This window comes from Novispirillum itersonii subsp. itersonii ATCC 12639 (assembly GCF_000381985.1).
Lineage (GTDB): Bacteria > Pseudomonadota > Alphaproteobacteria > Rhodospirillales > Rhodospirillaceae > Novispirillum > Novispirillum itersonii.
In genome coordinates this window covers 363,424-475,790 of record NZ_KB907337.1, presented here as the reverse complement: position 1 = coordinate 475,790, position 112,367 = coordinate 363,424, and the positions used below count along the sequence as shown (strand labels likewise).

Sequence of the window (112,367 nt, the reverse complement as noted above, 5' to 3'; positions counted from 1 at the left end):
AATCCGCGCATATCCTGAATACATATGGTTCTGCCGTGACTGGGAGGAGGCACTGTGTCCCTGCTATTGCTCTTCAGTCGGCTTATCGACCGTCTTAATGAGACGGTTGGCAAGGCCGTAACCTGGCTGGTTCTGATCGCTGTGGTGATCAGTTCCGGCAATGCCACCATCCGCTACACCTTCAGCATGAGCTCTAACGCCTGGCTGGAAGCGCAGTGGTATCTGTTTGCCGGTATCTTCCTGTTGGGGGCTGGCTATACCCATCTGCGGAATGAACATATCCGCATTGATATCCTGTCGCACCGGCTGTCTCCGCGCGGGCATGCCTGGCTTGATATCTTCGGGACGCTGTTCTTCCTGCTGCCGATGGCCGGGCTGATTCTGGTTCTGTCGTGGCCGGTGTTCATGAACTCCTTCCACTCGATGGAAATGTCCAGCAATGCCGGGGGGCTGATCCGTTGGCCGGCCCGCCTGCTGGTTCCGGCCGGGTTCGGTCTGCTGACCCTGCAGGCCATTTCGGAAATCATCAAGCGCGTCGCCTTCCTCACCGGCCATCTGGCCGAGCTGCCGGGCGGTCATGGCGGTCATCCGCCTTCGGTTGATGAGGCCGAAGACCTGACCGCGGCCCAGAAGCCGTAACGCCGGACAGGAGAGCGAAATAATGGAATTTCTCGCTGCCAATCTGGCACCGATTATGTTCGTTGTGCTGGTGATGTTCCTGCTCAGCGGCTTTCCGGTTGCCTTTGCGCTTGCCGCCAACGGCATGCTGTTCGGCCTGATCGGGATTGAGCTGGGGCTGCTGCACCCGATCCTGTTTCAGGCCTTGCCGGAGCGTGTCTTCGGCATCATGGCGAATGATACCCTGCTGGCCATTCCGTTCTTTACCTTCATGGGGCTGATCCTTGAACGGTCAGGGATGGCGGAAGACCTTCTTGATACCATCGGGCAGCTTTTCGGGCCGATCCGTGGCGGCATTGCGTTCGCGGTGATTTTCGTGGGGGCCCTGCTGGCCGCCACCACCGGGGTCGTGGCCGCGTCGGTGATCTCCATGGGCCTGATCTCCCTGCCGATCATGCTGCGCTATGGCTATGACCGTCGGATTGCTTCCGGCGTTATTGCCGCCTCCGGCACGCTGGCGCAGATCATTCCGCCCAGTCTGGTGCTGATCATTGTTGCTGACCAGCTTGGCCGGTCGGTTGGCGATATGTATGCCGGTGCGATCATTCCGGCGCTGACGCTGACCATGTTCTATGTCGGCTTCATTGTGCTGGTGACCATCTTCCGTCCCAGCTATGCCCCGGCCCTGCCGCCTGAAGCGCGGACTGACCGTGGCATGAAGCTGCTGATCAAGGCGCTGGTTGTGCTGGTACCGCCGCTGGTGCTGATCTTCCTGGTGCTTGGGACCATTTTCCTCGGGATTGCCACCCCGACGGAAGGCGGTGCCATGGGGGCGGCCGGTGCGCTGATTCTGGCGATGATGAAGCGCAAGCTCAGCTTCTCGCTGCTGAAGCAGGCGATGGACTCGACCACCAAGCTCACCGCGTTTGTGGTGTTCATTCTGGTCGGTGCCACCGTGTTTGGTCTGGTGTTCCGGGCGGTCAACGGCGATCTGTGGGTTGAACACCTGCTGACCAGCCTGCCGGGCGGGAAAGTCGGCTTCCTGATCGTGGTTAACATCATGATCTTCCTGCTGGCCTTCTTCCTCGACTTCTTCGAGCTGGCTTTCATCGTTATCCCGCTGCTGGCCCCGGTGGCCGATAAGCTGGGCATTGACCTGATCTGGTTCGGGGTGCTGCTGGGCATCAACATGCAGACCTCGTTCATGCATCCGCCGTTCGGTTTTGCCCTGTTCTATCTGCGCAGTGTGGCCCCGAAGGCTGATTATCTGGACAAGATCACCGGCAAGAAGATCGGTAAAGTGACCACCGGTCAGATTTACTGGGGTGCGGTGCCTTACGTGATCATTCAGCTGATCATGGTCGGTATCGTCATCGCCTTCCCTGAGCTGGTCGAAGCCGGTCTGGATAAGCACGAAAAGGTCGATACCAGCACCATCACCATTCAGGTGCCGGAAATTGATTACGGTGGCGGTTCTTCCAACCCGTATGAAAACTGATGACGGCTGTCATCTGACCCTGAACACCCCGCAGCCAGACTGCGGGGTGTTTTTTTATGGGCCGGTTTTGGGTGAAGGCGGGAAAGAGATTTTAGTCAAAGAAAAACCCCCGCGCTGGTCGGCGCGGGGGCTGTTGGGCACGGGGGATGAATTATTTGCGGACTGACATCGCCCCCATGAAGGCGTCGTAGTTGAATTCAGCAACCCGGAACCAGGACACCTGATCGTCGCGGAAGGGCTTCCAGTTGTCGTAGACCTTTTTCCACTTCGGGTTGGTGGCCGACAGCTCGTCATACAGCTCATGGGCTGCCTTATACGCGGCTTCCATGATTTCCTTGGAATACGGACGGATCTGGGTCCCGGAACCGATCAGGCGCTTCAGGGCCGCCGGGTTCTGCGCGTCGTAGCGGGCCTGCATGTCGGTATTGGCATAGGCGGCGGCGGCGGTCAGGACTGACTGATAGGCCTTCGGCAGGGATTCCCACTGCTGCTTGTTGATCAGGGCATCAAGGGTCGGGCCACCTTCCCACCAGCCCGGATAGTAGTAGTACGGCGCGACCTTGTTGAAGCCCAGCTTTTCATCGTCATAGGGGCCGACCCACTCGGCGGCATCAATGGTGCCTTTTTCCAGAGACGGGTAAATGTCAGCCCCGGCGATCTGCTGCGGAACCCCGCCCAGCTTGGCGACGACACGACCGGCAAGGCCGCCGATGCGCATCTTCAGGCCCTGCATATCGGCCAGCGTCTTCACTTCTTTCCGGAACCAGCCGCCCATTTGCACGCCGGTATTACCGCACGGCAGGTTGACGCTGTTGTATTCAGCAAAAAACTCACGCAGCACCTGCATCCCGCCGCCCTGATACAGCCAGGCATTCTGCTGGCGGCCGTTCAGGCCAAACGGAACAGCCGTGGCAAGGCCGAAGGTCGGATCTTTACCGACGTAATAATAACAGGCGGTATGCCCCATCTCGACAGTTCCGGCCTGCACAGCATCCAGAACCTGCAGCGCGGGAACCAGTTCCCCCCCCGCAAACACGCGGATCTGAAACTTTCCATCGGTGGCTTCGTTGACGAAGCGGGCCATCGTTTCCGCAGCCCCATAGATGGTGTCAAGGCTCTTCGGGAAGGAAGAGGCAAGGCGCCATTTCAGTTCCGGCATCGACTGGGCGATCGCGGGCTTGGGGAAAGAGGCGGCGGCAGCGACGACGGCACCGGCACCGCTGACGGCGGCGCCCTTCAGAAATTCACGACGTTTCATTTAGGCGTTCCCTTGCTTTGTGAAGCCATGGAGGTTCATTTTTTGAACACATTTTTTGCATTTCTGCATACGCACTATTCTTATTCTGCATTGCAGGTGTGCGCATACGGTATGGCTTGGATTATAAGCAAGCTGGCTATGGTTGCAATGGTTAAATGGTAAGGCCAAAACCCGATAATTGGCTGATTTTAATGAGTTTCATTTTCTGATGAATGTCTGTGCTAGATCTTTTTTCATCAGGAAAGAGAGCGCGCGGATTAAGCTGAATTTTTTTCCGGGCTGAGGCGTGAGGAGAAAAATCAGACACATATAAAAAATCTATTTTAATCAATTGGTTATGAGCTTTAAAGTGAAAGTGCGAAATTGAATTTCTTGTATACATTTTTTGCAACCGGCTGCGGATTCCGTTACGGAACCCTCGGGGTTGCCTCAGATGTTTGCCATCAAGACAAAGAAAAACCCCCGCCCGGAAGGGGCGGGGGTTTCGGCGCTCTCTCCTAAGCGGAGAGGCTTACTTGCGGGCAAACATAGCGCCCATGAAGGCATCGTAGTTGAACTCCGCCACGCGCCACCAGGAGACCTGATCATCACGGAACGGCTTCCACTGTTCGTAGATCTTCTTCCACTTCGGGTTGGTCGCCGCCAGCTCGTCGTACAGCTCATGGGCGGCCTTGTAAGACGCTTCCATGATTTCTTTCGAGAACGGACGGATCTGGGTGCCAGCCCCGATCAGGCGCTTCATGGCCTGAGTGTTCACCACGTCATAGCGGGCCTGCATGGCGATGTTGGCGTGGTCGCAGGCCATCTTCAGGATGGTCTGATAATGCTTCGGCAGGGTTTCGAACTGCTGCTTGTTGATGAAGGCATCAACGTTCGGGCCACCTTCCCACCAGCCGGGATAGTAGTAGAACGGCGCAACCTTGCTGAAGCCCAGCTTTTCATCATCGTACGGGCCGACCCACTCGGCGGCGTCGATGGTGCCTTTTTCCAGCGACGGGTAGATGTCAGCGCCCGCGATCTGCTGCGGAACAACACCAAGCTTGGAAATCACACGACCGGCCAGACCACCGATACGGAACTTAAGGCCCTGCAGGTCAGCAAGAGTCTTCACTTCCTTGCGGAACCAGCCACCCATCTGCACACCGGTATTACCGCACGGCATGTTGATGAGGTTATAGCCTTCAAAGAATTCACGCAGCAGGGGCATCCCGCCGCCTTCATACATCCACGCATTCTGCTGGCGGGCGTTCAGGCCGAACGGCACAGCGGCGGCGAAGGCGAAGGTCGGATCTTTACCGACGTAATAGTAAGAAACGGTATGGCCCATTTCGACGGTCCCGGCCTGCACGGCATCGACCACCTGCAGGGCGGGCACCAGCTCGCCACCGGCAAAAACACGGATCTGGAACTTGCCGTCAGTGGCTTCGCTGACGTACTTCGCCATCACTTCTGCGCCACCATAAATGGTGTCCAGGCTCTTCGGGAAAGAAGAGGCAAGGCGCCACTTAATTTCCGGCATGGTCTGCGCAATAGCCGGGGCCGGGAAGGCTGCGGCGGCGGCAACAACGGCACCGGCCCCACCGACGGTAGCACCCTTCAAAAATTCGCGACGTTTCATGTCAGACGTTTCCTCGGGATATTATGGGCGAAACAGAATTCCAATCTGCCGCAACGGGATTGGCAGTCAGAATGCTTCGCAGACAGTATAAATGAAAGATTGTTTCGGGCAATGCCAGAGTCTTACGCTGGGAAAGCGTTAAGAGCTTGACATCATGGGGCTCCATCCACCCGGCCCATAGGTTTCCAGGGGTTGAAACCGCGTTTTGTAAGCCATCTTACGACTGTTGGCGATCCAGTAGCCGAGATAGACATAGGGCAGGCCCTGTGCCAGAGCGGTGCGGATCAGCCAAAGGATGACGTACGTGCCAAAACTGCGTGTGGGATCAACGGTTTCGTAAAAACTGTAAACCCCGGAAACGCCATCATCCATCCGGTCCATCAGGCAGACGGCTTTCAGGCTGCCGGTGGCGTCGCGAAACTCCACCAGACCGGTGTCGATCGGGCTGTCCTCTACCATGGCCCTGTAGTCATAAAACCCCATCAGCGCCATGTCGCTGCCGGTGTGCCGGCTTTCCTGATAGGCATTGAACAGGCGGTACTGTTCGGCTGTCGCCCGGGCCGGGACAATGCGGGCCTTAAGGTCGGCGTTCCGGTCCCACAGGCGGCGGAAGGTGCGGTTCATCTTAAACCCGGATGCCACCACCCTGACCGGGACGCAGGCATTGCAGCCGACGCAGGCCGGAGCATAGGCGATGGAGTGACTGCGGCGGAAACCGGCGCGGGAGAGCTGATCATGAAAGCCCCGGGCATCGCTGCCGTTCAGTTCCGTCACGATCTTCCGTTCCATCCGGCCCTCCAGATACGGGCAGGGCATCGGCGCGGTCGTGAAAAAGAAGTGAGGTCTGAGAAGGGGTAAGTGTTCCATATCGCAGCCTTTTATCTGCCTTCCCGAACCGGTTGTTCCCTCACTATGGGCTTGCTTCCCTGCATTTGTAAACCAGTGCTACGGAACTAGGGGGAGGGGGAAAGCCTTCCATCAAAAAAGCCCGACCTTTTCGGCCGGGCTTTCAGAATCTGATACAGATCAGTTGCTTTTCAGGATACTGGGGATCGGGCCCCGGGCATCCGGGGCGCCATCAGGGATCGGATTGTCCCGCAGCAGAATGATGCTGATCCGGCGATTGCGCGGGCTGTCGGGGTTTTCCTTCAGCATCGGCTCTGCCGAGGCCTTACCGGAAACCCGGTTGATCCGCTGGTCGGCAACGCCGCCCGAAAGAAGAACGCGGCGGGCTGCCAGTGCGCGGTCGGCGGACAGTTCCCAGTTGCCGTACCCGGTCGGGTCGCTGAAGCTCATGGCGTCGGTATGACCGGCAATCGCAATCTGCTGTGGCAGAAGTTTGATGACTTTTCCGACCAGCAACAAAAGCTGCTTGGTCCGCTCATACATCGCCGACGATCCGGCGGGGAACATCGGAACCTGTTCCTGATCCATGATCTGAATCCGGACCCCTTCCGGGGTGGTGTCCACCATCAGGCTGTTCTGCAGGGCCTTCAGTTCCGGCAAAGCCTGAAGCGCCTGCTTCAGTTCCGCTTCCAGCTTTTTGGCCTGATCCTGATCCTTCAGTTCAGCGGCGACGGACTTGGCGTTCTCGCTGTTGTTGAAGTCTGCGGATGCATCCTGCTTTTTGTCCGACTGACCTTCCTGCGGATCAGTGAATTCTGACCCGCCGGAACCAACCGTGGTCGGCGGCAGATTCATGCTGGTGGCGGGGGATGAGGAGCGGGATTCCGACGCCCCTTCACCAATAACCTGACCACCAAGAATACCCCCGGCGCCACTGGGGCTCTGCGATACGGCCGTCGGCGCGAAGTAGTTGGAAATACCCTGCAGCTGCTCTTCCGTAACTGAGTTTAACAGCCACAGCAGCAGAAAGAACGCCATCATCGCCGTCACGAAGTCAGCGTATGCAACCTTCCACGCACCACCGTGGGCGGCATGGCCGCCCTTCTTGATGCGTTTGATGATAATTGGCGCTTTGCCTTCTTCTTCGGCCATGCCGTCCTCATCTTTGCCCGGGGGTGGGCCGGGGGAATGTCAGCCGTTAATCGTGGCTGAGGTTGGTGACGGTTTCTTCCACTTCCTGGAAGGTGGGGCGGACATGCGGCGGCAGAATCTTACGGGCAAATTCGATAGAAACCTGCGGCGCATATCCCTGCATGTGGGCCAGCAGGGCGGCCTTGATGCAGTTGAGATACTCGGTTTCCGCGTTGTAAGCGGACTCGATGGCGCGCGCAAACGGTGCGAAGAAACCGTAAGACAGCAGCACCCCGGAGAAGGTCCCCACCAGCGCCGCGCCGATCAGGTGCCCCAGCACTTCCGGCGGCTCGGTGATGGAGCCCATGGTGTGAATCACCCCCAGCACCGCCGCCACGATCCCCAGCGCGGGCATCCCGTCCGCCATATTGTTGACGGCGGTGGAAACAGCGTGGTGTTCGTGGTGGTGGGCCTCGATGTCTTCACCGATGATGGTCTCGACTTCGTTGGCATTATTGGTGCCAAGGGTCAGCAGGCGGAGATAGTCGCACAGGAACACCAGCGCGTGGTGATCCCCGGCAAAACCGGGAAACTTCTGAAACAGCGGGCTTTCATCGGGGCGTTCGACGTGGCTTTCAAGAGCAAGATCACCCTTGGTTTTCGCCAGCCGGAACACCGAGTACAGCATGCTGAGGAGTTCGAGATAGCTTGATTTATGGTGCCGGGGGCCCTTCATCATCGGGCCCATCGCCTTACCGATGCCGACAAGCACGGTTTTCGGGCTGCCGATGACCATCGATCCCAGCGCCGCGCCGAAGATGATGATGAATTCGAAGGGCTGCCACAGCACGCCGAGGTGGCCACCGCCACCCATGTAACCGCCGATCACACTGCCCAGAACGATAAGTGTACCAATGATGATCAGCATGCGGCCACCAGTCCAGTTCCCCGGGAAATCCTAAAGGGCCGGATGTTCCGTCCAGCCCGGTGTCAGAGAACTGTTGTACCCAAGGTTTCTGCAAACATCAATCGCGACCGGTGTTATACCGGCAAAATCAATGAACTATACACGCGGCTGAAGCCGGTTTTGGAAAAACCTGATGACGGCACAAGGGTTTTTGTGCTACTGCGGCATAGAATTTTGCTTTCCGGGGGAAACCGGATCGGGTCAGAATGCCCGAAATCAGATACTGGATATCGGCCCATGCCTTTTGATGAACGCGCATTTCGCAAAGCGATGGGGTGCTTTGCCACCGGCGTGACCGTTGTGACGTCCGTTGATGCGGAAGGGCTTCCGGTTGGCGTCACGGTCAATTCCTTCACCTCTGTCTCGCTGGATCCGCCTCTGGTGCTGTTCTGTCTGCATAAGCAGAGCAGTGCTGTCCCGGCGTTCAGCGAAGGCCGCTTTGCGGTTAATGTGCTGCGTGAAGATCAGAAAGAAGTCTCGATCGCTTTTGCCAGCCGGGAAGGCAAAAACTGGAATGGCATCGCCTCCCGCCCCGGTCTGGGCGGGGTGCCGCTGCTGGATCATTGCATTGCCCATCTCGAGTGTTCGGTCCATACCGTCAGCGATGGCGGCGACCACGTCATTGTTATCGGGCGGGTGGAAAATCTTGAGATGCAGGCCGGTGGGCAGCCGCTTCTGTATTACCGCGGGGCCTATGCGACCCTGCACGACGGGGCCTGAGCGCCCCTGACGGCCCGGGATGCGATAAAAAAGGCGACCGCATAAACGGTCGCCTTTTTTGCTGCCTGATGGTCCCCGCCCGGATGGGATGCTCCGTCCGGGCGGGAAAACTGGCGGGCCGGAAAACAGGCCGTCAGGTCATGTTGATGATGATGGTCTTCTTTTCGGTGAAGTGTTCCAGCATCGCTTCCAGCGTCGCTTCCTTGCCCAGGCCGGAAGCCTTGATGCCGCCGTAAGACAGATTCGGCTGCACCACCAGATTCTGGTTCACCTGCACGAAACCGGCTTCCAGACGCTGTGCGGCATTCATGGCGGTGCGCAGATCGCGGGTCCAGATCGTGGCGGCAAGGCCGTATTCGCTGTTGTTCGCTTCAGTGATCACGTCTTCATAGTCGGTGAATTTGAAGATGCAGCACACCGGCCCGAAGATTTCTTCCCGCGCCGGGGGGGCATCGCGGGCGATGTCGGTGAAGATCACCGGCTGAAGGAACAGCCCCTTGGCCAGCGCCGGGTCGGTCGGCAGGGCCGAGCAGGCGTTGGCGGTGCCACCGGCCTTGATCCCGGCTTCGACGTAGCCCTTCACCTTCTCGTACTGATCGCGGGAGATGATGGTGCCGATATCGGTGGCCTCATCCAGCGGGTCGCCCATCTTCAGGGCGTTGACCTTTTCAGTCAGTTTGGCAACGAAAGCGTCATGCAGATCGGCATGAACGTAAATGCGGGAGGAGGCGGTGCAGCTCTGGCCCTGACGGGTGAAGCGCATGCCGGAAATTGCCCCGCCGACGGCGCGGTCCAGATCCGCATCGCCCATCACGATCATCGGGCTTTTGCCACCCAGTTCCAGCGTCACCGGAATCAGGCGTTCCGCAGCGGTCTTGTAGACGATCTTGCCGGTTTCGACCGAGCCGGTGAAGGTGATCTTGCCGACATCCTTGTGGGCCACCAGCGGCGCGCCGCAGTCCGGGCCGAAGCCGGACAGCATGTTGAAGCAGCCGGGCGGCAGAACGTCATTCAGGATCTGACAGACGCGCAGCACGGTCAGCGGCGCTTCTTCCGCCGACTTTACCACCACGGTGTTGCCTGCGACCAGCGCCGGGGCGATTTTCAGCGCCATCAGCATCAGCGGGACGTTCCAGGGGATAATCGCCCCGACCACGCCGATCGGCTCCCGCACGGTGACGGTCAGCATATCGGGGTTGAAGGGGACGGATTCCCCCTTCAGTTCCGACGCGAGGCCGCCGTAGAACACAAAGGCATCGGCCAGCACACCGGCTTCAACCCGGCTTTCGGTGCGCAGGGCCTTGCCGGTTTCCAGCGCCACCAGACGCGCCAGCTCTTCGGTGTGTTCGGTCAGGCGGCGGCCACATTCCGCCACCAGCTTACCGCGTTCACGGGCCGGGCGGCGCTTCCATTCCTTCTGGGCGGCGACGGCGGCGGCAACGGCGGCATCCACATCGGCGGCATCCCCTTTGGCAGCCTGTGCCACCACCTGTCCGGTGGCCGGATTGACCACGTCAAAGGTCTGCCCGGACACGGCGGCGACAAGGGCGCCGTTGATCAGGTGCTTGCCTGAAAGTTCCTTGGCCAGGGCGAAGGGATCTGTGTTCAGGGTAAGGGTTCCGCTCATGGGATTCTCCGGTGATCTCACGAAGGGGCAGGGGCTGGCCCTGCCGGTGGATGGATAGAAAAACTAACCCTTCAGGTAGCCGGTCGGCAGCGTGGACAGGAAGTCGGCGAAGACATCCCCCTGCACGTTGACGTGACGGTACATCGCTTTTCCGGCGGCTTCGGCATCCCCGGCCAGAAGGGCCTCGACCACTTTTTTGTGCTCGGCAAGGGATTCATGGACGCGGCCGGGACGGTTGAGCTGGTGACGCCGGTACGGGGCCGTGCGATGGTGCAGGCTGCGGGTCATCTCTTCCAGCACATGGTTGTGGCTGCCGGAATAGATGGCGTCGTGGAATTTCCAGTTGTTAATGTAATAAGAGTCCAGATCGACCTGCTCGGCAAAGCCTTCGGCTTCGGTGACCACGTCGGAGATGGACTGCCGCTCCGCCTCGGTCATGCGGCGGGCGGCAAGGCGGGCGCACATGCCTTCCAGCTCAGCCATCACCTCAAACATTTCGATCAGACGGGGCAGGGTGATGACAGACACCACCGCGCCCTGCCGTGGCCGGACTTCAATCAGGCCGGAGGCAGAAAGCTGGCGCAGTGCCTCCCGCACCGGTGTGCGCGAGACGTTGAACCGCTGGGCGAGGGACTGTTCATCAAGACGGTCGCCGGGTTTCAGGCGGCCGTTGAAAATGTCTTCTTCCAGCGTACGGCGGAGAAAATCCGCCCGGGTGGGGGTTTGCTTGGGCATGGGCCCTTGGTACCTTTTTGGTGATCAACGGAGGCCCCTGTTGTTGCTGATTATCTTCCCTAAGGGAAGGCCCGTGTTCAGGCTTTGCGCGGGGGTGCCGCAGATCTTTGCCGTTTCCTCAGGATGAATTGTATACATAAAACGAGGGATTGGTATTCAAAAAATCATGCCGCGCTGCAAAATCGACGTAAAAAAAGACCGTCTGTTTTTAAAAATCATCTAAATTCAAAGCATTGATGATCGGAGGAAATTGTGTCCAAAGCCCGTGTCCATACCGTTGCCTGCCTTCGCCCGGAAGGGTTCCGTCAGATGGCCTATCGGGACTGGGGGGCAGAAAACAGCCCGACGGATCCGGTTTTGATCTGCGTTCATGGCCTGACCCGCAATGCGGCTGACTTTGACCCTCTGGCCTCCGCTCTGTCAGACAGCTACCGGGTACTGTGCCCCGACGTGCTGGGGCGGGGAAGTTCTGAGTGGCTGACGAATCCGCTGGGGTATGCCTATGATGGATATGTCAGTGATATGGCGGCACTGATCGCCCGCAGCGGCGCGAAAACGGTGGATTGGGTCGGGACGTCGATGGGCGGACTGATCGGTCTGTTTCTGGCGGCCAGCCCGGGCACTCCGGTCCGGCGGCTGGTGCTGAATGATGTCGGGCCGGTGATCGGCGGTGACTTCATCCGCTTTCTTAAAACCTACGTCGGGACTGACCCGCGCTTTGCGACGCTGGAAGAGGCAGAACGGTTTTTCCGTTTCGCTCATGCCGGGTTCGGGGCGCTGACGGATGAGCAGTGGTCCGCGCTTACTGCGGCTTCTGTCCATCCGGTGGACGGCGGGGGATTCCGGCTGGCTTATGATCCGGCGCTGGCGGTGCCGTTACAGTCCTTGCCGGATGATGATATCGACCTCTGGCCGGTCTGGAATGCGGTGACGGTGCCGACGCTGGTGCTGCGGGGGGCGGAATCGCCGCTGCTGGATCGCGCCATGGCTGCCCGGATGGCGGAGCGGCCGGGTGTCACGGTCGAAGAAATCCCCGGGTGCGGTCACGCCCCGGCGCTGATGGATCCGGCGCAGATTGATCTCGTCCGGCGCTGGTTGTCTCAGCCGTCGACCTGAGGGCAAAACAAAACCGGCGGACTGCGCTGACAGTCCGCCGGTTTTTATCATAAGGGCTCTGTCGGTCAGCCCCGTGCTTTCAGCAGACGGGCGGCATCAACGGCAAAATAGGTCAGGATGGCATCGGCCCCGGCGCGCTTAAAGCACATCAGGCTTTCCAGCACGGTGCGGTCGTGATCAAACCAGCCGTTGTTGATAGAGGCCTTGAGCATCGAGTATTCGCCGCTGACCTGATAGGCGAAGGTCGGCACCGCGAACTGGTCCTTCACACGGCGGATGATGTCGAGATAGGGCATGCCCGGCTTGACCATCACCACATCGGCGCCTTCGGCGAGATCGATCGCCACTTCTCGCAGGGCTTCGTCAGAATTGGCGGGGTCCATCTGGTAGGTTTTCTTGTCGCCGCCCTTCAGCGATGCCCCGGTGCCCAGTGCATCCCGGAACGGACCATAGAAGCAGGAGGCATATTTGGCGGCATAAGAAACGATCTGCACATGCTGCAGGCCTTCGGCATCCAGCGCGTCGCGGATCTGGCCGATGCGGCCATCCATCATGTCGGACGGGGCGACGATATCGCAGCCTGCCTTGGCCTGCGAGATTGACTGACGGATCAGCGCCTCAACACTTTCATCATTGATGATGATGCCATCGCGGCAGATGCCATCATGGCCGGTGTCGGTATAGGGGTCCAGCGCAACATCACACAGCACGCCAAGGTCGGGGTAAGCCGCCTTCAGGGCGCGCACGGCACGGCAGACCAGATTGTCGGGGTTGGCCGCTTCGGTGCCGACGGTGTCTTTCACCGCCGCATCGGTTTTGGGAAACAGGGCAATGCAGGCAATGCCCAGCGCCCGCGCTTCGCCCGCCGCCGCCACAAGGCGGTCGATGGTGTAGCGCACGACGCCGGGCATAGACGGCACCGGTTCCGTTCTGTCTTCGCCGTCGATGATGAAGACCGGCCAGATCAGGTCATCAACGGTCAGGGTGTTTTCCCGCACCAGACGCCGCGACCAGTCAGTCTGACGGTTGCGGCGCATCCGGGTGCGCGGAAAGGGGCCGAAAACGGTCTCGGTGGTCACGGGCATCCCTCCTGAACAGGTCTGCCTCAGACCTGTTCAAGAGCCTGCTGCAGATCGGCAATAATATCGTCAGGATGTTCAATCCCGACGGACAGACGGACATACCCCGGCGTCACGCCGGAGGCAAGCTGTTCCTCCGCCGACAGCTGGGAATGGGTGGTCGAAGCCGGATGAATGGCCAGAGACCGCGAATCCCCGATGTTGGCAACGTGGTAGAACAGCTTCAGGGCATTGATGAATTTCTGCCCGGCCTCTGTGCCGCCGGTCAGCTCGAAGCCCATCAGGGAGCCGTAGCTGCCCTTAAGATAGGTGTCGGCCCGGCGCTTCAGTTCGCCGTCCTGCTGGCTGGGGTGAGTGACCCGGCTGACCTTGGGATGGGCGGACAGGAAGGCGGCAACTTTCGCCGCGTTTTCAGCGTGGGCGCGCATGCGCAGCGGCAGGGTTTCAAGGCCCTGAATCAGCTGGAACGCATTGAACGGGCTGATGCAGGCACCGACATCGCGCAGCAGGGTGACGCGCATGCGCAGGCCATAGGCGATCGGGCCGAGCGGCTTGACGGCCTCGGTCCACACCGCGCCATGATAGCTCGGGTCCGGCTGGCTGAGGGTGGGGAAGCGGTCGGGGTACTGTTCCCACGGGAAGTTGCCGCCGTCGATCACCACACCGCCGATGGAGGTGCCGTGCCCGCCGATGAACTTGGTGGCGGAATACATCACCACGGCGGCGCCATGTTCCAGCGGGCGGCAGATCAGCGGGGCGGCGGTGTTATCAACGATCAGCGGCACGCCGATCTCGCGGCCGATCTTCGCCACCTCAGCAATCGGGAAAACGTTCAGCTTCGGGTTCGGCAGCGTTTCGGCATAGAACAGCCGGGTTTTGTCATCGACGGCACGGCGGAAGTTTTCCGGGTCAGACGGGTCAACGAACCGGGCTTCAATGCCAAACTGCTTAAAGGTGTTGGCAAACAGGTTCCAGGTGCCGCCGTACAGGTCGGTGGAGGTGACAAAGTTGTCCCCGGCCTGACACAGATTGAGCACGGCAAAGGTCGAGGCCGCCTGACCGGAAGAGACCGCCAGCGCGATGGCACCGCCTTCAAGGGCGGCGATGCGCTGTTCAAATGCGTCCTGCGTCGGATTCATGATGCGGGTGTAGATGTTGCCCAGCTCTTTCAGGGCGAACAGGTTGGCCGCATGCTCGGTATCGCGGAACTGATAGGAGGTGGTCTGATAGATCGGCACGGCGACCGCCCCGGTGGTGGGGTCGGCGCGGTATCCCGCGTGCAGGGCCAGCGTCTCGGGATTGGTGCTCTTGAAATCCATTCTTTGGGCGCTCCGGGGTGACAGTTCTTGCTATTCCGTCACGAGAGTTGCGGACGCGGGATCGCCTGTCAAGGCCGCATAGTATCGGCGCATAGTGTCTTATCAAAAAATAATACGATAAAAAATTGTTCTATTAGGCATATCGGTGCAGTGTATGGAATGATGATCAGGATTGTATGCAAGGTTTGACAGCGGGCGGGAAGGCGCTATCATCGGGCAAAACACACACCCCGACGCGGCGCAGCCGCAGGCGGGGGGACCCCAGGAGGAAACCCGATGGATTTCGCCCTCACCGAGGAGCAGAGCCAGTTTCAGGACGTGGCTCGTGATTTTGCCCAGACCGAAATGGCCCCCTTCGCCAAAGACTGGGATGAGAACCACACCTTCCCCGAAGCGACCCTGCGCAAAGCGGCGGAGCTTGGCTTTGCCGGGATTTATGTGCGCGATGACGTCGGCGGATCATCCCTGACCCGTCTTGATGCGGCAATCATCTTCGAGGAACTGGCGACGGCCTGCCCGTCGACCGCAGCCTACATCTCCATCCACAATATGGCGGCGTGGATGATCGACCGCTTCGGCAATGAGGAGCAGCGGCAGCGCTTTCTTCCGAAGCTGTGCACCATGGAGCACTTCGCCAGCTATTGCCTGACGGAGCCGGGCGCGGGGTCTGACGCCGCCAGCCTGAAAACCCGGGCGGAGCGGGACGGGGACCATTATGTCCTCAACGGCTCTAAGGCATTTATTTCCGGCGGTGGCCGGTCTGATGTGTATGTGGTGATGGTCCGCACCGGCGGCGAGGGGCCGAAGGGTATTTCCACGCTGGTGGTGCCGAAGGACACACCCGGCCTGTCATTCGGCAAGCAGGAAGAGAAAATGGGGTGGCGCAGCCAGCCGACATCCGCCGTGATCTTTGAAAACTGCCGGGTGCCGGTCGCCAACCGTCTGGGGGACGAGGGGCAGGGCTTTAAGATTGCCATGATGGGGCTTGATGGTGGCCGGCTGAATATCGGGGCCTGTTCCCTTGGCGGGGCCAAAGCCGCGCTTGCGGCGGCGCTGGACTACACCAAGGTCCGCAAGCAGTTCGGCAAGGCGCTGGCGGAGTTTCAGGCCCTGCAGTTCCGGCTGGCGGATATGGAGACCGAGCTGACTGCCGCCCGTCTGCTTCTGCACCGGGCTGCCTCGGCACTGGATGCCAAAGCCCCGGATGCCACCAAGCTGTGCGCCATGGCCAAGCGGCTGGCCACTGACACCGGCTTTGCCGTGGTGAACGATGCCCTGCAACTGCATGGCGGCTATGGCTATGTGCGGGAATACCCGATTGAGCGCCTGCTGCGCGATCTGCGGGTTCACCAGATTCTGGAAGGCACCAACGAGATCATGCGGGTGATCATCGCCCGTAAGATGCTGGATGCCTGATTTCTGCCAGTTGTTCCCAGCCGGTTGCAGCCGGGAAGCGCTGCTTTTTGATCTGATTTCTGAGGACTCCCATGTCATCTTTTGAAATTAATGACGAAATTCTGTCGTCCGTCTCTGGTGGCGTTGCCCGCGTTACCCTGAACCGACCCAAGGCGCTGAACGCCCTGACGCTGGATGGTGTACGGACGATGGACCCGTTGTTGCGCCGTCTGGCCGCTGACGATGCGGTGACCGTGGTGGTGGTGGAAGGGGCCGGAGAGAAAGCCTTCTGCGCCGGGGGGGACATCCGCCGGATGTGGGAAGCCAATCACGCCAAGGATGCCGCCTATCTGCGGGCTTTCTTTGGCGAGGAATACCGCCTCAACCGCCTGATCAAGGTGTATGGCAAGCCGTATGTGGCCTTGATGGATGGCGTGACCATGGGCGGCGGCGTCGGCCTGTCTGTGCACGGGTCGCATCGGGTCGCCACCGAACGGACCCTGTTCGCCATGCCGGAAACCGCCATCGGTCTGTTCCCCGATGTTGGCGGCACCTGGTTCCTGCCCCGTCTGCCGGGGGCGATCGGTATGTATATGGCCCTGACCGGGGCGCGGCTGAAGGCGGCGGACTGCCTGTATACCGGCGTTGCCACCCATTATGTGCCGTCGGAAAAGCAGGACGAGCTGATCGCTGCGCTGCGCGGGGTTTCCGGCCATGCCGCCGTGACGGCGGTGCTTGACGGTTTTCAGCAGGATCCCGGCCCGGCCCCGCTTGCGGATCTGCGTCCGGCGATCGACCGCTGCTTCAGCAAAGATAGCGTGGAAGAGATCATTGAAGCTCTGCGGGCCGAAGGCGGCGAATGGGCTGATAAGACCCTGCATCTTCTGGGTAAAATGTCGCCGACCTCCCTGAAGATCACCTTCGCGCAGATCCGCAGGGGGGCTGCGCTGGATAGCTTTGACGCGGCTATGCAGCTGGAATACCGGGTCTCGCCGCGTATCGGCCTGACTGCCGATCTGGCCGAAGGCGTGCGGGCGGTGATTATTGATAAGGACCATGCCCCGAAGTGGTCGCCGTCGGCGCTGGCGGATGTTGATCCGGCGGTGGTCGAAAGCTTTTTCGCTCCGGCTGAGGCTGGCGAACTGACCTTCGGGTGATTTTTCATAAGCAGCCGATAACAGGCTGATAACAAACTATCTGGAGTGAGACGTCATGGCGGTGATCGGTTTTATCGGTCTGGGTAATATGGGCGGCCCGATGGCGGGCAATCTGGTGAAGGCCGGGCATACGGTGCGGGCCTTTGATCTGTCAAAGGACTCTGTCGCCAAAGCGGTGGAACGCGGCTGCGTCGCCGTCGCATCAGCGGCTGATGCGGCCACCGGGGCCGATGTGGTGGTGACCATGCTGCCCGCCGGTCAGCATGTACGGGCGGTGTACTGCAATGATGGCGGCGTGCTGTCAGTGGCCCCGAAAGGGGCGCTGATGATCGACTGCTCCACGGTTGATGTCGACAGCGCCCGTGCCGTTGCCAAAGCGGCGGAAGAGGCTGGCATGGCGATGGTGGATGCCCCGGTTTCCGGCGGCACCGCCGGGGCCGAAGGGGGCACCCTGACGTTCATGGTCGGCGGTCCGGATGCGGCGTTTGACCGGGCCCGCCCGGTGCTGGAGGCGATGGGGAAGACCATCGTCCACGCCGGTGGGCCGGGGAACGGGCAGGCCGCCAAGATCTGCAACAACATGCTGCTGGGCATCTGCATGATCGGCACTTCGGAAGCCTTTATGCTGGCCAAGCGGCTGGGGCTGGATGCCCAGAAGCTGTTTGATATCTCGTCCAAGGCATCGGGGCAGAACTGGTCGATGACCTCGTACTGCCCGGTACCGGGGCCGGTGCCGACCTCGCCCGCCAACCGGGGCTACACCCCCGGGTTTGCCGCGGATATGATGCTGAAGGATCTGAAGCTGTCGCAGGAAGCGGCGGCCCGGGCCGGGGCCTCCACCCCGCTGGGGGCAGCGGCGGAATCGCTGTATCAGCTGTTCAGCAACGCCGGGCACGGCGGGGTTGATTTCTCCGGCATTATCAAGATGCTCGACGGCGATATGACCTAAGGGCTGGAACACCGGCACCCTCTTGCGGCAGGGATCTGACAGCGCTATGTCAGATCCCTGCTATTTTTTTACCCGCACTCTTCAACGACCCGGAGCCTGCGATGACCGGAATGACGCCGAAAGGCAAGGATATCGGGACGGTTTATTTTGAGGTGCGGGTGATCGGGAATGCGGCGCAGGTTACCGCGATTCATGCCGCCACCGGCACAGAGGTCAAGGTGACCTGCCCGGCGACTCTGGCCCAGTCTTCGATGCAGCTGGCGGCGCTGCGGCGGCTTCAGTCGGTTCTGGCAAAAAACACCGGCTGACGCGGGGGAAGAGGGGGTCGCATCGGCTGCGGCTGAAAATGGTTTCCGTGCGATAATCTGCGATAATTGTCCGGTAGGACGCCTTTTCCCGACGCAGCGTAAAGGCGCCGGTTGGAATTGATGCAGATCCTGTGTTAAGGAACGCGCAGATTTTGCCGCCCAGACGAGAGAGTTACCCCCGATGAGCAGTCAAGACGTCATTGTGATCGCCTCTGACCACGGCGCCCTTGAGATGAAGGCGCTGCTGAAGCAGCACATGGAACAAAAGGGCCTGACGGTGCTGGATCTCGGCACGCATGGTACCGATTCGGTCGATTACCCTGACTTTGCCGACGCTGTTGCGGCGGCGCTGCTTGATGGCCGGGCTGCCCGGGGCGTGCTGCTGTGCGGCAGCGGTATCGGTATTTCCATCGCCGCCAACCGCCACCGCCATGTCCGCGCCGCGCTGGTGCACGACGGTTACGGGGCGCGGATGTGCCGCGAACATAACGACGCCAACGTGCTGGTGATGGGGGGCCGTACCACCGGCCCGGAGACGGCCAAGGATTGCCTTGATCTGTTCCTGTCGACCCCGTTTGCCGGGGGGCGCCATGCCCGCCGCATCGAGAAGATGAGTTAAGGCTGATTTTTCAGCTTTTTCAGTCTGTTCCGGGCGCAGGCTTTCTGGCCCCACCGCGTCCGGCCCCGGAATTTCGCCCCATCGCGGGGCTTCTGCCCCAGTGCGGGGTTCTGTCAGAGGATACACTCACTCATGACGTACGCAGTGCCCTCCAGCTTTTTCTCCTCCTCCCTTGCCGATGCTGATCCGGAGCTGATGGCTGCGGTGACCAGCGAACTGGGCCGCCAGCAGGACCAGATCGAGCTGATCGCTTCGGAAAACATCGTGTCGAAGGCGGTGCTGGATGCCGCCGGGACCGTGCTGACCAACAAGTACGCCGAAGGGTACCCCGGCAAGCGGTATTACGGCGGCTGCGAATTCGTCGATGTGGCCGAAGCGCTGGCGATTGACCGCGCCAAGAAGCTGTTCGGTGCCGAATACGTTAACGTTCAGCCGCACTCCGGCTGTCAGGCCAACGGCGCGGTGATGATGGCCCTGCTGCAGCCGGGCGACACCATTCTGGGCATGAGCCTGGCCGCTGGCGGTCACCTGACCCACGGTGCGGCCCCGGCCCAGTCCGGCAAGTGGTTTAAGGCCGTGCAGTACGGCGTGCGGAAAGAAGACAGCCTGATCGACTATGATGAAGTCGAGCGTCTGGCCGTCGAAAATCAGCCGAAGCTGATCATCGCCGGTGGTTCCGCCATTCCGCGTCAGATCGATTTCGCCCGCTTCCGTGCCATCGCCGACAAGGTCGGCGCGTATCTGATGGTCGATATGGCGCACTTCGCCGGTCTGGTTGCCGGTGGGGCCCACCCGAACCCGCTGCCCTATGCCGACGTGGTGACCACCACCACCCATAAGACCCTGCGTGGTCCGCGCGGCGGCATGATCCTGTCCAACAACCCCGACCTCGGCAAGAAGTTCAATTCCGCCGTGTTCCCGGGGCTGCAGGGCGGCCCGCTGATGCACATCATCGCCGCCAAGGCTGTCGCTTTCGGCGAAGCGCTGAAGCCGGAATTCAAAGACTACGCCGCCCAGATCGTGGTCAATGCCAAGGCGCTGGCTGAAGAGCTGGTCAAGGGCGGGCTGGATATCGTCTCCGGCGGCACCGACACCCATGTCATGCTGGTGGACCTGCGCCCGAAGGGCCTGACCGGCAACATCACCGAGCACGCGCTGGAGCGGGCCGGGATCACCTGCAACAAGAACGGCATCCCGTTCGACCCGGAAAAGCCGACCGTGACCTCCGGCGTGCGTCTGGGCACCCCGGCGGGCACCACCCGCGGCTTCGGGGAAGAAGAGTTCCGTCAGATCGGCCGCCTGATCGTGCGCGTGCTGGATGGTCTGGCCGCCAACCGCGAAGACAACTCTGCGGTTGAGGCTGCGGTGCGGGCTGAGGTGGCCGAGCTGTGCCGCCGCTTCCCGATTTACCCGACCCTGTAATTTGTGCTTTGCGGGCCGGTGCGGCGGGGGCTCCCCCTACCGCACCGGTCTTTTCTTTTCAGAGCCTTTTCCCGCCGGTGGTGGGGAAAGGCTCTCACTCTTTTCAACAAGATGGTGTAGGGTGCGGTCATACACCCACATCATCGGGGGTCTGCGTGGCAGTCCTCCGCAGTTCCGGGGATGATGATGCGCTGTCCGTTTTGTGGCCATGACGATACGCAGGTAAAAGACTCCCGCCCGACCGAGGATAATTCGGCGATCCGGCGGCGGCGTTTCTGCCCGGCCTGTTCGTCACGCTTCACCACGTTCGAGCGGGTACAGCTGCGCGATCTGATCATCACGAAAAAGAATGGCCAGCGTGTGCCGTTCGACCGGGATAAGCTGGTGCGGTCGATCAGCATTGCCTGCCGGAAGCGGAAGGTGGATGAAGAGCGGATCGAGCGGGTGGTGAACAGCATTCAGCGGCGGCTGGAAAGCTCCGGCGAGAATGATATTCCGTCGACCATGATCGGGGAAATGGTGATGGAGGCCTTGCAGGCCCTCGACCCGGTGGCCTATGTCCGTTATGCCTCTGTCTATAAGAATTTCCGCGAGGCCCGTGATTTCGAAGAGTTTATCGAAAGTCTGGGGGGGATTGAGACGCGGGCCTGACCGCCCGCCGGGGTTTGCTGCGCTGTTCCTCTGTTCTGAGAAAGGCCTGCCGGATGTCCGCCTTCACCGACGCTGATCACGCCCATATGGCTGCCGCCCTGCGGCTCGCCCGCCGGGGGCTGGGCAACACCTGGCCGAACCCGGCGGTAGGGTGCGTGATTGTGCGGGATGGGCTGGTGGTTGGCCGGGGCTGGACCCAGCCCGGCGGTCGTCCCCATGCTGAGGCATTCGCCCTGATGCAGGCGGGGGAGAAAGCCCGGGGCGCCACCGCCTATGTCACGCTGGAGCCATGCAGCCATTTCGGTAAGACACCGCCCTGTGCCGATGCGCTGGCCGATGCGGGTATCAGCCGTTGTGTGGTTGCGATCACCGACAGCGACCCCCGGGTCTCCGGGCGCGGGCTGGAACGGTTGCGTAGCGCCGGAATCACCGTGCAGAACGGTTTGCTGGCCGATCAGGCCCGTGCCCATAATCTGGGCTTTTTCCTGCGCGTGGAGCAGGGGCGACCCATGCTGACCCTGAAAACGGCAACCAGTCTGGATGGCCGCATCGCACTGGCCAACGGTGACAGCCAGTGGATCACCGGGCCGGATGCGCGGGCCCTGACCCACCGCCTGCGGGCGGAGCATGATGCTGTTCTGGTCGGCTCCGGGACCGTGCTGGCGGATAACCCTGATCTGCGCTGCCGCCTGCCGGGGGTTGACCCGCGCCCGGTGGTGCGGGTGGTGCTGGATGCCCGGCTGCGGACCCCGGTGGACTGTGCGTTGCTTGAAACGGCGGCGGCGGCCCCGGTGTGGATTGTCACCGCGCTGACGGCAAAGAACACAGACGCAGCGGCGGCCCTGTCCCGGGCAGGGGCGGAGCTGATCTTCCTGCCTGATCCGCATGACTGCGGTGCTGTGGCGACAGCGTTGGCGGAACGGGGGCTGACCCGGGTGATGATCGAAGGGGGCGGTCAGGTGGCCGGCGCCTTCCTGCGGGCCGGTCTGATTGACCGTGCGGTATGGTTCCGGGCGCCGAAAGTGCTGGGCGGCGATGCCCGCAGCGGCATCGGGGCGCTGGATCTGACCCGCCTGACCGACAGCCCGGAATACCGGCGTGTCAGGCTGGCCCCGGTCGGGGCAGACAGTGTAGAGTTTCTGGAACGAAAGATCTGAGGCAGGCAATGTTTACCGGCATTATCACTGATGTGGGGCAGGTCCGCTCCGTTGACCGCAGCGGCGAAGCCCGCTTTGTCTTCTCCTGCGCCTATGATGCGGATGGCATTGATCTGGGGGCGTCGATCGCCTGCGACGGTGTCTGCCTGACCGTGGTGGATAAGGGCCGGGATGCTGACGGCAACTGGTTTGTGATGGAAGTGTCGGAAGAGACCCTGTCAAAGACCACGCTGGCGGACTGGGCCACCGGGACCCGGGTTAATCTGGAACGGGCCTTAAAGGTCGGGGATGAGCTGGGCGGACATATCGTTTCCGGCCACGTTGACGGTGTGGCGACGGTGGTGGAAATCCGCCCTGACAACGAATCCCGCCGTCTGGTGTTTGAAGCCCCCGAGGCCCTGAAGAAGTTTGTGGCCCCGAAGGGCTCCGTGACCATCAACGGCGTATCGCTGACAGTGAATGAGGTGGACAACCGCCGGTTTGGGGTCAACATCATCCCCCACACCCAGACGGTGACGACTTTGGGGGATTTGATCGTCGGCAAGCGGGTAAACATGGAAATTGACATGCTGGCGCGCTATGTATCCCGCCTTCTGGAGAAGGAATAAGACCGTGACCACCTCTCTCGCCGCCCATCTGTCGCCGATTGAAGACATCATCGAAGACGCCCGCAATGGCCGCATGTTCATTCTGGTCGATGATGAAGACCGTGAGAATGAAGGGGATCTGGTCATTCCGGCGCAGTTCGCCACCCCGGCGGCTGTCAACTTCATGGCCATGTACGGCCGCGGCCTGATCTGCCTGTCGATGACGGCTGACCGCTGCCATCAGCTGAAGCTGCCGATGATGGACAGCCACAACCAGTCGCGCCTCGCCACCGCTTTTACGGTGTCGATTGAGGCGAAGGAAGGGGTGACCACCGGCATCTCCGCCTCTGACCGCGCCCGCACCATCGCCGTGGCGATTGACCCGTCGAAGGGTAAGGATGATCTGGCCACCCCCGGTCACGTCTTTCCGCTGATGGCCCGTGATGGCGGCGTGCTGGTCCGTGCCGGACATACCGAGGCGGCGGTGGATATCTCCCGCCTTGCCGGGCTTAACCCGTCGGGCGTGATCTGCGAAATCATGAACGATGACGGCAGCATGGCCCGTATGCCTGACCTGATCCCGTTTGCCCAGAAGCATGGCCTGAAGATCGCCACCATCGCCGATCTGATCGCCTATCGCCGCCGCACGGAAAAGCTGGTGCGCAAAGAGGTGGAAAGCCGCTTTGAGTCCGCCTTCGGTGGCGAATGGTCGCTGAGTGTTTACGTCAACACCATTGGCTATGCTGAACATATTGCTCTGGTTAAGGGCGATCTTCAGGCATCGGATGAGCCGGTTCTGGTGCGCATGCATGCCATGCATGTGCTGGATGACGTGCTGGGCGATCTGCATGGTGGCCGTCACGGTCAGCTTCAGGCTGCGATGAGCATGATTGCCGCAGAAGGCCGGGGTATCGTGGTGCTGCTGCGCGAAGCCAACCGTGCCACGCTGTCTGACCGCCTGAAAGAACGGCTGGGGGCCCCTGATGCCGGGTCGCGGCTGGTCGATTACGGTGTCGGCGCACAGATCTTGCTGGATCTCGGGGTCCGTGACATGGTTCTTCTGTCGAATACCGAACGTCACATCATCGGCCTTGACGGCTACGGCCTGCGCGTGACCGGACGGAAGCCGATCGTCGCCTGAGCCCTGCCGCTGCCGTCTGTTTTGCTTCACTCCTCATCCCGCCACGGAAAAGGTGACACCATGAGTTCTGGTTCTGGTCCGCGCATTCTGATCGTTGAAGCCCGTTTCTACGACGAGCTGGCCGATCAGCTGGTGAAGGGCGCGGTGCAGGAGTTGACCGCCCGCGGTGCTGGCTATAAGCGCGTCATCGTACCGGGAATTCTGGAGATTCCGGCGGTGATCCGCTTTGCCATCCGGGCGATGGAACTGCGTGCCACCGATACCCGCTATGCCGGGTACGTGGTGCTGGGCTGTGCCATCAAGGGTGAGACCGATCATTACGAACACGTCTGCAACGAAGCGATGCGGGGTGTCCAGCAGCTTGCGCTGGATTATTCCCTTGCCATCGGCAACGGTATTCTGACCTGCCAGACCTGGGATCAGGCGGTGGCGCGGTCACGCGTGGACAGCAAGAACCTTGGCGGCAAAGCTGCCGCCGCCTGCATGCGTATGATTGAAATTAAAAAGGAACTGGGCCTGTAATTCTGGCCCCCGGACCCCATGACGACACAGAAAAAACCCTCTGATGCGGCCCTGCGCCGTGGTGCCGCCCGCCTTGCTGCGGTGCAGGCCACTTATCAGCTGTCCCTGACCGGCGGGCGGATTGACGATGTTCTGTCTGACCTGATCAGCGGTGCCATCGGCGGCGAAGTGATCGCCGAAGACCCGGATCTGGAAACGGAAGAGGTCGTGCCGCTGATCGAGATGCACGCCGAGCTGTTTTCGGTTCTGGTGCGTGGCGTTGATGCCATGAAGACCCGCCTGGACGAAGTGATTGATGCCTCGCTCGGCACAAACTGGGATTCGACCCGGCTGGAGCCGCTGACCCGCTCGATCCTGCGCTGCGGTCTGTATGAACTGCTGGAGCGGCCGACCATGCCGGCGCGCGGCTGTATCTCGGAATACGTTGACATCACCCGGTCCTTCTTTGAAGGGGCTGAGCCGGGGATGGTCAATGCCGTTCTCGACAAACTGGCCCGCCAGATCCGCCCGGAAGAGATGGAAGCGGCCCGCCGTCCCCGCCCGGCGGACGGCGCCTGACGCTGCCGCAGGACGGACGATGAGCCGCCGTGGCGAATTTGGCCTGATTGCCGATCTGTTTGCGCCCCTGGCTTCAACGGAGCCGGGGGCGCTTGCGCTTACTGATGATGCGGCGGTGCTGGATCTGCCCCCCGGTCACCAGCTGGTGACAACCGTCGACGCGATTGTTGCCGGGGTGCATTTTCTGCCCGACGATCCGCCTGATACGATTGCCCGCAAACTGATGCGGGTCAATCTGTCTGATCTGGCGGCGATGGGGGCAAAGCCACGGGCCGGTTTTTTGACCTGTGCTTTTCCGAAAAATACTCCTGAAGGCTGGATTGAAGCGTTTGCCGCCGGGCTGGCGGCGGATGTCGCCGCCTTTGCGATGCCAATCGCCGGGGGCGATACCGTTTCGACCCCCGGCCCGGCGACGTTTACCCTGACCGCACTGGGGACAGTGCAGCCGGGGCAGGCGGTTTTACGCTCCGGGGCCCGTCCGGGGGATCTTCTGGCCGTCAGTGGCTCCATCGGTGACGGGGCACTGGGGCTGTTTGCCGCACAGCAGCCGGTCAATCCGGGCGATGCCGCCCAGATGTTTCTGGCGGACCGGTACCGGGTGCCCCGGCCCCGGCTGGATGTTGCAGCGGCTCTGGCCCCGTATATGCATGCCTGCATGGATATTTCTGATGGTCTGGTGCAGGATATGGGGCACGTCTGCAGGGTTTCCGGCGTTGGGGCGCAGGTGGATCTAAGGCAGATACCGCTTTCAGACGCCGCCCGGTCGTGGCTGGAAAGCGGTCAGGCCACGCTGGAGCAGGCCGTGACCGGCGGTGATGATTACGAGCTTCTGATGGCGTTTCCACCGTCGGCGCTGGACCAGATCACAGCATGGAACCGTGGCGGCGGTACCCCGGTGACCGTCATCGGTGTGTTTACCGAGGATCCGGCAGTTTCTCTCACCGGCCCGGACGGGCGGGGTTGGGCCCCGGCCCGACCCGGTTTCACCCACTTTTAAGGAGGCGGAGATGATCCGGGTTCTGGTGATCGTTGTGGCGTTAATGGTCGCCGTCATGCTGGGTCTGGGGGGCCTGATCCACTTCAATATCATCCCCGATATCACCGGCGGGCTGATTAAGCCGATGGAAGGGAAGGTGGAAAACGCCCCGCCGCCCGGTCCGCCGCCACGGGTTGACCCGATTTTTCTGAACATGGCGCCGTTCTCGATCCCGGTCATTCAGAATAAGGAAGTGACCGGCAACATTTACTTCGCCCTGCGGCTGGAGATGTACCCGACAGCCGATGGCAGGGTGGCAAAGGCGTTGCCGCAATTGCACGACCTTTATCTGCGCGCTCTGTTCCAGATGGTGCCGGATATGATGACGGAGCGGACCACCCCGGATTACCGGGCCATCAAGGCTCGCCTGAAGGTGATTACCGAGCGAGTCGTCGGGACCGGGCAGGTTAAGGATGTGATTGTCATGTCTGCCTTCACCCGGTAAGGGCTGCGGTCTGGTCGGTCCTTTCAGCGCACGATCCCATGCGTTGTGCGGGGTGCCGCCCGGACCGCCTGATGTCGCGAAACAATGGCAGATGCCTCTCCCCGCAGTAACCTTGCGGTATATCCGGCTTTTTGCGACCATACTCCTGACATCACTGGCAGGGGGAGGGTCCGATGGCCGCCTCATTCGTGTTCATCATCGCCTGCGGTTTTCTGGCGATCGGGTACGCTGCCTTTGCCACCCGCTCTATTCTCGCCGCAGGAAGCGGAACCGCAGAGATGCAGCGGATCGCCTCTGCCGTGCAGGAAGGGGCGGCGGCTTATCTCAGCCGACAATATAAAACCATTGCCGTCGTCGGTGCCCTTGTCGGCGTACTCTTAGGGGTGCGTCTTGGTCTGCATGTGGCCATGGGGTATGCCGTCGGGGCGGTTCTGTCCGCTCTGGCCGGGTTTGCCGGGATGCACATCTCCGTGCGGGCGAATGTCCGCACGGCCGAAGCGGCGCGCAGTGGCGGCCTTGCCCCGGCGCTGCGGGTGGCATTTCGCTCCGGTGCGGTGACCGGCCTTCTGGTGGTTGGTCTGGGGCTGCTGGGCGTTGCCGGATACTATGCTTTCCTGCTTTCCGCCGGGCTTGCCCAGCGGGCGATCCTTGAGGCTTTGGTGGCCCTCAGTTTCGGGGCCTCGCTGATCTCCATCTTTGCCCGGCTGGGGGGTGGCATTTTCACCAAAGGGGCGGATGTCGGGGCAGATCTTGTCGGCAAGGTTGAGGCCGGAATCCCTGAGGATGATCCGCGCAATCCGGCAGTGATCGCTGATAATGTCGGCGATAACGTCGGTGACTGTGCCGGTATGGCCGCTGATCTGTTTGAGACCTATGCGGTCACCGTGGTTGCAACGATGCTGCTGGGGGCGATTTTCTTCCCCGAAGCGCAGGCGGGAACCATGATGCTGTTTCCGCTGATGATTGGGGCGGTTTGCATTATTGCCTCTGTCATCGCCACGTTTTTCGTGCAGCTTGGCCCATCGGGCAACATCATGCAGGCCCTGTACAAAGGCTTTATCGGGGCTGCCGGGGTTTCAGCGGTGCTGATTATCGGGGTGACCCTGCTGATGTTCCCTGATGGGGTCACTACCCGTAGCGGCCTGACCATCAGTGCGCTGTCGCTGATCGGCTGTGCCTTCACCGGGCTGGCCGTCACCGGGCTGATTGTCTGGATAACTGAATACTACACCGGCACCGATCACCGGCCTGTCCATTCCGTGGCGCAGGCCTCGCAGACCGGGCACGGCACCAACGTGATTCAGGGGCTGGCCGTGTCGATGGAGGCAACCGCCCTGCCGGTGCTGGTCATCAACGCCGGGATTCTGGCGGCTTATGCTCTGGCCGGCCTTTACGGGATCGCCGTGGCGGCAACCACCATGCTGGCTCTGGCGGGTATTGTGGTGGCGTTGGATGCTTATGGTCCGGTGACCGATAACGCCGGGGGAATTGCCGAGATGGCAAACCTGCCGCCGGAGGTGAGAAAGATAACCGATGCCCTTGATGCCGTTGGCAATACGACCAAAGCTGTCACCAAAGGATATGCCATTGGCTCTGCCGGTCTGGCGGCGCTGGTTCTGTTCGCCGCCTATATCGAAGACCTGCATCACTACTTCCCCGATCTGACGCTCCAGTTCTCCCTGACCGATCCTTATGTGGTGGTCGGTCTGTTTTTCGGCGGACTGATGCCGTATCTGTTCGGCGCGCTTGGGATGCAGGCGGTCGGCCGTGCCGCAGGGGCGGTTGTGCTGGAGGTCCGCCGCCAGTTTCAGTCCATTCCGGGGATCATGGATGGCAGCGCGAAGCCGGAGTATGGCACCTGTGTCGACATGCTGACCCGGGCCGCAATCCGTGAAATGATTGTTCCGTCTCTGCTGCCGGTGCTGTCGCCGGTGGTGCTGACGGGACTGGTCTGGCTTCTGGCCGGTCAGGCCGCCGCCTTTACGGCTCTGGGGGCGATGTTGCTCGGCACCATTGTCACCGGGCTGTTCGTTGCCCTGTCGATGACCTCCGGTGGCGGAGCGTGGGACAATGCCAAGAAGTATATCGAGGACGGCCATTTCGGCGGCAAGGGGTCTGACGCTCACAAGGCCGCAGTCACCGGGGATACCGTCGGCGATCCGTATAAAGATACGGCAGGACCGGCAATTAACCCGATGATTAAAATCAGCAATATCGTTGCGATTCTGCTTCTGGCGCTGATCGCGTCGTAAACTGGCAAAACACCCGGACGGGACAGCGCCGTCCGGGTGTTTTTATTATCGCGGCAGCGCCGACTTGGGGTCACTGGTGCTGTTGAAGCGCCCGATGTTCCCCAGCAGCTGCTCCATGATCGTCAGCTCGTGACCGGCGCTCGGCGTTTTGCGCGAGACAAGGGTGACTTCCTGCCCGGAATTTTTATCAAGCGTCTTCATCTCATCCATCACCCCACCTTTGTCGAAGGTGAAGATCAGGACCTGACGCTCCAGTTCCTCGCTGGCATGGAAGGAAACCTGCTGCCGACGGGCGCCGATGTAGTACCACACCTCGCCATTATCAAACATGGATGTGGTCGAGGGGGTGCCAAGGGCCTGAGCAATATCCGCCCGGGTGCTTTTGCCGGGTTCAATCTGGGCCATCACACTTTTCTGGGGCATGGCCCCATGAGTGCGGACCTCGGGGGAGCAGGCAGCCAGAAGGATCCCACAGGCCGCCACGGCGGGGATAACACTCAGGCTGAAAATCCGACTCGTCCCAAAGGTCATCTGTCCAGACTCATTCAAGAAAAAGGGAAGGGCGCCGCCATTGTGCTGGCCGCCTCTTGCGGTCAGCGGCGCCGGTGTGCATGTTTATAGCAGCAGCGGACGGCAATTGCAAAGCAGGCACCGCCGCCAAAGCGCCACGCGGGTGGGCCTCCTTATTGCTCGACACTCCACCGTTGCTGGGCTAAATGCTGGGCTATCGACGCTGATATTCCGGAAAAGAAGGATCATCCATGTTCGGCTTGTTCAGGAAACGCCGCTGGCAGAAGCCTGCAGAAGGGCTGTATCTGTCGCTGGTGGCGCAGTCCCGCCGGGAGCAGTTCTATCTTGCGGGCGGCGTCCCCGACACGGTCGACGGCCGTTTTGATATGATCTGCCTGCACACCTTTCTGGTGCTGCGCCGCCTGCGGGCCGAAGAGGCCCCGGATACGGCAGAGCTGGCGCAGGCAACCTTTGACCTGATGTTTCAGGATATGGACCGCAATCTGCGGGAAATGGGCGTCGGCGACCTGTCGGTCGGTAAACATATCAAAGGGATGGCCAAGGCCCTGTATGGCCGTATCGCGGCTTACGAGGAAGGACTGCTGGCGGAAGATCCGGCCCTGCTGGATGCTGCCCTGCGTCGCAACCTGTTCCGTGGGACGGAGCCTGACGCTGCACAGGTCGACGCCATGGCCGCCTATGTCCGTCGGCAGGCTGATGGGCTGACGCAACAGGCGACGGCAGATCTTCTCGCCGGAAAGGTGTCTTTCCTGCCTTAAGTCCGTGACTTTCCCCGGCGGTCTTTTCCCCCGGATGTTTTTTCATTGAAACGTGATTATACACCGCGCCTGCCCTCTGGCAGGGTGGTGACTGGAGAAGGAGGGCGTAATGTCCCATAAACAGCCGGAAAATACCCCGGATGCTGCTGCGGCTGAAGCTGCCGCGCAGGAGCGGATCGCCCCTGAGTTTTCCCGCCCGGTGAACGTGGAGCGCCTGCCGGACCTTGGCCGTCACTGGACGGTGGAAGCGACGGCGGAAGAGGCGGCCGCGCTGGCGCAGCGCCTGAATGTTGACGCGGTGGAAAGCCTGAAGGGCGTTCTTCACGTCAAGCCGTTCGCCAAAGGGGATATGCTGAAGGTGACGGGCACGATGACCGCCACCGTGCGGCAGGCCTGTGTCGTCACCCTTCAGCCGCTGACCAGCCAGCTTTCGGAAGACATTGACCGCGTTTTCAGCTTCAGCGCGCCTAAAGATCTGCCGCTTGAGGTGGAATGGACCGTTGAGGATGAGGATTTGCCTGATCCTGTTGTTGACGGCGCGATCGATCTTGGCGAAATTGTCGCCGAGCAACTGGCTCTGTCGATAGACCCTTACCCGCGGGCCGAGGGGGTTGCCTTTACGGTGCCCGAAACCCTGGGCGGAGTTTCTGCAAATGGACCAGAAACGGAGAATCCGTTTGCTGCCCTTGCCGGGCTGAAGAATAAAAATCCGCTTAAAGAGTAAGGTGGCAGTTGCGGTCCACCGCCTTTTTGTATAATAAGGCTGACCTTCCAGTCAGGCCAGCCAAAGGCACCCTTGCGGTGCCACCGCCAGACTGGCCCTGAGAACCGGATTGAGAGTACGAAAAAATGGCCGTTCCTAAGAAGAAGACCTCCAAGTCCCGTCGCAACATGCGTCGTTCGCACGATGGCGTCGTGGCTCATGCCCACAATGAATGCCCGAACTGCGGCGAAATGAAGCGCCCGCATCACGTTTGCGGCTCCTGCGGCCACTATGACGGTCGTGAAGTCGTGGCGTCCGAGGCCGCTTAAGGCCTCGGGATGCGTCTGACCGACAGGTGTGAGGTGGTGCTTTGAGCGCTCCGCTCGTTCTCGCGCTTGATGCCATGGGAGGGGACTTCGCCCCGAAGATGGTGGTCAAGAGCATTAAAATTGCGCGGAAACGCTATCCAAACGTGCATTATCTGCTGTTTGGGGATGAGGCTAAAATTCGGCCGCTGCTGAAGAAAAAGCTTCGTCCATATTGCACCATCCGCCACACCCCGGATGCCGTCACCAATGACGATAAGCCGTCGCAGGCTGTGCGTCAGGGGCGGAATTCCAGCATGTGGCTTGCCATCAAGGCGGTGAAGGACGGTGAGGCGGCTGGTGTCGTCTCCGCTGGCAATACCGGCGCCCTGATGGCGATGGCCAAGCTGATCCTGCGGACCCTGCCGGGTGTCACCCGTCCGGCCATCGCCACGCTCCTCCCGACAATCCGGGGGGAGAGCGTGATGCTTGATCTTGGCGCCAACGCGGAATGCGATGCCAATAATCTGGTCGAGTTTGCGATTATGGGCGAAGTGTTCGCCCGTTCCCTGCTCGGGCTGGAACGCCCGACGGTCGGCCTGCTGAATATCGGCTCGGAAGACCTGAAGGGCACCGATACGTTGCGTCTCGCCTCACAGATGCTGCGGGATAACGCGCCGGAAACCATGGACTTCAAAGGGTTCGTGGAAGGCAATGATATCGGTGCCGGTGCTGTCGATGTGGTGGTCACAGACGGTTTCACGGGCAATGTGGCCCTGAAAACCGCTGAAGGGACTGCCAAGCTCTACAGCACGTTCCTGAAATCAGCGTTTGAAGCCAGCTTTCTGGCAAAGATCGGCTACCTTCTTGCGAAGGGGGCGATGGACCGCGTAAAAAAACGCACCGATCCCCGGCGCTATAATGGGGCGATGTTTATCGGCCTCAACGGAATCTGCGTGAAAAGTCATGGCGGCACCGATCATGTCGGCTTTGCCAATGCCATCGGTGTTGCCGTAGATCTTGTCAGCAATGAGCTGAATGCAAAAATTAAGGAAGAGTGCCACCATCTGGGTGAGCGCGTCCAGCAGCGGCAAGCAGCCTCGGCGGAAGTGATTTCCGCGCCTGAAGCCGTTGCCGGTTCTGAGATTTCCTCAGGGGCTCTGCCTCCCTCCGGGGCGGCGCAGGCTCTGTAATTCGTCACGGATATGCGCCTTTGTCCGGCTTACCCTATTCCAGGGAGGGCGGACTGGCGCACTGATGCGGAAGGCTGAAGCAGCATGGTCTGGCGTTCGGTTATTGCAGGCACCGGGTCTTACCTTCCGGAGCGGGTTGTCACCAACGCCGAAATGGCCGAGCGGGTGGATACCTCCGACGAATGGATTATCGAACGCACCGGCATCCGCCAGCGCCATGTCGCGGCGGAAGGCCAGTGTACGTCAGATCTTGCCATCAAGGCCGCTGAGCGTGCCCTTGCCGCTGCTGGCGTTGATGGTCGGGATGTGGATCTGATCGTTCTGGCAACCGCCACCCCGGATTATACGTTCCCCTCAACCGCAGTGACCGTGCAGGCCCATTTTGGCTGCGCCGGGGTTCCGGCGTTTGACGTGCAGGCGGTGTGTTCCGGGTTTGTCTATGCCCTGACGGTGGCCGATAATTTTATCAAGGCCGGGCAGGTGAAAACGGCTCTGGTTATCGGAGCCGAAACATTCTCCCGCATTCTTGACTGGCAGGACCGCACCACCTGCGTTCTGTTCGGGGATGGCGCCGGGGCTGTTGTCCTGAAGGCGGAAGAGGGGACTGGCACGTCTGATGACACCGGTATCCTGACGACGCATCTGCATGCGGACGGCCGCCAGCACGACCTGCTGTATGTGGATGGCGGGCCGTCAAAGACACAAACCACCGGATATCTGCGGATGCAGGGGCGTGAGGTTTTCCGTCACGCCGTCGTTAATCTTGCTGCTGTTGTGGATGAGGCGCTGAAGGCGACAGGTCTGACCGCGGAGCAGGTTGACTGGCTGGTTCCGCATCAGGCGAATCGCCGCATCCTTGACGGGACTGCAAAAAAGCTGGGCGTCAGCCCGGACAAGGTTGTGATCACCGTTGACCGTCATGCTAATACCTCAGCGGCATCTATTCCCCTTGCGCTGGATGAAGCGGTCCGGGATGGCCGGATTCAGAAGGGGCAGGTCGTCATCCTCGAAGCGATGGGGGGTGGCTTTACCTGGGGGTCTGCGCTGATTCGGATGTAATTAGACCTCCGAGACAGGGACTGAACCGACACCGGATCTGCGGGCTGCAGGTCCGGTGTTTTTGTTTGCGTTGCAAAAAATCAATCTTTTCAGACTTCAAGTGCTAAGGACTTAAGGCTTAGCCTTTTCTGTGCACTCTAAGAGGTTTCGTCAAACCTCTGATATTGACGGATTTCCGGATCAAGGATACCGTTGCAAAGGATCATCTCCTTTCGGCGAGGTCGTACTATGTCGGGACATACCATTACACGGGCCCAGCTCAGTGAAGCTGTTTATCAGGAAGTCGGTCTGTCTCGGAATGAGTCGTCCGAACTTCTTGAAATGGTCTTGAATGAAATTTCGCAGGCTTTGGCGGAAGGGGCTGCCGTCAAAATCTCTTCCTTTGGCAGCTTTTCTGTCCGTCAGAAGGGGCAGCGGGTTGGCCGCAACCCCAAGACCGGCGACGAAGTGCCAATTCTTCCCCGTAAAGTTCTGGTTTTTCGCCCGTCGCAGCAGCTGAAGGCGCAGATTAACGCGGGGCTTGGCGACTGATGCGGCAGGGCAGGGGGCTTTTATAGCCCCCTGTGACGCCGAAGTTGCCGGGCTTGCCCGCGTCCTGCCTTCAGATACAGGGTGCGAGGAGGCGGCATGGGATACGTAATGGTTCAGCAGGATTCTCGCCGGTCCGCCAAATCGGATACGGCTTTCAGGACAATCAGTGAGGTCGCGGAAGATCTGGATGTGCCACAGCATGTCCTGCGCTTCTGGGAAACCAAGTTCACGCAGATCCGCCCGATGAAGCGTGGCGGTGGGCGACGCTATTACCGTCCGGAAGATGTGACGCTCCTGCGGCGGATCCGGACTTTGCTTTACGAAGATGGTTTTACCATTAAAGGGGTGCAGAAACTGCTCCGCGATGGTGGGCTTGCCCCCGGTGAAATCGCTGCGCAGGCTGAAGATGTGGCGGCTGTTGCCTCACCGCTGCCGCCCGCAGCGGACCCGGTCCCGGAACACGCTGCGGAGAGTGGCGCTGATGCTGAGGTGGAGGCTGATGCCAGCGCTGAAGTTTCGGATGAAGATTCTCAGCAGATTGACATTTTTATGGCCATTGAACAGCAGATCGCAGCAGAGGGCTTGAAGGAACAGCAGCGGGCTGAACTTGCTGCCGTTATCGAAGAGCTGGAGGCCGTGCGGCGGCTTTTCACGGCTTTTTCTGCCTGAGAGAAAAGCGACGTACTGTGCTTTTTTGACAAAAAGGGCCGCATCGCAGGATGCGGCCCTTTGTCTTGCCCTTTGCCTTGGTCATGCCCGGATGCGCCCTCTTCCCCTGCCCTGATAGGCAGATGATTTTTTTCAGGAAAAATGCGAATCAGGCATTGCGCTCCGGGGGCGGTCTGGCTATAGTCCCGTTCCCCGCTGATGGCGGGGTCAGCGGCAAAACCGCTGTCTGAAGAGGTCGGAGTGTAGCGCAGCCTGGTAGCGCACTTGACTGGGGGTCAAGGGGCCGTGGGTTCAAATCCCGCCACTCCGACCATTTCTTCCCCCGCTTGCCAAAAATTGAAAAAGAAATCTACCGCAGGTCATCTTCTGCGTTCACATTTCTGTTTTCCTCGCGATATACTCAACAGTGGGGCTGTTCCCCTGTGAGTGGAAATCATGCTGTCGCTCTCGCCGTTCGCTCCCGTCCAGTATTTTGAGCAGGTCCGGCCGGTTCCCTCCGTGAACCGCGGTGCCGAGCGCACCTTTACCCCCGCCGAGCGTGACGCAGCCCCCACACGTAAGCGTGATGGAGGGGCCCGGACCCCTGATGCGCAGGAACAGCCTCTCAGTGGGTTCGGCGCATCGGCAACGCTGTTGTCATCGGCGCTCCTGACGGAGCTGAGCCGTCAGCAGGGGCGGTCTGCGGCCCCTGAGCAACAGGATGACGCTGTTCGGGATGACAGTGATGAGCTTCTTGACCGCGCTCCGGTAGATAAAAAGCGTCAGCGTAAGTCGACGGAAACGACTTCCACCACCGCTGCTGACGCCGGTTTTGGCGCTGCCGTGGCTAAGGCTGCGGAGGGTGGTGACACTTCCGCAGCAGACGCCCCGATATCCGGGCTGACGGATGGCGCGTCTGCTCCGTCTGCCGCGAATGACAGTGCTATGCAGGAAGATCGGGGACAGACTCTGGTTAGACTTCAGCGGGCCAAGGCGGTTTATACGCAGGGGCAGATTGCTTCCGGGTCTTATGCCTTTGCCCAGTCGGCCGAAGTGTTTCAGATGGTCGCCTGATGTGGCAGGGCAGTTGAAAATGACTGAAGCCTGTACACTGTGACTGCCACCCCGCATATTGTTTATCTGGCGACGCCTCATGGCTTTGGTCATGCTGCCATCGTGACGGCTGTCATGGCGGCTGTTGCGGTCAGATTTCCCCATATCCGACAGACGATCGTAACGCAGGCCCCGGAGGCGTTTCTGAGGGGGCGTCTTTCCGGCCCTTACGCCTATTGCTCTGATGTCTGCGCAACCGATTTCGGGATGTGCATGTCCAGCAGCACCGGCATTCTCCTGCCGCAGACGTTGGAGCGGTATCACGCCGCCCATCAGGATCTGGCGGGGCATCTCGTCCGGCGGAAGGCGGCTCTGGCAGCTCTGCGGCCTTCTCTGGTTGTCGCCTCAGCCTCGTATAGCGCCATTGCTGCGGCTGCGGATCTGGGGGTTCCGGCGGTCACGGTCGGTCCGTTCCTGTGGCATGATATTGTGCAGGCATATGCACCCGGGGCCGATACTCTTCTCTCTGAGATGGCTGAACTGTATCAGCGGGCAACAGGCTTTGTGCTGACCACACCTTTTGTTGCCCCGACGGTGGCGGGGCCCGCCCGGCATGTGGTTGGGCCGGTGGGCTTGGTGGGGCAGTGCCGCCGGGCGGATCTGTTGAAAACGGGGGTTATCCGTCAAGGGGAGCGCATCGTCTTCGCCAGTCTGGGCGGGGTCGGCGAGGATGTTCCTTATTCCGGCTGGCGATGTCCGGCTGGCTGGCGTTTGCTGACACAGGAAGATGCCCGGCGCCATGGCCTGCGGATCGGTGATCTGATTGCATCCTCTGCTGCAGTTGTCACCAAGCCGGGATATGGCACCTATGTTGAAGCCGCGCATGCCGGTGCCAGCCTGATCAGCCGGGCCCGACCGGATTGGCCGGAATCCGCTGGATTGCTCGGCTGGTACCGGCAGCAGGGATTGCCGGTATATGAGGTCTCGGAGGAAAGCTTTGCCGGGTTTGGGCCGCTGTCAGTTCTGTCAAATAGCCCTGACATCGGGGATGCCGGGACGTCGGCAGGACAGCGCTTTACTCCGGGGGCGGAGCAGTGCGCAGACCTTCTGATCGGTCAGTATCTGTGATCACCTGACTGAGTGAGGGTCGCCGACCGCGCAGGATTGTCACTGCAACAGCGGCACAAGGTCTTTAAGACGTCAAAGGCCGCAGCGGAGAACCCGTGCGGCCTTTGACAGAAGGATCTTTATCGGGCCCGGCCAACACCAAGGAAGCGGGCCCGGTTGAATGCCGCATCCAGACGGCGCTGGCGGCGGAGGAAACGCTTGCGCAACAGATCGAACGGAACGGTCAGCAGCAAGGCGAACACCAAAAATTCAATCACGGGGCGCCTCAACAGTCAAATTTGTTGGCTTGTCCGGGTCGGCCCCATCGTGCGGTGTGATACGGCGCACAGACTTATAATCCGTTTACATCCGTAATAAACCGCTCCCCTTGCGGGCCGATTCGGTAGGGTCGATTATAGGGGTGGGGATATCCAATACAAATGTTGTTTTCTTATCCTGAAGGATAGAGGTATCAGTCATTGGCCTGCCGACAAAAGGCCTAGGCTGAAAGAGTCATTTTTCAGGGGTTGCCGCAGTGGGGGGAAACATCTGGATATGCACGATCGGCGCGGGCTGATTCGGCCCGTTGACAGTCCAGTCATACACCACCCAGCCGGGATAACCGGGGATGCCCGCTGACTTATTCTGGGCATTGGTCTTGATCACTGTGGCATCGGTCATGATACGGATCTTGCCGTTGGGCGTCAGGCCGAGGGCCTGAAGCTCTTCCCGGGCGCCGGGCTTGGCCCCGGTGGCCGCAACCACATACAGCACCCCGTTTTTCCTGACTTCCATGCGCAGAATTTCCATTCCGCGCCGGGGAAAGCTGACCTGCGACGTGCCGGTAAAGCGGCCCAGCCGCTCGTAAAACACATCGAAGGTACCGCGCCCGACAGCCTGTACCTTTTTGAAGGAGTCGTCGCGCTGCAGATCCCGCAGAATAGCGCCTTCTTTCTCCTTTACCTCGGTAACATCTTTCAGGGCCCCGGTCACAATGTCTTTGTACAGGGGGACCCAGACCAGTTTCCCCTTATAAACCAAAGCATAGTCGCCGGTTTTTGAGATACGGATTTCGGTCAGGAAGTCGTCGGGCATGTAGCAGCTTGCCGCCAGCGGGGCCAGCACCAGCACGGTCAGCAGGGTGCGGGCCATGCGGCGGCCATGCCGGAAAAGCCGTGCTATCCGTTCAGAGACCATTGGCGTGATCCTCTTCCTTGGCGACCGTCCACAGGGCATCCATCTCTTCCAGTGTTGACTGGGCAGGGGTCCGGCCACGCTCTTTCAGCAAGGCTTCCACCCGACGGAAGCGCCGTTCAAACTTTATGTTGGTGCTGCGCAGGGCCCCTTCAGGCTCGATACCGGCCTTGCGGGCCAGATTGACAACCGTGAACAGAAGGTCACCGATTTCATCGCGGATCCGGGACGGATCGGGGGCCGGGGCGGTGAATTCCACCCGCACCTCTTCCAGTTCTTCCTCGATCTTACCCAGAATATCAGCGGCATCGGTCCAGTCAAAGCCGACACGGGCGACGCGGTTTTGCAGTTTAAGGGCCCGGGTCATGGCTGGCAGGGTTGATGTCAGGTCATCAAGCACGCTCGGGTCGGCGGTTTTGGCTTTGGCGGCCCGCTCGGCGGCCTTGATGTCTTCCCAGGCCTTTGTCTGTTCCTCGGCGTCTGCAACGACGGTCTCGCCAAACACGTGCGGATGACGGCGGATCAGCTTGTCGGCGCAGCGTTCAGCGATGTCAGTGAAGCTGAAGGCCCCGGCATCCTGCGCGATCTGACCATGAAAAACGACCTGAAGCAGCAGGTCCCCCAGCTCATCTTTCAGTGATTCCATGTCATTGCGTTCGATTGCTTCAGCAACTTCGTAGGCTTCTTCAATCGTGTGGGGGGCGATGGTGGCGAAGCTCTGCTCCAGATCCCACGGGCACCCTCCATCGGGGTTGCGCAGGCTGGCCATGATAGCCAGAAGCCGCCGCATCGGGTCGGCGTCGGTCGGAATCGGCAGCGGCGAGCGGGGCATGAACAGGGGTCCTCCGGCGAAGGGGAAAGGCGCGCTATCCTTCTGTGATAGCAGAGGATGCCGCACCTGCGATAGGGGCGGCATCACTGATGTCTGCGAAGGGTTTTCTTCCGGCGGCGGAAGACGTATAAGAGCGCGGGTTTGTGCATGTCTTCCATCGGCCAAGGGATGACCCGTAATGAGTGAAAAGAAATTTTACGTCATCGGCGGCGAGTACGCTGATTCCGCGTTTACCCGCATTGCCACCGGCAAGACCCTGGAAAAGTACGGTCCCTATACCGCGGATGAAGCCCGCTCTTTCTGGCGGGATATCACCGGCCGCACGGTGGATAATGCCATGGTGCGCTATGTGGTGAAGGCTGACGAGGATCTGGAAGACAGCCAGTACTATGTCGTCGGCGGAGAATACGCCGACAGCGACTTCCATGAAATTGCCGCCGGGAAAAAGCTGGAAGTGTATGGCCCGTTCGCCCGCCAGCAGGCGCTGGATTTCTGGCGCGGCATTACCAGCCAGACCATTGATTCCTGCCTGCACCGCTATGACATCAGCCGCAGCGATCCGCGCGGCTGAGTAAACGGTTATTCCCAGACACTGCCGGGGTCGGCGCGCCATCCGTCAAGGATGCGGTCGGCTTCGGCAGCGGTGATGCGGTCGAAGACCCGCAGCGCGGCGATAAGGTCGCCGGAACGCTGGCTGGTGCCATAAGGTGCGATGCCGTTCAGGCGGGCGTAGGTTTCCGCAAACACCTGCCGCGATGCCCCGCCGGAGCGGCAGACGACCGCCAGCGCCCGCCCGGCAGGCGTGTATAAAATCTGCGCCACGGCAGCGGCGGGCAGGCGGGCCACTTTTGCCATCAGGTCATCCGCCCGTTTCGGCTGGCCATTGCGCAAGGCTTTGACAAAGCCGTCGAGCAGGGAGTTCATCGGCACATCCGGCCCGGGGGAAACGGCAGAAGCGCTGCCGGGGGGTGTGCTACGCCGGGTAAAGGGGCCGCAGGCATCTTCTGCGGCGGCAAAAAGCTCCTGATCAAGTCCCTTTGGCAGGTCGGCCCCGAAGACATCCTTCAGATAGGTCTGTACCGCCGTACCGGCGCACAGTGACAGGCGTGCGGCCAGTGTCGGCGTCAGTTCCGCCCGCCGTGCAAGGGGCCACTGCAGGTCAGGGCAATATTCCGCGCGCTCGATCAGCCGCAGAAAGCCATTCCCCGAAATTTCTGTCTGCGGGTTTGATGCGATCAGCATCGCCACCGTATCATCCCCCAGCACCAGCAGCACATCGGTCAGGGGGCGGGACAGCACTTTCCGCTCGCTGATCGCCTGCCGGTGGTCCAGCCCGCGTTCCATCACAATTGCAATCAGGGTGCTGTCATCAAGGGCAGGGCTGCGGACCAGAATCGGGCGGGCTATGTCGATCGTATCCCGTGCCAGAAGGGTCATCAGGGATGCCGGCACGTCAGTGCGGTCCGCAAGGCGGTCAGCCAGCACCCGGCGCACCATCCGCTCAATCTGCGGATACAGGGCTTCCAGAATATCGAAGGCCAGGGTTGTTTCGGTCGCGGATAACGGTACGTCATTGCTGGCGCACAGCGAGAAGACCGCTTCGGCGACCTGTCCCCGGTCAACCTGTGGCAGATCGCCCCGGTCGCCGGATGCAAAGGCTGTCAGAATATCCCACGGGGAGGAGTGCATCGCGACCTCCACCGGCGCTCAAGCGTGCCGGTCTGAAGAACAGGGAATGTCTGACTATACTCCCTGTTTTCTGTCCTTCAGTGATTCCGGTCACAAGGTTTGTCGCCGGAGACGCATTCCTGAGTTGTACGGGGGGCGCTGCCTCAGGCGATGTTCAGCTGACACAGCACCGGGGTGTGGTCAGAGGCTTTTTCCTTCCCGCGCGGCGCACGGTCGATCCTGCAGCTTTCAAGGCGGTCTGCCGCCGTCGGGGACAGCAGAAAGTGATCAATCCGCAGGCCATTGTCTTTTGGCCAGGCTCCGGCCTGATAGTCCCAGAAGGAATAACGGTTCGGCTCTTTGTTGACCGCCCGGAATGCTTCGGTATAGCCAAGGTGGAGCAGGGCGCGGAACCGGGCCCGGCTTTCCGGGCGGCACAGGGCATCACTGGCCCAGCCTGCGGGATCATAAACATCGTCATCGGTCGGGCAGATGTTATAGTCCCCGCCCAGCACAACCGGCATTCCGTAGCCCAGCAGGGTTTTGGCCCGGTCATACAGCCGGTCCATCCATGCCAGTTTGTAGGGGTACTTTTCGGTATCGACCGGGTTCCCGTTTGGCAGATACAGGCTGGCCACCCGGATCTTCCCGTCAATGGTTGCCTCGATATACCGCGCCTGCACGTCGGCTTCGTCACCCGGCAGGCCGCGCATTACGTCGCTGACCGGCAGGCGCGACAGCAGCGCCACCCCGTTATAGGCCTTCTGCCCGTGTACATGGCAGGAATACCCCGCCGCCTCAAGCGCGGCGAAGGGAAAGGCCTCGTCCATGCATTTCAGTTCCTGCAGCAGAAGAACATCGGGCGTGGCGGAACTGATCCAGTCAAGCACGTTTTCAAGGCGGGCCTTGACCGAATTAACGTTCCAGGTGGCGATGGTGATCATAAAGCAGTCCGCAGGGAGGGGCGGGTCAGACGGCGAAGGACGTGCCGCACCCGCAGGTGGAGGTGGCGTTGGGATTGCGGATGACGAATGCCGCCGCCATCAGATCCTCGCTGAAATCAATGACGGATCCGCGCAGAAGGTCAAGGGAACCTTCATCGATCACGACCTTTACACCGTGACGGTCCAGCACCAGATCATCGTCACGGGTCTCTGTATCCAGATCAAACCCGTATTTGAAGCCGGAGCACCCGCCGCCGGAAACCTCAACCCGCAGCATCAGGGCTGTGTTGTTTTCCTGGGTGATCAGCTGGCTGATCCGCCGGGCGGCAGATTCCGACAGATCAAGGTCTTGGGGGGACAGGGCAGAAGCCATGGCAGAATACCCGATAAAAAGACAATGGATTTATTCCAAACTTAGGGCTCTTTCCGCAGGCTGGCAAGGCCGCGCCGCATGGGCAGGGTTGCTTCAGCGGGGGGCTTGGGGGTAGTGTGCGCTTCATGACGACCCACACGCCCCCCCTGCTGGCCCCTTATGCGTCAGATCCGCGCCACACCCGTGGCCGGCTGTATGCCGAGGATGGCAATGCGGAACGCGACGCTTATCAGCGTGACCGCGACCGCATTATCCATTGCGGGGCGTTCCGGCGGCTGCAGTACAAGACGCAGGTTTTTGTCTACCATGAAGGCGAAAACTACCGGACCCGGCTGACGCACAGTCTGGAAGTGGCGCAGATTGCCCGCTCTGTCGCCCGGTCTCTGTCCCTGAACGAAGATCTGGCCGAGGCTCTGGCCCTCGCCCACGATCTCGGGCACACGCCCTTTGGGCACGCCGGGGAAGATGCGCTGAAAGCCTGCATGGATGCCGAGTTTCAGGGGTTTGACCATAACGCCCAGTCGTTACGGATTCTGACCAAACTGGAACGGCGTTATGTCGGCTTTGATGGCCTGAACCTGACGTGGGAAACGCTGGAAGGGGTGGTCAAGCACAATGGCCCCCTGACCGGGCCGCTGGCACAGGCGATTGCGGCGGAACGGGGGAAAGAGCTGTCCCCCCTGCCGCTGGCCATCACCGAATATGCCGTCCTGCACGATCTGGAGCTAGATACCTTCGCCGGGCCGGAAGCACAGGTGGCCGCGCTGGCGGATGATATCGCCTATAACGCCCATGACATTGACGACGGCCTGCGGGCCGGTCTGTTCGAGGAAGCCGCCCTTTATGACGTGCCGCTGGTCGGGCCGATCCTGCAGGATCTGCGCCGTCAGCACCCGGAGCTGGAGCGGACTCGGCTGGTCTATGAAACCGTCCGTCGGCTGATCACCGCCATGGTGTATGATCTGCTGGCCGAAACCCGCCAGCGCCTGTCAGAAGACCGTCCGAAGACGGTTGACGATGTACGCCGCAATAATCGGCCTGTGGTTTCGTTTTCGGCGGAAATGGTGGAAAATGACAGGGCTTTCAAAGGGTTCCTGTTTCCCAACATGTACCGTCACTACCGTGTTAACCGCATGACCAGCAAAGCCCGCCGCGTTGTGCGCGATTTATTTACTCTTTTCCTGCAAGAACCAAGACTGTTGCCGCCGGACTGGCAGCGGGGCTGCGAAGGGGTTAACCACCCACGCACCGCCCGCCGGGTGGCGGATTACATTGCCGGAATGACTGACCGTTTCGCTCTTGATGAGCATCGCCGCCTCTTTGACCCCTCGGTAAAGCCATGAATCTCTTCACTCTCTTTCATTCCCATGTTCTCGCCGTCATCGACGGTCTGGTCGCCTCCGGCACGCTGCCTGCCGGGCTGAAGACCGCTGCTGTCACGGTTGAGCCGCCGCGCGACCCCAGCCATGGCGATATCTCGACCAACGCGGCGATGGTGCTGGCGAAAGCGGCGGGGATGAAGCCCCGGGATCTGGCCGATCATATCGCCGCAGGCCTGAAGGCCGTTGACGGGGTGACGGCGGTTGAGATTGCCGGGCCGGGCTTTATCAATCTGCGGGTTGCCTTTGGCCTGTGGGCCGATGTGCTGCGCCATGCCCTGCGCTCCGGCACCGGGTTCGGGGATTCTGATATCGGGCAGGGCGTGAAGGTCAACGTCGAGTACGTTTCGGCCAACCCGACCGGCCCGATGCACGTCGGCCATGCCCGGGGTGCCTGCGTCGGTGACGCGCTGGCCAACCTGCTGGCCAAGGCCGGGTTTGATGTGGCCAAGGAATATTACATCAACGACGCCGGGGCACAGGTGGATGTGCTGGCCCGCGCCCTGCGCGCGCGTTATCTGGTGGCCTGCGGGGCAATCACGCAGGATGAGTTTGACCGCCAGCTTGCCGCCAAGGAAATTCAGTACGGCGGCGAATATCTGGTCGAAACCGCAGAGGTGCTGAAGGCCCGTGACGGTGAGCGCTGGGTCAATGCCCCGGAAGAGGAATGGATCCCCGCCCTGCGGGAATTCGGCATTGCCGAGATGATGAAGATGATCCGCGAAGACCTTGATCTTCTTGGGGTTCGTCACGACGTCTTCACTTCCGAACTCGGTATGGTGCAGTCGGGTGAAGTTGTCCGTGCCAAAGAGCTGCTCGACAGCAAGGGCCTGCTGTACGTCGGCGTGCTGGAGCCACCGAAGGGCAAGACCCCCGATGACTGGGAGCCGCGCCCGCAGACCCTGTTCAAAGCCACTGATTTCGGCGATGACGTTGACCGCCCGCTGATGAAGAGCGATGGCAGCTGGACCTATTTCGCCTCTGATATTGCCTATCACGGTGACAAGTACCGCCGTGGCTTTACGCAGATGATTGATGTGCTGGGGGCCGATCACGGCGGCTACGTCAAGCGCATGCAGGCGGCGGTGCGGGCCCTGTCCGACCATCAGGCGGAACTGGATGTCAAGCTGTGCCAGCTGGTTAAGCTGCTGGAGAACGGCGAGCCGGTGAAGATGTCGAAGCGTGCCGGAACTTTTGTCACCCTGCGCGAGGTGGTGGAGCGGGTCGGGAAGGACGTGGTGCGCTTCATCATGCTCAGCCGCAAGAACGACATGGCGCTGGAATTCGACTACGCCAAGGTCACCGAGCAGAGCAAGGACAATCCGGTTTTCTACGTTCAGTACGCCTATGCCCGCATTCAGTCGGTCAAGCGTCATTTCGTCGCGGCGATGCCGGGCACCGACCTGTCGGCGGCGGCACTGGCCGGGGCGGATCTGTCGCTGCTGGCAGACAGCGATGAACAGGCGCTGGTCAAGCTGATCGCCTGCTGGCCGCGTCTGGTCGAAGCGGCGGCAGAAGTGCATGAGCCGCACCGTATCGCCTTTGCCCTGACGGAAGTGGCCGGGGCCTTCCATGCCCTGTGGAACAAGGGCCGGGAAAATGCCGACCTGCGCTTCCTGATTGCTGATAATCCTGCCCTGTCCCTTGCCCGTCTGGCCCTTCTGGAAGGGGTGGCGACCGTTATCGCCTCCGGTCTGGATGTGCTGGGCGTGGTTCCGGTGGAGGAGATGTAAACCATGCGCGAGCCCCGGGAGCCGCGTCTGACACGCCCGACCCAGCAGCAGGGATCGGGGCGGGAGCCTGCCTTCGGGCGGGCCCCGGCCCGTCCGGGCCGGCAGGAACCTGGCCTGTTTGATCTGTTCCCCGGCCGTAATGATCCGCAGCCGGGGTGGGATGAGGGCGGCTACGGCGCCCCTCAGCCCCTTCAGCCGGACCCTTACGCCGATCCGGTGCCCGCATCGGCACGGGGTGCTGCACCCCGTGGTCCGGCAGTGCCGCCGAACCCGTATGGGGCTGAGCCCGGATTTGCCAGCGGGTTCGGATCCACCGGCTTCGACAGTGGTGACGAGTATCCCGATCCCTTCGGACGGGATGCCCGGTCGTTCCCCCAGCAGGGCCCGTCACCGCAGGCAGCCTATGCCGCACCGCCGCGTCCGCCGCGCGCCCCTGTATCCGGCGCTGCCGCCGGTGGCGGGATGGGGCCGGTCTCTGCCGTTGATCCGCATGATCCGTTTCATATCGGTGCCCAGCAGGGGGCGGCGGCGCCTGCCAGCTGGAATGATCCGGAATGGGATACTCCGGCTCCCTCCGCCTTTCCCGGTCGGACCGCACCGGCAGAACCCGGCCTGCGGCGGGAGCCGATGATGGTTCCCCCTGAGCCTCAGCCCCGCCGTGGGCAGGCCGACATGCCGCCGGAGCCGGTGTTTTCCCCGGCCCCGCAGGGCTATGGCAGCGGCTATGATGATGGCTATGACACGCAGGATCAGGATCCGTGGATGACCCCGGCCCCGGCTGCCCCGCAGCCTGCCGGACGTTCGCCGGAGCTTGACCGCTATGCCATTGACCCTGACGGAGAGGGCTTCTTCGCTGAAGCCCCGCGCCGGGATCAACCCCGTGATCTGGCCCGTGATCTGGCCCGTGATCCGGCCCGCGCCTCCTCGCTGAGGGAGCCCCAGATACGCGACCCCCAGATGCGTGACACTCCCCCGCGGGAACGGAGCTTTGAAGACCTGCCCCCGCGGCGGGACCCGCCGCCGCGCCGCGAGCCGGTTGCCGAGCCTGAAGAGGCCAAAGGCGGGATGCTGAGCGGCCTGCGTCTGAAATCCATTCAGCCGCGCGCGCCGCGTATGGCATCGCCGTTCCCGATCACCGGCCTGCCGGAAAATCCGCAGCGCCGCAGCAAAACCATGCTGTGGGCGGCGGTTGCCGCCGGGGTTCTGCTGGTCGGGGTTGCCGGATGGACCCTGATGAGCAACCGCAACGGGGCCGACGGCAAACTCGGGGCCCCGACGATCATGGCCGACCCGTCACCGTTCAAGGTGCGCCCGGCTGATCCCGGCGGAATGCAGGTCGCCAATCAGGACAAGATAGTGTACGAGCGGATCAGTCCGGATGAGGCCCAGCAACCCGGCGTCGAAAAGCTGTTGCCGGAGCCGACCGCGCCGCGCGCGCCGGAGGTGACGGAACCGCAGCGCCCGACGCAGGCGGTAATCCCGGCCGGTCCGCAGGCGATGGAGACGGCTTCGTCCCCGCCTGTGGTGCCGCCTCAGCCACAGGTCGCGGCGGCTCCGGCATCCACCGGTGGCGCTGTGTCCGTCGGGCAGGTCGGGGCACCGCCGATGGTGGCATCGCCCCCGGCCCCGGTTTCATCCGGCCCGGCACCGTCTTTCAACACGCCGCAGCCTGCGGCGGTTGAGACTGCACCGCGTGGCCCGGCTGTCCTTGGCCCCGCAGTGACCGGCCCGGCGACAGCATCGGTCCAGCCTCAGGCTGCCCCGATCACCCCTCCGGCACCGGCGGTGCCTGCCGCCCGGACCGCTGCGACCGGATCGTTCTCGGTGCAGCTGGCCGCCCTGCGGGATGAAGTGTCGGTGCGGAAGCAGTGGGATGGCCTGAAGGCTAAATACCCTGATCTTCTCGGCCCTTACTCTATGGGAATTGAGAAGGCGGATCTGGGAGAAAAGGGCGTGTTTTACCGGCTGCGGGCCACCGGCCTGCCGACAGAAGAGTCGGCCCGGACCCTGTGTACTGAACTCGCCAAGCAGAAAGTGGGGTGCCTCTTTGTCGGGAAGTAACCATCTGCCGCAGGCTGTCATCTATGGATGCGCCGGGCCGCGCCTGAGTGCGGAGGAAAAGCAGTTTTTCCGCACGGCAAATCCGTTTGGTTTCATCCTGTTCGCCCGCAACGTTGAAACGCCGGAGCAGCTGCGTACCCTGACCGGTGACCTGCGCGAGAGCGTTGGCCGGGCCGATGCCCCGATCCTGATTGATCAGGAAGGCGGGCGGGTCCGCCGGATGCGGCCCCCGGTGTGGGAAGAGTATCCGTCAATGCGGCCTTTCGGGGACCTGTGGCGGCGCGACCCGCAGGAAGCCGCGCGTCTGCTGCGGCTGAACACGCTGTTGCTGGCCGCAGACCTGCGCGATGCCGGGATTTCGGTCAACTGCACGCCGGTGCTGGATGTGCCGGTGGAAGGGGCCCACGACGTCATCGGCAACCGGGCCTTCTCGACCGATCCGGCCTGCGTGTCGGCTCTGGGCCGCGTGGCCTACGATGCCTGCCTTGAAGGGCAGATCCTGCCGGTGATCAAGCATCTGCCGGGGCATGGCCGCAGCCATGTGGATTCCCATCATACCCTGCCGGTGGTCGATACCCCGCTGGCCGATCTGCGCCGCAGCGACTTCCTGCCGTTCCGTGATCTCAAGGATGCGGTGTTCGGGATGACCGCCCACATCGTCTTTCCCAGCATCGACGGGGATGTTCCGGCGACCCAGTCGGCAACGGTGATCCGCGATATCATACGGGAAGAACTGGGCTTCACTGGCATTCTGATGACCGATGACCTGTCCATGAAGGCGCTGAAGGGCGATTTCACCAGCCGGGCCCGGATCGCGCTGGATGCCGGGTGCGATCTGGTGCTGCATTGTAACGGTGATATGGCGGAAATGACCGCCGTCGCCGATGGGATGCAGGCGATGACCCCGGCCTGCTGGGCACAGTGGCAGGCGGCGCAGGCTCTGTTGCCCGCCGCCGCACCGGATCTGGATCCGCAGGAGGCCCGGCGCGAGATCGCCCGTGGTCTGGGGCTGCCGCTGGTGGCGGCCTGACCGCTTCCGCCCCCAAGGTTGTTTCGCGATACGAACGCCCCTCTGGCATCCTGCCCGGGGGGCGTTATATTGAGGGGCCACACCTTTATTCGACCGGGAGCCCGACGCGCCGTGATACCTGACATTTTCAGCGCCGAATGGCTGTACACTGCTTCCACCTGGGTGTTGCCGGTTCTGCTGGCGGTAACTCTGCATGAAGTGGCCCATGGCTATGTCGCGGCCCTGTGCGGCGACCCCACCGCCCGGATGCTGGGGCGTCTGTCACTGAATCCGCTGCGGCATGTGGATCGTATGGGGACGGTGATTTTGCCCGGCCTGCTGCTGCTGTTTAAGTCGCCGTTCCTGTTCGGCTGGGCGAAGCCGGTGCCGGTGGATTTTCGGCGGCTCGGCTCACCCCGGCGCGACATGGTGCTGGTGGCGGCAGCAGGCCCGGCCAGCAATCTGCTGATGGCAGCCGCTGCGGCTTTTGCTCTGGCCGGGGTGCTGAATGCTGATCTGTTCAGCCGTGACATCACGCGCTGGCTGGGGCTTAACTTTGTAAATGCCTTACAGTTCAACTGCCTGCTGGCTGTTTTTAACATGATTCCTCTGCCGCCGCTGGATGGGGGCAGGGTGGCGGTCGGTATTCTGCCGCAGGCCCTTGCCGCACCGTTGGCCCGGCTTGAGCGCTTTGGAATGGCCCTGCTGATCGGGGTTGTGATGCTGCTGCCCCTGATCGGGTCACAGCTGGGGGTTAACCTGAACGTTCTGTCGTGGCTGATCGGCCCGCCGGTTCAGGCCCTGAGCGGCGGCCTGCTGTCCCTTGCCGGGTTGCGGTGATGACAGAGGCGGTTGAGCCTTTTTCCGACGCCGGAGCAGACGCCCGGGACCCTGTTCAGGCGCTGGTGGTTAATCTCAACGGCTATGACGGCCCGATTGATGTGCTGCTTCAGCTGGCGCGGGACCAGAAGGTGGATCTGGCGAAGATCTCGATCCTGCATCTGGCGGAGCAATATCTGATCTTTGTCGCCGAAGCCCGGAAAGAGCATCTGGAGCTTGCCGCCGATTATCTGGTGATGGCGGCATGGCTGGCCTATCTCAAATCTCGGCTTCTGTTGCCGCCGGAACCGGGCGGGCCGGAACCATCGGCAGAAGAAATGGCGGCGGCCCTGCAGTTCCAGCTTCAGCGGCTGGAGGCGATGCAGGGGGCGGCTCAGGCCCTGACATCGCGCCCGCTGCGGGGGCGCGATGTCTTTGCCCGTGGTGGGGCGGAAGGGGTCAGGCTGTCCACCACCTCGGTATGGGATGTGACGCTGTATGATCTGCTCAAGGCCTATGCTGATCATAAGCGCCGGGAAGGGGCGTCGGCCCTGCATATCGAGCCGCTGACCCTGTTTTCCGTCGATGAAGCTCTCAGCCGTCTGGAAAAGCTGCTCAACATCGGGTCTTTGCCGGACTGGTCCGATCTGCGCCGCTATCTGCCGGATACATTAACCGACCCGCTGATGCGGCGCTCGGCGGTCTGTGCCCATTTCATCGCTTCGCTGGAGTTGGCCAAACAGGGGCGGCTGGAGGTCCGGCAGGACGGGGGGGCCTATTCCCCGCTGCTGATCCGTGCCCGTGGTGATGGACAGCCTTTTTCTGAGGCGCCTGAAACATGAGTGATACATTTGCAGATGCGGCGATGACCTTGACTGAAAAAGATTTTTTCCATCTGCGCCTTCTGGAGGCGATCCTGTTTTCCTCGCCGGAAGCGCAGGCGGAGAAAGATCTGAAGAACCGCCTGCCGGATGCGGATGTTCCCGCTTTGTTGCTGGCATTGCAGCGGCAGTATCAGGGGCGGGGTATTACCCTGCGCAAAACCGGCGGGTCGTGGGCCTTCCGCACCGCCGAAGATCTGGCCCCCCATATGGTCGTCGAGCAGCAGGAAACCCGCAAGCTGTCCCGCGCCGCGCTGGAAACACTGGCGATCATCGCCTATCACCAGCCGGTGACGCGGGCGGAAATCGAGGATATCCGGGGCGTCGCGGTTTCGAAAGGGACGCTTGATATTCTGCTGGAGGCAGGGTGGATCCGCCCGCGTGGCCGCCGGGCCACCCCGGGGCGCCCGCTGACATGGGGCACCAGCGATGCTTTTCTGGACCATTTCGGCCTGAATTCGTTGCGGGATCTGCCGGGGCTGGAGGATCTGCGGGCCGCCGGGTTGCTGGATCAGCGCCCGTCAATCGCAGCCTATGGGGCGCGGGCCCGTGACGAAGGGCCGCTGGTTGATATGGATGGCGAGGAGGGTCCTGACCCCGATCAACTCGACCTGCCGGATATCTGAGCCCCCCTCGGGGAGCCCGGAAGGCGATTGCCATTTGCCTTTGTCCGGCGGGATGTGGGATGAAAGAGCGAATGATTTGCAACACCGGGGCGTCAGATGCCCCGGGATATGTCTGAAAGAGGCTGAGACAGGATGCACGTTGACCCGGTACGCCCGACCCGCCTGAGAGAGACCCCCAGCCACCGGCAGGCCGGATTGACGATGGAAGGGGTCCGTCATTCTTACGGTTCCCGTCAGGTGGTCCATGACCTTAGCCTCAGTATTGCCGATGGTGAGCTGCTGTGCCTGCTCGGCCCCAGCGGCTGCGGCAAGACCACGACCCTGCGGATTGCCGCCGGTCTGGAAGAGCCCTCGGCGGGAACGGTCTGGGTCGGGGACCGGGTGGTCGCGGGGCGCGACACCTTTATCGCCCCGGAACAGCGCGGTATCGGGTTTCTGTTTCAGGATTACGCTTTGTTTCCGCACCTGACGGTGCTGGAAAACGTGCGCTTCGGCATGGCGCATCTGCCGAAGGCGGAAGGGGTGGAGACGGCGGTTGCCGCCCTGAGGCGGGTGGGGATGGAAAGTTATGCCGGTGTCTACCCGCATACGCTGTCCGGCGGGCAACAGCAGCGGGTCGGGCTGGCCCGCGCGCTGGCCCCGCGCCCGCGCCTGATGCTGCTGGATGAACCGTTCTCGGGTCTGGATAAGCGCCTGCGCGATCAGGTCCGGGATCAGACCCTGCATCTTCTGAAAGACAGCGGCGTATCGACCCTGATGGTCACCCATGACCCGGAAGAGGCAATGTTTATGGCCGACACCATCGCCCTGATGCGGGATGGTCATGTCGAGCAGATCGGTAACCCGGTGGAGCTGTACTGCCGTCCGCGCACGGCTTTCGCGGCCCGGTTCTTCGGCGAGGTGAACAGCCTGCCCGCCCGGGCCGTCGCCGGGCGGGTCGAAACCCCGCTGGGGACCTATGAGGCCCCGGCAGGGACCGCCGATGGCCCGGTGGAGGTGCTGATCCGCCCCGAGGCCCTGCGGCTGGAGGCCGTGCAGGACGGTGACGATCCCGCCGTGGCGGCGACCGTGGTGGAAAGCCGGATGCTTGGCCGCAGCAGTCTGGTGCATCTGCGCATTGACGCCGGGGGGGCGGCGCTCCATCTCCATTCACGGATGCCGGGTCTGTTTCTGCCCCCACCGGGGGAGCCGCTGGCCGTGGTCCCTGACCGGTCGCAGATTTTCATCTTCGCTGCTGACGCGGATTTGTAATCCTGCGGCTGAGTTTGTTACGTTGCGGCATCGTCGGCTTTCTGCGATGATCCGCCCCCACCCCCCTTTGCCGACCACAGTTGCGCGGAGTTTTCTGAAGTCATGGGTACTTTCAGCATTTGGCACTGGCTTGTTATTCTGGTGATTGTTCTGGTCCTGTTCGGTGGCGGCAAGATCCCGCGCCTGATGGGCGATTTCGCCAAGGGTATCAAAGCCTTCAAAAGTGGCCTGAACGAAGACGAAGGCAAAGCCGACGCCGCCAAGGCTGATGTCCCGGCCCAGCCGCGGGTTGAGTCCGCCGCCGATGCCGCCAAGGTTGACAGCAAAGACAAGACCCCGTCCGCCTGACGCCGGGCAGGCATCAAAGAATGGGCGGTCCGGTTGCCGGATCGCCCGTACTGCGTGATAATGCAGGGGTAAGGCTGCCGTCAGTGCCCGGCCCATTGGGCCGGACCGTCGTTTTCGGGGTTATGGCACATGTTTGATCTGGGCTGGTCAGAGATCCTTCTGATCGGGATTGTCACCTTGGTGGCTCTGGGGCCGAAAGAATTGCCTCAGGCCATGCGTATGGTCGGGAAGGTGCTGCGCAAGGTCCGCTCCCTGTCGTCTGAAGTCCATAAACAGATGGATGATCTGATGCGGGAGACCGAGCTGCAGGAGCTGCGCGATCAGGCCCGGATTATTTCTCCGTCTACCCTGCAGGCGCAGGCCCGCAATCTGCTTGACCCGGAAGGGACCGTGCAGAACAGCCTGGGCGGCATGCCTCCGTCTCCCGGCGCCGCCCCTGCCGCGCCCCTGCCGCCGGTCGTCCGGCCTGCGGCAACGCCGCCGGCGACACCGGCCGCGTCTGCCCCGACCCCAGCCGCTGCTCCGGCGGAGGGCGGCCTGCCCCCGGTCCGTCCCGGTGGCACTCCTCCGCAGTCGTAACGCCCGGCCCGCAGACCGGGCCATTTCATCACGATGTTTCTTTCTGAGGCAGGGTCAAACGTGAGTTATCAGGACAACCCCGAAGACAACAAAATGCCGCTGATGGACCACATTGTGGAGCTGCGCCGCAGGCTTTTGTATTCGGCCCTTGCCTTCGTTCTGGCCTTTTTCCTCTGCTACGCCGTCTCGACCCACATCTATGGCTTTCTGATCCAGCCGCTGGCCGACATCATGCATGAGATCGGCGGATCGCAGCGCATGATCTACACCGCGCTGACCGAAGCCTTTTTCACCTATCTGACCGTGGCAATGTTCGGGGCCGGGGTGATCACCTTTCCGATTATTGCCTCCCAGATCTGGGCGTTTATCGCCCCGGGTCTGTACCGGCATGAGCGCCGGGCCCTGATGCCGTATCTGATCGTGTCGCCGATCCTGTTTACCATGGGGGCGACGCTGGTCTATTATTTTGTTATTCCAATGGCCTGGCGGTTTCTCCTCGGGTTTCAGACCAATGCGGAACAGACTGTTCTGCCGATTGAGCTGGAAGCGAAGGTCGGGGAATATCTTGGTCTGGTGATGAAGCTGATCTTTGCGTTCGGCATCTGCTTCCAGCTGCCCGTACTGCTGACCCTGCTGGCCCGTGTCGGTGTGGTGACCAGCGCCGGGCTGGCGGCAAAGCGGCGCTATGCGATTGTTGGCGTTTTCATCGTTGCCGGGGTGCTGACCCCGCCGGACGTGATCAGTCAGATCGGTCTGGCCGTGCCGCTGATGGCCCTGTATGAGGCCTCGATCTGGTCGGCCCGTCTGATTGAACGCAATCGCCGCAAGGCTGAAGAAGCGGCTCAGGCTGAAGAAGCCGCCGCCGAAGCTGCTGAACAGGCCCGCGCGGCGGAGGATGCGGAAACCACCGCCCTGGGGACTGAGAACACTGCCGCCGCCGCCCTGCCGGCACCGGCGCAGAAACCCGATCCGGAACTTGGGGTCGAGGAAACAGATTTTAATCGCTGAATGACCGGGCCCTCGCGTATAAAGATCGCGGGGGCTTGAGTTTTTGGGATCCCACCGGGAACCCTGCCCAAAGACAGTCCCTTTAGACCGCCCCTTTGCATTCTTTCGTGCGTATCGAGGATAACCATGCTTGATCTGAAATGGGTTCGTGAGAACCCGGACCTTCTGGATGCCGGTCTGGCCCGTCGTGGCAAGGAGCCGCTGGCCGCGTCCATTGTGGCTCTGGATGAGAAGCAGCGTGCGGTGACGACCGAGCTGCAGGGCCTGCAGGCCCGCCGCAACGATGCGTCCCGTCAGATCGGCGCGGTGAAAAAGTCCGGTGGCGATGCCCAGCCGCTGATGGATGAAGTGGCGGCGATTAAAGATCGCATGGCGGCTTTGGAAGAGGACGAGCGGACCCTTGTCGCCGACCTTGAAACGCTGATGCTGGGCATCCCGAACCTGCCGGACGATCAGGTTCCGGACGGGGCGGATGAAAACGACAATCAGGAAATCCGCCGCTGGGGGGAGCCGAAGAGCTTCGATTTTACCCCGAAGGAGCATTTCGACCTCGGCACCGGTCTGGGGCTGATGGATTTTGAAGGGGCGGCCAAGCTTTCCGGGGCCCGCTTTGTGATCCTGAAGGGGGCGCTGGCCCGCCTCAGCCGTGCGCTGGCTCAGTTTATGCTGGATCTGCACACCGGCGAACACGGCTACACCGAGATGAATACCCCGGTGCTGGTGCTCGACGGCCCGCTGGTCGGGACCGGACAGCTTCCGAAGTTTTCTGAAGACCTGTTCAAAACCACCGGAAATCATTGGCTGATTTCGACGGCAGAAGTCACCCTGACCAACACGGTGGCAGACAGCATCGTTGACCCGGCCAAGCTGCCGCTGCGCATGACGGCCCATACCCTGTGCTTCCGCTCTGAGGCCGGAGCTGCGGGGAAAGATACCCGTGGCATGATCCGCCAGCACCAGTTCGAGAAGGTCGAAATGGTCTCGGTCTGCACGCCGGAGCAGTCGGAAGCTGAGCATCAGCGCATGACCGCCTGCGCCGAGGAAGTGCTGAAGCGCCTGAATCTGCCCTACCGCGTTCTGGCTCTGTGCTCGGGCGACATGGGCTTCTCCGCCCGCCGCACCTATGATCTGGAAGTGTGGCTGCCGGGGCAGGACCGCTACCGCGAAATCTCGTCGTGCTCCAACACCGGTGATTTTCAGGCCCGCCGCATGAAGGCCCGGTATCGGCCGGAAGGCGAAAAGGCCACCCGCTTTGTCCATACCCTGAACGGGTCGGGCGTGGCGGTTGGCCGCTGCCTTGTCGCCGTGCTGGAAAACTATCAGCAGGCTGACGGCTCCATTGTCGTGCCGGATGCCCTGCGCCCCTACATGGGTGGGCTGGAAGTGATCCGCACCGATGTTTGAGCCGATCACCGACCTGAAAAACACCCGCGTTCTTGTCTCCAACGATGATGGCCTGCACGGGCCGGGGCTGGAGGTGCTGATCCGCATTGCCGAAAGCCTGTCAGACGATGTCTGGGTGGTGGTGCCCGAGCATGAGCAGAGCGGCGCCGGGCACAGCCTGACGCTGCATCATCCGCTGCGCATGCGGCAGGTGCGGGACCGCGTCTATGCGGTTTCCGGTACCCCGACTGACTGTGTCCTGCTGGCCGTGAACCATCTGCTGAAGGATCACCGGCCCGGTCTGGTGCTGTCCGGGGTTAACCGGGGTGCCAATCTGGGTGAGGACGTCACCTATTCCGGCACCGTTGCGGCGGCTATGGAAGGGACCCTGCTGGGGATTCCGTCCATCGCACTGTCGCAGGTCTATTCTGATGATACCTCGGTGCCATGGGAAACGGCGGAGGCCCATGCCCCGGGCGTTATCCGCACCCTGACCGCACTGGGGTGGCCGGAAAGCGAACTGATGAACGTCAACTTCCCCTGCGTGGCTGCCGATGCGGTCAAAGGGGTCGTGGCGGTCCGTCAGGGCTCCCGCAAGATCGGTGATGACCTTGATCAGCGCTTTGATCCGCGTGGACGGTCCTATTTCTGGATCGGGCCGCAGCGGTCGCGGGAGCGCGCCGATGAGGGGACCGATATTGCGGCCATCCAGAATGGCCAGATCGCTGTTACCCCCCTGTGTGTCGATCTGACCGCCGGGGAAACTCTCGGTCGTCTGCGCGCCGGAGGTCTGGCGTGAAGGATGCACGGGTTGCCCGTCTGATTATGGAACTGCGGCAGGCGGGGGTCGGCGACCCCCGTGTGCTGACAGCCATGGAAATGGTGCCGCGCAGCCTGTTCGTCCCCCCGCATCTGGATGTTGAGGCATATGAGGACCGGGCCCTGCCGATCGGCTGCGGTCAGACCATCAGTCAGCCGGTGGTGGTCGGGCTGATGTCGCAGGCCCTGGCGATCGGCGACCGTCACCGGGTGCTGGAAATCGGTACGGGGTCAGGATATCAGGCAGCAGTGCTTGCACGTTTGTGCCGTCGTCTGTACAGTCTGGAACGGCATCGAGACCTGCATCTTCAGGCAGAACAGCGGTTTAAGTCGTTAGGGTACCGTAACATTACGACCAAGGTGGGTGACGGCTGGAAGGGATGGCCGGAACAGGCACCGTTTGATCGGATTATTGTAACGGCCGCTGCGGTTGAACTGCCAAAAGCCCTGATTGATCAACTGGCACCGGGCGGAGTGCTGGTGATCCCCATCGGGCCTGAGTTTGAAACGCAGGAGCTGTGGCGTTTTGTGAAAGATCCCGCGTCCGGGCAGTGCGAGGGACAACGCATGTTTCCTGTCCGGTTTGTCCCGATGATTCAGGGGCTTCCCGGCGGTGGTCGGTACGGTGCCTGACGGAATATCGTCCTGAGACGGTGATGTTCCGCCTCTGGAATGGTTAGACGGGGTCAACAGTGCGAGCCATGAAAACAGTTTCCGCCCGGATGATGGGAGTTCTGGTGACGGTCGCCGGTCCGCTGGTGCTGACCGCCTGCGGATCACCTGAGCAGTATAATCCGCCCTGGTTGCAGCAACAGCATACCGGGGGGGCATCTGCCCCGCAGCCTGCTCCGGCGGCGCCAGTAAAAAAGCCTGTCCAGACGGCATCGACCCCGGTCGCTCCGCAGCCCGTATCGCAGACGGCTGAGGCTCCGGCTCAGGCCCGTACGGTGACGGTCGGGAAGAATGAAACTCTTGCGGCTGTCGTCAGGCGTACGGATGTGCCCGGCAAGTTCCTGATCCGCGAAAATGGCCTGAAAGAGCCCTATACCCTGACAGAGGGGCAGGTGCTGAAGGTTCCGGCGATCCGGTCCCATACTGTGGTATCGGGTGAAACGCTGACCGGCATTTCCAACCGCTACGGCGTTGATATGACGCAGCTGGCCCGGATCAATGATATTCCGGCCCCTTATGGGGTACAGGTTGGTCAGGTTCTCGGTATTCCGCAGAATGAGCCAAAACAGCCCCTGCCTGCGGCAGCCCAGACGATGGTTCCCGAAGGGCAGAAAATGGCTGCCGCAACGCCGGAGCCTCAGCATACCGCACCGGCCCCTTCATCCTCCTCTTCGCAGCCCCCGGCAGCGGATCCGCAGACGCCCCCACAGCCGCAGGCAGCCCCTCCGGCCCCATCCGCTCCGCCCAGCAGCGCAGCCAGTGTTCCGGGGAAGAGCGATCTGTCTGTAGAGCCGCCGAAACGGGCGGGGTCGCTGTTTGCATGGCCGTTGAAGGGCAAGGTCCTGACCGGGTATGGTGTTGATGCTGCAGGGCTGCGGAATGACGGCATTAACATTCAGGCATCCCCCGGGGCCAGTGTCCGGGCGGCGGAAAACGGCGTGGTGGTCTATGCCGGGAATGAGCTGAAAGGCTTCGGCAATCTGTTGCTGATCAAGCACGCCGACGGCTGGATGACGGCTTACGCCCATAATGCCGAGCTGGCAGTGCTGCGCGGCGACGTCGTCAAAAAAGGGCAGGTGATCGCCAAGGCCGGAGCGACCGGCTCCGTCACATCGCCGCAGGTGCATTTTGAAGTCCGGAAGGACGGCTCTGCGGTTGACCCGATCCAATATATGGAAAAGCGCTGACAGCCTGCGCTGCCTGATTTTTCCTCTAAAGAAAAACGCGGAACCTTTTGGTCCCGCGTTTTTTTATTCTCTTCAGCCGGCTTTTGACAGGGCCGGGATAGCCGCAGTCCAGATTGGTAGGTCGGCCAGCGCCCGGCGGCTGTACAGCACTTTACGCTCCCGACCGCGGATTTTCCGGCCCCGGGCATCTTTTTCTTCCGGCGGTTCGGGGAACAGGCCGAAGTTCACATTCATCGGCTGGTAGGTTTCCGCCGCTGCGTTGAGGGTAATGTGACTGAGGATTGCCCCCAGCGCCGTGGTTTCAGGGGGCAGGGCTTCGGGCAGGCCCAGCACCTCGCGGGCGGTGAAGACACCGGCCATCAGGCCGACCGAGGCACTCTCGACATACCCTTCGCAGCCGGTGATCTGACCGGCGAACCGCAGGCGGGGCAGGGACTTCAGGCGCAGCGTACGATCCAGAAGGCGCGGACTGTTAAGGAAGGTGTTACGATGGATACCGCCCAGCCGCGCGAATTCAGCCGTCTCAAGCCCCGGGATCATCCGGAAGATGCGGGCCTGTTCAGCATACTTCAGCTTCGTCTGAAAGCCGACGATGTTATATAACGTCCCCAGGGTGTTATCCTGCCGCAGCTGTACTACGGCGTAGGGCTTAACGCCCGGCGTATGCGGGTTGGTCAGGCCGACCGGCTTCATCGGGCCATACACCAGAGTCTGGCGGCCCCGTTCCGCCATCACTTCGATCGGCAGGCAGCCTTCAAAGTAAGGGGTGTCTTTTTCCCACTCTTTGAATTCGGTCTTTTCGGCAGCCAGCAGGGCATCCAGAAAAGCATCGTATTCTTCGCGGGTCATCGGGCAATTGATGTAATCGGTGCCGGTGCCCTTGTCATAGCGTGACTGGAACCATGCCCGCTCGAAGTTGATGCTGTCCTTATGGATAATTGGGGCGATGGCGTCGAAAAAGGCGAGGGAATCCTCTCCGGTTTCGGCCTGTACGGCAGCAGACAGCTTACCCGACGTCAGTGGCCCGGTGGCAAAAATGGTCTGGCCCCATTCCACCGGCGGCAGGCCGGTCACTTCCGCACGGTCGAGGGTGATCAGCGGATGGGCATTCAGCTTCTCGGTCACCAGTGCCGAAAATGCATCGCGGTCAACGGCAAGAGCGCCCCCGGCAGGAACCTTGGTGGCATCGGCGCAGGACAGGATCAGCGATCCACAGCGGCGCAGTTCCTCATGCAGCAGGCCCACCGCGTTGTATTCGGCATCATCTGACCGCAGAGAGTTAGAGCAGACCAGCTCGGCACAGCCATCGGTCTGGTGGGCCTCGGTCTTCACCACCGGGCGCATTTCATGCAGGATGACCGGGATCCCGGCTTCAGCCAGCTGCCATGCGGCCTCGCTGCCGGCCAGCCCGGCCCCAACCACATGCACCGCATTACGGGAAGTCTGTGAATCCGACATTGTTCAACCTGTTAGCAGGGGTTTCTAAGAAAAAGCAGGAAAGGGCAGGGGGTCAGTCTTCGTATCCCAGCGCCGGGGAGCGGGAGACAAATTTACCCTTAATACCCTGCGGCCAGGTCCGGAATGGCACGATCCCGGTTTCAGAGTCCTGATAGGCCCGCACATACTCCAGCAGGGCATCGGCGGATCCGTCCTCGGCGCACAGCCGCCCGAGTGTATAGGCCATTTTGCCGGGGGCCCGGACATGGGCGGTGCAGTTGCGGTCACAGGCCATCAGGCACTTCATGGTGCGGATGGTGATGGCGTCTTCTGCCGCAACGGCAGCCCTCAGGGTTTCAGCCAGCCGGTGCCCGCCGGTCTGACCGTCTTTCTCCCGTTCGCCATCGCTGTGGCGGCAGGTTTCGCAGACAATGATCTCGGTGCTCACGACAGGATTCCTCTTCTCGGTCCGGCGGTCTGTGTATCACCCCTGCCACGGCAAGGAAAGGTGCCACCGGGCTTAGGCGACGATTGCCCTGAAGGCAGCCCCGGCTTCGCCGAACAGGCGGCGGTAGCGGGCAATTTCCTCTGCCGGGCCGGTCGGTTTGGCAACGTTATCTGAAAGCTTGATCGCCGGTCGCCCCTGTACCGCCGTGACCTTGCACACCAGACTGAGGGGGTTGAGGTCATCCCGGTTGCGGGGATGGCAGCCCCGGAAATCGTTGGCAAACAATGTTCCCCAGCCGAAACCAAGGCGGCATCGCCCCCGCAGGGCCTGATCCAGCGCCAGAATATCGTCAACGTCCAGCGCATCGGAGAACAGCACCAGCTTTTCCCGCGGGTCGCGGCCCCGGCTTTGCCACCAGAGGATGGCTTCCTCTGCGGCCTCAAAGGGATCCTTGCTGTCCACCCGCAGGCCGGTCCAGTCCGCCACCCAGTCAGGGGCCCCGGCCAGAAACTGCGTGGTGCCGTAGGTGTCGGGCAAAAACACCAGCAATCGGCCCTGATACATCTGCTGCCACAGATCCAGCACCCGGTACTGGGCTGAGCGCATATCTTCTGCCGTATCAGCCAGCGCGGTCAGCACCATCGGCAGTTCATGCGCGTTGGTGCCGATCGCTTCCAGCCCGTGCTTCTGGGCGAGCGAGACATTGGACGTACCGTTGAAGGCGGACCCAAGACGGTCCTGCGCCGCCAGAACGGCCCATTCCTGAAACAGAAAGTCGCCCCGGCGTCGGGTGGAGAAGTCCGCGATGCCCGTCACCCCGGCGTCTGCAAGCCGGTCAAGCTTCCCCCACAGCCGGGTTTTGGCGCGGGAGTACAGCACATCCAGCTCCAGCTCCGACAGGCGGGCCAGCCCGGCGCGGTTCCGCAGCGTATTGACGATGGTGACGGCGTAAATTTCCCACAGCATCACCTCGGCCCACGGGCCGGAGAACGTCAGTTCATATTGACCGTCAACGGTCCTGATCTCGTAGTCCGGCAGCCGCAGGTTTGACAGCCAGCTCAGAAAGGCAGGCTGGAAGATTCCTTCGGTCCCGTAAAAGGTGTTCCCGGCCAGCCAGATCCGTTCCTGATTGGTCAGACGCAGGGTGCGGACATGGTCAAGCTGGGCTTCCAGCTCCCGCCGGTCAATGATGTCGGCAAGGCGCACGGCAACAGACCGGTTGATGAGGGAGAATGTGACCGGGATCTCGGCAAAATTCTTCCAGATCATCTGCTGCATCAGCAGCTTATAAAAATCCGTATCCAGCAGGGAGCGGACAATGGGATCAATCCGCCAGCGGCGGTCATAGGCGCGGGACGCCAGATTAAGCATCATGACAGGGGCCTCAGTAACCCTTAAGGCGGATAACCTGACATGACTTTCCCGTGAACGCGATTGCATTGCAAGGAAAGCTTGATAAAAACCTTAAGGTATTTACCGGATTGATCCTTTTGCGGTATCGCTCTCCAACGCCCCCGATCAGGAAAAAAGGGAGGTCATCATGACGTCAGGTACTGTTTCACAGGGTGTGCATCTTTTGGTGATCGACCCGCAGCAGGATTTCTGCGACGGCCCCTGTCAGGGGGCGCTGGCGGTGCCCGGTGCTGACGCCGATATGCGGCGGCTGGCGGCACTGATTGACCGGCTGGGGCAGGGGATTGATGCCATTCATGTGACGCTGGACAGTCACCAGCTTCTCGATATTGCGCATCCGGCCTGGTGGCGGGACCCTTCGGGCGCGCCGCCCGCTCCGTTTACCGTCATTTCAGCGGCAGATGTGATGGCCGGGCAGTGGCGTGCCGCTGATCCGGCGCAGCAGGACCGCTCGGCCCGTTATGTTGCGACGCTGGAGCAGCAGGGAAAGTACGCGTTGGTGATCTGGCCGCCGCACTGCCTGATCGGCACCCCTGGCCATGCGGTTCATCCTGATCTGTTCGCGGCCCTGATGCGCTGGCAGATTGCCCGGCACCGGGCCGTAAATTTCGTCTGCAAAGGCGCGAACCCGTATACAGAGCATTATTCGGCAATCGCCGCAGAAGTACCGGATCCGGACGACACCGGAACCCTGCCGCATACCGGCCTGCTGGGGGCTTTAAGCCGGGCAGGGCAGGTCTGGGTTGCGGGCGAGGCCCTGAGCCACTGCGTCAGGGCGACGGTGACCGATATCGCCGATCATCTGGGGGTTGATGCCTGCCGCCGGTTTACGGTACTGGGGGATTGTATGAGCCCGGTCCCGGCGTTGCCGGGCGGACCGGATTTCCCGGCACTCGGCCGTGAATTTCTGAAGGCAATGCAGGCTCGCGGGATGATGGTTGCTGACAGCACTGCGTTGATCTAAGCCGTAACAGGGAGCCTGCACCTGCAAGCGTAGATTTTGGCATCCCCGCCGGAAAGGCTGATCCGGCGGGGATATCTTTTTGCAAAGCCAAGGGGGAAGGCCGGATGCAATCCTCTTAACCCATTGAAAAGAAACGCTTTCTATAGGGGTTAACCAAATTGGTGATTGTCGCATAATATATATTATGGATAGAATTAGATCTGGCGCAAAGGCATTAAGATCGACCAGATGATAATAACGGTGTTATGGTGCGTTATCAGTCCGCGATGGTGATTTGCAGCCCGTCATAGGCTGGCCGGACATGCGGCGGCAAGGTTGCCTCTAACGTGGCATAGTCCAGTGCCGGGCCCAGATGGGTCAGCCATGCACGCTCTGGCCTGACGCGGTCGATCCATTCCAGCGCCAGATCAACATGGGCATGGGTCGGGTGCGGATTCAGGCCGAAGACACCAATCACCCAGACCTTAATCCCCTCAAGGATCGGGAAAGCCTCTTCCGGCAGATGCATCAGGTCTGTTGAATAGGCGAAGTCGCCGATCCGCAACCCCTGCGTCAGCCCCCAGCCGTGGTCCTGCTCAAACGGTATGACCGGCACCCCGGCGACCGTAAACGGGCTGCCGTCAATCAGGTGTGGCTGCAGCCATGGCCGGAAGATGTATTTTCCTTCGGGGATCCCTTCAAAGGCATAGCCAAAGGATTCCTGCAGTTTTGCCAGAGTCGGGGCATCACCCCATACCGGCAAGGCACCGCCGATATTGCGGTTGATCGCCCGCAGATCATCGACACCATGCGTATGGTCTGCGTGACCGTGGGTAAAGACAACCCCGTCCAGCGTGCGGATATCATTATCCAGAAACTGGGCCCGCAGGTCAGGGGATGCATCGATCAGAAGCCGCCTGCCCTGCCCGTCTTCCGGTGAGGTCACCTCGACCAGAGCCGAACAGCGGGTCCGGCGGTTGCGGGTGTTGCGTGGGTCGCAGGCGCCCCAGCCGTGATCAAGGGCCGGTATTCCGCCGGAAGGGCCGCTGCCGAGGATCGTGATCTTCATCGAAAGCCCCTTTTACCAGATCTGCCGGTGAACGCACCCTGCCCTGTCTGCACCGCTCAGGCCGCAACCTTGCTGAAAAGCCGATGGAAATTTGCGGTGCTGACCGCGGCAAAGTCTTCCGTCGACAGGCCTTTCAGATCTGCGACCTTTGCAGCGGTATAGGCCGTAAAAGCAGGCTCGTTGCGTTTGCCGCGCTTCGGGATCGGGGCCAGATACGGCGCATCGGTTTCCACCAGCAGGCGCTCTGTGGGCAAACCACGAACGGTTTCCCGCAGATCTTCCGCCTTATTGAAGGTCACGATCCCGGACAGGGAGATGTAAAGCCCCATCTCGACACACTCTTCAGCCAGCGCGCGCGAAGAGCTGAAACAGTGGATCAGCCCCCGGAACGGACCAGCCTTCATCTCGTCGCGGATTATCGCCAGCGTATCATCGTCGGCATCCCGGGTATGAATAATCACCGGCAGGTCGGCTTTACGGGCGGCCTCGATATGCAGCCGGAAGGCCCGCTGCTGGTCCTCACGCGGGCTATGCTCATAAAAATAATCAAGGCCGGTTTCCCCAAAGCCGACCACCTTGGGGTGATCGGCCAGGGCAACCAGCGTATCAGCATCGTGCAGGGTTTCCGATCCGGCCTCATGCGGGTGGATACCAACGGTACACCAGACGTTATCAAACCGTTCCGCCACCGCACGGACCCGCTCAAACCGCGACAGATGGGTGCAGATGGTCAGCATGGTGCTGACCCCTGCCCCTTCAGCCCGGGCGATCACATCCGGCAGTTCTTCAGAAAAGTCAGGAAAATCAAGGTGACAGTGACTATCCACCAGCATGGGCGTAACCAACTTTCTCTTTTTTACGACGCGTCAGACACTTCGGCTTCAACATAGCGCGGGAAGATGCCTTCCGGCTTCGGCAGCGCCGTACCCGGCACCAGTGCCCCGGCTTCGCCAAAGTGTGCCGTGGTGCGGGCATCCGCCGCAACGGCCATCTGGTCCAGCATTCTGCCGGCGCTGGTCGGCACGAACGGCTGCATCAGCAGTGCAAGATTCCGGATGGTTTCCGCCAGCACCCACAGCACCGTTTCCATACGGGCGGGATCGGTCTTCTTCAGACCCCACGGGGCCTGACGGTCAACATAACCGTTGGCAGCACGGATCACCACCCAGATGCTTTCCAGCGCCTCGTTGAACACCTGCCGGTCGAGCTGGCCGCGCACGGTGTCAAGCAGCGCATAGGCACTGCCGAGCATGGCGTGATCATCTTCGGTCAGCGGGCCTTTATTCGGCACGGCGGCATTGCAGTTTTTGTTGATCATCGACAGAACACGCTGCGACAGGTTGCCAAAATCGTTGGCAAGCTCGCTGTTCATACGGTTGACCATCGCCTGATGCGAGAAATCACCGTCGTTGCCGAACGGCACTTCCCGCAGCATGAAGAAACGCACCTGATCCAGACCGTACTTTTCCACCAGCTGGTACGGGTCGATCACATTGCCGAGCGACTTGGAAATCTTTTGCCCCTCGTTGGTCCACCAGCCATGGGCGAACACCCGCTGCGGCGGCGGCAGATCGGCGGCCATCAGGAAGGCAGGCCAGTACACAGCATGGAAGCGCAGAATATCCTTGCCGACCATGTGCAGGCTGGCGGGCCAGAACTGCCGGTATTCCGCCGCGTCGGTATCGGGGTAACCGACAGCGGTGATGTAGTTGGTCAGCGCATCCAGCCACACATACATGATGTGGGCATCATCCCCCGGCACCGGCACGCCCCACTTGAAGGTGGTGCGCGAGACCGAGAGATCCTGCAGCCCGCCCCGCACGAAGCTCAGCACTTCGTTGCGGCGGCTTTCCGGGGCAATGAAATCGGGGTTGGCTTCGTAGAACGCCAGAAGACGGTCCTGCCATGCCGACAGACGGAAGAAATAGCTCGCCTCTTCCACCCATTCCACCGGCGCACCGGTCGGGGCCAGCTTCTCGCCGCCCGGCCCGGTTTTCAGCTCGGACTCAGCGTAGAAGGCTTCATCCCGCACCGCGTACCATCCGGCGTACTTGTCCAGATAGATATCGCCCTTTTCCAGCAGCCGGGTCCACAGGGCCTGACAGGCGGCCTTATGGCGGGCTTCGGTGGTGCGGATGAAATCGTCATTGCTGTAGCCCATCGCAGCCGCCAGATCGCGGAAGTTCTGCGAGACTTCGTCGGTGAACTGCTGGGGGGCGATACCCTTGGCCAGAGCCGACTTCTCGACCTTCTGGCCGTGTTCGTCAGTACCGGTCAAAAACTTGACAGCATATCCATCCAGCCGCTTGAACCGGGCCAGAACATCGCACGCCAGCGTGGTATAGGCGTGGCCGATGTGCGGCTTGTCGTTCACGTAATAGATCGGCGTGGTGATGTAAAAGGGCTTTTGCCCGGCCATCGCGGTATCTCCCGATTGGGCGTGGGGTGCGGTCGTGTCGGGGCGGCGTGACGGTCAGCGGCGGGTCATCTCGCGCTCAATCAGCGCGAAGACACTCAGCAGAACAGCCTTTTTGTCCAGCGCCACAGCCCCTGTCCGCTCGAACAGGTGACCGATCTTTTCCCACACCTCCACCCAGCGATCAAGAGGCGCGGCAGCAAGCAGGCTGCGGGTCAGGCCGTTTTCTCCGGGAATAATCTCAACCGGGTCCTGTCGCCGCCCCCCGGCGGCGATGGTCCGGGCCAGCCACCACAGCAGCAGATCGGCTGTTATGGTAAAGGTTTCCTCGCTGCGGGACACTTTTTCGGCAAAAGCATGCAGGGCAATGCCATCCAGTTTTGGCAGTGTCCGCAGCAGGGTGATCAGGGCGAGATAATGTTGCAACCCGCCTTCGTCGGCCAGCTCCAACGCCCGGCCGATACTGCCTTCCGACAGCCGCAGCAGGGCTTCGGCATCTTCGCGTGGCAGATCAGGGCGGCCCCGCCCCAGCAGGCTCAGAGCATCCGCTTCTGACGGCGGGCGCAACGGCAGATGACGGCAGCGGGAGCGGATGGTCGGCAGCAGGCGGGCCGGGTTATGGGCCAGCAGCAGCAGCAGAGACCGCTTTGACGGCTCCTCAAGAACTTTCAGGATCGCATTGGCCGCATTACGGTTCATCTCGTCGGCGGCATCGATCAAAACCACCTTCCAGCCCCCGGCGGTCATGGCCAGAAACTCTCCGACATCGCGGACGCTATCGATGACGATTTCGCCCCGGAAGCGCTTTTTCTTCTCGTCCCACTGGCGTTCGATGACCCGGAAGTCGCCATGCGCGCCCTGTGCAATCTGCCGGAAGACCGGATCCTGCGGCGGGATATCGAGCGTCTGCGGCGGCCCGAACAGGCCGCCGGAGCCACCGGCCTCCGTGCCCTGCGCCAGCACAAAACGGGCAACGCGATAGGCAAAGGTGGCCTTGCCGATACCGCGCGGGCCGGTGATCAGCCAGGCATGATGCATCCGGCCCCGGTTCCAGGCATCCAGAACCTGATGTTCTGCATCCGCATGGCCCAGCAGCAGGCTGTTTTCCTTTGGGGGGCGCAGACCGTCTGTCATCGTCGCGGCCTTAGCGCCCCGGCCCCATCAGGCGGCTGGTGACGGTTTCCAGAATCACCCGCCGGATCTCGTCAACACTGCCCATGCCGTCGATGGTGGCGCAGCGCTGCGGGTTCGCCCGGACAATGGCCTGAAAGCCACTGCGGATTTTCAGGTGAAAGGCATCCGCCAGCCCTTCGAAACGGTTTTCATCGTCGCCCCGGCGCCCGGCCCGGGCCAGCCCGACTTCAACCGGCACATCCAGATACAGGGTCAGATCCGGCTCCAGTCCTTCGGAAACGGCCTGATACAGACCGGCCAGCCAGTCAGGATCAAGCCCGCGCCCATAGCCCTGATAGGCCAGAGTGGAGTCATTAAAGCGGTCGCACAGAACCCAGGCCCCGCGTTCCAGCGCCGGGCGAATGACGGTTTGCAGATGGTTGCGGCGGGCGGCGAACAGCAACAGCGTTTCGCTGATCCCATCCCAGCGCCCGGCCTCGCCCTTCACCAGCAGGGCGCGGACCTCTTCAGCCCCCGGTGATCCCCCGGGCTCCCGCGTCTGCACGACGGAAATCCCCAGTCTCTCCAGCGCGGCGGCAAGGAAGGAAATCTGTGTTGATTTCCCTGCCCCTTCGCCGCCTTCAAAGGTGATGAAGCGCCCGCGCACAGCCCGGTTACTTCGACGGCTGGGTCGACGGGGCAACCGTCAGGGCTTTGTTGGTGATATCATTGACATTCTGCTGCGCCGGGCCCACCACCATATGACGCAGGGCGGCGGCAATCCGGCCCATGAAGCCAAGGCGTTCAACATCGGTTGCGGCGTACAGCGGCACGTCGATCGGGGCATCCATATCCGGGCCGTTTACCCGCAGGGTGGCGATCTGCGCCCCCTTCTGCACCGGGGCCGGAACCGGGCCGTTATACATCACCCGCACGTCAAGATTCTGTACTGCCCGGCGCGGCAGGGTCAGGCGGACATCCTTCTGAGTGGTCAGCGGCACTTCGTCCAGATCCCCCAGCCACACTTCAGCGGTGGAGATATTTTCCCCCGCCGTGAACAGGGTCTTGTTCTCGAAGTTGGCGAAGCCCCAGTCCATAATTTTCTGAGATTCTTCAGACCGTTCGGCCATCGAGTTCAGACCGTTGACGACCATGATCTGGCGGCGTTCGCCCCGCTGGGCTGAGGCTGTCAGGCCGTATCCGGCAATGGAGGTATGGCCGGTCTTCAGGCCGTCAGCACCGGGCATGGTGAACAGCAGCGGGTTGCGGTTCTGCTGGCGGATTTTGTTGTAATAGAACTCTTTCTCCGAATAGATCCGGTAATATTCGGGGAAGGTGACAATCAGATAGCGCGCCAGAATCGCCAGATCGCGGGCCGTCATGAAATGGCTGGGGTCGGGCAGGCCGGTGGCGTTGGCGAAGTGGCTGTCCTTCAGGCCGATTTCCTTGGCCTTGCGGTTCATCGCTTCGGCAAAGGCATCTTCAGTTCCCATCAGCCCCTCAGCCAGAACGATGCAGGCATCGTTACCGGACTGGATGATCATGCCCCGCAGCAGATCCTCGACCTTGGCTTCGCTGTTGAGGTCAAGGAACATGGTGGACCCGCCGGACGCGGCACCGCCCTTCTTCCAGGCGTTCTGAGAAACCCGGAACTTGTCTTCAAACGACAGCGATCCTTCCTTCAGGCGTTCAAACACCATCAGGGCGGTCATCAGCTTGCTCATCGACGACGGCGGCATCTGGGTGGTGCCGTTTTTGTCGTACAGAACAGTGCCGGTTTCGAAATCGACCAGATAGGCTTCCCGCGCCTTGGTTTCCAGCGTCACCGCCCCGGCCGGGGCGATCAGGGCGGTGGAAGACAGCAGAACCGCCGCAACCGCCGCCACGGCCAGATGGCGCAGGGCCTTCCGGGGGGCGGACACAGACTGGCGGAGAGCAGAGACGAGCATGGCGAACCTATTTAATCAAGAATGTGAACCACGGTGTGCAGCAGGCGGATAACAGCGAACTGTGGCAAGGAGAAGGCAACCTGCCCGGATGGCATCGCCTCAGTCGGCGACAACCCGCGCATCCTTCAGCCCCTGAGCCTTGACGGCAGCAAGCACCCGCTCTGCCTCCGCCGTGGAATTCAGCGGCCCGAGGCGGACCCGGTACATCTCCCGCCCGTTGACGGTGATCGGCGAGACCGCCCCCTTATGCAGCGACGCAAGCTTGCCCTTCAGGGCCTCGGCGCTGGCTTTGGAGGAGAAGGCACCGGCCTGAATGTAGGTTCCCTTGCCGCCCGCCGCAGCAACGTTCGCCGCCAGTGCGGGAGAGGCTGAGGCCGGGGCCGAAGCCGGTTTGTTGGCAACAGCCGGGCTGCGGGTCTGGGGGACAGCGGCAGACGGTGGCGGCAAAGCAGACCCGGACGGGGAAGAAGACGCGCTGCGGGCCCCGGAAGGGGCATCCAGACTTTCGACCGAGCTGACCTTGGTACGCGGCGCGGGAACAACACTGGGGGCCCCGGCGGTGTCAACCGGGGTCCCGGTCTGCACGCCCATCGCTTCCTGCTTCAGGGCCTGACTTTCCTCCGCCAGAATTTCAACCCGGACCCGGGTGGTCCCCTGCTCCGAGAACCCCAGAAGCTGTGAAGCCCGGCGCGAAACGTCAATCACCCGGTCGTTAGAGAACGGGCCACGGTCGTTGATCCGCAGGACCAGCGCCCGACCGTTCTGCAGGTTAGTGACCCGCACCAGACTGGGCATCGGCAGGGTTTTATGGGCGGCGGTCAGGGCGTTCTGGTCAAAGCGCTCGCCATTGGCGGTATCTTTGCCCTGAAACTCCGCCCCGTACCACGAGGCGACACCCTCTTCCTGATACTCAAAATCTTCTTTCGGGTAATACCAGCGCCCGTTGACCTGATAGGGACTGCCGACCTTATAGGCCCCGACCTTCCCCCAATCGCTGGTGCTGCCGATGGATTTTGCCGACTGCGCGGCAAACTGCGTTTCCGCACACCCGGCCAGAAGCAATCCGGCGGCACACAGAAGGGCGACCCGCAACGGAACCGGCGGGGATGACTGGCGGCGGGCGGGCGGGGTCAGGGCAGGTAAAAATGGCATCATCGGGTTGGCCCGTACTTCCGGGGTCTCAGCTGGGCAACACTATACGCGGCATAGCAGCCCGGCTGCAACCCGCGCAATGCCGCTGGCGCACAATAAAAGAAAAGATTAATACGGGGCCGGAACAATGACCGACCGCCGCTATTTCTGTCAGCGGGGCGGGGTCACTGCCCGGCTGCCCGGCGCAGGGCGTCAAGCTCCGCCGCATCTGGGTACGCATCTGCCGGGCGCCCCTGCGCCACCTGAAAAGCCTTCAACGCGGCCCGGCTGCGGGCCCCGAACACACCATCCGGGGTGCCGGCGTCGTAGCCAAGGCGGGCCAGCAGGCTTTGCAGCTCTGTTGTTTCAGTGCGGGTCAGGGCCCGTTGTTCCGGGTATTGATCAAGCCGGATCGCCGGGCCGTCGGTCAGCTGATCGGCAATGTTCCCGACGGCGAGCGCATACAGCGCTGAGCGGTTCCAGACCATAATGGTGCGGAAGTTGGGGCCGGTCAGGAACGCCGGGCCATCAAGCCCGGCAGGCAGGCTTAGCCCCAGCGCGGCGGTCGGCACCCCGGCGCGGGGGGCATTCAGTCCGCGCACGCCAGACGCCTGCCATTCGGCAAGGGAGCGGCGGAGATCGGAATCGGCCAGCGCCGGATCAAAACCGGCGGGCAACACCACCTGCTGCCCCCAGGTCTCCCCGCTTCGCCACCCGACGGAAGACAGGTAATGCGCGGCAGAGGCAAAGGCATCCGGCAGGCTGTTCCACACATCAATCCGCCCGTCGCCATCCCCATCGACGGCATAGGCGCGGAAGGTGGACGGCATAAACTGCATATTGCCCATCGCCCCGGCCCATGAGCCGATCATTTTATCCGGGGTAATATGACCGGCCTGAATGATCGCCAGCGCGTCGAACAGTTCCTTCCGGAAAAAGGCCGAGCGGCGGGTGTCGTAGGCCAGCGTCGACAGGGCACTCAGCACAGAAAAGCCGCCGAAGTTGCTGCCGTAGTTGGTTTCCATCCCCCAGAACGCGACAAGAACCGGACCGGGAACACCGTACTGGCCCTCGATCCGCGACAGCAGGGCGGCATGCTTTTTCAGCAGCGCCCTGCCCTGACTGATCCGCTGGTCGCTGATGGCGCGGCGCAGATAGGTCCAGACTGTCTGCGCCAGCTCCGGCTGCGTGCGGTCCAGCTCAAGCACCCGGGGCTGGAAAGTGATCCCCGGCAGAGTCCGGTCCAGCGTCTGGGCCGAAATGCCTTTGCGCAGGGCTTCGGCCCGCAGCTCGGCCTTCCAGTCCTCGAACGACAGATCGGCGCGTTCCGTCGGGGCAGCCATGGGGGCTGCCTGAGACTGCGGCACAGCAGGCGCAGCCGTTGCCGGGGCGGGAACCGGGCCGCTGGCAGCGGGCTTCGCCGCTTCCCGGCCATTGGCCGCGCATCCGGACAGCAGCGCGGCAACACCGCAGGCCAACGCCAGACCTTTCCAGTCGCGAAAACCGTTCCGCAAACCGCTCCGCCCTGCCCGACTGACGCCTGTGCTGATCATCCGCCCGCCTCATCATCCCAAAAAAAACCAAAGCCCACCGCGCAGAAGCGATGATGCCAGATTATCTGTGGCACAGCCCGGCAGAGGGTTCAACCACGGAAACAGTCAGGACGCTGCGGGCAGTCTTTCAATAATTGCGGGGACTTCCGCAGAAACCCTCTGGACGGCATCACATTTCCCGGCTAGATAGGGGAAACCACTCAGGCATCTGCCGGGCACCTTGGTGCACAACGGCCACGCCGACTGCGGAGGGGTGGTCGAGTGGTTTAAGGCAGCGGTCTTGAAAACCGCCGTAGGTGTAAGCCTACCGTGGGTTCGAATCCCACCCCCTCCGCCAATTTTCTAGGATTTATAAGGGTTTAAAGCCCCCTCTTAAGATCCTACCCATAGACCTTCCCCCCTTTTTGAACCCCGGTTGGCAGCTTTTCGCTGGCAATCATCGACAGCCAACGACAGCGGCTTCAGGTCTGTAAGGTTGCCGTCAGGTTCGCGGGCTTAAATCCGGACAGGATCCCAAACCCGGCTGCTGCCGGAAGCTCTGCCCGTCCTTCACCGGACTGTCGGGGGTTGGCGCCCCAGGCGGTGGCACACCGACAGAAAGCGATACCGCATCCCCTTGCGGACCGAGCTGGAGTTCATGAACTGCACGGATATGGCCTATAATGCCAGTCCGGCTCTCACCGGGGCGCCCGGCGCCCTTGCCAGCTCGGTGCAGAATGTGACGGTCATGGCCAAGGGGTACTGGTATTTTCCTGTCGGCAGCACCCAATGGTGGCCGTTTGTGTCCGGGGGCCTTTCCGCCACCGAGCTGGTTTTCTCGCTGTGGTACATGTTCTGATCCCGGCTCCATAACCCAGGGTAGCCTTACCATCAGCACACACCCTGATAAATCAACTTTATGGTCATCGCGCCGGGCGGGTGGAGGCCCTAAGGGTCTTCTACCCTTCAGTCACGAGGCAGCATGGAGGGCACCCGCTCTTCAATCGGGCGCCCTTTGACCTGTCCGACCAGCTCGTCGATAAAGGCGCGTTCCGCCCGGTTGAAGCGGCCATCAGGATTCCAGATGATGTGCACATCCACCGGGGCGATGCCTTCATAGGGCGGCAGCTCCCACAGCAGCCCGGCATGGACATCGCGGGCGGCAATATGTTCCGGAAGCGGGCCGATCCCCAGCCCGCAGACGATCATCCTCCGCACTTCCTCCAGATTGGCCGACGCCCCGATCACCCGCCCGGCGAAGCCTTCCCGGGCCCGGAACAGCGCCAGCGGTGACAGGGCCCCATCAATCTGATCTGACGTGAAAGACACGAAATTGTCGTGTCGCAGCTCAGCCAGATTGATGTCTTTTTTACCGAAAAGCCGGTGGTCCGGCCCGCAGTACAGCCGGTAGGTCTGATGGACCAGCACTTCGCTGGTCAACCCCGGGATCGCCTCCCGCATCAGGCAAATTCCGAAGGTTCCGACCCTTTGCTGAAGAGCGATATGAACATCAGCCGAGGCCATGACGTCAATCCGCGTCGTAACCTGAGGGTAGCGCTGATGGAAGGTCCGCAGCACATAATCGAGAATGTCAGTCTGAATGCGGCTGGTCATCAGAATGCGGATGTGCCCGGTCACCTCTTCCTTAACATCGCGCACCAGAGACCCAAGGCGGGATACCGCGCCAAACACCTCGACCACCTCGTTAAACACGACGTCACCGGCTGCGGTGACCCGGAATTTTCCCGGTCCCCGGTCAATCAGGCGGCGGCCCAGCCGTTCCTCCAGCCGTTTCAGGGCCAGACTGACGGCGGGCTGAGTGATGTAAAGCCGGGCCGCCGCGCCGGTGATGCTGCCTTCCTGCACAATCACCATAAAGGTGCGCAGCAGATTCCAGTCCAGGTCATGACTTAAGCGGTCAAAAGCGTGATCATCAGGGCGGGATGGTGGCATGGGGAGTCTCCGGGGGGGCGGGGGTGATCATAAATACAATTTATATGCTGAATGAAAAATGACAATTTGCGACCCCCGTTCTTCACAGGCCTAATCATAGCAACAGGGCATAAACCGATACCGGACCGGCCAGAAACAGGGCCGAGATAAAAACCGGACGGCGCCCGACAGGACGGTATTCACATCTGCGGACACTCAGGCCCGGCCGACCTCATCGGCCAGGAAACACCTGTGATGTGTCCGGCTTCAGGAGACAAACGCTGATGGCCCCCGCCAGCGATCCGATGTCCCTTGCCGGTTCACCCGGTTTTCTTTCTGCCCTCACCGCCGTGGTGGCCGATGGCCATGACGCCTGTGTTACCCTGCTGGCGGATCTGGTCCGCCATCCGTCCCTGCTGGGACAGGAGCAGTCAGCACAGGATCTTATCGCCGGGGTTTTCACCGGCCTCGGCCTGACCGTTGACCGCTTCCCGATCGATCTTGATGCCCTGCGGGCATTGCCCGGCTTCTCCCCATCCGTCACCGCCCCCGATGGCCGTGATAATGTGGTGGGGATCTATCAGCCCCGCACCCACATCGGTCGGTCGCTGATTCTCAACGGTCACATTGACGTGGTGCCGACCGGCCCGGCGGACCTGTGGTCAGCCGATCCCTTTGATCCGGTCATCCGCGATGGCCGGATGTACGGGCGGGGCGTCGGCGATATGAAGGCCGGTATTGCCGCCTATATTGCCGCCTTCGCAGCCCTGCGCCGCATGGGGTATCAGCCTGCGGCCCCGGTGTTTCTGCAGTCGGTGGTGGAAGAGGAATGTACCGGCAACGGTGCGCTGGCCTGCCTGCACCGTGGCTACCGTGCCGATGCCGCCGTTATCCCGGAGCCGTTTGGCCAGACCCTGATGACCGCACAGGTCGGGGTGATGTGGCTGCAGATCACCGTCACCGGCACCCCGGCCCATGTGCTGGATACCGGGGCCGGGCGCAATGCCATTGAATCCGCCTACGCCATCGCTGCCCACCTCAAGCCGCTGCAACAGGCCTGGAATGACCGGGCCTGCCCGCACCGTCACGCGGCCTTTGACGGCCACGACCACCCGATCCAGTTCAATCTGGGCAAGATCGAGGGCGGCGAATGGGCGTCATCGGTCCCCACCCGCTGCACGCTGGATATGCGGGTCGGGTTCCACCCCGGGCAGGATGTCGCATCGGTGCAGGCTGCGGTGGAAAAGACCATCGCACAGGCCCTGCGCACCGACCCGGCGCTGAACGGGGTGAAGGCCGACGTGCGGTACGGCGGTTTTCAGGCTGAGGGCTTCGCCCTGCCCGCCGATGCCGATGTACTGACCGAGCTGGAAGAAAGCCACCGCGCCATCACCGGCAGCACTCCGCGCCGGGTTGCCATGACCTGCACCACCGATGCCCGCTTCTTCGCCCTGTACGGCGACACCCCGGCCACCTGCTATGGCCCGCACGCCAGCCGGATCCACGGCATTGATGAATCGGTTGATCTTGCGTCGGTGCAGGAAGTGACCGCCGTGCTGGCCCTGTTTATCGCCCGTTGGTGTGGTCTGGAGCCGGTCACGGACTGATCCCCCTCTGCCCTGCCCGTTTTTCTGCCTGTCTTCTGGCTGCCCGGAAAGAGAGAGTTCACGATGTCTGCTTCTGCCGTTAAATCCGCCCCGCGCCCGGGGATGTCCGATGCTGAATGGAAAGCCCGCGTCGATCTGGCTGCCGCCTACCGCTGGTTTGATCTGCTTGGCCTGACTGACCTGATTTATACCCATATGTCGGCCCGGGTGCCGGATGCGCCGCACCACTTCCTGATCAATCCGTATGGATTGATGTTCCACGAGATCACTGCTTCCAATCTGGTAAAGGTTGATATTGAAGGCAATCTGGTAGAACCGAGTGAGTTCGGGATGAACCCGGCCGGGTTCACCATCCATTCCGCCCTGTATCATGCCCGCCCGGATATCGGCTCGGCGATCCATCTGCATACTGTCGCCAGCATGGCGGTCAGCAGTCAGGCCGACGGCCTGCTGCCGCTCAACCAGCACAGCCTGCGCTGGTATAACCGCATCGCCTATCATGACTACGAAGGCATCGCGCTGGATCTGGAAGAGCGTGAACGTCTTGCTGCCGATCTGGGGCACCATCACAGCATGATCCTGCGGAATCATGGTCTTCTGACCGTCGGTGCCGATGTGCCGGAAGCCGCCGTGCTGATGTACTACCTTGAGGATTCCTGCAAGTGTCAGGTGGCGACGCTGGCCGGTGGACGCGGGCTGTATCTGCCGACCCCGGAAGTCTGTGAACGCACAGCCCAGCAGTATGAACATAAATACCCCCGCGCCGGTGTTCTGGAATGGGACGCCGTCCTGCGCTGGATTGACGCCAAGGGCGGCAACGGTTTCCGGGCCTGATCCCCACTCCCCGCTTTCCCCCCGGTGTGCGGTGCGCAATGCCGGGGTGCCCACCCTGCCCGCCGCGCACCCAACCCGGAGCGGAAACCGCCCGTCCCTGATTTTTCAGCAAGGGAAGCTGAACGTCTGTAACGACACTCTGGAGAGGACCCTGCAATGAGCTTTATCAGCTACCGCTTCCGTCACCTTGCCGCTGCCAGCCTGCTGGCGCTGGCTGTCCCGGCGCTGTCTCCCTCCGTTCCGTCTTTCGTCTCTCCGGCGCTTGCGGCTGATACCCCGGCCCGGGGCGGCACCATGAACATCATCGTGCAGCCGGAGCCGCCGATGCTGCAACTGGGCCTGAACCAGCAGGGCCCGACCCAGACCGTGGCCGGCAAGATCTATCAGGGTCTGCTGACCTATGATGAAAAGCTCGACCCGCTGCCGTCGCTGGCAAAAAGCTGGACGGTTTCCGAAGACGGTCTGACCTATACCTTCAAGTTGCACGAAAACGTTAAGTGGCATGACGGCAAGCCCTTCACCAGCAAGGACGTCATCTTCTCGACCACCAAGTTCCTGCCGGAAGTGCATTCCCGCGCCCGCGCCAACTTCGCCCGCTGTGAATCCATCACCGCGCCGGATGACAACACCGTTGTCTTTAAACTGAAAGAGCCGTTCCCGGCCTTTATCCGTGCGTTTGAAGTGGCCTCAGCCCCGATCATTCCGGCCCACCTGTATGAAGGTACCGACTACCGCAACAACCCGGCCAACGCCACCCCGATCGGGACCGGTCCGTTCAAGCTGAAGGAATGGGTTAAGGGCAGCTACATTCATCTGGTCCGGAACGAAGACTATTACAAGCCGGGCCTGCCGTACCTTGATAACATTTACTTCCGCGTGATCCCCGATGCTGCCTCCCGCGCTCTGGCGCTGGAAAGCGGGCAGGTTGATCAGTCGCAGTACAATGATATCGAGCCGTTCGATGTTGCCCGCCTGAAGGAAGTGAAGTCCCTTAACTTCACCACCAAAGGCTATGAATTCATTGCTCCGGTGTCGTGGCTGGAAATCAACCACCGCGTCAAGCCGCTGGATGACAAGCGTTTCCGTCAGGCGATTATGTACGCCATCGACCGCGAATTCATCCGCGACAAGATCTGGTTCGGTCTGGGGAAGGTCGCAAGCGGCCCGTTCAACTCCTCGACCAAGCATTTTGACTCCTCCATCGTCCCCTATGCCAAGAATGTCGATAAGGCTAAGGCGCTGCTCGACGAAATGGGCCTGAAGCCCGATGCCAAGGGCGTGCGCGCCACCGTCAAGCTGATGCCGATGCCCTATGGCGAAACCTGGCAGCGTCTGGGCGAATATCTGAAGCAGTCCCTGAAGCAGGTCGGCATCAACGTGGTGCTGGAAAGCACCGATGTCGCCGGATGGGTGCAGCGTGTCTCTAACTGGGATTACGAAATCACCACCAACTTCACCTATCAGTATGGTGATCCGGCTCTGGGCGTGTCCCGGACCTATGTGTCTGACAACATCCGTAAGGGTGTGATGTTCTCCAACACCATGGGGTATTCCAACCCAAAGGTGGATGAACTGTTCACCGCCGCCGCCAAGGAAAACGATGCTGCCAAGCGTCAGGCGATGTACAGCGAAGTCCAGAAGATCCTTGTTGATGACGTGCCGGTGGTCTGGCTGCTGGAAATGCAGTTCCCGACCTTCGTGTCGAAGAAGTTCAACAACGTCATCACCACCGGGGTCGGGGTGAATGAGAGCTATGACTCGGTTTACCTGAGCAAGCCGTAATCCATAGCCGTTATCCCCCATTGGGGCGGAACCAAGGTCTCCCAGCCTACTCCCCTACCGGTTCCGCCCCTCTTTTTTCTATCCTGATGTTGTAAGGAGATCCCGCGCATGGCCGGTTTAGTCCCGTTTCTTGCGGGCCGGATGGTCAAGGCCGTCGTCATCCTGTTCGCGATTGTCGTTCTCAACTTTCTGCTGGTCCATGCCGCCCCCGGCGACCCGGCAATGGTGATGGCCGGTGAAGCCGGTGCCGCCGATGCCAAGTTTGTCGAACAGCTGCGGGAACAGTTTGGCCTGAACAAGCCCCTGCACGAACAGTTGATGACCTATGTCGGTACCGTGGCGCAGGGGGATCTCGGGTTTTCCTACCGCCAGCAGCGCCCGGTGTGGGACCTGATCGCTGACCGCCTGCCCGCCACCCTGATGCTGACCCTGTCCGCCTTTGTGGTTGCGCTGGTCGGCGGCATTCTCCTTGGCACACTGGCGGCAATCAATTCCGGCAAATGGTCTGACAGCGCGATCACCGTGGTTGCCCTGCTGGCCTACGCCACCCCGATCTACTGGGTCGGCCTGATGCTGATCCTGCTGTTTTCCGTTTCGCTGGGCTGGCTGCCTGCCTTCGGGTTTGAAACCGTCGGTGCCGGTCTGACCGGGCTTGACCGCCTTGGCGATATCCTTGCCCATCTTGTGCTGCCGGTGTTCACCCTGGGCCTGTTCTACATGGCCGTTTATGCCCGTATGACCCGCGCCTCGATCCTTGAAGTCCGCGATATGGATTTCGTGAAGACCGCCCGCGCCAAGGGCCTGCGCGAAAGCCGGATCGTCTTCGGCCACATCCTGCGCAATGCCATCCTGCCGGTGATCACTGTCGCCGGGGTGCAGGGCGGCCACCTGATCGGCGGCTCCATTCTGGTGGAAACCGTGTTCGCCTGGCCCGGAATCGGCCGTCTGGCCTTTGATGCGGTGTTGCAGCGCGACTATCAGGTGCTGCTGGGCATCTTCTTTTTCAGCTCGGTTATGGTGATTGTTTTCAACATTCTGACCGATCTTATTTACACGCTGGTTGATCCGCGCATCGAGGTGGCGAAATGAAGACCTCTTCCGGTTTCTGGGTGGCTTATGCCCGCAACAAGGGCGCGGTGTTCGGGCTGGCAATCGTTGCCGTGGTGGTGCTGATGGCGCTGTTCTCCGGCGTGGTCTTCCCCGAGAGCCCGTGGGAAATGGTCAATGCCCCCTTCCTGCCGCCGATGAGTGACGGGGCCCTGCTGGGCACCGATACACTGGGCCGTGACATTGCCGCCGGTATCGCCCACGGGGCACGGATGTCGCTGTGGATCGGTCTGGTCTCCACCGGGGTCGCCCTGCTGATCGGGGTGTCGCTGGGGGCAATGGCCGGGTTCTTCGGCGGGGTGGTCGATGATGCGATCATGCGCTTCACCGAACTGTTCCAGACCATCCCCAACTTCGTTCTGGCCGTTGTGCTGGTGGCGATTTTCACTCCCAGCAGCACCAGCATCATTGCCGCGATTGCCATTGTGTCGTGGCCGCCGCTGGCCCGTCTGGCGCGTGGGGAATTTCTGTCACTGCGGTCGCGGGAATTTGTGCAGGCCGCTATCACCACCGGCCAGTCCAACCTGACCATCATCGTCCGCCAGATTCTGCCCAACAGCCTGTCCCCGATCATCGTTTCGGCCTCGCTGATGGTGGCAACCGCCATTCTGCTGGAAAGCAGCCTGTCCTTCCTTGGCCTCGGCGACCCTAACCAGATGAGCTGGGGGTACATGGTCGGTGCGGCCCGCACGGTGATCCGGCAAGCGTGGTGGATGAGCTTCTTCCCCGGTCTGGCCATCCTGCTGACCGTCCTCAGCCTGAACCTGATCGGTGAAGGCCTGAACGATGCCCTGAACCCCAAACTGGCCCGTAAGGGGAGGTAACAGCGCATGACCGGCACCGTTACCCCTTTCCCGGCCCCGGGCCGGGCCTCCGCCCCCCAGACTGAGGGTTCCGCCATGTCCCCGACCCCTGCTTCCGTCGCCGCTGTTGAACCGTTGCTGGATGTGCGCGGCCTGACCATTGCCCTGCCCGCCGGGGCTGACCGCCCGCACGCGGTCGAAGGCCTGACCTTTACCCTGAACCCGAATGAAATCCTCTGTGTCGTCGGGGAGTCCGGTTCCGGCAAGTCGATGACCGCCCATGCCGCCATGGGCCTGCTGCCCAAGCCGCATGTGAAGGTGACCGGCGGCGAGCTTCTGTTCCGTGGCCGCAATGTTTTTTTCCATGTCGGAGACGGAACAGCGCGCCCTGCGCGGTGGCCGGATCGCCATGGTGTTTCAGGAGCCGATGACCGCCCTCAACCCGCTGAAAAAGGTCGGGGACCAGATCGAGGAAAGTCTTCGGGTCCATACCTCTCTGGATAAGGCGGCCCGCGCCGCCCGGGTGGTGGAGCTGCTGACGCAGGTCGGCCTGCCCAATCCGGCGGATCTGTCAAAGTCCTACCCCTTCCGCCTGTCCGGCGGGCAGCGGCAGCGGGTGATGATCGCCATGGCGCTGGCCTGCGAGCCCGACGTGCTGATCGCCGACGAACCGACCACCGCACTGGATGTCACCACCCAGAAGCAGATTCTGGAGCTGATCCGCTCCATTCAGGCCGAACGTCACATGGGGGTGATGTTCATCACCCACGATTTTGGCGTGGTGGCGGAAATTGCTGACCGTGTGGCCGTGATGCAGCACGGTAAGCTGGTGGAAATCGGCACCGCCCATCAGGTGCTGAATGCCCCGACCCATCCTTACACCCGTCACCTGATTGCCTCGGTCCCCCACTACATCGAGCACCGCGCCGACTTCAGCAAATCCGGCGAAGCCCTGCTGGTGGCGGAAAACGTCAATAAGGTGTTCACCGTCGGCGGCGGCTTCCTGCGCAAGGGCCGTCAGGTCGTGGCCGGAGACGACATCTGCCTGACCATCCACCCCGGGGAAACCGTCGGTCTGGTCGGGGAATCCGGCTCGGGCAAATCGACTCTCGGGCGCAGCATCGTCGGCCTGATGGCCCCCAACTCGGGTAAAATTCTGTTCAAGGGGAAGAACCTTCTCGGGCTGAAGCGCCGCGAATTCAGGCCCTTCCGCCGCGATATTCAGATGGTGTTTCAGGACCCCTACGCCTCGCTCAATCCCCGGCATACGGTGGGCGATATCATCTCTCAGGGGCCGGTGGCCTTTGGTGAGGATAAGGCGAAGGCCCTGAGCCGGGCACGCGACCTGCTGCAGATGGTCGGGCTGGATGCATCCGCCGCCGACCGCTATCCGCACCAGTTTTCCGGCGGGCAGCGGCAGCGTATTTCCATCGCCCGGGCTCTGGCCATGGACCCAACCCTGCTGGTGGCTGACGAGCCGGTCTCGGCGCTCGACGTCTCCGTCCAGACGCAGGTGCTGAAGCTGCTGGACGACATCCGCCACCGCCTGAACCTGTCGATGCTGTTCATCACCCATGATCTGCGGGTGGCGGCACAGGTCTGTGACACCATTGCCGTCATGCGGCGGGGCAAAATCGTCGAGATCGGCCCGTCGAAGTCGGTCTTCGGTGACCCGCAGCACGAATACACCCGCACCCTGCTGGATGCCATCCCCGGCAAGGCATGGCAGATTCCGCCGGAGCTGCTGGCGGAACGCGCCGGGTCGGCTGCCGGGGGGCATCCGTCATGAAAATCGCCCTGATCGGGGCGGGGGCGATCGGTTGCCTGCTGGCGACCCGCCTCAGCGATGCCGGGGCCAGCGTGACGCTGCTGGCCCGTGGCATCCCGCTGGATACGATCCGCCGCGACGGGATCTCGCTGGTAACGCCACGCAACCGGGTTCTGCGCTCCTTCCCGACCGTTACGGATGACCCGCTGGAGCCGGGGCCGCAGGATGTGGTGTTCCTGTGCGTCAAGGCCTATGCCCTGCGGGGCGTGATTGACAGCCTGCACCCGCTGCTGGGGCCGGACACCATTGTGGTGCCTGTCGTCAACGGCATTCCGTGGTGGTACCCCTACAGCCAGCCTGCCCCGCTGGCCGATCAGCCGCTGACATCGGTGGATCCCGGCAGCGTGCTGTGGCGGACCGTCGCACCGGAACGGATTGTCGGCGTCGCCACCTATGTGGCGGTCGAAAATCACGGGCCGGGGCGGATCCGGCACATCAACGACCAGCGTTTCGTCTTCGGTGACATCGCCGGGCGGAACCGGCCGCAGGTTAAAGAGCTTGTCGACCTGTTCGGCAGGGCCGGGTTCGCCGCCCGTGCCACCGATCGCATCCGCGATGAAATCTGGATCAAACTGTGGGGCAATCTGGCGTTTAACCCCCTCAGCGTTCTGACCTCCGCCACCCTCGGCACTCTGTGTAATGACCCCGGCACCCGGGGCGTCGGCCGCACCATGATGCTGGAAGCGCAGGCGGTGGCTGAACGGCTTGGGGTGCAGTTTTCCATTACTGCCGACGAACGGATCGCCATGGCGGCCACCGTCGGAGATTTCAAGACCTCCATGCTTCAGGATTACGAGGCGGGAAACCGTCTGGAGCTGGAGGCAATCATTGGTTCCGTCATTGAACTGGCCGAGCGGGTCAGCGTCGATGTGCCGACGCTGCGCTCCGTTCTCGCCCTGACCGATCTGCGGGCCCGCACCCGGACATATTCCCCCGGTGTTGCCGCCTGACCTGCCGTTCCTGACTTGTGGTTAAGGATACCGTGTCATGACTGACTCCCTGCAAAACGGGCTGGTCCCCAGCCTGAGCATCAACGCTGACCGCCTGTGGCATACCCTGATGGAAATGGCCAAGGTCGGCCCCGGCGTCGCCGGGGGCAGCTGCCGTCTGGCCCTGACCGACGAAGACAAGGCAGGCCGAGACCTGTTCAGCCGCTGGTGTCTTGAGGCGGGCTATACCCTGTCGGTCGATCAGGTCGGCAACCTGTTTGCCCGCCGGGCCGGGCAGGATGACAGCCTGCCGCCGGTGGTGATGGGCAGCCATCTGGATACCCAGCCGACCGGCGGCCGGTTTGACGGCATCTTCGGGGTTCTGGCCGGTCTGGAAGTGCTGCGCAGTCTGGATGACCACGGCATCGTCACCCGCCACCCGCTGGAACTGACGGTGTGGATGAACGAAGAAGGCAGCCGGTTTTCCCCCCCCATGATGGGCTCAGGCGTGGTTGCCGGGGTTTTCACCGTGCAGGAGATCCTTGACCAGATCGCGCAGGATGGTGCCCGTCTGGGGGATGAGCTGGTCCGGCACGGTTATAACGGTACCCGGTCTGCCACCGATCACCCGATGGCCGCCTATCTGGAAGCCCACATTGAGCAGGGCCCGGTTCTTGAGGTTGAGAACAGACAGATCGGTGTTGTCACCGGGGCACAGGGTCAGCGCTGGTTTGAGGTGACCGTCACCGGGCGCGAAGCCCACGCCGGGCCGACCCCGATGCGCCTGCGCTGTGATGCGCTGGTGGTGGCATCACGGATGGTGCAGGCCATCCATGATATCGGCATGACCACACCGGGCGATGCCTGCACCACGGTCGGTATTCTTGATGTCCGTCCGCATTCCCGCAATGTCATCCCCGGCGAGGTGTTCTTCACCGTCGATCTGCGCCACCCGGATAACGGCACCCTGACCGCGATGGAGGCCGCTTTCCGGCAGCAGATCGGCGATCTGGCCGCCGCCGCCGGGGCGACCGTCAGCATCAGCGAGTTCTGGAACTTTCCGACCACGCCGTTTGATCCGGTTCTGGTCGGGCGGGTGCGCGACAGTGCCACCCGGCGCGGCTACAGCCACCGCGATATCGTTTCCGGGGCCGGGCATGATGCGGTCTATATCGCCCGCAAGGTGCCGACGGCCATGGTCTTCATCCCGTGTGAAGGCGGCATCAGCCACAACGAAATCGAAAATATCAGCCCCGATCAGGCCGCGCGTGGCGCATCGGTGCTGTTTGATGTGCTGCTGGCGACTGCCGGCCGTTGAGAGGAAAGAGACCTGACCATGCGTTACATCTTCCATCCTGACGCCCTTGGCCACCGCCCGCCCAACTACATCCAGCGCGGCGAACGCCGCCCGATGCCGGAAAAGCCGGAACGGGCGGAAGCCCTTGCCGGAGTGCTGACCGCCCGTGGCGGCGTGCTGGAAACCCCGCCGGATTACGGCCCCGGCCCCCGGGCCGCGGTCCACAGCCCCGAGTATCTGGCATTTCTGGAATCGGTGCATGCCCGCTGGGTCGCCCTGCCGGGGGCCAGCGAGGTGGTGACGCCCAATGTTCACCGCTCTAACGCCCCGGCCAGCTACCCGACCCATGTGGTCGGTCAGGCCGGATACCATCTGTATGATACTTCGGCCCCGATTGCGGCAGACACCTGGACTGCCACGGTCGCCGCAGCCCATGCCGCCACCCATGCCGCCGTGCTGGTCGCCACCGGCGAAACCCGCAGTGCCTATGCCCTGTGCCGCCCGCCGGGGCACCATGCCACCCGTGATATGGGCGGCGGGTTCTGTTACCTCAACCACGTGGCCATCGCTGCGCAGGCATCGCTGCCACTGCTGAGCAAGCAGGGCCGCCCGCCCCGGGTTGCGATTCTGGATGTCGATGTGCATCACGGTAACGGCACGCAGGACATTTTCTACAGCCGCAATGACGTGCTGTTCCTGTCGGTTCATGCCGACCCCAATGTGTTCTATCCGTATATGGCCGGTCATGCCCATGAACGCGGCACCGGCCTCGGCGAGGGCTACACCATCAACCGCCCGCTGCCGATGGGGTCGGATGAACCGGCGGTGCTGGCCGCGATTGCCGAAAGCCTTGCCGACGTCGCCCGGTTCGCGCCGGAGATCCTGTTCATTTCCCTTGGCTTTGACACCTTCAAGGATGATCCGCTGGCCGCGTTCGGTGTAACGACGCCGGGGTTCCGGGTGATGGGGGAAATGATTGCCCGCGCCGGTCTGCCGACCGTGCTGGTGCAGGAAGGCGGGTATGCGGTTGACGCGCTGGCCGCCAACCTCGCCAGCTTTCTTGACGGGTTTGAAAGCGTGTGAGGCACGGGCGCACCCGCGCCCGGATGCCCCCTGACAGGGTAAGCAGGTCTTGGCAGGGTAAACAGAGAAGGGGCTCAGGAAAATGTGTTCAGGCACCGTCACCGCCGTTCCGGTTCTGCATGTTGAAAATGAGCGTGTCCGCGTCACGGAATGGCAGTTCGCCATCGGGGCAGAGACCGGTTTTCATGTGCATGAGTATGACTATACCATCGTCCCCCTTCATCCCGGCGTCATGCGGCTGACCGGCCCTGACGGTGACGTGCGTGAGGTGACGCTGATCCCCGGGGTCTCCTATTTCCGGGCCGCAGGCACCGCCCACAATGTGGTGAACATCGGCGGGACCGCCTTCGCCTTCGTCGAAGTGGAGCTGAAGGAGAAGAAGCCAGAATGAGCGGCGGCGCAGCCACACCCCCCGGACGGAGCCTGACCAAATACCTGATGCTGCTGGCGATCAGCCTGTTCTGGGGGCTGAACTGGCCTGCCGTAAAAACCATTCTGTCACAGGTGCCGCCGCTGACGCTGCGGGCGGTCGGGTTTTCACTGGGGGCGGTGATTATTCTGTCCCTGACCCGGCTGACCGGACGGTCACTGTCTATTCCCCGCCGTGACTGGCCGTCGCTGGCGGCGGCGGGGGTGTGCAATGTGCTGGTCTTCAATCTGTGTACCGCTTTTGCCCAGCTTGGCATGGCGACCTCACGCGCGGCGGTGATCGCCTTCACCATGCCGGTGTGGGCGACACTGCTGGCGATTCCGGTCCTGAAGGAATGGCCACGCCGCCAGCAGATCGCCGGTCTGGTCTGCGGCATGGCCGGTCTGGCGGTTCTGCTGGGGCCGAACGGCCTGCAACAGGGCTTCGGGCCGGGGCTGATGCTGATTGCCGCCGTGTCATGGGCGATCGGCACCATTGTCATGAAGCGCCACGTCTGGGGCGGGGCGGTGATGGCGGTGACCGGCTGGCAATACGTGATTTCCGCCGTGCCGATGGTCATTCTGGCGGCACTGCTGGAAACTCCGCCCGATCCGTCCGGGTTTCCGCCACAGGTCTGGCTGGCGATAAGCTGGCACCTGCTGCTGTCACTGTGTGCCGCACAGGTGCTGTGGTTTGTGGTGGTCAGCCGGGTCTCTGTCGGGCAGGCGGCGGTCAGTACCCTGCTGATCCCGGTGGTCGGCGTCACCGGGTCGGTCGTACTGCTGGGGGATACCCTGACCCCGGCACTGGTGATTGCACTGGGGCTGATTCTGACCGGGGTTGCCTGCGTGCTGCTGCCCGCAAAAAAGCGGTAATCCTGCAAAACGAGACGCCGGGCCTGATCTCTACCCCCTGAGATCTTGGCTTGACGGAGAAAGGGGTGGCCCGGTATTGCCAAGGCCACCCCTTTTTTCTTCTGATCAGAGTCCACAGCATGTCCCAGCGCCGCCACCCCGGTTCCCGCCCGGCAGGAAAGCCCCAGAAGGCAAAGACGGCCCTGCCGAAAGCGCCGATGACCCTGACGGTCAGCGGTCTCGGCGCTCAGGGGGACGGGCTGGCACGGCACGGCGAGACCCCGGTGTTCATCGCCGGGGCTCTGCCGGGAGAGACCGTTACTGTCCGCGCCAGCGGCAAAAAGGGCGACGGGCTGGCCGCCGAGCTGATCGCGGTGGAAACCGCTTCAGCCGAGCGGGTTGAACCGCCCTGCCCCCATTACAGCGCCTGTGGCGGATGCAGCCTGCAACATTACGCCCCGGCGGCGGAAGCGGACTGGAAGCGTGACATTCTGCGCCAGACCCTGCGGGCGCGTGGCCTCGACCCCGCCGTGGTGGAGCCGGTGATCCGCATCGGTGCCGGAACCCGCCAGCGCGCCACCTTCGCCTGGCGCCGTCTGCGGGACCGGGTGGTTCTGGGCTATAATCAGCGTGCCTCACACCAGATCACCGATCTGCAGACCTGCCTGCTGCTGGAAGCCCCGCTGTCGGCCCTGCTGCCTGCCCTGCGGGGGCTGGTCGCCGCCGTTGCCCCGGTCGGCAGCATGGGGGATCTGTCCGTCACCCTGACCGACAGTGGCGCTGATCTCTGTCTTGATCTGCCGGACTATCCGGGGCTGGAGGCTCTGGAACAGATCGGCCTGTGGGCGGAAGCCCATGCCGCCGCCCGCATCGGGGCACAGATCGACGGGGTCTATCATCCGCTGCTGACCCCGCGCGCGCCGCTGGTCCGTTTTGACGGTGCGTCGGTTGACCTGCCGCCGCAGATGTTCCTGCAGCCCAGCCGCGCCGGGGCCGATGCCCTGCTTGCCGCTGTCCGCGCCGCCCTGACCGGCACCGAAGGCCCGCTGCTGGATCTGTTCTGCGGTCTTGGCACCTTTGCCCTGCCGCTGGCAGGCGACGGGCGGACCGTCAGGGGATTTGACAGCGAAAGCACCGCCATTGCCGCCCTGTCGCGGGCTGCCAAGGCCCTGAAGCGCCCGTTGACCGCAACCGTCCGCGACCTTTTCCGTGATCCGGTTGAAGGCAAAGAGCTGAAAGATGTCACCACCGTGGTTCTCGACCCGCCGCGCGCCGGGGCTGATGCCCAGTGCCGGGCACTGGCCGAGCCTGCCGGGGCCAGCGTGCGCCGGGTGGTGATGGTCTCCTGTAGTCCTGCCACCTTCGCCCGGGATGCCCGTACCCTGTGTGACGGTGGTTTCCGGCTGATGCAGGTGGTGCCGGTCGATCAGTTCGTCTGGTCACCGCACCTTGAGCTGGTCGCCAGATTTGAACGGGGCTGACCCACAAAACCGGCAGGGCTTCTGTTCAAGACGTCTGTGAACGGTTATTCTGACCGGAACAGACTGCACCCTGTCACAAAAAGGCCGATACCGGCAAAGCGCATACCCGGGGGGAGACCGCTTCATTATGATCCATCTGGCCAAAGCCCTGATCGTTATCGGAGATTCCCGGGCCGCTGAAACCCTGAGCCGGACCCTGTCAGCGCAGGGATACACCTGCACCCATACCGACACCGGGGCCGAGGTGGATGCGCTGATCATCAGCCATGCCCCGGATGTGCTGATCATCGGACCGGACCTGAAGGGAGAACACCAGAAGGATCTGGCTGCACGCCTGAAGAGCAGCCCGGCCACCAAAGGCCTGCCGCTGTTTTATCTGTCGGCGGAACCGCTGGAGCAGACCGGCGACAGTCTGCTGGATCTGGGCATTGATGACGCTGTGATCTGGCCGGTCCACCCCGATCTGGTGCTGGCCCGCCTGCGGCCTCTGGCCCGGGTGGCGACCATGCGGACGGAATATCTGGCCCGCCGGGCGGTGATGGATGCCGAGAACCTGTCGCCTGAGGCCCCGGACGCAGCCGAGACCGCAACCCCGCCTTCAATCCTCGTGATCGGCCCGGAAGGGACGGCGGAAACCGTAACGCAGGCGATCGTCGATGCGCAGGTGATGGTGGCCGCCGATCTGGTCGAGGCCCAGCGGCTGATGGACGAGCGGCTGTTTGATGCCGCGGTGATGGCCCCGGCAGGCAACCCGCAGCCATACCTTGATCTCTGCCTGCAGGTCCGCCGCAATGTCCGGCTGTTCAATCTGCCGGTGGTATTTATCAGCGGCGACGGATCAGCAGATGATCTGGCCACCGCGATGTCGATGGGGGCCAGCTCTGCCCTGCGGGCCGATGCGGGAATCACCGAGCTGCGGTTTACCCTGCGCGTTCTGGTGCGCCGTCAGCGCCTGCGCTGGGCCCTGCGCCGTAGCCTTGGCAGCCAGCTGACCCCGGCAACGGTTGATCCGGTGATCCCCGGCGTCTATTCCCTGCCGTTTCTCGATCTGTGTCTGACGGCCCGGCTGAGCGGTGCGGAAACGCGGGTCCGCCGCTTTTCGGTGATTGAGTTTGCATTTGCCGGGGTCGAATCCATCCGCCATGAATTTGGCGAGGAAAGCGAACGCAGCCTGATTTCGCAGATCGGTCAGTGGCTGACCCTGCTGGTACGGGCCGAGGATATGGTGGCCTCGCTCGGTGGGTCGCGCTTTGCCGTTGTCCTGCCCGACACCCCGCTGTCGGAAGCGCAGGTGGTGATGCACCGCATCGCCGGGGTGATTTCCAATACGGAATTCGCCGCGAAGGATGTATACCGGGTGGTGACGGTCTGGCCATTCGTCAATGCTGCCGAGGTGGTCGCCGGGGATACCCCGGAAAGTCTGCTGGCCCGCGCGGCAGCGGTGGTCGGGGAAGGACTGGCCCCCTGGTGATCCCAGCGGGCGGACGGCCCGGCAGGAAGGGAGGAAACCCATGCGGATCGAGGTGATCTTCGATACGGTGTGCCCGTGGTGCTTTATCGGCAAGAGAAGGCTGGAAAAAGCCCTGGCGCTGCGCCCGTCCGTCAGTGCTGATCTGGTCTGGCGGCCCTTTCTTCTCAATCCCGATGCCCCGGCGGAGGGGATCTCCCGGCAGGTCTATCTTGACCGCAAATTCGGCGGCCCGACCCGGGTCGACCGTATGCTGTCAACCCTGCGGGATATCGGGGTCAGTGAAGGCATCGACTTTGATTTCAATGCGATCAGCATCACCCCCAATACCGTCGATTCCCACCGGCTGGTCAGCTTTGCCGCCAGCTACGGGAAAGCCAGCGCAATGGTGGAGCGGCTGTTCCGGGCTTATTTTATCGAAGGCAAAAATATCGGTGACACGGCGGTTCTCCGCAGGATTGCCGATGAACAGGGCCTTCCCGGCGAAGATTTTTTCAGCGATCGCCCGGATGCGGAGTATCGCGAGGACGTTCTGACGGAAAACAGCCAGACCCACCGCATGAGCATCAACGGTGTGCCCTGCTTTATTTTCAACGGGGCCTATGGCATCGCCGGAGCGCAGGATACCGATGTTCTGCTGCGGATGATTGATCTGGCGCTGGAAAATGCACCGTTGACCCCGCTGTCGTCACCGGCAGCAGAATAAACGCCCTATCCCCTTTCGGGTACATCAACTGCTCGGATCCTTTCTATAGGATCCGGCCCCTTTCCCCCACATCAACCGCCCGGATCCTTTCTATAGGATCCGGGCGGTTCCGTTCAGGCTGTTTCCTGCGCCAGCTGGGCCAGCTGTTCCAGCAGGCGTCTGGCACCGGACAGCCGGTCTGCCGGATTGGTCCAGTTGCGCATATAGACAATCTTGTGGTCAGGCCGGACTTTGACCAGAGCAACGTTCTGGCTGATGAAGCGGACCAACCCGATGGGATTGGGGAACTTATTGTCGCGCAGGGTCAGCACCGCGCCTTTCGGGCCGCTGTCAAGGCGTTCAACATTGGCGGTGCGGCACAGGTTCTTGATGGCGACCACCTGCAACAGGTTGTTCACCTCTTCAGGCAGCTTGCCAAACCGGTCAATCAGTTCGGCGGCGAAAGATTCGGTTTCGGTATATTCGGTCAGGTCGGCAATGCGGCGGTACAGCCCCAGACGGACCCCCAGATCCTTGACGTAGCTTTCCGGGATCAGCACCGGCATCCCCAGACTGATCTGCGGCGACCAGCCTTCCGTGCTCTCCCTGGCCCCGTCACCGTTGCGGACCGAGGCCACCGCCTCTTCCAGCAGGTGCTGATAGAGTTCGATCCCCACTTCCTTGATGTGCCCTGACTGTTCATCGCCCAGCAGGTTGCCTGCCCCACGGATGTCGAGGTCATGCGACGCCAGATTGAACCCAGCCCCCAGCGTGTCGAGGGTCTGCATCACGGTCAGGCGCTTTTCCGCCGCCGGGGTCATCGCCCGGCCCGGCGGCAGGGTGAGATAGGCATAGCCGCGCTGCTTGCCCCGCCCGACCCGGCCCCGCAGCTGATACAGCTGTGACAGGCCGAACATATCGGCGCGGTGGATGATGATGGTGTTCACCCGCGGCATATCAAGGCCGCTTTCAATGATGTTTGTCGCCAGCAGAATATCGTACTCACCTTCGGCGAAGGCCTGCATCACGTCTTCAAGCTGGGTTGGGGTCATCTGACCGTGGGCGACAACGGTCCGGATCTCCGGCACCAGCCGCTGGAGCCGCTCGACCACCCCGTCAATATCGGACAGACGCGGGCAGACATAGAAACACTGGCCACCCCGGTACCGTTCACGCAGGATCGCCTCGCGGATCACCACACCGTCAAAGGGCAGGACAAAGGTACGCACCGCCAGACGGTCCACCGGCGGGGTGGCGATGATTGACAGCTCCCGCACCCCGGTCAGCGCCAGTTGCAGCGTGCGCGGAATCGGCGTTGCCGACAGGGTCAGGACATGCACATCCGATTTCAGCTGCTTCAGGTGTTCTTTATGGGCGACCCCGAAGTGCTGTTCCTCGTCCACGATCAGCAGGCCGAGGGATTTAAACTTGATCGATTTGGCGAACAGGGCATGGGTGCCGACAACAATGTCGATGGTCCCCTTTTCCAGCTCGGCCTTGACCAGCCCGGCCTCTTTGGGGCTGACCAGCCGCGAAAGCTGGGCGATGCGCAGCGGCATCCCCTGAAAGCGCTGGCAGAAATTAAGATAATGCTGGCGCGCCAGCAGGGTGGTCGGCACCACCACCGCAACCTGTACCCCGCTCATGGCAGCGACAAAGGCAGCCCGCAGGGCAACCTCGGTTTTACCGAACCCGACATCCCCGCAGACCAGCCGGTCCATCGGGCGGCCCTTGGTCATATCTTCCAGCGTATCGGCAATGGCCTTCAGCTGGTCTTCGGTCTCGGTGTAAGGGAAGCGGGCGCAGAACTCATCATACAGCCCTTCCGGGGTCAGCAGCGCCGGGGCCTGTTTCAGCTGGCGCAGGGCGGCAACCTGAATCAGCTTTTCCGCCATATCGCGGATGCGCTCTTTCAGGCGGGCCTTCCGTGCCTGCCATGCCGGGCTGCCCAGCCGGTCAAGCTGTACACCGGCGGTTTCACTGCCGTAGCGGGACAGGACCTCGATATTTTCCACCGGCACGAACAGCTTGTCGTCGCCGTCGTAGATCACCTTCAGGCAGTCATGCGGCGCCCCGGCGATATCCAGCGTTTCAAGACCGTCATAGCGCCCGATGCCGTGCTCAACGTGGACCACCAGATCACCGGGCGCCAGTGCCGAGGCATCCTGAATGAACTTGTCGGCCTTACGCTTTTTCCGCGCCGGGCGCGACAGGCGGTCACCGAGGATATCCTGCTCTGTCAGCACCGTCAGGCCGGGGCAGATAAACCCGTGATCCATGCCCGCGACCACAACCGGCACGGTCCCGGCTGGCTGGCTGAAGGCATCCTGCCAGCTATCGACCGCCAGCAGGCCCGGGGTGCCGTGATCCCGCAGGACGCCGCTGACGCGGTCCCGCGACCCCAGCGAAACCGAGGTCAGGATCACCCTCTGGCCCCGGCCCTGCTCGGCCACCACAAACTGGCGGACGGCATCATACACATTCTCGCCGGTCCGGGCCCGGACATCGGCGAAATCACGGCCGGCCCGGCCTGCGGCTTCCTGCGCCGTACTGCCGACATCAGGGGCGGCAAAGGGCGAAAACACCGCCCCCGGCCGGGCAGCCAGCAGACGGGCGTATTCCTCCGGGGTCAGATACAGGCGTTCAGGCTGCACCGGATGATAGATCTGCCCGTCTTCCTCAATCCCCTGCTGCTCAAGCTGGATACGGGCATCAAAGTATTCGCGGATCAGCTCGATACGCGACTGCCATGCCTCTTCCGCCTGATGGTCCAGCGTGATGACGGCATCGGGCAGATAGGCGAACAGGGTATCCAGCCCGGAATGAAACAGCGGCAGCCAGTGTTCCATGCCCTGCATCTTGCGGCCTTCGCTGACCGCTTCGTAGAGCATATCCTTCCGCGAGACCGCCCCGAACAGTTCGCGGTACTGGGTGCGGAAGCGGGAAATGCTGTCTTCAGTCAGAATCACTTCTGACATCGGCTTCAGCAGCAGTTCCTTCACCGTGCCGGTGGTGCGCTGCGACAGCGGGTCGAATGTGCGGATACTGTCGACTTCATCCCCGAAAAAGTCGAGGCGGAACGGCTCCTCTCCCCCCGGCGGAAACAGATCGACAATGCCGCCGCGCACGGCGTACTCGCCGGGTTCCATCACCTGTTCTGACCGGACATACCCGTTCCTGACCAGATAGCCCATCAGGGCATCCATGTTCAGGTCTTTTCCGGCAATGATACGGAAGACCGCACCGTTGAACACCTCGCGCCGGGGCACGCGCTGGGTGATGGCGGCGACGGTGGTCAGAATGATCCGCCGCCCCTCCTCGCCCTTCGGGCGTGGCCCGGCCAGCCGGGTCAGGGTATCCACCCGCCGCCCGACGATTTCAACACTGGGCGAGGCCCGGTCATAGGGCACGCAGTCCCACGCCGGAAATTCCAGTATCGCCGCGCCGGGCAGCAGCGCCCGCAGGGCCGCCGCCAATGTCGCCAGCCGCACATCGTCGCGGCAGATGTGCAGCAGATCCGCCGCCAGACCATCCTGATGCAATGCCGCCAGCAGCAGGGCATCAAAGCCTTCCGGCACCCCGCCAAGAGAAAGGCGCTGTGGCCCGTGGGCAAGGGCCGCAGGCAGGCGGGCGGGCAGAAGCGAGGCGAAACGGAATGTCTGGTCAGCGGACACGGGGAGTCCTCGTCAGAAAAGCAGCGGTCTGCACAGCGTAAGAAGATCAGAAAGCCGGAGGCCGGGCCCGGCCTCAGTCAGCGTAGGGCTTAAATGCCAGAATCATCCGGTAAACATCGGTGTCAAACTGCGGCGGGACCGGCCGCTTGCCGATCACCCAGTCCATGATATCGACATCCAGCTCATCCAGCAGGGTTTCCAGCCGGTCGATCTGATCATCGCTCAGGGTGCCGATGTGGGCGCTGGCAAAGCCGCCCAGCAGCACGTCCGCTTCCTTCATGCCGCGGTGGGTGCTGCGGTACAGCAGCCGCTTACGGCGTTCCGGCAGGGTGGAGAGGTCCAGCGGGGCGTGGGTCTGATCGGCCATGGAATTTCGTCCTGCATTTGTTCCATTTTTTCCTGATGCTGGTATAAAGCGTTCCGACCTTTCAGGAAAGCCCCGAACGGAACCATGCGCCCGGAAAGCCTCTATCCCCTGTTCTCCCCCCTTGAAAGCCTGCCCGGACTGGGGAAGCGGCTGGCCCCGCTGTATGCCCGGCTGGTCGGGGGCGATCATGTGGCCGACGCCCTGTGGCATCTGCCGGTCGGGTTGATCGACCGCCGCTATGCCCCTTCGGTGGCTGAGGCACCGGACGGCAAAATCGCCACCCTGACAGTGCAGGTGGATGCCCATTATCCACCGCCGCCACGCAGCCGCAGCCCGTACCGGGTCCGCTGCCGCGACCACAGCGGTTTTATCACCCTGACCTATTTTCACCCCCGCGCCGACTGGCTGGAACGCACGTTGCCACTGGGGGCCACGGTGGTGATTTCCGGGCGGGTGGAAATTTTCGGCAACGAACGGCAGATGCCCCATCCCGACCATGTGGTCAGCCCGGCGAAACGGGCGGAAATCCAGACGGTTGAGCCGGTCTATCCCCTGACGGCGGGGATCGTCGGCAAGGTGGCGGCCAAGTGTGCCCGCTCAGCTCTGGCCCGGGTGCCTGACCTGCCGGAATGGCTCGACCCGGCCTATCAGGCACGCCAGAACTGGCCGGGCTGGGCAGAAGCCCTGCGCACCGTACACAGCCCGGCCAGTGAAGATGATCTGTCGGCCCTGACCCCGGCCCGGCAGCGTCTGGCCTATGACGAGCTGCTGGCCAACCAGCTTGCGTTGCTGCTGGTGCGCAATGCCAACCGGGCAATCTCAGGCCGCAGCTTCGCCGGGGATGGCCGCCTGCGCAAAGCCGCAGCGGCGGCCCTGCCGTTTTCCCTGACCGGGGCACAGACGCGCTCCCTTGAGGAAATCTATGCCGACATGCAGACGCCGCAACGGATGCTGCGGCTGGTACAGGGGGATGTCGGCAGCGGAAAGACTGTCGTTGCCCTGATGGCGATGCTGAATGCGGTGGAATGCGGCAGTCAGGCCGCCCTGATGGCACCCACAGAAATTCTTGCCCGTCAGCATGCCGAAACGTTGCAGCCTCTGGCCGAAACGATCGGTATCCGGCTGGCGGTGCTGACCGGACGCGACAAAGGCAAGCCCCGTGCGGCCCTGCTGGCGGCCCTTGCCGCCGGTGAGATTGACATTCTGGTCGGCACCCATGCCCTGTTCCAGAGTGACGTGCAGTTCCGCGACCTCGGGCTGGCGGTGATTGATGAACAGCACCGCTTCGGGGTTCAGCAGCGGCTGGAGCTGACCGCCAAAGGGCGGATGACCGATGTGCTGGTGATGACGGCAACCCCGATCCCGCGCACCCTGACCCTGACCCAGTATGGTGACATGGATGTTTCCAAGCTGGACGAAAAGCCGCCGGGCCGGAAACCGGTGGATACCCGGCTGGTCTCGCTGTCCCGGCTGGAAGAAGTGATGGCCGGGGTTGGCCGGGCGGTGGCGTCCGGGGCCAAGGTGTACTGGGTGTGTCCGCTGGTCGAAGAGAGTGAGACCAGCGATCTTGCCGCCGCCGAGGAACGTCACGCCGCCCTGCAGGATCTGTACGGCCCGCGCATCGGGCTGGTGCACGGTAAAATGAAAGCCGCCGAAAAAGATGCGGTGATGGCGGCGTTTTCCAGCGATGGTCTTGATGTGCTGGTGGCGACAACGGTGATCGAGGTCGGGGTGAACGTTCCGGCAGCGACGGTGATGGTGATTGAGCACGCCGAACGGTTCGGGCTGGCCCAGCTGCATCAGCTGCGGGGCCGGATCGGGCGCGGTGACAAGGCATCAACCTGCCTGCTGCTGTACGGTGGCCCGCTGTCGGAAACCGGCAAGGCACGGCTGGAGATCATGCGCCAGAGCGAGGACGGCTTTCTGATTGCAGAAGAAGATCTGCGCCTGCGCGGCGGTGGCGAGGTGCTGGGCACCCGTCAGAGTGGCCTGCCGGAATTCCGGGTCGCCGACCTGACCGTGCATGGCGAGCTGCTGGCGACAGCGCGGGATGATGCCCGCCTGATCTGCCTGCGCGACCCCGACCTCAGCGGGGCGCGGGGCCCGGCCCTGCGCACCCTGCTGTACCTGTTTGAACGGGATGCCGCGGTCAAAACCCTGCGTTCCGGCTAAGCCGGCGGCCCAGACGCAGCCCGGGATCGGGGAAAATCTCAGGGGACCGCGTTCTTTTCATACTCAGCGATTTTTTCACGCACCGCCGGGGTTACGATCCCCCCGGAGACGATAAACTTCAGCCCGTCATCGACGGACATCTCCAGCGGGATCAGATCCGTTTCGCGGACAAACAGGATATAACCGCTGGTCGGGTTGGGGGTGGTCGGCACAAAAACGGTCAGCAGCGCTGCGCCGCCATGATGCCCCTGCCCCAGTTTTTCCGCCACTTCGCCCTGCGTGGAGCCGGAAATCAGCCCCAGCGTCCAGGCCCCTGGGTGGGGAAACTGCACCAGAACCACCTGCCGGAACGCGTTGGACTGAGATTTCAGGACGGTTTCGAAAATCTGTTTCACCGCCGCGTAAATACTGCGGACCACCGGCATTCTGGCTAAGATAGATTCACTCAGGCCGATCACGAAACGACCGAGGAACCCGGCTGCCAGCATCCCCACCAGCACCAGAAAAACCAGCAGCACCAGCAGCCCGACGCCGGGCACCGAAAACGGCAGGTAATCGTTGGGGGAATAGCCGTGCGGCAGCACGCTGCCGACCTTCTCATCAACAAAGCTGATCAGATTCCAGGCAATATACAGGGTCACGGCGACCGGGGCCGTCACCAGCATACCCGCAAACAGATAGGCCTTCAGCCGGGCCCCCAACGTAATACGGACGATCGGGGTTTTCGGCCCGTCAGGGGGTGGAACTGTCGGGATCTCGGTCATCACGCTGCCTTCTGCAATTGCGCAGTCTTTTCTACTGCTTGAGGGGGATGCTACAGGGTAAACTCCGCCGGGGGAAACCTTATTGGGCCATCCCGGCGGACGGTGGCCAGACCATGGGGCAAAAAATGTCAGAAAATAAGGCAGTGATCCGCATTCTGTCGTGCCAGACGAACCGCTATTCGCAATATGCCGACTGCTGCCATCGTAAAGGGGCGGCTGACACCCTTGCCGCCCTGCGCAGTGCCGTGACTGCCGCCGGGCTGGATCACCGGGTCAGGATCGAAAACGGCCCCTGTCTCGGCTATTGCTCCGTCGGGCCCAACCTGCGCATCGTCGGTCACGATCTGCTGAACGGCGTTACCCCGGCAATGATCCCGGCCCTGATCGACCGCCTGAAAACATTAGCAGACTGAAGGGTTCGCCCCCGGTTCACGGCCTGTCGCCGCTGCGGTCATTACGACCACAGATTGATGATCCGACAGTCTGTTTAGACCACTTCGCAAGTTGTCGGCAGGTTTCACGGAAGATTAACCATTCCGCACAGGCGCGAACGCATACTCTGCGCCCGCCGTCAGCAGCGGATCAGGGGCGAACGGGGGTAATCCGGTCGGGTCTGCTGTCAGTCCGTCTCCCTGGGGGGGAGAGGGCGGACGGTTGGGCTAGACTTTTGGATTATGACGATGCAGGCATCCCCTCCCGCCCGTACCCGTCCGCCCCGCGATGGCGGCTCCCAGTCGTTCTGGGCCCGCTTTCCGATCGCGGTCCGCATTTATCTTATTTTCGGCCTGGGTATGCTGGGCCTGCTCGGCGGTGGTGCGGTACATTTCATCAGCGATGCGGCGCAGGATTCCTTACGCACCCGCAGTGCCGTGATGGCCTCGCTCGCCACCGCCACGCGGGAGGCACAGCGCCACATCGTCGGCATGGAACTGGCGGTGACACGGTTTGAACAGGCCCCCGATCAGGCCCGCAAAGACTTCGCCGAAGAACTGGCCATCGCCCGCACCGATGTCAACCGTGCAGTCTCGTATACCCAGAGTGATTCCGCCGCGTCCGGCATGACAGAAGCCCTGCAGCAGATGCAGGCAATGCTTGATCAGTCAGAGGCCGCCTTCACCGCCTATGCCGACCGGTCGCTTGCGGTTGGCCTGACGGCGGACAGCGGCATCCGCGCTGATCTTTCAAAGCCGGTGGCGGCAATCGAGACGGAATTCTCACAATGGCCGAATATCGGCAGCCTGATGGGCGTGTTACAGCGGCTGAAGCGGTTTGAGCAGCAGTTTCTGCTGACCCCGGATGATGACAGCCTCGGCAAGCTGAAAAAGACCGCCAACGAGCTCGACTTCCAGATTTTTGGCTTTTCGTTCGGGCAGGAAACCAAAACGGCGCTGTCCGGTGAGATCACCCGGTATTCCAAAGCGCTGAAAAGCTATACCGACGCGGTCAATCAGCGGAAGGCCGCCCTGACCGGGCTTCAGCAGACCCTGAAAACCCTGACCGGCACCGCCGACAGTGCCATCACCACGGCGGGGACCCATGCCGCTGAGGCTGAGGCTGACGCAGAGACCGGGCGGGCGGTGACCAAAAAAATCATGCTGGTCGGCGCCCTTGCCGTCGCGGTGCTGATTGCCGTTCTGTCGATGGCGATTGCCCATTCCATCTATCGCCCGATCAATGCGATCAGCGGCGCGCTGCTTGATCTGGCAGAGGGGGACGATGCCATTCACGTCCCCGGCATGGGGCGGCGCGATGAAATCGGCAGCATGGCCCGGGCGCTGGGCACCCTGAAGGCATCGGTTTCAGAAGCCTATCGCCTGCGCCAGATGGTGGAGGTACAGCCCGCCCGTGTCATGCTGTGCGACCCGCAGGGCCAGACCATCACCTATGCCAACGAGGCCGCAATCTCTCTGCTGAAGCGGATGCAGGAACATATCCGCTGCCCGGCGGAGGAGATCGTCGGCCAGCCGGTCAGTGTCTTCCTCGACAATCCGGCGATTGTGCCTGACCGGCTGGGCACCCCGGATCTTCTGCCCTATGCCGCCAAGTTCCGGCAAGGGGATGTGACGGTGGAAAGCACCGCCAGCGCCATCTACGACCGCTCCGGCCGTTTTCTGGGGGCAATGATCAACTGGGATGACGTGTCCTCTTACGTCAGACTGGCGGATGACTTCGAGAAAGAAGTCAAGGGAGTGGCGCAGGTGGTCCAGATGGCCGCAGCCCGGCTGGCCACCGCCGCCCACGGCATGAGCACCTCGGTCGGCGATGTCCGCCAGCGGTCCGGCGCGGCGGCTGAGGCGGTACGCCAGACCATCGACAACGTGCAGACCATCCATTCGGCCACCGCCCAGCTCGTGCAGGTGATTGACGGTATTGAGCAGCGGGTTCACGACGCCACCACCGTTTCGGAACGGGCCGTGCAGCAGGCGCGGGAGGCCGGAATGGTGATCACCGGGCTGGAAGATGCCGTGGGCCGGATCGGTGAGGCAACCCGGCTGATTTCCTCCATCGCCAACCAGACCAACCTGCTGGCCCTGAACGCCACCATTGAGGCCGCCCGCGCCGGAGAAATCGGCAAAGGCTTCGCCGTGGTTGCCAACGAGGTCAAGCAGCTGGCCCATCAGACCAGCACAGCGACCGAAGACATCGGCGCCCTGATCCGTGATGTGCAGGATGCCTCTTCCGAAGCGGCACAGGTGATTGAACAGGTGGCCGGCACCATCGCTGAAATGGAGCAGATCACCACCGCTATTTCTTCCGCCGTCGCCGATCAGAGCACGTTTACCCAGCAGATCCGGGTTTCGGTCTCCAAGGCGTCAGAAGACAGCCACGGTATGGCCAGCGATATGGATGCGGTGCTGACGGTCAGCGATCAGGCGGAATCTGCCGCCAATACGGTGCGCCATGCCGCCGACAGCATGTCCGGACAGGCCAGCGGCCTCGACAGCCGGGTCGAGGAATTCCTGAAGTCGATGCAGTCGTAACAGAGGCGGTTTTTCCGGCCAGAGACCAGAAAAAGGGCGACCCCGGACAACGGGGCCGCCCTTTCCGTCCTCACGACCGAGGAATCGGTCAGACCGGCAGCAGGGCCACGGCAACCCGGCGGTCTTCCGCCACCAGCACGTTGTACGTGCGGCAGGCGGCCCCGGTATCCATCACATCAAAAGCCAGCCCACGCGCCTGCAGGGCCTGCCGCAGGGCCGGGGGTGGCAGCGCCATTTTGGCACCGGTGCTGAGCAGCAGCACCTCCACCGCCGGGCTGGCGGCAAAAACCTCGGCCAGACTGTCTTCCGTCACCTCCGCCAATCCGCTGACCGCCCACGGGATGGTGCGGGTGGGAAAGACAAGCACCGGCTGTTCCCACACCGTGCCGGAAATGCGGAAGCGCCCGTCGCCGTAGGCGCTGACCACCAGCCGCCCTTCCGGGATTGCCGGGGTAATATCCATGAAGCCGGAGGACGAGTTTTTCATAGCGGCAGTTCCAGAGTAACAGGCGGATGGGGGATGCTGCAGATATGGACCAAAAAAGAAGGCCGCGCCAGCGGCACGACCTTACTTTTTCATCAAAGACGGCAGGGGCCGGAGACCGGCCTTACTTGCCGCCGAACAGCTTCTTCAGGCCGCTCGGCTTTTCTTCGGTCTTGGTGTCATTGGCCGGGGCCGCTTCAGCCGCGACCGGCTTGGTCTTGGAGGTGACGGCGGCGATCATGTCGCGCTTCACGGTCACCTTCACGCCTTCGGCGATCTCGACGATCAGTTCATTCTCGGCTTCGTTGACCTTCTGCACGGTGCCGACGATGCCGCCGTTGGTCACAATCCGGTCACCCCGGTTGACGGCAGACAGCATCTCCTTATGGGCCTTCATGCGCTTCTGCTGCGGACGGATCAGCAGGAAGTAGAAGACGATGAAGATCAGAACCAGCGGCGCAAACTGCATGAGACCGGCTTCGGCACCCGGGGCAGCAGCGGCCTGAGCATAGGCTGGCGAAATGAACATCAGGAAATCTCCACTGGGTCAGTCAGCCCCCGGCAGAACAGCGCCGGAGGAAAACGGGTTGGCCGGACTATACCGGTGCCAATACGCGAATGCAAAGCCAAACCGGACGGTTCTGCCCGCCCCGCCGCCTTTAAAACCGACGGTAAACGAAGGGTCGGGCCCCGGTTGTCTGCCTCAGGCGGCTGCAGGCGCATCATCGGCGGGTGGGAAAGCCCGGATGGCTGTGTTACGGTCACCGCCCCTGCGCGCCCGCAGGGGTGAAAAACACGTATGCTCCGCATCAGATGAGGTTGCCCGTGACCACCTTCAACCCCGATCTTCTGCCTGTTCTGGAACGGATTGCCTCGGCGCTGGAACGTCTGGCCCCGGCAGCCCTGCCCGCCAACGACCTGAACGCCGCCGATGCCTTTGTCTGGCATGCTGACCGCCAGTGGCTGGAGCCGATCCCGCAGGTTAACCGCGTCGATATCACCCTGCTGAAGGGCGTGGAACTGCAACAGCAGCAGCTGTTTGATAATACCCTGCGCTTTACCCGGGGGTTGCCTGCGAACAATGCGCTGCTGTGGGGGGCGCGGGGCACCGGGAAAAGCTCTCTGGTCAAGGCAGTCCATGCCGCGGTCAATGCGGCCACCGACGGGCGGCTGGCGCTGGTGGAAATCCACCGGGAAGACATCCCCACCCTGCCGCAGCTGCTGACCCTGCTGCGCGCCGGTGGTCGGCCGTGCATCCTGTTCTGCGATGATCTGTCCTTCGATCAGGACGATAACAGCTATAAATCCCTGAAAGCGGTGCTGGAAGGCGGCGTTGAAGGCCGCCCGAAGAACGTGATCTTTTACGCCACATCCAACCGCCGTCATCTGCTGTCACGGCAGATGATCGAGAACGAGCAGTCTACCGCCATCCACGCCGGTGAGGCGGTGGAAGAAAAAGTGTCGCTGTCTGACCGTTTCGGGCTGTGGCTCGGCTTCCACAACTTCAATCAGGATACCTATTTTGATGTCCTGCGCGGGTACGTGGCAGCTTTCGGCCTGACGATCAGCGACGAAGATCTGAAGCGTGAAGCGGTTGAATGGGCGATGACCCGGGGCAGCCGCTCCGGCCGTGTCGCCTGGCAGTACATTCAGGATCTGGCCGGGCGTCAGGGCGTGACGCTGGGCTAAGCCAGACGGGGGATCTCTTGCTGGATCCCCCTAAACATCACCCCAAAGGGGGGGATCTCCTAGTAGATCCCCCTAAGGCGCCGCCACAGCATCACCAGCGGGCGGCGGTGCGGCAGGGTCAGCCGGGCATCCAGCAGATCTCCGCCATTCCGCACCAGCCGGGTCAGCCATGCCTCGGCAATCACCATCGGCAGAAAAGCCGCCAGCGTCTGCCCCGGCGGGCGCTGACACAGTGCCCGGGCCTGACGGGCCTGATCCAGCCCCTGCTGTGCCAGCTGTATCATCAGCGGTCCCAGCGACCGCACCGCCTCCGGGCTGTCAATATCGCTGGCAGACAGGATCGCTTCCGGCAGATCCACCAGAGGCAGCATCATGATGCCTTTCTGGCTGTGGGTCAGGACCGACCGCAGCACATAGGCGGTTTCCCATACCGCGCCGCTTAAGCGGGCTGCCTCGGCCGCAGGATGGTCGAAATCACCGCCCAGCACCCGGTAGGCCAGCACCGCCAGACTGCCGCCGACCCCCTGCGTATACTGCTGGAAGAAAGAAGTATCCAGAATCGGCGCTTCTTCCATATCATTGCTGCGCCCGCAGAAATAATCGCAGAACCGGTTTTCCGGCATCGGGGTGCGGTGGATCAGCGCATCCATCGCGTACATCAGCGGCGGGCCGCTCGGCTGCTCCTCTCCGGTCTGCAGAGCGGCGATCCGCTCATACCACCACTGCAGGCGGATACGGCCAAGCATCGGCTCTGACACCAGCGCCCGGATCTGACGCAGCTCGGCATCCAGCGCATACAGCGCCATCAGGTCATCGCGGTATTCCGCCGGGGCCAGCAGGCTGGTGAAAAAGCGGTCCGGGTCACGCTGCCGCAGGTCATCGGCAATCGATGACAGGGCAGAGGAAGACAGAACGGGGGTGGTCATCGGCAGGGGGGCTCGTTTATCGTCTGGCACAAACACTCTCCGCGGGCGCCGGCCTGCGCCGGAACCGCCATCTTCCCGCTATATAGGGGGCTGAAGGCGGAATAGGGATCCCCGAATGACACTTTTTAATCAGTCCGGTCAATCGAAGAGTGCATCCCCCCATACGGCGGAGCCCCTTTCCACGGTGCCGGGCGGGCGTGACAGGCCACAGGGTAAGACAGAGCGGGACGAAGCCTTCCCCGTTGCCGCCCTGCTGCCCGCCGCACACCGCGGGACCGTGCGGCAGTTTTACCGGCTGGTCCGGGCCGCTGACGACGTCGCCGATTCCCCCCATCTGAGCGGGGAGGAAAAACGCAGACAGCTGGCCATCCTGCGTCAGCAGGCGGCAGACACCCTGCCCCCCGCCGTCGCCCCGGAGGCTGCGGCCCTGATTGATGCCTTTACCGCCGACACCGATCACGCCCCCTGCCGGACATGGGCCGAAACACTGGCCTCGGCGCGGGCATCGTCTGCCCCCGTCGGGCGGATGCTGCTGCGCCTGCATGAGCGTGATGTGCTGACGGCAGCACCGGCAGCTGACTGCCTGTGCACCGCCCTGCAACTGCTTAACCATATCAGTGATGCAGAGGAAGACCGCCTCCGTCTCGGCCGCAGCTATCTGCCCGCCGACTGGCTGGCCGAGGCTGCCGGAGACCCCGCCCCGGTGCTGGAGAGGATGCGGCAGGCAACTCTGCCCCTGCTGGTGGCCGCCCGCCCGCTGGTCTGGCAGATCCGCAGTCCCCGGCTGGCCTTTCAGGCAGCGGTGACGCTGGCCTGTGGATACCGGCTGTCGGCCCTGCTGGCCCACCGCCCCGACTGGCGGATTGCCCCACGTTTTGGCCGCCGGGCGATGCTGCGAGCGGGCGGATATGGAATATGGCTTTTTCTGTCGCTGCGGTGGCGCGGATGAGCCCTGATCTGCGTCAGCTCGCCATTCTGCTGTCTTCGCGCCTGCACCGCAGCGGCTCCAGCTTCCGGCTGCTGATCCGTCTGCTTCCACCCGCCCTGAAACATGGAATGACCGTTCTATATTTATACTGCCGGGCGGTTGATGACTGCGCGGACGATGGCGGATCGGAAGGATTACGGCGGCTGGCAGAGTGGCAGCAGGCCATCACCGGCGGCCAGCACCCCGGCGACCCGGATCTTGCCCGCGCCCTGTGGCTGCTGCGCCGGGAATATGCCCTGCCCGACAGTGCCCTTCAGGCAATAATCGACGGTTGCAGGCAGGATCTGGAAGCGCCGCTGCATCACCCGCAGCGGCAGGATCTGGACCTGTATTGTGACCGGGTTGCCGGGGCGGTGGGAACCCTGATTCTCTGTCTGTGCGGCTTTCCGCCCCCGGCACTGGCCGGTTTTGCCGAAAGTGCGGGGCGGGCCCTGCAATACACCAACATTTTACGCGATCTTGCCGAAGATGCCGCGCGGGGCCGCTGCTATCTTCCGGCAGGCACCTCCCCGGAGGGACTGGCCGATGAGGCGGAACGGCTTTTCCGCCACTGCCGCACCCTGACCGATGCGCTGCCGCCTGACCAGCGGCGGCGGCTGGCCCCGGCGGTTGGCATCATCGGGCTGTACCACCCCTTGCTGGCGGCGGTCCGGCAGCGCGGTTTCTCTCCGGTGGCCCTGCACCAGCCGGTCAAAGTACGGCGCCGGGCGATGCTGCGGGTGCTGGTGCGGATGATCGTGGAGAGCTGGCGATGACCGCCGTACACATCATCGGGGCCGGACTGGCCGGTCTGAGCGCAGCCCTGACCCTTCAGGCAGCCGGGCTCTCCCCCCGGCTGTATGAGGCCGCCCCCGGGCCCGGCGGGCGTTGTGGCGGCTGGTCCCCTTCTCCCGGAGGAACCATCCGTGACCGGGGGACCCATCTGATTCTTGCAGGCAATGACACCCTGTGCAGCCTGATCCGCCGTCACACCCCGACAGAGGGCTGGATCACACTGCCGCCCCTGTTCCGTTTTCACGATCTGACGACCGGGGACCGCTGGACCCTGCACCCCGGTCGCGGGCGCTGGCCGGGCTGGCTGTTTTCCGCCGGGCGACGGGTGCCGGGGGTCAGTGCGATCCGCCATCTTCTGGCGCTGCTGGCACTGGAAAACCGTCGCGTTGCCACCGTCGGCGAAGCCGTTGATCCGGCAAGCCTGATCGGGCGGCGGCTGATTGCGCCGCTGGCGGTCGCCCTGCTGAACACCCCGGCAGAGGCTGCCAGCCTGCCTCTGCTGCGCCGGACCCTGCACCAAAGCCTGTACCGGGGTGGCGATGCCCTGTCACCGCTGCTCTGTCAGACCTCGCTGGATCACGATCTGATCCGGCCACTGGCCCTTGCGGTAACGGCAGCCGGGGGAGAAATCCGGCTGCGCACTGCGATCACAGGCCTGACCGCCTCAGCCGCCGGGGTGACCCTGCACACTCCGGCCGGTCCGGTGGACTGCGGTACCGATCCGGTCATTCTGGCAACGGATGCCACGCAGGCGCATCGGCTGCTGCCACAGCATCTGCCCGCTCTGCCGCACAGCCCGATCCTCAATCTGCATTACCCGCTGGATGATGGCTGTCGCCGGGCAACTCCCGACCTGACCGGGCTGTGCGGTGGACGGGCAGAATGGATGCTGCGCCGCCCCGGGCATCTGGCTGTCACCATCAGCGCCGTCAGCGACAGTCTGCGCACCAGCCCGGATCTGGCCCCGCAGGTCTGGCAGGAAGCCCGGCAGATCTACCCGGATCTGCCCGCTGCCTGCCCGCTGCAGGCCCGGACCCTGACAGAGCGGCGGGCGACCCTGCTGCAGACCCCGCAGACCGATGCCCTGCGCCCCCCGGTACATCCCCGCACCGGCGGGTGGCCGCCGACCCTGTGGCTGGCCGGAGACTGGGTGCAGACCGGCCTGCCCTGCACGCTGGAAGGGGCGGCCCGGTCAGGCGTGATGGCGGCGGACGCAATCCGGCAGCGGATCAGCCGCTGATATCACCATGCATGTTTACTGATAAACCTGATAATCCGGCGAAAATGCTGAAAGTCCGGGCTTCACAAAAGCCGACTCTCCCCCTATGTTTTCGCCATCTCCGCAGCACACAGCCTGCCGGGACCTTCGTGGATAGAGAGAGGTTTGTTATGGCTTTTGAACTTCCGGCCCTGCCGTATGACAAGACCGCTCTGGAGCCCCATATGTCGGCCCAGACCTTCGACTTCCATCATGGCAAGCACCACAATGCTTATGTGGTGAACCTGAACAACCTCCTGAAGGACAGCCCGCTGGCCGATGCCGCGCTGGAAGATGTGATCCTGTCCTCCTGGAAGGATAAGAACGCTGGCGTGTTCAACAACGCCGCGCAGGTGTGGAACCACACCTTCTTCTGGAACTGCATGAAGCCGAATGGCGGCGGTGCCCCGACCGGCGCGATTGCCGATGCCATCAACGCCGCCTTCGGCTCCTACGATGCCTTCAAGGATGCCTTCAAGCAGGCTGGCGCCACCCAGTTCGGCTCCGGCTGGGCCTGGCTGGTGGTCGAAAACGGTGAACTGAAGATCACCAAGACCCCGAACGCCGAAACCCCGATGGTGCATGGCCAGACCGCGCTGCTGACCTGCGACGTGTGGGAACACGCCTACTACCTCGATTTCCAGAACCGCCGCCCGGACTTCCTGGCGACCTTCCTTGACCATCTGGTCAACTGGGACTTCGTGAACGAAAACCTGAAGAACGCGAAGTAAGTCACGCCCTTCAGGCTTTGCCCGCCGATGCCGGGCAGAGACCCCAGCAGAAAACCCCGCCAGAGAATTCCGGCGGGGTTTTTCTTTGTAAACCGCACAGCCTGCAGCAGCCACGATCCGGCCCGGCGGCTCAGGTCTTCAGGGCGTCGGCCATCTGTCGCCAGACCACCGCGCCGGGGGCGGTCAGGATGATTCCTTCCCGGATGCTGGGGGCATAGGGCCGCCCGTCCAGCAGGGCGACAAAGGCCCCGGCTTCCTGACAGATCAACACTCCGGCGGCGTGATCCCACGGCATCAGACGGCGGAACACGGCAAAATCCATGCGTCCGGTGGCAATCGCCATATAGTCATGGGCGGCACTGCCATGACGCCGCTGTTCACCGATCCGCCCCTGCAATGCCGCCGGAACCCGGTACCCGGCATTCCCGGCCAGATCTGACAGCGGACGGCCCGCGCCGGTGACCGTCAGGCGTTGCCCGTTACACCAGCTTCCCTGCCCCAGACCGGCATAGACCATCTCATCGGCAATCGGGGCATAGAGCCATCCGGCAACCGTTTGTCCGTCCCGCACCAGCGCGACTGCCACCGCAAAGGTCGGGCGGCCATGCACAAAGTTTGATGTGCCGTCCACCGGATCAACAATCCAGATCCAGCCATTATCACGCAGCCGGTCCAGCTGGGCCGGATCGTCATAGGCGCTCTCCTCCCCCACCACCCGCGAGTCAGGCAGCAGTGCCAGAAGCCCGGCGGTCAGTGCCTTTTCCGCCGCCAGATCAGCATCCGTTACCAGATCATTGGCGTGGGATTTGGCGTGGATCGCCTCCGCCCCCAGAGTTTTAAACCGGGGCAGGATCTCTCGGTGGGCCACATCCCGGATCAGGGCGGCGACTTGGTCGGAAGGGGGAATCATCGTTACCGTCTGGAAGGATCAGGCTGAAGGCAGAAAAAAGGGCTTAGGGGGCGTAAATGTCGCGGTCGTTATGATAGGACTCCGACAATAACGCAAGCAGCCGTACCGCTTCTTCATTCTTCAGCTCGCGCTGCTGCATCAGCCAGCGCAGGATAAAACACGAAAAGGTCACTGCCTCTGCCTTGCCACGCAGGGCAAAGGCAGAGGCAATATCATCAAGGGCCTGATGGGTTTCCAGACGCGCCATAACGTTCAACTGCTTCTTGCTGAAGCGGTTGCGGTTGCGCCAACGGGTCTGGGCTTCGGTCGTTGCCATCAGGGCTGCCCTTTCTCGATTACCCCCCTGACCGGAAAACACCGGGCCTCAGGAAGCGCTGTCGTCCCCTTCGTCCTTCGACAGGGAATCCCACGGGCCGGAGGCCCAGGCATCCTCTTTCTCGCGCCGTTCAGAGAAACGGCCGGCATCGGCCTGATCCAGCCGGACCAGAAACGTCACTACATCATCAGCATCGGTCCGCGACAGCACTTCGCCCCGGCGGTACAGCCACGCCTGCGTCGCACCATCCTGCACCGGCACCGTCACTTCCAGCACCACACGGGCCAGATTCAGACGCTCGTCGATAATCCGCATCAGGCGGTCCAGCCCTTCGCCGGTCCGGGCGGAGACCGGGACCAGAGAGTCACTGCGGCTGCCAAGGGTACGGACTTCCATCAGGCCGTCTTCGTCCAGCAGGTCGATTTTATTCAGGGCTTCCAGAAGGCCGTGTTCAACCTCCTCCTCCAGCCCCAGTTCCTGCTTCAGCACCCGCTCCACATCCGCCTTCTGGGCTTCCGTATCCGGGTGGGCGATATCGCGGACATGCACCACCACATCGGCTTCCAGCACCTCTTCCAGCGTGGCATGGAAGGCGGCAACCAGCTCGTGCGGCAGGTCGGAGACGAAGCCGACGGTATCAGACAGAATGATCTTCCGGCCTGACGGCAGCTCCAGCGCCCGCATGGTCGGGTCAAGTGTTGCGAACAGCAGATCCTGCGCGAACACCTCGGCCTTGGTCATGGTGTTGAACAGCGATGACTTTCCGGCATTGGTATAACCGACCAGCGCAACGATCGGATAGGGCACGCGCCGCCGGGCCTGACGGTGCAGGTGCCGGGTGCGCTTGACCTCTTCCAGTTCTTTACGCAGGCGGGCGACCCGCTCGCCGATCAGGCGGCGGTCGATTTCGATCTGGCTTTCCCCGGGGCCGCCCAGAAAGCCGAAGCCCCCGCGCTGACGCTCAAGGTGGGTCCATGACCGCACCAGCCGCGACCGCTGATAGTTGAGGTGGGCAAGCTCGACCTGCAGCTGACCTTCACGGGTGCGTGCACGCTCCCCGAAGATTTCAAGGATCAGGCCGGTGCGGTCAATGACCTTCACCTTCCAGTCCCGCTCAAGGTTACGCTGCTGTACCGGGGTCAGGTGGCAGTCCATCACCACCACGCTGACCTCAGCATCGGCCAGATCCTGCGCCAGCCGTTCCACCGCGCCGCCGCCAAGATAGGTGGCGGGCTTGAGTGCCGAGACCGGCACCACTTCCGACAGAACAATGTTCAGGTTGATGGCAAGGGCAAGGCCAACGGCTTCATCCAGCCGGGCCTGCGGATCACGCATGGAAACGCCCGGCCCTTTGCGAAGGGCCGGGTGGATCACACACGCTTTTACGGGAGCATTACGCGAGTCTTCAGACACTCGGAAACTTTCAGAGCCCCACGGTAAGGATCAGCACGCCGATCAGGCGTCAGCTTCGTCCTTATTGGGTTCAAACAATTGAATCGGCCCGCCCGGCATGATGGTGGAGATGGCATGCTTGTAAACAAGCTGAGTATGACCATCCCGACGCAGCAGCAGCGAGAAGTTATCGAACCACGTAACAATACCCTGCAACTTGACGCCGTTCACCAGGAACACGGTCACAGGAGTCTTGTTCTTGCGGATATAATTGAGGAAAACATCCTGCACGTTCTGTGTCTTTTCATTCGACATGTCTTCACACCTTCCGCTGTTTTTGTTGCCCCTGCCGGGGTCGCGCGCTGCCGGAGCATCCGGCCTTAAGACCCGGCGTCAGAACACCGGGCCTTCTTTGGTATCATTTCCAAGGTCACTTGGAAACTGCAAGATTTCGCAAGAAGATAAGAAACTCATCGCAACTGCGAAATACCTGCCCGGGAGTGTAGGGTACAAAGTGGTCACCGCCCGGCGGATCAGGGTTGATCAGCACCGGCCAGCAGCCGGCGGCATGCCCGCATTCCATATCAATCCGGTTATCACCGATAAACCACACATCCGGCCCCGGCTGAATCCCTGACCCCGCCAGCGCCATCTCCACCGGGGCCAGCGCGGGTTTATCCTGCGCCGCGTCCCCTGCCCCGACCAGATGCCGGAACAGCGGGGTCCAGCCCAGATGCTCCGCCTCCTGACGCAGAAAAGTCCCGGTCTTATTGCTGACCACAGCAACCCAGAGACCAAGGGCGCGCAGATGATCCAGTACGTCTTTGGCCCCATTCAGGGGCACCAGCTGTTCCAGATGGATTTCAGCGAAGGAACGATAGAAGAAATCCCGCGCCTCTTCCCACCGCTCCCCGAACATCTCGGGAAAGCTGTCCCGCAGGGATTTTGCGATATGCACCCGGGCGTAGGCCTCGGTCCACGGCTGCTGCTCCATGTGCACCAGCGTCCGGTTCAGGGCGGCGATCAGGCACGGCCAGGTGTCAACCAGCGTGTTATCCCAGTCGAATAAGACAGCACGGGGCAAGACAGAACGGGGCATGCTGACGGCAGTCATCAGAAGTATTCCAGACGGACGGAGAACATCTTTTCCACCTTCTTCACCGCATCAGCGGCGGCAAACAGAACCACCCTGTCACCGGTTTCAATCACCGTCGTTCCACGCGGGGTAATGACCGTGTCACCCCGCACCACGGCCCCCAGCACCACCCCGTTCGGCAGCTTCACATCCTTCACCGGCTTGCCGACCAGCGGCGACGTTTCCATCGCATCGGCCTCGATCAGCTCGCCGAAGCCTTCATGCAGCGAATGCACAGAGTGTATCCGCCCCCGCCGCACATGCAGCAGAATGTTCGACACGGTGATCGAGCGGGGATTGACCACCACATCAATCGACAGCGGATTGACCAGAGAGTTATAGGCGGTCTTGTTCAGCAGGGTGATCGCCCGTTTGGCCCCGTAACGCTTGGCCAGCAGCGAGGCCAGAATATTGGTCTCGTCGTCGTTGGTCACCGCCACCACCGCCTCGACCGAACCGATGTTGGCTTCCTGCAGCAGATCAAGGTCAAGCACATCGCCATTCAGCACCACGGTGCGGTTCAGGCTGCGGGCCACAGCTTCGGCGCGGTCTTTATTGACCTCGATCAGCTTGGCAGAAATCTGCGGATGGTTCTTTTCCAGCGACTGGGCAAGGAACTGGCCGATATTGCCGCCCCCCAGAATCAACACCCGGCGGGTATCCCCGGTGACCTGCCCGAACGCTTCCATCGCCCGTGGCACATGGGCGGTGGAGACCACAAAATACACCTGATCGCCGGGCAGCATCTGATCTTCCGCCGCCGGTACAATCGCGACATCATCACGGACAATGCCGATCACCACCAGCTGAAGGTCGGGGAACAGTGCGGAAAGCTGGCGCAGCGGCGTGTTGACCACCGGGGTCTGTTCGTGACAGCGCACACCGATCAGCTGCACCTTATTGTCAGCCAGCGGAATAATATCAGTGGCCCCGGGTACCTTCAGGCGGCGGGTCACGGCGCGGGCGACCTCAATCTCCGGGCTGATGATCACGTCGATCGGCAGATGCTCGCGGCAAAACAGCGTGCCCCACATCGGATCAAGGTACGACTGGTTCCGTACCCGGGCGATTTTCGTCGGCACGTTAAACAGCGAATGCGCCACCTGACAGGCCACCATATTGACCTCGTCAGCATAGGTGACGGCAATCAGCATGTCAGCGTCGCGGGCCCCGGCCTGTTCCAGCACATCAGGGTGGCTGGCGTGACCGACCACAGCCTTGACATCCAGCGTATCCTGAATTTTGCGGATCAGCTCAGGCCGCTGATCAATCACCGTGATATCGTTGGTTTTTTCCGCCGCCAGATAGCGGGCGATATTGTGGCCGACCTGTCCGGCCCCACAGATCAAGACTTTCATCCGTCAGGTTTCCTGTACTCGCCAGCAGGGCGGCGCGGTGGGTTACGCCTTGGTTTTTTCGTCGCCGGTCACACCCAGCGACTTCAGTTTCCGGTGCAGGGCAGACCGTTCCATGCCAACAAACTCTGCCGTGCGGGAGATATTGTTGTTGAAACGGGTCACCTGCGCCAACAGGTATTCCCGTTCAAACATTTCCCGCGCGTCCCTCAAAGGCAACGCCATGATTTCCGCCGAGTTTTCCAGCCGCAGCACCGCCGGGGCGATCGAGCCGATTTCGGCAGGCAGCATATCAGCCCGGATCGGGTCCCGCTGATCGCCCGGCACCATGATCAACAGCCAGTCAATCACATTGCGCAGCTGCCGGACGTTGCCCGGCCAGTCATAGGCCTGAAGGGCAGCCATCGCGTCATCCCCGATCCGGCGCGGCACCGTCCCCGCGACCTGAGCCGCCTTTTCCATCATCTGGGTCGCCAGCAGCGGGATATCGTCGCGGCGCTCCCGCAGGGCCGGCAGCTTCAGCGGAACCACGCTCAGGCGGTAAAACAGATCTTCGCGGAAATCGCCGGAAACGATGGCGGCCTGCAGGTCGCGGGTGGTGGTGGCGATCACCCGCACATCGACGGAGACCTTTGTATTGCCACCAACCCGCTCAAACACCTGATCCTGCAGGACCCGGACGATCTTGCCCTGCGTTTCCAGCGGCATATCAGCCACTTCATCCAGCAGCAGGGTGCCGCCGTGGGCCTGCTCGAAGAAACCGACCTTACGGTTAGGGCCCTCGCCATCGGTGCCGAACAGCTCCACTTCCATCCGGTCGGGATGCATGGCGGCGCAGTTGACCACCACAAACGGCCCGGCAGCCCGCTTGGACTTGGCATGCAGCATCCGCGCCGCAACTTCCTTCCCCGATCCGGCCGGACCGGTGATCAGCACGCGGGAGCCTGAAGGGGCCACCTTAGCAATGGCATTGCGGACCTGATTGATGGCGCTTGAGGTGCCGTGCAGATCATCCGGGCCACCGGCAACACTTTTAAGCTGCTGGTTTTCGCGCTTCAGCTCGGTGGTTTCAATGGCACGCTCAACCGTCACCAGCAGGCGGTCAGTCTTGAATGGCTTTTCAATGAAATCATAGGCGCCGCGCCGCAGGGACGACACCGCCGTTTCAATCGTACCGTGGCCGGACATCATCACAACCGGCACATCAGGATGGTCACGGCGGATGGTCTCAAGAACCTCCAGGCCATCCATCTTCGAACCTTCAAGCCAGATATCAAGCAGGACAAGGCCCGGCCGACGGTCATTCACCGCCGCCAGTGCGGCCTCGGCAGTGCCGACATCGCGGGTGACGTATCCTTCGTCCTCCAGAATGCCGGAGAGCATCAGGCGGATATCTGACTCATCGTCAACAATGAGAATTTCACGCGCCATGGTTGGTCACGCTGCTGTTAAGTCCGGTCAATGACGGTTCTGTATCCATAGAACTGCTCAGAAGCACGCTGATACGTGCTCCCCC

At 62.3% G+C, this 112,367-nt stretch carries 111 protein-coding genes and 2 tRNA genes (1 of these 113 running past the window's edge); 71 read left to right on the top strand and 42 right to left on the bottom strand.

Features of this window, described 5'->3' with window-relative positions; translation table 11 throughout:
• Positions 1-54: 54 nt before the first annotated feature.
• Positions 55-639, top strand: a complete 585-nt coding sequence (locus tag G365_RS0102215) for a TRAP transporter small permease subunit (protein ID WP_043741079.1) — start codon at positions 55-57, stop codon at positions 637-639.
• 22 nt (positions 640-661) lie between these two features.
• The gene (locus tag G365_RS0102210; RefSeq protein WP_019643867.1) at positions 662-2,116 is read left to right on the top strand and encodes a TRAP transporter large permease; all 1,455 of its coding nucleotides are present in this window, start codon (positions 662-664) and stop codon (positions 2,114-2,116) included.
• A gap of 151 nt (positions 2,117-2,267) precedes the next feature.
• Here G365_RS0102210 and G365_RS0102200 read toward each other — a convergent pair whose 3' ends face one another.
• From G365_RS0102200 to motA, 5 genes are all read right to left on the bottom strand, one after another.
• Complete coding sequence (locus G365_RS0102200; protein ID WP_019643865.1) at positions 2,268-3,374, bottom strand: TRAP transporter substrate-binding protein; 1,107 nt, start codon at positions 3,372-3,374, stop codon at positions 2,268-2,270.
• Positions 3,375-3,885: 511 nt separating this feature from the next.
• Complete coding sequence (locus G365_RS0102195; RefSeq protein WP_019643864.1) at positions 3,886-4,992, bottom strand: TRAP transporter substrate-binding protein; 1,107 nt, start codon at positions 4,990-4,992, stop codon at positions 3,886-3,888.
• Positions 4,993-5,130: 138 nt separating this feature from the next.
• Positions 5,131-5,859: an arginyltransferase gene (locus tag G365_RS0102190; RefSeq protein ID WP_026345019.1), complete on the bottom strand. Its 729-nt coding sequence runs from the start codon at positions 5,857-5,859 to the stop codon at positions 5,131-5,133.
• 159 nt (positions 5,860-6,018) lie between these two features.
• Positions 6,019-6,990, bottom strand: coding sequence for a flagellar motor protein MotB (locus G365_RS0102185; RefSeq protein ID WP_019643862.1), 972 nt, complete (start codon positions 6,988-6,990; stop codon positions 6,019-6,021).
• Positions 6,991-7,036: 46 nt separating this feature from the next.
• Complete coding sequence (gene motA, locus G365_RS0102180; protein ID WP_019643861.1) at positions 7,037-7,897, bottom strand: flagellar motor stator protein MotA; 861 nt, start codon at positions 7,895-7,897, stop codon at positions 7,037-7,039.
• A gap of 276 nt (positions 7,898-8,173) precedes the next feature.
• Between motA and G365_RS0102175 the strand changes: the two genes are divergently transcribed.
• A complete protein-coding gene (locus tag G365_RS0102175; RefSeq protein ID WP_019643860.1) occupies positions 8,174-8,656 on the top strand; it encodes a flavin reductase family protein in 483 nt (160 codons plus the stop codon).
• A 133-nt stretch (positions 8,657-8,789) separates the two neighbouring features.
• On the opposite strand, the gene G365_RS0102170 is transcribed toward G365_RS0102175, so the two are convergent.
• Positions 8,790-10,283 carry an aldehyde dehydrogenase family protein gene (locus G365_RS0102170; protein WP_019643859.1) on the bottom strand — a complete coding sequence of 498 codons (1,494 nt, stop codon included), beginning with the start codon at positions 10,281-10,283 and terminating at the stop codon, positions 8,790-8,792.
• Between the two features lie 63 nt (positions 10,284-10,346).
• Positions 10,347-11,018, bottom strand: a complete 672-nt coding sequence (locus tag G365_RS0102165) for a GntR family transcriptional regulator (RefSeq protein ID WP_019643858.1) — start codon at positions 11,016-11,018, stop codon at positions 10,347-10,349.
• Positions 11,019-11,270: 252 nt separating this feature from the next.
• Here G365_RS0102165 and G365_RS0102160 point away from each other — a divergent pair, with 252 nt between their 5' ends.
• Positions 11,271-12,134 (top strand): alpha/beta fold hydrolase, encoded by an 864-nt coding sequence (locus G365_RS0102160; RefSeq protein WP_043741074.1) that lies wholly within the window; start codon positions 11,271-11,273, stop codon positions 12,132-12,134.
• 65 nt (positions 12,135-12,199) lie between these two features.
• Here the strand turns inward: G365_RS0102160 and hemB are convergent, their stop codons facing one another.
• Positions 12,200-13,219, bottom strand: coding sequence for a porphobilinogen synthase (hemB, locus tag G365_RS0102155; RefSeq protein WP_019643856.1), 1,020 nt, complete (start codon positions 13,217-13,219; stop codon positions 12,200-12,202).
• A 20-nt stretch (positions 13,220-13,239) separates the two neighbouring features.
• Positions 13,240-14,532, bottom strand: coding sequence for an O-acetylhomoserine aminocarboxypropyltransferase/cysteine synthase family protein (locus tag G365_RS0102150; protein ID WP_019643855.1), 1,293 nt, complete (start codon positions 14,530-14,532; stop codon positions 13,240-13,242).
• Between the two features lie 276 nt (positions 14,533-14,808).
• Here G365_RS0102150 and G365_RS0102145 point away from each other — a divergent pair, with 276 nt between their 5' ends.
• From G365_RS0102145 to G365_RS0102075, 15 genes are all read left to right on the top strand, one after another.
• Positions 14,809-15,948 carry an isobutyryl-CoA dehydrogenase gene (locus G365_RS0102145; protein WP_019643854.1) on the top strand — a complete coding sequence of 380 codons (1,140 nt, stop codon included), beginning with the start codon at positions 14,809-14,811 and terminating at the stop codon, positions 15,946-15,948.
• 71 nt (positions 15,949-16,019) lie between these two features.
• Positions 16,020-17,084 carry an enoyl-CoA hydratase/isomerase family protein gene (locus G365_RS0102140; protein WP_019643853.1) on the top strand — a complete coding sequence of 355 codons (1,065 nt, stop codon included), beginning with the start codon at positions 16,020-16,022 and terminating at the stop codon, positions 17,082-17,084.
• Positions 17,085-17,139: 55 nt separating this feature from the next.
• Positions 17,140-18,033, top strand: a complete 894-nt coding sequence (gene mmsB, locus G365_RS0102135; RefSeq protein ID WP_019643852.1) for a 3-hydroxyisobutyrate dehydrogenase — start codon at positions 17,140-17,142, stop codon at positions 18,031-18,033.
• Between the two features lie 101 nt (positions 18,034-18,134).
• A complete protein-coding gene (locus G365_RS0102130; protein ID WP_019643851.1) occupies positions 18,135-18,341 on the top strand; it encodes a DUF6898 family protein in 207 nt (68 codons plus the stop codon).
• A gap of 181 nt (positions 18,342-18,522) precedes the next feature.
• Positions 18,523-18,960 (top strand): ribose 5-phosphate isomerase B, encoded by a 438-nt coding sequence (gene rpiB, locus G365_RS0102125; protein ID WP_019643850.1) that lies wholly within the window; start codon positions 18,523-18,525, stop codon positions 18,958-18,960.
• A 132-nt stretch (positions 18,961-19,092) separates the two neighbouring features.
• On the top strand, positions 19,093-20,382 hold the full coding sequence (glyA, locus tag G365_RS0102120) for a serine hydroxymethyltransferase (protein ID WP_019643849.1): 1,290 nt from the start codon (positions 19,093-19,095) through the stop codon (positions 20,380-20,382).
• 186 nt (positions 20,383-20,568) lie between these two features.
• The gene (gene nrdR / locus G365_RS0102115) at positions 20,569-21,033 is read left to right on the top strand and encodes a transcriptional regulator NrdR (protein WP_026345018.1); all 465 of its coding nucleotides are present in this window, start codon (positions 20,569-20,571) and stop codon (positions 21,031-21,033) included.
• A 53-nt stretch (positions 21,034-21,086) separates the two neighbouring features.
• Positions 21,087-22,190, top strand: a complete 1,104-nt coding sequence (gene ribD / locus G365_RS0102110) for a bifunctional diaminohydroxyphosphoribosylaminopyrimidine deaminase/5-amino-6-(5-phosphoribosylamino)uracil reductase RibD (RefSeq protein WP_019643847.1) — start codon at positions 21,087-21,089, stop codon at positions 22,188-22,190.
• Positions 22,191-22,198: 8 nt separating this feature from the next.
• The gene (locus G365_RS0102105) at positions 22,199-22,798 is read left to right on the top strand and encodes a riboflavin synthase (protein ID WP_019643846.1); all 600 of its coding nucleotides are present in this window, start codon (positions 22,199-22,201) and stop codon (positions 22,796-22,798) included.
• 4 nt (positions 22,799-22,802) lie between these two features.
• On the top strand, positions 22,803-23,918 hold the full coding sequence (gene ribB, locus G365_RS0102100; protein ID WP_019643845.1) for a 3,4-dihydroxy-2-butanone-4-phosphate synthase: 1,116 nt from the start codon (positions 22,803-22,805) through the stop codon (positions 23,916-23,918).
• Between the two features lie 60 nt (positions 23,919-23,978).
• Positions 23,979-24,440, top strand: coding sequence for a 6,7-dimethyl-8-ribityllumazine synthase (gene ribH / locus G365_RS0102095; protein WP_019643844.1), 462 nt, complete (start codon positions 23,979-23,981; stop codon positions 24,438-24,440).
• Positions 24,441-24,458: 18 nt separating this feature from the next.
• On the top strand, positions 24,459-24,998 hold the full coding sequence (gene nusB / locus G365_RS19950) for a transcription antitermination factor NusB (protein ID WP_019643843.1): 540 nt from the start codon (positions 24,459-24,461) through the stop codon (positions 24,996-24,998).
• A 19-nt stretch (positions 24,999-25,017) separates the two neighbouring features.
• On the top strand, positions 25,018-25,995 hold the full coding sequence (gene thiL / locus G365_RS0102085; RefSeq protein WP_019643842.1) for a thiamine-phosphate kinase: 978 nt from the start codon (positions 25,018-25,020) through the stop codon (positions 25,993-25,995).
• Between the two features lie 10 nt (positions 25,996-26,005).
• Complete coding sequence (locus G365_RS0102080; RefSeq protein ID WP_019643841.1) at positions 26,006-26,479, top strand: hypothetical protein; 474 nt, start codon at positions 26,006-26,008, stop codon at positions 26,477-26,479.
• A gap of 173 nt (positions 26,480-26,652) precedes the next feature.
• On the top strand, positions 26,653-28,731 hold the full coding sequence (locus G365_RS0102075) for a sodium-translocating pyrophosphatase (RefSeq protein ID WP_019643840.1): 2,079 nt from the start codon (positions 26,653-26,655) through the stop codon (positions 28,729-28,731).
• Positions 28,732-28,776: 45 nt separating this feature from the next.
• On the opposite strand, the gene G365_RS0102070 is transcribed toward G365_RS0102075, so the two are convergent.
• A complete protein-coding gene (locus G365_RS0102070) occupies positions 28,777-29,262 on the bottom strand; it encodes an outer membrane protein assembly factor BamE (protein WP_019643839.1) in 486 nt (161 codons plus the stop codon).
• A gap of 230 nt (positions 29,263-29,492) precedes the next feature.
• Between G365_RS0102070 and G365_RS0102065 the strand changes: the two genes are divergently transcribed.
• From G365_RS0102065 to G365_RS0102020, 10 genes are all read left to right on the top strand, one after another.
• Positions 29,493-30,020: a ubiquinol-cytochrome C chaperone family protein gene (locus G365_RS0102065; protein ID WP_019643838.1), complete on the top strand. Its 528-nt coding sequence runs from the start codon at positions 29,493-29,495 to the stop codon at positions 30,018-30,020.
• A gap of 109 nt (positions 30,021-30,129) precedes the next feature.
• Positions 30,130-30,744: a YceD family protein gene (locus G365_RS0102060; protein ID WP_019643837.1), complete on the top strand. Its 615-nt coding sequence runs from the start codon at positions 30,130-30,132 to the stop codon at positions 30,742-30,744.
• A 125-nt stretch (positions 30,745-30,869) separates the two neighbouring features.
• Complete coding sequence (rpmF, locus tag G365_RS23360) at positions 30,870-31,052, top strand: 50S ribosomal protein L32 (RefSeq protein ID WP_081628399.1); 183 nt, start codon at positions 30,870-30,872, stop codon at positions 31,050-31,052.
• A 41-nt stretch (positions 31,053-31,093) separates the two neighbouring features.
• Positions 31,094-32,221: a phosphate acyltransferase PlsX gene (gene plsX / locus G365_RS19945; protein ID WP_155976086.1), complete on the top strand. Its 1,128-nt coding sequence runs from the start codon at positions 31,094-31,096 to the stop codon at positions 32,219-32,221.
• A gap of 84 nt (positions 32,222-32,305) precedes the next feature.
• Positions 32,306-33,280, top strand: coding sequence for a beta-ketoacyl-ACP synthase III (locus G365_RS0102050; protein WP_019643835.1), 975 nt, complete (start codon positions 32,306-32,308; stop codon positions 33,278-33,280).
• Positions 33,281-33,508: 228 nt separating this feature from the next.
• Positions 33,509-33,811 carry an integration host factor subunit alpha gene (locus G365_RS0102045; RefSeq protein ID WP_019643834.1) on the top strand — a complete coding sequence of 101 codons (303 nt, stop codon included), beginning with the start codon at positions 33,509-33,511 and terminating at the stop codon, positions 33,809-33,811.
• 96 nt (positions 33,812-33,907) lie between these two features.
• Positions 33,908-34,480, top strand: a complete 573-nt coding sequence (locus tag G365_RS0102040; RefSeq protein ID WP_051089824.1) for a MerR family transcriptional regulator — start codon at positions 33,908-33,910, stop codon at positions 34,478-34,480.
• A gap of 236 nt (positions 34,481-34,716) precedes the next feature.
• Positions 34,717-34,793 (top strand) — tRNA-Pro (locus tag G365_RS0102030).
• Between the two features lie 122 nt (positions 34,794-34,915).
• The gene (locus G365_RS0102025) at positions 34,916-35,533 is read left to right on the top strand and encodes a hypothetical protein (protein WP_019643831.1); all 618 of its coding nucleotides are present in this window, start codon (positions 34,916-34,918) and stop codon (positions 35,531-35,533) included.
• 252 nt (positions 35,534-35,785) lie between these two features.
• The gene (locus G365_RS0102020; protein WP_155976085.1) at positions 35,786-36,640 is read left to right on the top strand and encodes a hypothetical protein; all 855 of its coding nucleotides are present in this window, start codon (positions 35,786-35,788) and stop codon (positions 36,638-36,640) included.
• Positions 36,641-36,759: 119 nt separating this feature from the next.
• Here G365_RS0102020 and G365_RS23730 read toward each other — a convergent pair whose 3' ends face one another.
• From G365_RS23730 to mazG, 3 genes are all read right to left on the bottom strand, one after another.
• A complete protein-coding gene (locus tag G365_RS23730; protein ID WP_019643829.1) occupies positions 36,760-36,897 on the bottom strand; it encodes a hypothetical protein in 138 nt (45 codons plus the stop codon).
• 235 nt (positions 36,898-37,132) lie between these two features.
• Positions 37,133-37,816, bottom strand: a complete 684-nt coding sequence (locus G365_RS19940; protein ID WP_019643828.1) for a hypothetical protein — start codon at positions 37,814-37,816, stop codon at positions 37,133-37,135.
• Entirely contained in the window at positions 37,806-38,645 is an 840-nt protein-coding gene (gene mazG, locus G365_RS0102005; protein ID WP_019643827.1) for a nucleoside triphosphate pyrophosphohydrolase, read from the bottom strand. Before mazG ends, G365_RS19940 begins: the two co-directional genes overlap by 11 nt.
• Positions 38,646-38,823: 178 nt before the next feature.
• On the opposite strand from mazG, the gene G365_RS0102000 reads away from it, so the two are divergent.
• Positions 38,824-39,216: a DUF4170 domain-containing protein gene (locus tag G365_RS0102000; protein ID WP_019643826.1), complete on the top strand. Its 393-nt coding sequence runs from the start codon at positions 38,824-38,826 to the stop codon at positions 39,214-39,216.
• A gap of 8 nt (positions 39,217-39,224) precedes the next feature.
• On the opposite strand, the gene G365_RS22580 is transcribed toward G365_RS0102000, so the two are convergent.
• The 3 genes from G365_RS22580 to erpA form a co-directional block, all read right to left on the bottom strand.
• Positions 39,225-40,334, bottom strand: a complete 1,110-nt coding sequence (locus G365_RS22580) for a DUF2336 domain-containing protein (RefSeq protein ID WP_019643825.1) — start codon at positions 40,332-40,334, stop codon at positions 39,225-39,227.
• Positions 40,335-40,477: 143 nt separating this feature from the next.
• A complete protein-coding gene (locus G365_RS0101990; protein WP_019643824.1) occupies positions 40,478-41,257 on the bottom strand; it encodes an exodeoxyribonuclease III in 780 nt (259 codons plus the stop codon).
• A 25-nt stretch (positions 41,258-41,282) separates the two neighbouring features.
• Positions 41,283-41,630, bottom strand: a complete 348-nt coding sequence (gene erpA, locus G365_RS0101985) for an iron-sulfur cluster insertion protein ErpA (RefSeq protein WP_019643823.1) — start codon at positions 41,628-41,630, stop codon at positions 41,283-41,285.
• Between the two features lie 125 nt (positions 41,631-41,755).
• On the opposite strand from erpA, the gene G365_RS0101980 reads away from it, so the two are divergent.
• The 15 genes from G365_RS0101980 (at position 41,756) to G365_RS19925 (ending at position 57,385) form a co-directional block, all read left to right on the top strand.
• Complete coding sequence (locus G365_RS0101980; RefSeq protein ID WP_026345016.1) at positions 41,756-42,973, top strand: deoxyguanosinetriphosphate triphosphohydrolase; 1,218 nt, start codon at positions 41,756-41,758, stop codon at positions 42,971-42,973.
• Positions 42,970-44,742 carry an arginine--tRNA ligase gene (gene argS / locus G365_RS0101975; protein ID WP_019643821.1) on the top strand — a complete coding sequence of 591 codons (1,773 nt, stop codon included), beginning with the start codon at positions 42,970-42,972 and terminating at the stop codon, positions 44,740-44,742. Before G365_RS0101980 ends, argS begins: the two co-directional genes overlap by 4 nt.
• A gap of 3 nt (positions 44,743-44,745) precedes the next feature.
• A complete protein-coding gene (locus G365_RS22575) occupies positions 44,746-46,803 on the top strand; it encodes an SPOR domain-containing protein (RefSeq protein ID WP_019643820.1) in 2,058 nt (685 codons plus the stop codon).
• Positions 46,790-47,833 carry a beta-N-acetylhexosaminidase gene (gene nagZ / locus G365_RS0101965; RefSeq protein WP_019643819.1) on the top strand — a complete coding sequence of 348 codons (1,044 nt, stop codon included), beginning with the start codon at positions 46,790-46,792 and terminating at the stop codon, positions 47,831-47,833. The genes G365_RS22575 and nagZ overlap by 14 nt, the downstream gene beginning before the upstream one ends.
• 111 nt (positions 47,834-47,944) lie before the next feature.
• Positions 47,945-48,652 (top strand): site-2 protease family protein, encoded by a 708-nt coding sequence (locus tag G365_RS0101960; protein WP_019643818.1) that lies wholly within the window; start codon positions 47,945-47,947, stop codon positions 48,650-48,652.
• Entirely contained in the window at positions 48,652-49,473 is an 822-nt protein-coding gene (locus G365_RS0101955) for a segregation and condensation protein A (protein ID WP_019643817.1), read from the top strand. The genes G365_RS0101960 and G365_RS0101955 overlap by 1 nt, the downstream gene beginning before the upstream one ends.
• The gene (gene scpB / locus G365_RS0101950) at positions 49,470-50,138 is read left to right on the top strand and encodes an SMC-Scp complex subunit ScpB (RefSeq protein ID WP_019643816.1); all 669 of its coding nucleotides are present in this window, start codon (positions 49,470-49,472) and stop codon (positions 50,136-50,138) included. Before G365_RS0101955 ends, scpB begins: the two co-directional genes overlap by 4 nt.
• A gap of 132 nt (positions 50,139-50,270) precedes the next feature.
• Complete coding sequence (locus G365_RS0101945) at positions 50,271-51,389, top strand: ABC transporter ATP-binding protein (protein ID WP_155976084.1); 1,119 nt, start codon at positions 50,271-50,273, stop codon at positions 51,387-51,389.
• A gap of 102 nt (positions 51,390-51,491) precedes the next feature.
• On the top strand, positions 51,492-51,737 hold the full coding sequence (locus G365_RS0101940) for a twin-arginine translocase TatA/TatE family subunit (RefSeq protein WP_019643814.1): 246 nt from the start codon (positions 51,492-51,494) through the stop codon (positions 51,735-51,737).
• Positions 51,738-51,866: 129 nt separating this feature from the next.
• Entirely contained in the window at positions 51,867-52,316 is a 450-nt protein-coding gene (gene tatB / locus G365_RS0101935) for a Sec-independent protein translocase protein TatB (protein WP_020722888.1), read from the top strand.
• Positions 52,317-52,376: 60 nt separating this feature from the next.
• The gene (tatC, locus tag G365_RS0101930) at positions 52,377-53,324 is read left to right on the top strand and encodes a twin-arginine translocase subunit TatC (RefSeq protein ID WP_043741272.1); all 948 of its coding nucleotides are present in this window, start codon (positions 52,377-52,379) and stop codon (positions 53,322-53,324) included.
• Between the two features lie 126 nt (positions 53,325-53,450).
• Complete coding sequence (gene serS, locus G365_RS0101925; protein WP_019643811.1) at positions 53,451-54,728, top strand: serine--tRNA ligase; 1,278 nt, start codon at positions 53,451-53,453, stop codon at positions 54,726-54,728.
• Positions 54,721-55,506: a 5'/3'-nucleotidase SurE gene (surE, locus tag G365_RS0101920; RefSeq protein ID WP_019643810.1), complete on the top strand. Its 786-nt coding sequence runs from the start codon at positions 54,721-54,723 to the stop codon at positions 55,504-55,506. The genes serS and surE overlap by 8 nt, the downstream gene beginning before the upstream one ends.
• 26 nt (positions 55,507-55,532) lie before the next feature.
• The gene (locus G365_RS0101915) at positions 55,533-56,159 is read left to right on the top strand and encodes a protein-L-isoaspartate(D-aspartate) O-methyltransferase (protein ID WP_043741269.1); all 627 of its coding nucleotides are present in this window, start codon (positions 55,533-55,535) and stop codon (positions 56,157-56,159) included.
• Positions 56,160-56,227: 68 nt separating this feature from the next.
• A complete protein-coding gene (locus G365_RS19925) occupies positions 56,228-57,385 on the top strand; it encodes a M23 family metallopeptidase (RefSeq protein ID WP_019643808.1) in 1,158 nt (385 codons plus the stop codon).
• 72 nt (positions 57,386-57,457) lie between these two features.
• On the opposite strand, the gene trmFO is transcribed toward G365_RS19925, so the two are convergent.
• The 3 genes from trmFO to G365_RS19920 form a co-directional block, all read right to left on the bottom strand.
• Positions 57,458-58,843, bottom strand: a complete 1,386-nt coding sequence (gene trmFO, locus G365_RS0101905) for a methylenetetrahydrofolate--tRNA-(uracil(54)-C(5))-methyltransferase (FADH(2)-oxidizing) TrmFO (protein WP_019643807.1) — start codon at positions 58,841-58,843, stop codon at positions 57,458-57,460.
• A 52-nt stretch (positions 58,844-58,895) separates the two neighbouring features.
• The gene (locus G365_RS0101900) at positions 58,896-59,270 is read right to left on the bottom strand and encodes a DUF1636 domain-containing protein (RefSeq protein WP_019643806.1); all 375 of its coding nucleotides are present in this window, start codon (positions 59,268-59,270) and stop codon (positions 58,896-58,898) included.
• Positions 59,271-59,342: 72 nt separating this feature from the next.
• Positions 59,343-60,644 carry a nicotinate phosphoribosyltransferase gene (locus G365_RS19920; RefSeq protein ID WP_019643805.1) on the bottom strand — a complete coding sequence of 434 codons (1,302 nt, stop codon included), beginning with the start codon at positions 60,642-60,644 and terminating at the stop codon, positions 59,343-59,345.
• Positions 60,645-60,810: 166 nt separating this feature from the next.
• On the opposite strand from G365_RS19920, the gene G365_RS0101890 reads away from it, so the two are divergent.
• On the top strand, positions 60,811-61,647 hold the full coding sequence (locus G365_RS0101890) for a cysteine hydrolase family protein (protein ID WP_019643804.1): 837 nt from the start codon (positions 60,811-60,813) through the stop codon (positions 61,645-61,647).
• 256 nt (positions 61,648-61,903) lie between these two features.
• Here the strand turns inward: G365_RS0101890 and G365_RS0101885 are convergent, their stop codons facing one another.
• The 8 genes from G365_RS0101885 to G365_RS19910 form a co-directional block, all read right to left on the bottom strand.
• On the bottom strand, positions 61,904-62,695 hold the full coding sequence (locus tag G365_RS0101885) for an MBL fold metallo-hydrolase (RefSeq protein ID WP_019643803.1): 792 nt from the start codon (positions 62,693-62,695) through the stop codon (positions 61,904-61,906).
• Between the two features lie 56 nt (positions 62,696-62,751).
• Entirely contained in the window at positions 62,752-63,528 is a 777-nt protein-coding gene (locus tag G365_RS0101880; RefSeq protein ID WP_019643802.1) for a TatD family hydrolase, read from the bottom strand.
• 23 nt (positions 63,529-63,551) lie between these two features.
• Entirely contained in the window at positions 63,552-65,114 is a 1,563-nt protein-coding gene (metG, locus tag G365_RS0101875; RefSeq protein ID WP_019643801.1) for a methionine--tRNA ligase, read from the bottom strand.
• A gap of 54 nt (positions 65,115-65,168) precedes the next feature.
• The gene (locus tag G365_RS0101870; protein ID WP_019643800.1) at positions 65,169-66,245 is read right to left on the bottom strand and encodes a DNA polymerase III subunit delta'; all 1,077 of its coding nucleotides are present in this window, start codon (positions 66,243-66,245) and stop codon (positions 65,169-65,171) included.
• A 10-nt stretch (positions 66,246-66,255) separates the two neighbouring features.
• On the bottom strand, positions 66,256-66,891 hold the full coding sequence (tmk, locus tag G365_RS0101865) for a dTMP kinase (protein ID WP_019643799.1): 636 nt from the start codon (positions 66,889-66,891) through the stop codon (positions 66,256-66,258).
• A 7-nt stretch (positions 66,892-66,898) separates the two neighbouring features.
• The gene (locus tag G365_RS0101860) at positions 66,899-68,173 is read right to left on the bottom strand and encodes a D-alanyl-D-alanine carboxypeptidase family protein (protein WP_019643798.1); all 1,275 of its coding nucleotides are present in this window, start codon (positions 68,171-68,173) and stop codon (positions 66,899-66,901) included.
• Positions 68,174-68,272: 99 nt separating this feature from the next.
• On the bottom strand, positions 68,273-69,328 hold the full coding sequence (locus tag G365_RS19915) for a septal ring lytic transglycosylase RlpA family protein (protein ID WP_019643797.1): 1,056 nt from the start codon (positions 69,326-69,328) through the stop codon (positions 68,273-68,275).
• A 161-nt stretch (positions 69,329-69,489) separates the two neighbouring features.
• Positions 69,490-70,818: a lytic murein transglycosylase gene (locus tag G365_RS19910; RefSeq protein ID WP_019643796.1), complete on the bottom strand. Its 1,329-nt coding sequence runs from the start codon at positions 70,816-70,818 to the stop codon at positions 69,490-69,492.
• A gap of 286 nt (positions 70,819-71,104) precedes the next feature.
• Here G365_RS19910 and G365_RS0101840 point away from each other — a divergent pair.
• A tRNA-Ser gene (locus G365_RS0101840) sits at positions 71,105-71,194 on the top strand.
• A 300-nt stretch (positions 71,195-71,494) separates the two neighbouring features.
• Complete coding sequence (locus tag G365_RS0101835; protein ID WP_155976083.1) at positions 71,495-71,695, top strand: hypothetical protein; 201 nt, start codon at positions 71,495-71,497, stop codon at positions 71,693-71,695.
• Positions 71,696-71,802: 107 nt separating this feature from the next.
• Here the strand turns inward: G365_RS0101835 and G365_RS0101830 are convergent, their stop codons facing one another.
• Complete coding sequence (locus G365_RS0101830; protein ID WP_019643794.1) at positions 71,803-72,789, bottom strand: LysR family transcriptional regulator; 987 nt, start codon at positions 72,787-72,789, stop codon at positions 71,803-71,805.
• Positions 72,790-73,052: 263 nt separating this feature from the next.
• Here G365_RS0101830 and G365_RS0101825 point away from each other — a divergent pair, with 263 nt between their 5' ends.
• The 15 genes from G365_RS0101825 (at position 73,053) to G365_RS0101760 (ending at position 88,956) form a co-directional block, all read left to right on the top strand.
• Positions 73,053-74,375 carry a M20 family metallopeptidase gene (locus G365_RS0101825; protein ID WP_019643793.1) on the top strand — a complete coding sequence of 441 codons (1,323 nt, stop codon included), beginning with the start codon at positions 73,053-73,055 and terminating at the stop codon, positions 74,373-74,375.
• A gap of 63 nt (positions 74,376-74,438) precedes the next feature.
• Positions 74,439-75,209, top strand: a complete 771-nt coding sequence (locus G365_RS0101820) for a class II aldolase/adducin family protein (RefSeq protein ID WP_019643792.1) — start codon at positions 74,439-74,441, stop codon at positions 75,207-75,209.
• A 156-nt stretch (positions 75,210-75,365) separates the two neighbouring features.
• A complete protein-coding gene (locus G365_RS0101815) occupies positions 75,366-76,991 on the top strand; it encodes an ABC transporter substrate-binding protein (RefSeq protein WP_019643791.1) in 1,626 nt (541 codons plus the stop codon).
• A 108-nt stretch (positions 76,992-77,099) separates the two neighbouring features.
• Positions 77,100-78,080 carry an ABC transporter permease gene (locus G365_RS0101810; protein ID WP_019643790.1) on the top strand — a complete coding sequence of 327 codons (981 nt, stop codon included), beginning with the start codon at positions 77,100-77,102 and terminating at the stop codon, positions 78,078-78,080.
• Complete coding sequence (locus G365_RS0101805; RefSeq protein ID WP_019643789.1) at positions 78,077-78,922, top strand: ABC transporter permease; 846 nt, start codon at positions 78,077-78,079, stop codon at positions 78,920-78,922. Before G365_RS0101810 ends, G365_RS0101805 begins: the two co-directional genes overlap by 4 nt.
• A 75-nt stretch (positions 78,923-78,997) precedes the next feature.
• The gene (locus tag G365_RS24530) at positions 78,998-79,405 is read left to right on the top strand and encodes an ATP-binding cassette domain-containing protein (protein WP_407635431.1); all 408 of its coding nucleotides are present in this window, start codon (positions 78,998-79,000) and stop codon (positions 79,403-79,405) included.
• Positions 79,311-80,690, top strand: a complete 1,380-nt coding sequence (locus tag G365_RS19905; RefSeq protein WP_407635433.1) for a dipeptide ABC transporter ATP-binding protein — start codon at positions 79,311-79,313, stop codon at positions 80,688-80,690. Before G365_RS24530 ends, G365_RS19905 begins: the two co-directional genes overlap by 95 nt.
• Entirely contained in the window at positions 80,687-81,679 is a 993-nt protein-coding gene (locus G365_RS0101795; RefSeq protein ID WP_019643787.1) for a 2-dehydropantoate 2-reductase, read from the top strand. The genes G365_RS19905 and G365_RS0101795 overlap by 4 nt, the downstream gene beginning before the upstream one ends.
• A gap of 37 nt (positions 81,680-81,716) precedes the next feature.
• Positions 81,717-82,976, top strand: coding sequence for a Zn-dependent hydrolase (locus G365_RS0101790; protein ID WP_019643786.1), 1,260 nt, complete (start codon positions 81,717-81,719; stop codon positions 82,974-82,976).
• Between the two features lie 18 nt (positions 82,977-82,994).
• Positions 82,995-84,038, top strand: coding sequence for a histone deacetylase family protein (locus G365_RS0101785; protein WP_019643785.1), 1,044 nt, complete (start codon positions 82,995-82,997; stop codon positions 84,036-84,038).
• A gap of 82 nt (positions 84,039-84,120) precedes the next feature.
• Positions 84,121-84,429, top strand: coding sequence for a cupin domain-containing protein (locus tag G365_RS0101780; protein WP_019643784.1), 309 nt, complete (start codon positions 84,121-84,123; stop codon positions 84,427-84,429).
• Complete coding sequence (locus G365_RS0101775; protein ID WP_019643783.1) at positions 84,426-85,322, top strand: DMT family transporter; 897 nt, start codon at positions 84,426-84,428, stop codon at positions 85,320-85,322. Before G365_RS0101780 ends, G365_RS0101775 begins: the two co-directional genes overlap by 4 nt.
• Positions 85,323-85,441: 119 nt before the next feature.
• Positions 85,442-86,782, top strand: coding sequence for a class I SAM-dependent RNA methyltransferase (locus G365_RS0101770; protein ID WP_019643782.1), 1,341 nt, complete (start codon positions 85,442-85,444; stop codon positions 86,780-86,782).
• A gap of 127 nt (positions 86,783-86,909) precedes the next feature.
• A complete protein-coding gene (locus G365_RS19900; RefSeq protein WP_019643781.1) occupies positions 86,910-88,253 on the top strand; it encodes a diguanylate cyclase domain-containing protein in 1,344 nt (447 codons plus the stop codon).
• A 40-nt stretch (positions 88,254-88,293) separates the two neighbouring features.
• Positions 88,294-88,956 carry a DsbA family oxidoreductase gene (locus tag G365_RS0101760; protein WP_019643780.1) on the top strand — a complete coding sequence of 221 codons (663 nt, stop codon included), beginning with the start codon at positions 88,294-88,296 and terminating at the stop codon, positions 88,954-88,956.
• Positions 88,957-89,069: 113 nt separating this feature from the next.
• Here G365_RS0101760 and mfd read toward each other — a convergent pair whose 3' ends face one another.
• Positions 89,070-92,609 (bottom strand): transcription-repair coupling factor, encoded by a 3,540-nt coding sequence (gene mfd / locus G365_RS0101755; RefSeq protein WP_019643779.1) that lies wholly within the window; start codon positions 92,607-92,609, stop codon positions 89,070-89,072.
• 73 nt (positions 92,610-92,682) lie between these two features.
• Positions 92,683-92,976 (bottom strand): succinate dehydrogenase assembly factor 2, encoded by a 294-nt coding sequence (locus G365_RS0101750; protein ID WP_019643778.1) that lies wholly within the window; start codon positions 92,974-92,976, stop codon positions 92,683-92,685.
• An 84-nt stretch (positions 92,977-93,060) separates the two neighbouring features.
• On the opposite strand from G365_RS0101750, the gene recG reads away from it, so the two are divergent.
• Positions 93,061-95,148, top strand: coding sequence for an ATP-dependent DNA helicase RecG (gene recG / locus G365_RS0101745; protein ID WP_019643777.1), 2,088 nt, complete (start codon positions 93,061-93,063; stop codon positions 95,146-95,148).
• Positions 95,149-95,186: 38 nt separating this feature from the next.
• Here the strand turns inward: recG and G365_RS0101740 are convergent, their stop codons facing one another.
• The gene (locus G365_RS0101740; protein WP_019643776.1) at positions 95,187-95,912 is read right to left on the bottom strand and encodes a DUF502 domain-containing protein; all 726 of its coding nucleotides are present in this window, start codon (positions 95,910-95,912) and stop codon (positions 95,187-95,189) included.
• 125 nt (positions 95,913-96,037) lie between these two features.
• On the opposite strand from G365_RS0101740, the gene G365_RS19895 reads away from it, so the two are divergent.
• Together G365_RS19895 and G365_RS24185 are read left to right on the top strand one after the other, a co-directional pair.
• A complete protein-coding gene (locus G365_RS19895) occupies positions 96,038-96,325 on the top strand; it encodes a (2Fe-2S) ferredoxin domain-containing protein (RefSeq protein ID WP_155976082.1) in 288 nt (95 codons plus the stop codon).
• Positions 96,326-96,592: 267 nt separating this feature from the next.
• Positions 96,593-98,893 carry a methyl-accepting chemotaxis protein gene (locus G365_RS24185; RefSeq protein WP_211217645.1) on the top strand — a complete coding sequence of 767 codons (2,301 nt, stop codon included), beginning with the start codon at positions 96,593-96,595 and terminating at the stop codon, positions 98,891-98,893.
• A gap of 88 nt (positions 98,894-98,981) precedes the next feature.
• Here the strand turns inward: G365_RS24185 and G365_RS0101725 are convergent, their stop codons facing one another.
• Together G365_RS0101725 and yajC are read right to left on the bottom strand one after the other, a co-directional pair.
• Positions 98,982-99,380, bottom strand: coding sequence for an Mth938-like domain-containing protein (locus G365_RS0101725; RefSeq protein WP_019643773.1), 399 nt, complete (start codon positions 99,378-99,380; stop codon positions 98,982-98,984).
• 121 nt (positions 99,381-99,501) lie between these two features.
• Positions 99,502-99,906 (bottom strand): preprotein translocase subunit YajC, encoded by a 405-nt coding sequence (yajC, locus tag G365_RS19885; protein ID WP_019643772.1) that lies wholly within the window; start codon positions 99,904-99,906, stop codon positions 99,502-99,504.
• A 296-nt stretch (positions 99,907-100,202) separates the two neighbouring features.
• Here yajC and G365_RS0101715 point away from each other — a divergent pair, with 296 nt between their 5' ends.
• Positions 100,203-101,066, top strand: coding sequence for an ATP-binding protein (locus G365_RS0101715; protein ID WP_019643771.1), 864 nt, complete (start codon positions 100,203-100,205; stop codon positions 101,064-101,066).
• Positions 101,067-101,125: 59 nt separating this feature from the next.
• Here the strand turns inward: G365_RS0101715 and G365_RS0101710 are convergent, their stop codons facing one another.
• Positions 101,126-101,992 (bottom strand): phytoene/squalene synthase family protein, encoded by an 867-nt coding sequence (locus G365_RS0101710; RefSeq protein ID WP_019643770.1) that lies wholly within the window; start codon positions 101,990-101,992, stop codon positions 101,126-101,128.
• Positions 101,993-102,107: 115 nt separating this feature from the next.
• Here G365_RS0101710 and G365_RS19880 point away from each other — a divergent pair, with 115 nt between their 5' ends.
• The 4 genes from G365_RS19880 (at position 102,108) to G365_RS0101690 (ending at position 105,743) form a co-directional block, all read left to right on the top strand.
• A complete protein-coding gene (locus G365_RS19880; RefSeq protein WP_081628396.1) occupies positions 102,108-102,941 on the top strand; it encodes a squalene/phytoene synthase family protein in 834 nt (277 codons plus the stop codon).
• Positions 102,908-103,735, top strand: coding sequence for a phytoene/squalene synthase family protein (locus tag G365_RS19875; protein ID WP_019643768.1), 828 nt, complete (start codon positions 102,908-102,910; stop codon positions 103,733-103,735). Before G365_RS19880 ends, G365_RS19875 begins: the two co-directional genes overlap by 34 nt.
• The gene (locus tag G365_RS0101695; protein WP_019643767.1) at positions 103,732-104,994 is read left to right on the top strand and encodes a hydroxysqualene dehydroxylase; all 1,263 of its coding nucleotides are present in this window, start codon (positions 103,732-103,734) and stop codon (positions 104,992-104,994) included. The genes G365_RS19875 and G365_RS0101695 overlap by 4 nt, the downstream gene beginning before the upstream one ends.
• 149 nt (positions 104,995-105,143) lie before the next feature.
• A complete protein-coding gene (locus G365_RS0101690; RefSeq protein WP_019643766.1) occupies positions 105,144-105,743 on the top strand; it encodes a superoxide dismutase in 600 nt (199 codons plus the stop codon).
• A 130-nt stretch (positions 105,744-105,873) separates the two neighbouring features.
• On the opposite strand, the gene G365_RS19870 is transcribed toward G365_RS0101690, so the two are convergent.
• From G365_RS19870 to G365_RS0101650, 8 genes are all read right to left on the bottom strand, one after another.
• A complete protein-coding gene (locus G365_RS19870) occupies positions 105,874-106,653 on the bottom strand; it encodes an inositol monophosphatase family protein (RefSeq protein WP_019643765.1) in 780 nt (259 codons plus the stop codon).
• A gap of 43 nt (positions 106,654-106,696) precedes the next feature.
• Positions 106,697-106,969: a hypothetical protein gene (locus tag G365_RS0101680; protein ID WP_019643764.1), complete on the bottom strand. Its 273-nt coding sequence runs from the start codon at positions 106,967-106,969 to the stop codon at positions 106,697-106,699.
• Between the two features lie 48 nt (positions 106,970-107,017).
• Complete coding sequence (gene hflX / locus G365_RS19865) at positions 107,018-108,304, bottom strand: GTPase HflX (protein ID WP_019643763.1); 1,287 nt, start codon at positions 108,302-108,304, stop codon at positions 107,018-107,020.
• Between the two features lie 120 nt (positions 108,305-108,424).
• Positions 108,425-108,676 carry an RNA chaperone Hfq gene (gene hfq / locus G365_RS0101670; protein WP_019643762.1) on the bottom strand — a complete coding sequence of 84 codons (252 nt, stop codon included), beginning with the start codon at positions 108,674-108,676 and terminating at the stop codon, positions 108,425-108,427.
• A 115-nt stretch (positions 108,677-108,791) separates the two neighbouring features.
• Positions 108,792-109,475, bottom strand: coding sequence for an HAD family hydrolase (locus G365_RS0101665; RefSeq protein ID WP_019643761.1), 684 nt, complete (start codon positions 109,473-109,475; stop codon positions 108,792-108,794).
• A complete protein-coding gene (trkA, locus tag G365_RS0101660; RefSeq protein ID WP_019643760.1) occupies positions 109,475-110,854 on the bottom strand; it encodes a Trk system potassium transporter TrkA in 1,380 nt (459 codons plus the stop codon). The genes G365_RS0101665 and trkA overlap by 1 nt, the downstream gene beginning before the upstream one ends.
• A gap of 42 nt (positions 110,855-110,896) precedes the next feature.
• Positions 110,897-112,282, bottom strand: a complete 1,386-nt coding sequence (ntrX, locus tag G365_RS0101655) for a nitrogen assimilation response regulator NtrX (protein WP_019643759.1) — start codon at positions 112,280-112,282, stop codon at positions 110,897-110,899.
• Positions 112,272-112,367 carry the end of a sensor histidine kinase NtrY-like gene (locus G365_RS0101650; RefSeq protein ID WP_019643758.1) on the bottom strand. The gene runs 2,181 nt beyond the window's last position, so the window shows 96 of its 2,277 coding nt (coding positions 2,182-2,277); its start codon lies off the right edge, out of view; the stop codon is at positions 112,272-112,274. Before G365_RS0101650 ends, ntrX begins: the two co-directional genes overlap by 11 nt.

What these genes read in the sequence shown, in the direction of transcription:
- G365_RS0102210 (WP_019643867.1), top strand. Translation starts at nt 662, where the DNA reads ATGGAATTTCTCGCTGCCAATCTGGCACCGATTATGTTCGTTGTGCTG.
- G365_RS0102200 (WP_019643865.1), bottom strand. Translation starts at nt 3,374, where the DNA reads ATGAAACGTCGTGAATTTCTGAAGGGCGCCGCCGTCAGCGGTGCCGGT.
- G365_RS0102195 (WP_019643864.1), bottom strand. Translation starts at nt 4,992, where the DNA reads ATGAAACGTCGCGAATTTTTGAAGGGTGCTACCGTCGGTGGGGCCGGT.
- G365_RS0102190 (WP_026345019.1), bottom strand. Translation starts at nt 5,859, where the DNA reads ATGGAACACTTACCCCTTCTCAGACCTCACTTCTTTTTCACGACCGCG.
- G365_RS0102185 (WP_019643862.1), bottom strand. Translation starts at nt 6,990, where the DNA reads ATGGCCGAAGAAGAAGGCAAAGCGCCAATTATCATCAAACGCATCAAG.
- motA (WP_019643861.1), bottom strand. Translation starts at nt 7,897, where the DNA reads ATGCTGATCATCATTGGTACACTTATCGTTCTGGGCAGTGTGATCGGC.
- G365_RS0102175 (WP_019643860.1), top strand. Translation starts at nt 8,174, where the DNA reads ATGCCTTTTGATGAACGCGCATTTCGCAAAGCGATGGGGTGCTTTGCC.
- G365_RS0102170 (WP_019643859.1), bottom strand. Translation starts at nt 10,283, where the DNA reads ATGAGCGGAACCCTTACCCTGAACACAGATCCCTTCGCCCTGGCCAAG.
- G365_RS0102165 (WP_019643858.1), bottom strand. Translation starts at nt 11,018, where the DNA reads ATGCCCAAGCAAACCCCCACCCGGGCGGATTTTCTCCGCCGTACGCTG.
- hemB (WP_019643856.1), bottom strand. Translation starts at nt 13,219, where the DNA reads ATGCCCGTGACCACCGAGACCGTTTTCGGCCCCTTTCCGCGCACCCGG.
- G365_RS0102150 (WP_019643855.1), bottom strand. Translation starts at nt 14,532, where the DNA reads ATGGATTTCAAGAGCACCAATCCCGAGACGCTGGCCCTGCACGCGGGA.
- G365_RS0102145 (WP_019643854.1), top strand. Translation starts at nt 14,809, where the DNA reads ATGGATTTCGCCCTCACCGAGGAGCAGAGCCAGTTTCAGGACGTGGCT.
- G365_RS0102140 (WP_019643853.1), top strand. Translation starts at nt 16,020, where the DNA reads ATGTCATCTTTTGAAATTAATGACGAAATTCTGTCGTCCGTCTCTGGT.
- mmsB (WP_019643852.1), top strand. Translation starts at nt 17,140, where the DNA reads ATGGCGGTGATCGGTTTTATCGGTCTGGGTAATATGGGCGGCCCGATG.
- G365_RS0102130 (WP_019643851.1), top strand. Translation starts at nt 18,135, where the DNA reads ATGACCGGAATGACGCCGAAAGGCAAGGATATCGGGACGGTTTATTTT.
- rpiB (WP_019643850.1), top strand. Translation starts at nt 18,523, where the DNA reads ATGAGCAGTCAAGACGTCATTGTGATCGCCTCTGACCACGGCGCCCTT.
- glyA (WP_019643849.1), top strand. Translation starts at nt 19,093, where the DNA reads ATGACGTACGCAGTGCCCTCCAGCTTTTTCTCCTCCTCCCTTGCCGAT.
- nrdR (WP_026345018.1), top strand. Translation starts at nt 20,569, where the DNA reads ATGCGCTGTCCGTTTTGTGGCCATGACGATACGCAGGTAAAAGACTCC.
- ribD (WP_019643847.1), top strand. Translation starts at nt 21,087, where the DNA reads ATGTCCGCCTTCACCGACGCTGATCACGCCCATATGGCTGCCGCCCTG.
- G365_RS0102105 (WP_019643846.1), top strand. Translation starts at nt 22,199, where the DNA reads ATGTTTACCGGCATTATCACTGATGTGGGGCAGGTCCGCTCCGTTGAC.
- ribH (WP_019643844.1), top strand. Translation starts at nt 23,979, where the DNA reads ATGAGTTCTGGTTCTGGTCCGCGCATTCTGATCGTTGAAGCCCGTTTC.
- nusB (WP_019643843.1), top strand. Translation starts at nt 24,459, where the DNA reads ATGACGACACAGAAAAAACCCTCTGATGCGGCCCTGCGCCGTGGTGCC.
- thiL (WP_019643842.1), top strand. Translation starts at nt 25,018, where the DNA reads ATGAGCCGCCGTGGCGAATTTGGCCTGATTGCCGATCTGTTTGCGCCC.
- G365_RS0102080 (WP_019643841.1), top strand. Translation starts at nt 26,006, where the DNA reads ATGATCCGGGTTCTGGTGATCGTTGTGGCGTTAATGGTCGCCGTCATG.
- G365_RS0102075 (WP_019643840.1), top strand. Translation starts at nt 26,653, where the DNA reads ATGGCCGCCTCATTCGTGTTCATCATCGCCTGCGGTTTTCTGGCGATC.
- G365_RS0102070 (WP_019643839.1), bottom strand. Translation starts at nt 29,262, where the DNA reads ATGACCTTTGGGACGAGTCGGATTTTCAGCCTGAGTGTTATCCCCGCC.
- G365_RS0102065 (WP_019643838.1), top strand. Translation starts at nt 29,493, where the DNA reads ATGTTCGGCTTGTTCAGGAAACGCCGCTGGCAGAAGCCTGCAGAAGGG.
- G365_RS0102060 (WP_019643837.1), top strand. Translation starts at nt 30,130, where the DNA reads ATGTCCCATAAACAGCCGGAAAATACCCCGGATGCTGCTGCGGCTGAA.
- rpmF (WP_081628399.1), top strand. Translation starts at nt 30,870, where the DNA reads ATGGCCGTTCCTAAGAAGAAGACCTCCAAGTCCCGTCGCAACATGCGT.
- G365_RS0102050 (WP_019643835.1), top strand. Translation starts at nt 32,306, where the DNA reads ATGGTCTGGCGTTCGGTTATTGCAGGCACCGGGTCTTACCTTCCGGAG.
- G365_RS0102045 (WP_019643834.1), top strand. Translation starts at nt 33,509, where the DNA reads ATGTCGGGACATACCATTACACGGGCCCAGCTCAGTGAAGCTGTTTAT.
- G365_RS0102040 (WP_051089824.1), top strand. Translation starts at nt 33,908, where the DNA reads ATGGGATACGTAATGGTTCAGCAGGATTCTCGCCGGTCCGCCAAATCG.
- G365_RS0102025 (WP_019643831.1), top strand. Translation starts at nt 34,916, where the DNA reads ATGCTGTCGCTCTCGCCGTTCGCTCCCGTCCAGTATTTTGAGCAGGTC.
- G365_RS0102020 (WP_155976085.1), top strand. Translation starts at nt 35,786, where the DNA reads ATGTCCAGCAGCACCGGCATTCTCCTGCCGCAGACGTTGGAGCGGTAT.
- G365_RS19940 (WP_019643828.1), bottom strand. Translation starts at nt 37,816, where the DNA reads ATGGTCTCTGAACGGATAGCACGGCTTTTCCGGCATGGCCGCCGCATG.
- mazG (WP_019643827.1), bottom strand. Translation starts at nt 38,645, where the DNA reads ATGCCCCGCTCGCCGCTGCCGATTCCGACCGACGCCGACCCGATGCGG.
- G365_RS0102000 (WP_019643826.1), top strand. Translation starts at nt 38,824, where the DNA reads ATGAGTGAAAAGAAATTTTACGTCATCGGCGGCGAGTACGCTGATTCC.
- G365_RS22580 (WP_019643825.1), bottom strand. Translation starts at nt 40,334, where the DNA reads ATGCACTCCTCCCCGTGGGATATTCTGACAGCCTTTGCATCCGGCGAC.
- G365_RS0101990 (WP_019643824.1), bottom strand. Translation starts at nt 41,257, where the DNA reads ATGATCACCATCGCCACCTGGAACGTTAATTCGGTCAAGGCCCGCCTT.
- erpA (WP_019643823.1), bottom strand. Translation starts at nt 41,630, where the DNA reads ATGGCTTCTGCCCTGTCCCCCCAAGACCTTGATCTGTCGGAATCTGCC.
- G365_RS0101980 (WP_026345016.1), top strand. Translation starts at nt 41,756, where the DNA reads ATGACGACCCACACGCCCCCCCTGCTGGCCCCTTATGCGTCAGATCCG.
- argS (WP_019643821.1), top strand. Translation starts at nt 42,970, where the DNA reads ATGAATCTCTTCACTCTCTTTCATTCCCATGTTCTCGCCGTCATCGAC.
- G365_RS22575 (WP_019643820.1), top strand. Translation starts at nt 44,746, where the DNA reads ATGCGCGAGCCCCGGGAGCCGCGTCTGACACGCCCGACCCAGCAGCAG.
- G365_RS0101955 (WP_019643817.1), top strand. Translation starts at nt 48,652, where the DNA reads ATGACAGAGGCGGTTGAGCCTTTTTCCGACGCCGGAGCAGACGCCCGG.
- scpB (WP_019643816.1), top strand. Translation starts at nt 49,470, where the DNA reads ATGAGTGATACATTTGCAGATGCGGCGATGACCTTGACTGAAAAAGAT.
- G365_RS0101945 (WP_155976084.1), top strand. Translation starts at nt 50,271, where the DNA reads ATGCACGTTGACCCGGTACGCCCGACCCGCCTGAGAGAGACCCCCAGC.
- G365_RS0101940 (WP_019643814.1), top strand. Translation starts at nt 51,492, where the DNA reads ATGGGTACTTTCAGCATTTGGCACTGGCTTGTTATTCTGGTGATTGTT.
- tatB (WP_020722888.1), top strand. Translation starts at nt 51,867, where the DNA reads ATGTTTGATCTGGGCTGGTCAGAGATCCTTCTGATCGGGATTGTCACC.
- serS (WP_019643811.1), top strand. Translation starts at nt 53,451, where the DNA reads ATGCTTGATCTGAAATGGGTTCGTGAGAACCCGGACCTTCTGGATGCC.
- surE (WP_019643810.1), top strand. Translation starts at nt 54,721, where the DNA reads ATGTTTGAGCCGATCACCGACCTGAAAAACACCCGCGTTCTTGTCTCC.
- G365_RS0101915 (WP_043741269.1), top strand. Translation starts at nt 55,533, where the DNA reads ATGGAACTGCGGCAGGCGGGGGTCGGCGACCCCCGTGTGCTGACAGCC.
- G365_RS19925 (WP_019643808.1), top strand. Translation starts at nt 56,228, where the DNA reads ATGAAAACAGTTTCCGCCCGGATGATGGGAGTTCTGGTGACGGTCGCC.
- trmFO (WP_019643807.1), bottom strand. Translation starts at nt 58,843, where the DNA reads ATGTCGGATTCACAGACTTCCCGTAATGCGGTGCATGTGGTTGGGGCC.
- G365_RS19920 (WP_019643805.1), bottom strand. Translation starts at nt 60,644, where the DNA reads ATGATGCTTAATCTGGCGTCCCGCGCCTATGACCGCCGCTGGCGGATT.
- G365_RS0101890 (WP_019643804.1), top strand. Translation starts at nt 60,811, where the DNA reads ATGACGTCAGGTACTGTTTCACAGGGTGTGCATCTTTTGGTGATCGAC.
- G365_RS0101885 (WP_019643803.1), bottom strand. Translation starts at nt 62,695, where the DNA reads ATGAAGATCACGATCCTCGGCAGCGGCCCTTCCGGCGGAATACCGGCC.
- G365_RS0101880 (WP_019643802.1), bottom strand. Translation starts at nt 63,528, where the DNA reads ATGCTGGTGGATAGTCACTGTCACCTTGATTTTCCTGACTTTTCTGAA.
- metG (WP_019643801.1), bottom strand. Translation starts at nt 65,114, where the DNA reads ATGGCCGGGCAAAAGCCCTTTTACATCACCACGCCGATCTATTACGTG.
- G365_RS0101870 (WP_019643800.1), bottom strand. Translation starts at nt 66,245, where the DNA reads ATGACAGACGGTCTGCGCCCCCCAAAGGAAAACAGCCTGCTGCTGGGC.
- G365_RS0101860 (WP_019643798.1), bottom strand. Translation starts at nt 68,173, where the DNA reads ATGCTCGTCTCTGCTCTCCGCCAGTCTGTGTCCGCCCCCCGGAAGGCC.
- G365_RS19915 (WP_019643797.1), bottom strand. Translation starts at nt 69,328, where the DNA reads ATGATGCCATTTTTACCTGCCCTGACCCCGCCCGCCCGCCGCCAGTCA.
- G365_RS0101835 (WP_155976083.1), top strand. Translation starts at nt 71,495, where the DNA reads ATGAACTGCACGGATATGGCCTATAATGCCAGTCCGGCTCTCACCGGG.
- G365_RS0101830 (WP_019643794.1), bottom strand. Translation starts at nt 72,789, where the DNA reads ATGCCACCATCCCGCCCTGATGATCACGCTTTTGACCGCTTAAGTCAT.
- G365_RS0101825 (WP_019643793.1), top strand. Translation starts at nt 73,053, where the DNA reads ATGGCCCCCGCCAGCGATCCGATGTCCCTTGCCGGTTCACCCGGTTTT.
- G365_RS0101820 (WP_019643792.1), top strand. Translation starts at nt 74,439, where the DNA reads ATGTCTGCTTCTGCCGTTAAATCCGCCCCGCGCCCGGGGATGTCCGAT.
- G365_RS0101815 (WP_019643791.1), top strand. Translation starts at nt 75,366, where the DNA reads ATGAGCTTTATCAGCTACCGCTTCCGTCACCTTGCCGCTGCCAGCCTG.
- G365_RS0101810 (WP_019643790.1), top strand. Translation starts at nt 77,100, where the DNA reads ATGGCCGGTTTAGTCCCGTTTCTTGCGGGCCGGATGGTCAAGGCCGTC.
- G365_RS0101805 (WP_019643789.1), top strand. Translation starts at nt 78,077, where the DNA reads ATGAAGACCTCTTCCGGTTTCTGGGTGGCTTATGCCCGCAACAAGGGC.
- G365_RS24530 (WP_407635431.1), top strand. Translation starts at nt 78,998, where the DNA reads ATGTCCCCGACCCCTGCTTCCGTCGCCGCTGTTGAACCGTTGCTGGAT.
- G365_RS19905 (WP_407635433.1), top strand. Translation starts at nt 79,311, where the DNA reads ATGGTGTTTCAGGAGCCGATGACCGCCCTCAACCCGCTGAAAAAGGTC.
- G365_RS0101795 (WP_019643787.1), top strand. Translation starts at nt 80,687, where the DNA reads ATGAAAATCGCCCTGATCGGGGCGGGGGCGATCGGTTGCCTGCTGGCG.
- G365_RS0101790 (WP_019643786.1), top strand. Translation starts at nt 81,717, where the DNA reads ATGACTGACTCCCTGCAAAACGGGCTGGTCCCCAGCCTGAGCATCAAC.
- G365_RS0101785 (WP_019643785.1), top strand. Translation starts at nt 82,995, where the DNA reads ATGCGTTACATCTTCCATCCTGACGCCCTTGGCCACCGCCCGCCCAAC.
- G365_RS0101780 (WP_019643784.1), top strand. Translation starts at nt 84,121, where the DNA reads ATGTGTTCAGGCACCGTCACCGCCGTTCCGGTTCTGCATGTTGAAAAT.
- G365_RS0101775 (WP_019643783.1), top strand. Translation starts at nt 84,426, where the DNA reads ATGAGCGGCGGCGCAGCCACACCCCCCGGACGGAGCCTGACCAAATAC.
- G365_RS0101770 (WP_019643782.1), top strand. Translation starts at nt 85,442, where the DNA reads ATGTCCCAGCGCCGCCACCCCGGTTCCCGCCCGGCAGGAAAGCCCCAG.
- G365_RS19900 (WP_019643781.1), top strand. Translation starts at nt 86,910, where the DNA reads ATGATCCATCTGGCCAAAGCCCTGATCGTTATCGGAGATTCCCGGGCC.
- G365_RS0101760 (WP_019643780.1), top strand. Translation starts at nt 88,294, where the DNA reads ATGCGGATCGAGGTGATCTTCGATACGGTGTGCCCGTGGTGCTTTATC.
- G365_RS0101750 (WP_019643778.1), bottom strand. Translation starts at nt 92,976, where the DNA reads ATGGCCGATCAGACCCACGCCCCGCTGGACCTCTCCACCCTGCCGGAA.
- recG (WP_019643777.1), top strand. Translation starts at nt 93,061, where the DNA reads ATGCGCCCGGAAAGCCTCTATCCCCTGTTCTCCCCCCTTGAAAGCCTG.
- G365_RS0101740 (WP_019643776.1), bottom strand. Translation starts at nt 95,912, where the DNA reads ATGACCGAGATCCCGACAGTTCCACCCCCTGACGGGCCGAAAACCCCG.
- G365_RS19895 (WP_155976082.1), top strand. Translation starts at nt 96,038, where the DNA reads ATGTCAGAAAATAAGGCAGTGATCCGCATTCTGTCGTGCCAGACGAAC.
- G365_RS24185 (WP_211217645.1), top strand. Translation starts at nt 96,593, where the DNA reads ATGCAGGCATCCCCTCCCGCCCGTACCCGTCCGCCCCGCGATGGCGGC.
- G365_RS0101725 (WP_019643773.1), bottom strand. Translation starts at nt 99,380, where the DNA reads ATGAAAAACTCGTCCTCCGGCTTCATGGATATTACCCCGGCAATCCCG.
- yajC (WP_019643772.1), bottom strand. Translation starts at nt 99,906, where the DNA reads ATGTTCATTTCGCCAGCCTATGCTCAGGCCGCTGCTGCCCCGGGTGCC.
- G365_RS0101710 (WP_019643770.1), bottom strand. Translation starts at nt 101,992, where the DNA reads ATGACCACCCCCGTTCTGTCTTCCTCTGCCCTGTCATCGATTGCCGAT.
- G365_RS19880 (WP_081628396.1), top strand. Translation starts at nt 102,108, where the DNA reads ATGACACTTTTTAATCAGTCCGGTCAATCGAAGAGTGCATCCCCCCAT.
- G365_RS19875 (WP_019643768.1), top strand. Translation starts at nt 102,908, where the DNA reads ATGGCTTTTTCTGTCGCTGCGGTGGCGCGGATGAGCCCTGATCTGCGT.
- G365_RS0101695 (WP_019643767.1), top strand. Translation starts at nt 103,732, where the DNA reads ATGACCGCCGTACACATCATCGGGGCCGGACTGGCCGGTCTGAGCGCA.
- G365_RS0101690 (WP_019643766.1), top strand. Translation starts at nt 105,144, where the DNA reads ATGGCTTTTGAACTTCCGGCCCTGCCGTATGACAAGACCGCTCTGGAG.
- G365_RS19870 (WP_019643765.1), bottom strand. Translation starts at nt 106,653, where the DNA reads ATGATTCCCCCTTCCGACCAAGTCGCCGCCCTGATCCGGGATGTGGCC.
- G365_RS0101680 (WP_019643764.1), bottom strand. Translation starts at nt 106,969, where the DNA reads ATGGCAACGACCGAAGCCCAGACCCGTTGGCGCAACCGCAACCGCTTC.
- hflX (WP_019643763.1), bottom strand. Translation starts at nt 108,304, where the DNA reads ATGCGTGATCCGCAGGCCCGGCTGGATGAAGCCGTTGGCCTTGCCCTT.
- hfq (WP_019643762.1), bottom strand. Translation starts at nt 108,676, where the DNA reads ATGTCGAATGAAAAGACACAGAACGTGCAGGATGTTTTCCTCAATTAT.
- G365_RS0101665 (WP_019643761.1), bottom strand. Translation starts at nt 109,475, where the DNA reads ATGACTGCCGTCAGCATGCCCCGTTCTGTCTTGCCCCGTGCTGTCTTA.
- trkA (WP_019643760.1), bottom strand. Translation starts at nt 110,854, where the DNA reads ATGAAAGTCTTGATCTGTGGGGCCGGACAGGTCGGCCACAATATCGCC.
- ntrX (WP_019643759.1), bottom strand. Translation starts at nt 112,282, where the DNA reads ATGGCGCGTGAAATTCTCATTGTTGACGATGAGTCAGATATCCGCCTG.